Annotated in this window: 96 protein-coding genes and 1 riboswitch; of the genes, 42 read left to right on the top strand and 54 right to left on the bottom strand. The window is 64.7% G+C overall.

Annotation, left to right across the window (positions count from 1 at the left end):
- Positions 1-215: 215 nt before the first annotated feature.
- The 13 genes from ACSHWJ_RS06365 to ACSHWJ_RS06305 form a co-directional block, all read right to left on the bottom strand.
- Positions 216-629 carry a hypothetical protein gene (locus ACSHWJ_RS06365; protein ID WP_432539325.1) on the bottom strand — a complete coding sequence of 138 codons (414 nt, stop codon included), beginning with the start codon at positions 627-629 and terminating at the stop codon, positions 216-218.
- Positions 630-631: 2 nt separating this feature from the next.
- The gene (locus ACSHWJ_RS06360) at positions 632-1,126 is read right to left on the bottom strand and encodes a hypothetical protein (protein ID WP_432539326.1); all 495 of its coding nucleotides are present in this window, start codon (positions 1,124-1,126) and stop codon (positions 632-634) included.
- A gap of 221 nt (positions 1,127-1,347) precedes the next feature.
- Positions 1,348-1,773 (bottom strand): single-stranded DNA-binding protein, encoded by a 426-nt coding sequence (locus tag ACSHWJ_RS06355; RefSeq protein ID WP_432539327.1) that lies wholly within the window; start codon positions 1,771-1,773, stop codon positions 1,348-1,350.
- Positions 1,770-2,672 carry a DUF3102 domain-containing protein gene (locus tag ACSHWJ_RS06350; RefSeq protein WP_432539328.1) on the bottom strand — a complete coding sequence of 301 codons (903 nt, stop codon included), beginning with the start codon at positions 2,670-2,672 and terminating at the stop codon, positions 1,770-1,772. Before ACSHWJ_RS06350 ends, ACSHWJ_RS06355 begins: the two co-directional genes overlap by 4 nt.
- 11 nt (positions 2,673-2,683) lie before the next feature.
- Positions 2,684-3,376, bottom strand: a complete 693-nt coding sequence (locus ACSHWJ_RS06345; protein WP_432539329.1) for a hypothetical protein — start codon at positions 3,374-3,376, stop codon at positions 2,684-2,686.
- On the bottom strand, positions 3,373-5,028 hold the full coding sequence (locus ACSHWJ_RS06340) for a DUF3987 domain-containing protein (RefSeq protein ID WP_432539330.1): 1,656 nt from the start codon (positions 5,026-5,028) through the stop codon (positions 3,373-3,375). Before ACSHWJ_RS06340 ends, ACSHWJ_RS06345 begins: the two co-directional genes overlap by 4 nt.
- The gene (locus ACSHWJ_RS06335) at positions 5,025-5,306 is read right to left on the bottom strand and encodes a hypothetical protein (RefSeq protein WP_432539331.1); all 282 of its coding nucleotides are present in this window, start codon (positions 5,304-5,306) and stop codon (positions 5,025-5,027) included. Before ACSHWJ_RS06335 ends, ACSHWJ_RS06340 begins: the two co-directional genes overlap by 4 nt.
- A gap of 294 nt (positions 5,307-5,600) precedes the next feature.
- The gene (locus ACSHWJ_RS06330; RefSeq protein ID WP_432539332.1) at positions 5,601-5,846 is read right to left on the bottom strand and encodes a hypothetical protein; all 246 of its coding nucleotides are present in this window, start codon (positions 5,844-5,846) and stop codon (positions 5,601-5,603) included.
- A 91-nt stretch (positions 5,847-5,937) separates the two neighbouring features.
- Positions 5,938-6,384 carry a hypothetical protein gene (locus ACSHWJ_RS06325; RefSeq protein WP_432539333.1) on the bottom strand — a complete coding sequence of 149 codons (447 nt, stop codon included), beginning with the start codon at positions 6,382-6,384 and terminating at the stop codon, positions 5,938-5,940.
- On the bottom strand, positions 6,377-6,844 hold the full coding sequence (locus ACSHWJ_RS06320; protein WP_432539334.1) for a hypothetical protein: 468 nt from the start codon (positions 6,842-6,844) through the stop codon (positions 6,377-6,379). The genes ACSHWJ_RS06325 and ACSHWJ_RS06320 overlap by 8 nt, the downstream gene beginning before the upstream one ends.
- Before the next feature lie 306 nt (positions 6,845-7,150).
- Positions 7,151-7,366: a hypothetical protein gene (locus tag ACSHWJ_RS06315; protein ID WP_432539335.1), complete on the bottom strand. Its 216-nt coding sequence runs from the start codon at positions 7,364-7,366 to the stop codon at positions 7,151-7,153.
- A 146-nt stretch (positions 7,367-7,512) separates the two neighbouring features.
- Positions 7,513-8,262: a hypothetical protein gene (locus tag ACSHWJ_RS06310; RefSeq protein ID WP_432539336.1), complete on the bottom strand. Its 750-nt coding sequence runs from the start codon at positions 8,260-8,262 to the stop codon at positions 7,513-7,515.
- Between the two features lie 95 nt (positions 8,263-8,357).
- A complete protein-coding gene (locus tag ACSHWJ_RS06305) occupies positions 8,358-9,509 on the bottom strand; it encodes a tyrosine-type recombinase/integrase (protein WP_432539337.1) in 1,152 nt (383 codons plus the stop codon).
- Positions 9,510-10,176: 667 nt separating this feature from the next.
- Here ACSHWJ_RS06305 and ACSHWJ_RS06300 point away from each other — a divergent pair.
- Positions 10,177-10,593 (top strand): hypothetical protein, encoded by a 417-nt coding sequence (locus ACSHWJ_RS06300; protein WP_017365406.1) that lies wholly within the window; start codon positions 10,177-10,179, stop codon positions 10,591-10,593.
- Between the two features lie 155 nt (positions 10,594-10,748).
- Here the strand turns inward: ACSHWJ_RS06300 and ACSHWJ_RS06295 are convergent, their stop codons facing one another.
- Both ACSHWJ_RS06295 and ACSHWJ_RS06290 read right to left on the bottom strand, forming a co-directional pair.
- The gene (locus ACSHWJ_RS06295) at positions 10,749-10,895 is read right to left on the bottom strand and encodes a hypothetical protein (RefSeq protein ID WP_187148233.1); all 147 of its coding nucleotides are present in this window, start codon (positions 10,893-10,895) and stop codon (positions 10,749-10,751) included.
- Positions 10,896-11,089: 194 nt separating this feature from the next.
- Positions 11,090-12,040 carry a histidine decarboxylase, pyruvoyl type gene (locus tag ACSHWJ_RS06290; RefSeq protein WP_017365404.1) on the bottom strand — a complete coding sequence of 317 codons (951 nt, stop codon included), beginning with the start codon at positions 12,038-12,040 and terminating at the stop codon, positions 11,090-11,092.
- 199 nt (positions 12,041-12,239) lie between these two features.
- Between ACSHWJ_RS06290 and ACSHWJ_RS06285 the strand changes: the two genes are divergently transcribed.
- Positions 12,240-13,112 (top strand): hypothetical protein, encoded by an 873-nt coding sequence (locus ACSHWJ_RS06285; protein WP_017365403.1) that lies wholly within the window; start codon positions 12,240-12,242, stop codon positions 13,110-13,112.
- 161 nt (positions 13,113-13,273) lie between these two features.
- Here the strand turns inward: ACSHWJ_RS06285 and ACSHWJ_RS06280 are convergent, their stop codons facing one another.
- Both ACSHWJ_RS06280 and ACSHWJ_RS06275 read right to left on the bottom strand, forming a co-directional pair.
- Positions 13,274-14,659, bottom strand: coding sequence for a ribonuclease J (locus ACSHWJ_RS06280; RefSeq protein WP_432539338.1), 1,386 nt, complete (start codon positions 14,657-14,659; stop codon positions 13,274-13,276).
- Positions 14,660-15,011: 352 nt separating this feature from the next.
- Positions 15,012-16,337, bottom strand: a complete 1,326-nt coding sequence (locus ACSHWJ_RS06275; RefSeq protein ID WP_282213227.1) for an OmpP1/FadL family transporter — start codon at positions 16,335-16,337, stop codon at positions 15,012-15,014.
- Positions 16,338-16,799: 462 nt separating this feature from the next.
- On the opposite strand from ACSHWJ_RS06275, the gene ACSHWJ_RS06270 reads away from it, so the two are divergent.
- The 12 genes from ACSHWJ_RS06270 to ACSHWJ_RS06215 all read left to right on the top strand — a co-directional run bounded on the left by ACSHWJ_RS06270 (position 16,800) and on the right by ACSHWJ_RS06215 (position 29,088).
- Positions 16,800-18,140 carry an OmpP1/FadL family transporter gene (locus ACSHWJ_RS06270; protein ID WP_282213228.1) on the top strand — a complete coding sequence of 447 codons (1,341 nt, stop codon included), beginning with the start codon at positions 16,800-16,802 and terminating at the stop codon, positions 18,138-18,140.
- A gap of 32 nt (positions 18,141-18,172) precedes the next feature.
- Positions 18,173-18,733, top strand: a complete 561-nt coding sequence (locus ACSHWJ_RS06265) for an NAD(P)H-dependent oxidoreductase (protein WP_282213229.1) — start codon at positions 18,173-18,175, stop codon at positions 18,731-18,733.
- A 9-nt stretch (positions 18,734-18,742) separates the two neighbouring features.
- Positions 18,743-19,927, top strand: coding sequence for an acyl-CoA dehydrogenase family protein (locus ACSHWJ_RS06260; protein ID WP_266021881.1), 1,185 nt, complete (start codon positions 18,743-18,745; stop codon positions 19,925-19,927).
- A 13-nt stretch (positions 19,928-19,940) separates the two neighbouring features.
- Positions 19,941-20,486 carry an OsmC family protein gene (locus ACSHWJ_RS06255; RefSeq protein WP_282213230.1) on the top strand — a complete coding sequence of 182 codons (546 nt, stop codon included), beginning with the start codon at positions 19,941-19,943 and terminating at the stop codon, positions 20,484-20,486.
- Between the two features lie 11 nt (positions 20,487-20,497).
- Complete coding sequence (gene sfnG / locus ACSHWJ_RS06250; protein WP_282213231.1) at positions 20,498-21,595, top strand: dimethylsulfone monooxygenase SfnG; 1,098 nt, start codon at positions 20,498-20,500, stop codon at positions 21,593-21,595.
- Between the two features lie 13 nt (positions 21,596-21,608).
- Positions 21,609-22,784 carry an acyl-CoA dehydrogenase family protein gene (locus ACSHWJ_RS06245; protein WP_282213232.1) on the top strand — a complete coding sequence of 392 codons (1,176 nt, stop codon included), beginning with the start codon at positions 21,609-21,611 and terminating at the stop codon, positions 22,782-22,784.
- Positions 22,785-22,799: 15 nt separating this feature from the next.
- Positions 22,800-24,053, top strand: coding sequence for a bifunctional 3,4-dihydroxy-2-butanone-4-phosphate synthase/GTP cyclohydrolase II (locus ACSHWJ_RS06240; protein WP_266023128.1), 1,254 nt, complete (start codon positions 22,800-22,802; stop codon positions 24,051-24,053).
- A 114-nt stretch (positions 24,054-24,167) separates the two neighbouring features.
- A complete protein-coding gene (locus tag ACSHWJ_RS06235; RefSeq protein ID WP_282213233.1) occupies positions 24,168-25,148 on the top strand; it encodes an aliphatic sulfonate ABC transporter substrate-binding protein in 981 nt (326 codons plus the stop codon).
- The gene (gene ssuD, locus ACSHWJ_RS06230) at positions 25,145-26,281 is read left to right on the top strand and encodes an FMNH2-dependent alkanesulfonate monooxygenase (protein WP_282213234.1); all 1,137 of its coding nucleotides are present in this window, start codon (positions 25,145-25,147) and stop codon (positions 26,279-26,281) included. The genes ACSHWJ_RS06235 and ssuD overlap by 4 nt, the downstream gene beginning before the upstream one ends.
- Positions 26,278-27,066 (top strand): ABC transporter permease subunit, encoded by a 789-nt coding sequence (locus ACSHWJ_RS06225; protein WP_282213235.1) that lies wholly within the window; start codon positions 26,278-26,280, stop codon positions 27,064-27,066. Before ssuD ends, ACSHWJ_RS06225 begins: the two co-directional genes overlap by 4 nt.
- Before the next feature lie 88 nt (positions 27,067-27,154).
- Positions 27,155-28,336: a sigma-54 interaction domain-containing protein gene (locus ACSHWJ_RS06220; RefSeq protein WP_282213236.1), complete on the top strand. Its 1,182-nt coding sequence runs from the start codon at positions 27,155-27,157 to the stop codon at positions 28,334-28,336.
- A gap of 95 nt (positions 28,337-28,431) precedes the next feature.
- Positions 28,432-29,088 carry a methyltransferase family protein gene (locus ACSHWJ_RS06215; protein WP_218807446.1) on the top strand — a complete coding sequence of 219 codons (657 nt, stop codon included), beginning with the start codon at positions 28,432-28,434 and terminating at the stop codon, positions 29,086-29,088.
- 25 nt (positions 29,089-29,113) lie between these two features.
- Here the strand turns inward: ACSHWJ_RS06215 and ACSHWJ_RS06210 are convergent, their stop codons facing one another.
- From ACSHWJ_RS06210 to ACSHWJ_RS06195, 4 genes are all read right to left on the bottom strand, one after another.
- Positions 29,114-29,479 carry a DUF779 domain-containing protein gene (locus ACSHWJ_RS06210; protein WP_218807445.1) on the bottom strand — a complete coding sequence of 122 codons (366 nt, stop codon included), beginning with the start codon at positions 29,477-29,479 and terminating at the stop codon, positions 29,114-29,116.
- Between the two features lie 26 nt (positions 29,480-29,505).
- Entirely contained in the window at positions 29,506-31,002 is a 1,497-nt protein-coding gene (adh, locus tag ACSHWJ_RS06205; RefSeq protein ID WP_345774369.1) for an aldehyde dehydrogenase, read from the bottom strand.
- Between the two features lie 219 nt (positions 31,003-31,221).
- Positions 31,222-32,673 (bottom strand): cobyric acid synthase, encoded by a 1,452-nt coding sequence (locus ACSHWJ_RS06200; RefSeq protein WP_282213237.1) that lies wholly within the window; start codon positions 32,671-32,673, stop codon positions 31,222-31,224.
- A complete protein-coding gene (locus ACSHWJ_RS06195; RefSeq protein ID WP_282213238.1) occupies positions 32,673-33,656 on the bottom strand; it encodes a GHMP family kinase ATP-binding protein in 984 nt (327 codons plus the stop codon). Before ACSHWJ_RS06195 ends, ACSHWJ_RS06200 begins: the two co-directional genes overlap by 1 nt.
- A 164-nt stretch (positions 33,657-33,820) precedes the next feature.
- A riboswitch (cobalamin riboswitch) is annotated at positions 33,821-34,071 on the top strand.
- Between ACSHWJ_RS06195 and ACSHWJ_RS06190 the strand changes: the two genes are divergently transcribed.
- The 15 genes from ACSHWJ_RS06190 to bluB all read left to right on the top strand — a co-directional run bounded on the left by ACSHWJ_RS06190 (position 34,056) and on the right by bluB (position 46,321).
- A complete protein-coding gene (locus ACSHWJ_RS06190; RefSeq protein ID WP_282213239.1) occupies positions 34,056-34,358 on the top strand; it encodes a CbtB domain-containing protein in 303 nt (100 codons plus the stop codon). It overlaps the preceding riboswitch by 16 nt.
- A 3-nt stretch (positions 34,359-34,361) precedes the next feature.
- Positions 34,362-35,042: a CbtA family protein gene (locus ACSHWJ_RS06185; protein ID WP_282213240.1), complete on the top strand. Its 681-nt coding sequence runs from the start codon at positions 34,362-34,364 to the stop codon at positions 35,040-35,042.
- A gap of 13 nt (positions 35,043-35,055) precedes the next feature.
- Complete coding sequence (gene cobM / locus ACSHWJ_RS06180) at positions 35,056-35,859, top strand: precorrin-4 C(11)-methyltransferase (protein ID WP_282213241.1); 804 nt, start codon at positions 35,056-35,058, stop codon at positions 35,857-35,859.
- Complete coding sequence (locus ACSHWJ_RS06175; RefSeq protein ID WP_435928711.1) at positions 35,856-36,707, top strand: sirohydrochlorin chelatase; 852 nt, start codon at positions 35,856-35,858, stop codon at positions 36,705-36,707. The genes cobM and ACSHWJ_RS06175 overlap by 4 nt, the downstream gene beginning before the upstream one ends.
- Positions 36,704-37,363 carry a precorrin-8X methylmutase gene (locus ACSHWJ_RS06170; RefSeq protein ID WP_367027342.1) on the top strand — a complete coding sequence of 220 codons (660 nt, stop codon included), beginning with the start codon at positions 36,704-36,706 and terminating at the stop codon, positions 37,361-37,363. Before ACSHWJ_RS06175 ends, ACSHWJ_RS06170 begins: the two co-directional genes overlap by 4 nt.
- An 8-nt stretch (positions 37,364-37,371) precedes the next feature.
- A complete protein-coding gene (locus ACSHWJ_RS06165) occupies positions 37,372-38,517 on the top strand; it encodes a cobalt-precorrin-5B (C(1))-methyltransferase (RefSeq protein WP_432539340.1) in 1,146 nt (381 codons plus the stop codon).
- Positions 38,518-38,550: 33 nt separating this feature from the next.
- Positions 38,551-39,834, top strand: a complete 1,284-nt coding sequence (gene cbiE, locus ACSHWJ_RS06160) for a precorrin-6y C5,15-methyltransferase (decarboxylating) subunit CbiE (protein WP_282213245.1) — start codon at positions 38,551-38,553, stop codon at positions 39,832-39,834.
- 29 nt (positions 39,835-39,863) lie between these two features.
- Complete coding sequence (cobI, locus tag ACSHWJ_RS06155; protein WP_435928709.1) at positions 39,864-40,748, top strand: precorrin-2 C(20)-methyltransferase; 885 nt, start codon at positions 39,864-39,866, stop codon at positions 40,746-40,748.
- Entirely contained in the window at positions 40,745-41,476 is a 732-nt protein-coding gene (locus ACSHWJ_RS06150) for a cobalamin biosynthesis central domain-containing protein (protein WP_041361284.1), read from the top strand. The genes cobI and ACSHWJ_RS06150 overlap by 4 nt, the downstream gene beginning before the upstream one ends.
- Positions 41,473-42,063, top strand: a complete 591-nt coding sequence (locus ACSHWJ_RS06145) for a cobalamin biosynthesis protein (protein WP_282213247.1) — start codon at positions 41,473-41,475, stop codon at positions 42,061-42,063. The genes ACSHWJ_RS06150 and ACSHWJ_RS06145 overlap by 4 nt, the downstream gene beginning before the upstream one ends.
- Entirely contained in the window at positions 42,056-43,435 is a 1,380-nt protein-coding gene (cobJ, locus tag ACSHWJ_RS06140; protein WP_282213248.1) for a precorrin-3B C(17)-methyltransferase, read from the top strand. Before ACSHWJ_RS06145 ends, cobJ begins: the two co-directional genes overlap by 8 nt.
- Complete coding sequence (locus ACSHWJ_RS06135; RefSeq protein WP_017365388.1) at positions 43,428-43,784, top strand: (2Fe-2S) ferredoxin domain-containing protein; 357 nt, start codon at positions 43,428-43,430, stop codon at positions 43,782-43,784. The genes cobJ and ACSHWJ_RS06135 overlap by 8 nt, the downstream gene beginning before the upstream one ends.
- Complete coding sequence (gene cobO / locus ACSHWJ_RS06130) at positions 43,771-44,373, top strand: cob(I)yrinic acid a,c-diamide adenosyltransferase (RefSeq protein ID WP_282213249.1); 603 nt, start codon at positions 43,771-43,773, stop codon at positions 44,371-44,373. The genes ACSHWJ_RS06135 and cobO overlap by 14 nt, the downstream gene beginning before the upstream one ends.
- A complete protein-coding gene (locus tag ACSHWJ_RS06125) occupies positions 44,370-45,659 on the top strand; it encodes a cobyrinate a,c-diamide synthase (protein ID WP_282213250.1) in 1,290 nt (429 codons plus the stop codon). The genes cobO and ACSHWJ_RS06125 overlap by 4 nt, the downstream gene beginning before the upstream one ends.
- Positions 45,656-46,321: a 5,6-dimethylbenzimidazole synthase gene (bluB, locus tag ACSHWJ_RS06120; RefSeq protein WP_218798128.1), complete on the top strand. Its 666-nt coding sequence runs from the start codon at positions 45,656-45,658 to the stop codon at positions 46,319-46,321. Before ACSHWJ_RS06125 ends, bluB begins: the two co-directional genes overlap by 4 nt.
- Before the next feature lie 9 nt (positions 46,322-46,330).
- On the opposite strand, the gene cobD is transcribed toward bluB, so the two are convergent.
- The 4 genes from cobD to ACSHWJ_RS06100 all read right to left on the bottom strand — a co-directional run bounded on the left by cobD (position 46,331) and on the right by ACSHWJ_RS06100 (position 49,914).
- The gene (gene cobD, locus ACSHWJ_RS06115; RefSeq protein WP_218798127.1) at positions 46,331-47,317 is read right to left on the bottom strand and encodes a threonine-phosphate decarboxylase CobD; all 987 of its coding nucleotides are present in this window, start codon (positions 47,315-47,317) and stop codon (positions 46,331-46,333) included.
- Positions 47,310-48,251, bottom strand: coding sequence for an adenosylcobinamide-phosphate synthase CbiB (cbiB, locus tag ACSHWJ_RS06110; protein WP_249385260.1), 942 nt, complete (start codon positions 48,249-48,251; stop codon positions 47,310-47,312). The genes cobD and cbiB overlap by 8 nt, the downstream gene beginning before the upstream one ends.
- A gap of 176 nt (positions 48,252-48,427) precedes the next feature.
- The gene (locus ACSHWJ_RS06105; RefSeq protein WP_017365385.1) at positions 48,428-48,718 is read right to left on the bottom strand and encodes a hypothetical protein; all 291 of its coding nucleotides are present in this window, start codon (positions 48,716-48,718) and stop codon (positions 48,428-48,430) included.
- 167 nt (positions 48,719-48,885) lie between these two features.
- Positions 48,886-49,914, bottom strand: coding sequence for a hypothetical protein (locus ACSHWJ_RS06100; RefSeq protein ID WP_282213251.1), 1,029 nt, complete (start codon positions 49,912-49,914; stop codon positions 48,886-48,888).
- A 93-nt stretch (positions 49,915-50,007) separates the two neighbouring features.
- Between ACSHWJ_RS06100 and ACSHWJ_RS06095 the strand changes: the two genes are divergently transcribed.
- The gene (locus ACSHWJ_RS06095) at positions 50,008-50,574 is read left to right on the top strand and encodes a YqiA/YcfP family alpha/beta fold hydrolase (protein ID WP_282213252.1); all 567 of its coding nucleotides are present in this window, start codon (positions 50,008-50,010) and stop codon (positions 50,572-50,574) included.
- Between the two features lie 18 nt (positions 50,575-50,592).
- Here the strand turns inward: ACSHWJ_RS06095 and ACSHWJ_RS06090 are convergent, their stop codons facing one another.
- Together ACSHWJ_RS06090 and ACSHWJ_RS06085 are read right to left on the bottom strand one after the other, a co-directional pair.
- Positions 50,593-52,128, bottom strand: coding sequence for a hypothetical protein (locus ACSHWJ_RS06090; protein WP_432539341.1), 1,536 nt, complete (start codon positions 52,126-52,128; stop codon positions 50,593-50,595).
- An 18-nt stretch (positions 52,129-52,146) separates the two neighbouring features.
- Positions 52,147-52,641: a hemerythrin domain-containing protein gene (locus ACSHWJ_RS06085; protein WP_017365381.1), complete on the bottom strand. Its 495-nt coding sequence runs from the start codon at positions 52,639-52,641 to the stop codon at positions 52,147-52,149.
- Positions 52,642-52,715: 74 nt separating this feature from the next.
- Here ACSHWJ_RS06085 and ACSHWJ_RS06080 point away from each other — a divergent pair, with 74 nt between their 5' ends.
- Positions 52,716-53,621, top strand: coding sequence for a class II glutamine amidotransferase (locus tag ACSHWJ_RS06080; RefSeq protein WP_432539342.1), 906 nt, complete (start codon positions 52,716-52,718; stop codon positions 53,619-53,621).
- Here the strand turns inward: ACSHWJ_RS06080 and ACSHWJ_RS06075 are convergent.
- Positions 53,566-53,913 carry a hypothetical protein gene (locus ACSHWJ_RS06075; protein ID WP_432539343.1) on the bottom strand — a complete coding sequence of 116 codons (348 nt, stop codon included), beginning with the start codon at positions 53,911-53,913 and terminating at the stop codon, positions 53,566-53,568. The two genes, ACSHWJ_RS06080 and ACSHWJ_RS06075, sit on opposite strands and share 56 nt — an antisense overlap.
- Positions 53,914-54,441: 528 nt before the next feature.
- Between ACSHWJ_RS06075 and yegD the strand changes: the two genes are divergently transcribed.
- Positions 54,442-55,902, top strand: coding sequence for a molecular chaperone (gene yegD / locus ACSHWJ_RS06070; protein ID WP_432539344.1), 1,461 nt, complete (start codon positions 54,442-54,444; stop codon positions 55,900-55,902).
- Here yegD and ACSHWJ_RS06065 read toward each other — a convergent pair.
- Positions 55,871-56,092 (bottom strand): hypothetical protein, encoded by a 222-nt coding sequence (locus tag ACSHWJ_RS06065; RefSeq protein WP_432539345.1) that lies wholly within the window; start codon positions 56,090-56,092, stop codon positions 55,871-55,873. The two genes, yegD and ACSHWJ_RS06065, sit on opposite strands and share 32 nt — an antisense overlap.
- Positions 56,093-56,267: 175 nt before the next feature.
- On the opposite strand from ACSHWJ_RS06065, the gene ACSHWJ_RS06060 reads away from it, so the two are divergent.
- The 3 genes from ACSHWJ_RS06060 (at position 56,268) to ACSHWJ_RS06050 (ending at position 58,896) form a co-directional block, all read left to right on the top strand.
- Complete coding sequence (locus ACSHWJ_RS06060) at positions 56,268-56,606, top strand: Spy/CpxP family protein refolding chaperone (protein WP_041361278.1); 339 nt, start codon at positions 56,268-56,270, stop codon at positions 56,604-56,606.
- Positions 56,607-56,795: 189 nt separating this feature from the next.
- Entirely contained in the window at positions 56,796-57,512 is a 717-nt protein-coding gene (locus ACSHWJ_RS06055; protein ID WP_017365375.1) for a response regulator, read from the top strand.
- Complete coding sequence (locus tag ACSHWJ_RS06050) at positions 57,499-58,896, top strand: ATP-binding protein (RefSeq protein ID WP_432539346.1); 1,398 nt, start codon at positions 57,499-57,501, stop codon at positions 58,894-58,896. Before ACSHWJ_RS06055 ends, ACSHWJ_RS06050 begins: the two co-directional genes overlap by 14 nt.
- Here ACSHWJ_RS06050 and rimI read toward each other — a convergent pair.
- From rimI to ACSHWJ_RS06010, 8 genes are all read right to left on the bottom strand, one after another.
- Complete coding sequence (gene rimI / locus ACSHWJ_RS06045) at positions 58,877-59,413, bottom strand: ribosomal protein S18-alanine N-acetyltransferase (RefSeq protein ID WP_017365373.1); 537 nt, start codon at positions 59,411-59,413, stop codon at positions 58,877-58,879. The two genes, ACSHWJ_RS06050 and rimI, sit on opposite strands and share 20 nt — an antisense overlap.
- Before the next feature lie 4 nt (positions 59,414-59,417).
- Positions 59,418-60,149: a uracil-DNA glycosylase gene (locus ACSHWJ_RS06040; protein ID WP_282213254.1), complete on the bottom strand. Its 732-nt coding sequence runs from the start codon at positions 60,147-60,149 to the stop codon at positions 59,418-59,420.
- Positions 60,142-61,686: a 2-isopropylmalate synthase gene (locus tag ACSHWJ_RS06035; RefSeq protein ID WP_017365371.1), complete on the bottom strand. Its 1,545-nt coding sequence runs from the start codon at positions 61,684-61,686 to the stop codon at positions 60,142-60,144. The genes ACSHWJ_RS06040 and ACSHWJ_RS06035 overlap by 8 nt, the downstream gene beginning before the upstream one ends.
- 259 nt (positions 61,687-61,945) lie before the next feature.
- Positions 61,946-62,692 carry a CDP-diacylglycerol--serine O-phosphatidyltransferase gene (pssA, locus tag ACSHWJ_RS06030; protein WP_010961503.1) on the bottom strand — a complete coding sequence of 249 codons (747 nt, stop codon included), beginning with the start codon at positions 62,690-62,692 and terminating at the stop codon, positions 61,946-61,948.
- A gap of 48 nt (positions 62,693-62,740) precedes the next feature.
- Entirely contained in the window at positions 62,741-63,757 is a 1,017-nt protein-coding gene (gene ilvC / locus ACSHWJ_RS06025; protein ID WP_010961502.1) for a ketol-acid reductoisomerase, read from the bottom strand.
- Positions 63,758-63,818: 61 nt separating this feature from the next.
- Positions 63,819-64,310, bottom strand: a complete 492-nt coding sequence (gene ilvN / locus ACSHWJ_RS06020) for an acetolactate synthase small subunit (protein ID WP_010961501.1) — start codon at positions 64,308-64,310, stop codon at positions 63,819-63,821.
- Positions 64,311-64,312: 2 nt separating this feature from the next.
- Positions 64,313-66,043, bottom strand: coding sequence for an acetolactate synthase 3 large subunit (locus ACSHWJ_RS06015; protein ID WP_010961500.1), 1,731 nt, complete (start codon positions 66,041-66,043; stop codon positions 64,313-64,315).
- Positions 66,044-66,363: 320 nt separating this feature from the next.
- Complete coding sequence (locus ACSHWJ_RS06010) at positions 66,364-67,266, bottom strand: LysR substrate-binding domain-containing protein (protein ID WP_218798118.1); 903 nt, start codon at positions 67,264-67,266, stop codon at positions 66,364-66,366.
- A 104-nt stretch (positions 67,267-67,370) separates the two neighbouring features.
- On the opposite strand from ACSHWJ_RS06010, the gene ACSHWJ_RS06005 reads away from it, so the two are divergent.
- Entirely contained in the window at positions 67,371-68,078 is a 708-nt protein-coding gene (locus ACSHWJ_RS06005; protein ID WP_432539347.1) for a pirin family protein, read from the top strand.
- Between the two features lie 28 nt (positions 68,079-68,106).
- A complete protein-coding gene (locus tag ACSHWJ_RS06000) occupies positions 68,107-68,718 on the top strand; it encodes a nitroreductase family protein (protein ID WP_432539348.1) in 612 nt (203 codons plus the stop codon).
- A gap of 47 nt (positions 68,719-68,765) precedes the next feature.
- Here the strand turns inward: ACSHWJ_RS06000 and ACSHWJ_RS05995 are convergent, their stop codons facing one another.
- On the bottom strand, positions 68,766-69,002 hold the full coding sequence (locus ACSHWJ_RS05995) for a hypothetical protein (RefSeq protein WP_432539349.1): 237 nt from the start codon (positions 69,000-69,002) through the stop codon (positions 68,766-68,768).
- A gap of 327 nt (positions 69,003-69,329) precedes the next feature.
- On the opposite strand from ACSHWJ_RS05995, the gene ACSHWJ_RS05990 reads away from it, so the two are divergent.
- The gene (locus ACSHWJ_RS05990) at positions 69,330-69,785 is read left to right on the top strand and encodes an ArsI/CadI family heavy metal resistance metalloenzyme (protein WP_218798115.1); all 456 of its coding nucleotides are present in this window, start codon (positions 69,330-69,332) and stop codon (positions 69,783-69,785) included.
- Positions 69,786-69,978: 193 nt separating this feature from the next.
- Here ACSHWJ_RS05990 and ACSHWJ_RS05985 read toward each other — a convergent pair whose 3' ends face one another.
- From ACSHWJ_RS05985 to ACSHWJ_RS05965, 5 genes are all read right to left on the bottom strand, one after another.
- Positions 69,979-73,179 carry an efflux RND transporter permease subunit gene (locus ACSHWJ_RS05985; RefSeq protein ID WP_432539350.1) on the bottom strand — a complete coding sequence of 1,067 codons (3,201 nt, stop codon included), beginning with the start codon at positions 73,177-73,179 and terminating at the stop codon, positions 69,979-69,981.
- 1 nt (position 73,180) lies between these two features.
- Entirely contained in the window at positions 73,181-74,449 is a 1,269-nt protein-coding gene (locus ACSHWJ_RS05980) for an efflux RND transporter periplasmic adaptor subunit (protein WP_218800443.1), read from the bottom strand.
- Positions 74,446-75,726, bottom strand: a complete 1,281-nt coding sequence (locus ACSHWJ_RS05975) for a TolC family protein (RefSeq protein ID WP_432539351.1) — start codon at positions 75,724-75,726, stop codon at positions 74,446-74,448. The genes ACSHWJ_RS05980 and ACSHWJ_RS05975 overlap by 4 nt, the downstream gene beginning before the upstream one ends.
- 106 nt (positions 75,727-75,832) lie before the next feature.
- A complete protein-coding gene (locus ACSHWJ_RS05970; protein ID WP_432539352.1) occupies positions 75,833-76,276 on the bottom strand; it encodes a hypothetical protein in 444 nt (147 codons plus the stop codon).
- A gap of 51 nt (positions 76,277-76,327) precedes the next feature.
- Positions 76,328-77,269: a LysR family transcriptional regulator gene (locus ACSHWJ_RS05965; RefSeq protein ID WP_218800441.1), complete on the bottom strand. Its 942-nt coding sequence runs from the start codon at positions 77,267-77,269 to the stop codon at positions 76,328-76,330.
- A gap of 100 nt (positions 77,270-77,369) precedes the next feature.
- Between ACSHWJ_RS05965 and metE the strand changes: the two genes are divergently transcribed.
- Positions 77,370-79,658: a 5-methyltetrahydropteroyltriglutamate--homocysteine S-methyltransferase gene (metE, locus tag ACSHWJ_RS05960; protein WP_432539353.1), complete on the top strand. Its 2,289-nt coding sequence runs from the start codon at positions 77,370-77,372 to the stop codon at positions 79,656-79,658.
- A gap of 179 nt (positions 79,659-79,837) precedes the next feature.
- Here the strand turns inward: metE and ACSHWJ_RS05955 are convergent, their stop codons facing one another.
- From ACSHWJ_RS05955 to ACSHWJ_RS05945, 3 genes are all read right to left on the bottom strand, one after another.
- Positions 79,838-82,951 carry a cytochrome C gene (locus ACSHWJ_RS05955; RefSeq protein WP_432539354.1) on the bottom strand — a complete coding sequence of 1,038 codons (3,114 nt, stop codon included), beginning with the start codon at positions 82,949-82,951 and terminating at the stop codon, positions 79,838-79,840.
- 225 nt (positions 82,952-83,176) lie between these two features.
- The gene (locus ACSHWJ_RS05950; protein ID WP_218798107.1) at positions 83,177-84,727 is read right to left on the bottom strand and encodes a DHA2 family efflux MFS transporter permease subunit; all 1,551 of its coding nucleotides are present in this window, start codon (positions 84,725-84,727) and stop codon (positions 83,177-83,179) included.
- A gap of 6 nt (positions 84,728-84,733) precedes the next feature.
- Complete coding sequence (locus ACSHWJ_RS05945; RefSeq protein WP_218798106.1) at positions 84,734-85,759, bottom strand: HlyD family secretion protein; 1,026 nt, start codon at positions 85,757-85,759, stop codon at positions 84,734-84,736.
- Positions 85,760-85,871: 112 nt separating this feature from the next.
- Between ACSHWJ_RS05945 and ACSHWJ_RS05940 the strand changes: the two genes are divergently transcribed.
- Positions 85,872-86,495, top strand: a complete 624-nt coding sequence (locus ACSHWJ_RS05940) for a TetR/AcrR family transcriptional regulator (RefSeq protein ID WP_218798105.1) — start codon at positions 85,872-85,874, stop codon at positions 86,493-86,495.
- Between the two features lie 367 nt (positions 86,496-86,862).
- Here ACSHWJ_RS05940 and lspA read toward each other — a convergent pair whose 3' ends face one another.
- Genes lspA through murJ form a run of 4 tightly spaced genes read right to left on the bottom strand, consistent with a single transcriptional unit; the run spans position 86,863 to position 92,663 of the window.
- The gene (gene lspA / locus ACSHWJ_RS05935; protein WP_193375376.1) at positions 86,863-87,327 is read right to left on the bottom strand and encodes a signal peptidase II; all 465 of its coding nucleotides are present in this window, start codon (positions 87,325-87,327) and stop codon (positions 86,863-86,865) included.
- A gap of 8 nt (positions 87,328-87,335) precedes the next feature.
- Complete coding sequence (gene ileS / locus ACSHWJ_RS05930) at positions 87,336-90,155, bottom strand: isoleucine--tRNA ligase (RefSeq protein WP_432539498.1); 2,820 nt, start codon at positions 90,153-90,155, stop codon at positions 87,336-87,338.
- Positions 90,156-90,183: 28 nt separating this feature from the next.
- A complete protein-coding gene (ribF, locus tag ACSHWJ_RS05925; protein WP_435928706.1) occupies positions 90,184-91,125 on the bottom strand; it encodes a bifunctional riboflavin kinase/FAD synthetase in 942 nt (313 codons plus the stop codon).
- Positions 91,122-92,663, bottom strand: coding sequence for a murein biosynthesis integral membrane protein MurJ (gene murJ / locus ACSHWJ_RS05920; protein WP_435928704.1), 1,542 nt, complete (start codon positions 92,661-92,663; stop codon positions 91,122-91,124). The genes ribF and murJ overlap by 4 nt, the downstream gene beginning before the upstream one ends.
- A gap of 155 nt (positions 92,664-92,818) precedes the next feature.
- Between murJ and rpsT the strand changes: the two genes are divergently transcribed.
- Complete coding sequence (gene rpsT / locus ACSHWJ_RS05915) at positions 92,819-93,097, top strand: 30S ribosomal protein S20 (RefSeq protein ID WP_010961480.1); 279 nt, start codon at positions 92,819-92,821, stop codon at positions 93,095-93,097.
- A 46-nt stretch (positions 93,098-93,143) separates the two neighbouring features.
- Here the strand turns inward: rpsT and proB are convergent, their stop codons facing one another.
- The 4 genes from proB to rplU are packed head-to-tail and all read right to left on the bottom strand — an operon-like array spanning position 93,144 to position 95,939.
- Positions 93,144-94,268, bottom strand: a complete 1,125-nt coding sequence (gene proB / locus ACSHWJ_RS05910) for a glutamate 5-kinase (RefSeq protein ID WP_432539356.1) — start codon at positions 94,266-94,268, stop codon at positions 93,144-93,146.
- On the bottom strand, positions 94,252-95,289 hold the full coding sequence (gene cgtA / locus ACSHWJ_RS05905) for an Obg family GTPase CgtA (protein WP_010961478.1): 1,038 nt from the start codon (positions 95,287-95,289) through the stop codon (positions 94,252-94,254). The genes proB and cgtA overlap by 17 nt, the downstream gene beginning before the upstream one ends.
- Positions 95,290-95,349: 60 nt before the next feature.
- Entirely contained in the window at positions 95,350-95,607 is a 258-nt protein-coding gene (gene rpmA / locus ACSHWJ_RS05900; RefSeq protein ID WP_010961477.1) for a 50S ribosomal protein L27, read from the bottom strand.
- A gap of 20 nt (positions 95,608-95,627) precedes the next feature.
- The gene (gene rplU / locus ACSHWJ_RS05895; protein ID WP_010961476.1) at positions 95,628-95,939 is read right to left on the bottom strand and encodes a 50S ribosomal protein L21; all 312 of its coding nucleotides are present in this window, start codon (positions 95,937-95,939) and stop codon (positions 95,628-95,630) included.
- 220 nt (positions 95,940-96,159) lie between these two features.
- Between rplU and ACSHWJ_RS05890 the strand changes: the two genes are divergently transcribed.
- Positions 96,160-96,282, top strand: a complete 123-nt coding sequence (locus ACSHWJ_RS05890) for a hypothetical protein (RefSeq protein WP_010961475.1) — start codon at positions 96,160-96,162, stop codon at positions 96,280-96,282.
- The last annotated feature ends 225 nt before the right edge of the window (positions 96,283-96,507 follow it).

Raw genomic sequence — 96,507 nt, 5'->3', positions numbered from 1 at the left:
GAAGGACTCGAAGCGGTGGCGCAGTAAGTCGACGTTTCTGCGCTGCTCTGCGGCCTCGGTGGTCGCCAAGTTCATCGCCGCTTCGAGCTGGGCGTGGCGGCGCTCGAGGGAGCGAAGTTTTTGGAGGTTGAGTTGCATTGGTCGGCTCCATCTGTGGTCGATGAAACACAGTTTCGCATTAAAAAACAACGGGTTGAATAGTCTGCAAGCCGTTGTCAATGACCGTTTGCGATGGTGTAGCGGATGGTCGTCAAGCCGGTCGGCGGATCGCCGTCAGCGGCTTCGATCACGTTCAGCAGCAACTCGTCCATCCGACTGCGGGCGGTGCATCTCGGCCAGGTGCGGAGTAGGCGCAGCAGCTCGGCGCGGATCGTCTTGGCCTTCGAGTAGGGCGTGCTTTCGTTGGGCAACAAGCCAGCGGCCTCGATGATGGCTCGGCGGATGCGGGCATGGCGAACGGCATCGCGAAGGCCGCGAGGGCATGCGTCTGGAACGCCAAGGCCGGCAGAGAGTGAATCAGCGGTGCCGGCCAGGTAGCGACGGAGCCCGTCCCGGAGCCAGGCCAGTGACTCAGGGGCGGGGTGGTCGGATTCCAGCAGGGCGAGAACGTGTTCGGCGGGGCTGGGCATCGTCACTCCTGCGGCTGATACGGGTGCGCCTTGATGAACTCTCGGACCTCATCGGAATCCATCAGCTCTCCAAATGCCTGATGGAGTTCCAACTTCAGCGACGATTGTCCGGGGCCGTATCCCATGAAGCCCTCGATTCCATAGGCGATGGCAAGCATGATTTCACCAAGGGCCGAGACCAGCGCCGGCCCTTCAAGGCCGTATCGGTCGCGCAAACTGCCGCCCGCGATGGCCAGAAACGGCGCCCCTGGATGTGTCAGGCAATTAGAAAACAGAGACTCAAGGACGCTGGTCGCGCGTGCTGTAGCTTCGGGGTCCATGACTTTCATGATGTCGCCGAAGTTGTAACGCGCCAGAACGCGGCCATCCTTACCCCGCCTAGAAGTGACTGGCTTAATGCCGGCGGCGCCGATTCGCTTCAGGACCGTGCGGACGTCATGCCCAAGCGCCTTGGCGGCAGCTTCGGGGGTAACAGGTTCAAATGGGCTATTTACCATGGTCATACCTCTTTGAGTGGATAAAAAACAACAGGAGCATCATAGGGGCCGAAATTTATGGAAAAACCGCGAGTTTGCGTACCCGTGGCGACATACCCTCCGGGAAGAACCTATCGATTCCGCCGGTCGCCCGTGTTGCAACTGCGCCACATCACTGTTGCGTATCCGCAACGCGGGCAGGCAGGGTTTGTGGATGTTGGTGTCGTCATCATGGTGGGCGCTCAGCCGAAAGGAATTTCGTCATCGAACGGCAGGTCCTCTGCCTGGTGTGCTGGCCCAGGCCGGCCGTAAGCCTGCCTCGCGTCGAACTGCCTCGAGTCAGGCTTGGCCTGCCGCGGCTGCCTGGTCCGGGGCTTCGGCTTCAGCGGCAAGATGCTGCTCGCGGTGATGTCCAGCGAAACCCGAACCTCGCCTCCTTTCTCGTAGGTGCCGGGCTTCAACCTGCCTTGAGCCGCGATGGAATCGCCGGCATGGCAGCGCATCAGTTCTTCACAAGCCGTAGCGTCGAACGCAATCAGGCTGGCCCACTGCGTTTCTGAGCCGTCCTGAATTTTCAGGTTAGCGGTGACGAACACCTTGCCGCTGCTAGACGTGCGCTGCACGGGGTCGCGGTGCAGCTCGCCGGTCAGAAGTGCGTAGATGCTCATTGCAGCACCCTCAGCTTGCGGTCTTCCTCGAGAACGATGGCGTTAAAGATGATGTCGGTGGTGTCCATGTCCACCTCGGCCCGGTCGCGGTCAAGGCCGATGGCAACTCTTGCGTCATTGAAGGCTCGGGCTATCCATTTAACGAAATCGCAGCCGCTAGCTCTTATGGCACCCATGTCAACGGTCTCGCGGCTTCGCCACATTCGAGCCAAGACATTGAGCGCCGGCACGGTGTGACTCATGTCTTCGCGCTCGGCGTACCTCATTGCGCTGTCGATTGAGTCCGCGGTGACGGCAGCCACAAGCGAATCGACATAGCCGCGATACGTCGCCACGAACGCGATGGGGTCGGTGGCGTCGATTTCGTCCATCTCATTCCATGTGGTGAACCTCACGGGCGGACGCGGGCTTAAGATCAAGTCGATTTCGTAGTGGTCGAAGCCGGTGGTCCGCTCGATTTCGTCATTCGTCTTGCCGTCCGCGAACAGCAGCCAGACCAGTGCCGCCTCGATGTCTGGCCATTGCGCCAGGCCGCGGATGTCCTCGATGGGTTGGGACAATATCGGCCTCGATGTCGGCGCCGAGATTTCGGCGGGCTTGGGCTGGGACAGCTCCTTGAGTGCTCGGCGCAGCGGCAAATCGGCAACGCGTTGCCATTTTGCCGGGTCGAGTCTGGCAAGACGCATGTAGCCTCTGGCTGTGCGTTCGCTCATCTCGAAGTTCTCGGTCAGCCAGGGCAGCCATTGCCCGTGTGGCACCGCGGACTTGGCCTCGGCTAGCAGTAGGCCAGCCTCGCGGGCGTGCTCCAGCGCGGCGGCAGCAGCGGAAGTAGCAGCCTCGTGGTGGGCGCGGATTGCGGCAGCCAAGGCGATAAGGTCAGATTTGATGATGTCGTTCACGGTGGTGTCCTCTATTTGGTGATGGCCGTCTGGCCGCGGGTGTCGGTGCGGCTGATCGGTGCCCATTCGCGGCAAACCTTCATGTCGTCGGTCCACCACATGCCGCAGCTCGGCGGGTCGTCTCGCTGGTCGCAGCGGACCAGTGCGGCGTGTTGGGTGGGCTGGGCGTGCAGGCAATCCGAACAGCACTTCGGCGTGTCGAGTCGCCAGAACTGAGCGCCCGGCATCGCAGCAATCTGCCCGCTGAAAGCGGCTTCGTCCCATCGGTGCGCCGGTACGCGCATATCGAACTGCATGCGCCCGGTGCCGAAGCTGCCCTCGACGCGGACCGTGATGGTGGACTCCGCGTCTTCCTGCTCCGGCATGGGCGGTTGCTCCAGCCTTGCGGTGTCGAGCCAGGCTTGGCGCTTCGCCGGGTCTTGGCAGTCCGACCATAGGCGGTCCCAGTCCTCTGGCGAGTAGGACCATCTGAGACCCATCGCAATGAGCGTGCCGCGCTCGGTGTCGGTCAGGTCGGAGGGTTGGGTAGCCTCCTCTTGCTGCTCCTTCAACGCCGCGATGAACTCGGACTTCCGGCTGCGCAGCAAGTCCTTGTAGAAGGTCGGGCAGCCGGGAGGAACTCGTACCTTGAGCCGGTCGCCGTGCAACTCCAAGACAAAGCCGGAATTGCGCATGGCGCCTATAACGTCGGTCGTGGCGCTCATATGACAATCTCCTCGGCGTCGGGGAAATGCTGCTCTATCCCACGGATGACCTTCCAGGCCGGTTTCGTCCATGTGCGCCGGGGTGCGGGCTCGTCGTTTTCTACGGAGCCTTGCGAACTCTGCGAATTGTGCGAAATGTCAGAAGTGGCGCGGCTTCCATGTATTTCGCAGTCGTGCGAACTCTGCGAATTGTTGGAATTCCTTCCTCCGTCCTGCGACCTCATTTCGCTCATTTCGCAGTCGTGCGAATTCTCTGAAGGCCGCGCCGCGTCTCTCGTTTCGCTGAATTCGCGCATTTCGCACGTGGCTCTTGAAACCAGGCGATAAACCTTGGTCTGGCTGCCGCGTTTCCCGTCCGGCCTCGGAACCTCGAATAGCTCAATTCGCGGCGGGGTCGAGACCATCAGTGCTTGAAGTGCGTCATCAATCTTCTTGGCCGGTAGGTGCCGCATGAAACATTCAGCGCTAATCTCTGTTCGCGTCGCGCCGGCCGGCTTCGCAGTCAAGAAGGTGAGAATCTTTCGCGCGTTGTCAGCACGATCCTGAGACGCTGCGGCGTCGACCTTCGCCGAGAAGATGAACCGCACCGACTGCCGCCAGTACCGAACCCACGCCAGCGCTGCATCTAGGTGACAAGGCTGGATGACCAAAACCTTGTCCATGATCGCGAACAGCATCGCCAGGCGAAGCGCATATGGAGCTGCCCGCTCCATCAAGCCGGTGAGCACATCCGACGCCTCGGAACGTGTCAGTTCCTTCGTGTAAGCTTCCGCGTAGAGCCTGGACGCCTCATCGCTCAGCATCATGCGCCGCGTGTCCTTCGCCGCCGGGTATCCGCCCTTGGCCCACAGAACTACATCTGCGACGCGGCCGGCCAGGTCGTGCACCGTCGCGTCCGATGTCGGCTCGGGGAAGGGAACTGAGCCGGTCTTCTCGGCCCAGAAGATCAAAAAGCGATTCGCGAAGCCGTTCGTCAACTCTCTGGATTCGAGCATGGACAGCAGCTCGCCAGGGGTAACACAGGCATGGAGTCCGATGTGCGGATTGCTCGCCCAGATCCGGCAGCTCTTGATAGCCGGCCGGATCGATACGCCGTCCCAGGCATCGCGAAGGGCGGCACTCAAGGTGTTGCCGTCGCGCTTGCCCTGGTGCAAAACGTTGGCGAACTCGCTCTCGACCACCCACAGCCGCTTATCCTCGATTGCTGGAAATTCCTCCTTCCCTTGGGTGTATCCATCGTGGATCAGCAGCGCCAAACCTTCGCGAGTGGAAAGTCCTCCGCTATGTGACTGGCCCAGGGCGCCGGCATGAACATCGCGCATGCGTCGCTGTATTCGGCGGACGAGCGACATGGAATCGCCCTTGCGCCCGCGTCCGGTGCGGCCCACGTGCAGAGTGAACGCTCTGCCGTGGTGCCAGGTGTTCCCGACAGGGAGGAACAGGTCGCGGCCTACGTTTGCGCCCAGGAAGGACAGGAAGCACGCCCCTGCGGCCACAGGATTAACCTCGGTGCCGGCCGCCGAAATTCGGGCCACATCGCCGGCCAGTCCGTATAGCATCGCTGGGTCGGGTTTCGGCGGAGGGACGTTGGTATCAATGCCGGCCTCGTGGGTGCCGTGGATGTCGAGAAACTCAATGCGCGGTGCGCTCATGCGTCCGCCCTCCTAGCATAGCTCGACCAGCGCCCGACGATGTGCGGGCAGCCTGCCGCCAGCAGAGCGCGTGCTATCTCGCGTTCCTCGTCTGCGGTGAGACAATCCGTGGTGTCGATGATCAACGCGTCCGGCCAGCCGCTCAAGTCTGGCATGCGGTACATTGACGGGTCTGGGTTGGGCAACAAGATGGCGTAGCTGATGTTCTTGCGGTCGAACAAGCTCCAGCCCTTGCGACCGACGATCACCAGCAGGCTGCGGTCTGGTCGCGGCCGCAAATTTTTTGCATACGGAGGCAGCCTAACCGGTTGCGGTCTGTGGTCCGCCTGTGGATAATTTTTATCGTGTCGCTTTCTTTGAGCTGCGCCAGGTTTCGGCCCTGGCGTGGCTCCTTCATTCAGTATCATCTCTAGTTCCTCAGTAGTTAAGCTTCTCCCGCTCCCCCGATGAAACTTATGTGCGCCCCGCAATAGTTATACAGGGCGCGATATACTAATTACCTTTCTTTCGACGCCACTTCCGCTTTGATTTCCGGTTTTGGCGCGACGGTTTTTGATAAGGGTCTGGCCTGGTCAAAATTCCGGCCTCCATCCCTGCTCAATCTCGCGAACCGCTTCGTCGTAAGCCATCCGCTTGCGCTCGGCTGCCGGAAGTCGCTCGGCTGCTTGCTCCTCGGCTTCGAGTTCCTGCAAAACCGTGGTAACCATCCGACCGATCACAACCTCCATTGAGAGCTTGTTCTCGCGCGCCAGGGTCCGCACCTTGTCTGCTTCGGTTTTGTTTAGCCGGATGAATAACGATCTGGTTTCATCGCTCATCGCGCAGCCCCCGCGATCAGCTCGGCAATAGCCTCGACCACGCGATCAGCGCCGAGTGCGGCGAATATCAGAAACAAGGATTCACTCGCGTTCATAGCTGCTTTCTCCTCACAGCACTGAATGCGGCCTCATATTTGAGCGCCGCAGCGACGGCATATCCAAGCAAAAAGCGGTAATCGTCGTCTCTGGAAAACGCGTGATCCTCGGATGCCATCTCACCAATCGCTTCACATAGCTCTGAGCAATTACAGAGCGTATCCTCAGGAGATGTGCTGCTTATTATGGGATTGATTTTTGCGGCTATTTCGCGGGGGATATGGCCGATTTCGTATCTATCCGCTGGACTAGGTTCTTCCTCGGCTTCGCCAGGCTGCCAGGATATAGCCTTAGCCCATACCGCATGGTCGCCGGTAATGCCGTCTCCGACTAAATCGGCGATTGCGTCCTCGATGGAGTTGAATTTAGTATCTGGCAGGACGGCCTTGATTTGAGCAATCAAGTCGGTGTCGAGGCAAACAAGGACTGGGGTCTTAGCCATTGCTGCGACCCTCCGCGGCGGCGGCTTCCGTGCTCAGGTTCAAAATCACTCTGGCGGGGTTTTTGGTTTTCTCCAGCGCCGCATGGGCGGATTTAACCTTGCGCAGTATCTCGCGCAGCTCGGATATTGCGGGGTAGTAGCTCACCAGGCCATCGGCCAGCGTGACAAGATTCTCCAGACGGTCGGCGATGTCGTAGATGCTGCCGTTTAGCTGATCGGCGTCGGACTGAGACAAAGCCGCGCCTGGCAATTGCCTAAGCCGAGCTTGAGTATCCGGGTTGCCTACTTGGCCCCAGAGATACCATCCCTCCTGGTTGGTATTGGGCATCTGGCCCCGGACATGTATTTCTCCGCTTGTAGTAATGCGGACGTTTTCCTGGCCATATTCAGCGGCCAGGATGATGCGGATGCGGGATTTGGTTATATTGCCCTGGTTCGGGCGAGAGGTATTACTGGCCATGATGGCCTCCTGTTGATTTTCTGAAGTTGACGATCCTTCGGGTGAAGGGTGCCGGGAGGTTCAGAACGGCCAACAGACCGCGGGCGGTATTACCCCGTAGGGCTATTTCCGCCCCCTCCCGACTTGGAACTCGGGGAGGGCACGCCTGGATTTCAGGCGCAAAAAATCCGCAAGGCTTTCGTGTGCGGGGTACGCTGTTGGGGAGTTTCTGACGCTCCGTGCTGCCCATGATGCCAGCATCGTGCTCGATGTCAACCCAGCAGATCATCTCCGCGCCGGCCGGGTGGTGAGGGATGGCGTGGGCGATCATGCGGCCTCGCTCCCGGCGGTAATGGCTCCGGCAGCTTCCAGTCGCGCCGCCCACTCTTGTGCTGCGGCAGCGGAAATCAAAGGCTTTGCCCCGACTCGAACGGTTCGCGGGCGCTGCTCCGGGGCGAACTTGTAGTACATCGCTTTGCTGATTCGGTGAATACGGCAGAACTCCGGAATCGTCATCATCGGCGGGAGGGCTTCAACTTGCATGCGCATTCTCCTGGACTCGTAACAACCCGCATGAACTTCATGCGGCTCGGGAGAAAGCGTACAAGAGGGGTTCCCCGCTATTTCCCGTCTATTCGGAAATCACGATAGCGGGGTGATAGCGGGGAAATAGAAGGGAAATAGCGGGTCTAGGTGGCGTTCCGGATGTTAGATAGCAGCTTTTCGAGCCTCTTCCTTGTCATAGAATGGGTCTTCCCTCTGGAATCTTCCCATAGCAGGGCGTCGTTCTTGACGTCGAAGAACGTGCCGCTCGGGTCGTTCTCCAGAAAGAAGAAAACCTCATCGGTCGTTGGTTCTCGGTGCTTCGCCTTCAGCAGTTCAGCGCGGGCTGATTCGATGGCGGCCCGGTTCCGCTGAATGCGGCGTCTCCGTCCGCTGCCGTCACCCTCCACGGTCAAATTTGGCGCCTGTGTTCCAGCAGGCTTTACGGTAAAGCATTCGGTAGGTTTTCCGGTGAAGCGTTCAGAAAACTCCGCTTCAAAGCGCTCGACTTCGTTGATTAACACTACATCATCGAAGCCACCTTCTCTCTTGATGATGCTTTCCTTCCTGTTTATCGCGTCATCAACGGATTCTCCGTCCAATAGATAAGTAAATGCCTCATATTCGTAAGGATCATGCTCGGACAGCTCATATTCCGCGATCTTTTCATAGTACTCGTTGAGGTCTTTGCATGCCGTTATAGCTACGCGAGAAATAGAGGGGGGCCTTCCTTGTTTTTTCCATAAGTCGAAATCAAAGCTCTTTGCCACGATCCGATGAACAAGGCTAAGTTCCCCTAATTCGACCAGGTGCTTTATGTCGTCAACCTCGCATTTCCAGTGAATTGCAAGCTCGTCAAGTGTGAAATACTTGCGGATCGGCGTGAATTTAGGCATGCCCATAATCTCATAGGGTCATCTCAAAAAGGTGCCGCGTCGGTGGGTGAGATAACCCGTTTCGCCCGGCCAAGGCTAGACGCGGCAATTCTGTTTCAAGCTTTCGTTTTGCTGCTCCGGCTCAGTCGGGTAACTTTCGGCTTTGAAGGCGATTCGAGCGCCGGCAGATTGGCGCGGAGCTGGTCAGCGACGAAAGAGGGTTTCAGGTGGGCGTAGTGCCGCACCGTCATCCGGGTGTCGGCGTGTCCCAGCGCCTCGGCAATCACCTGGTCCGGTACTCCGCGGGTGGCAAGGAAGCTGGCATAGGTATGCCTCAGGTCGTGAAACGAAATCGCGGGAAGAATGCCGGCGATCCCGCAAGCGTCCTTCATGCGCCGGTGCTGGTGGTCCCGCTGCCATGGCAGGCCATCGGCCCGCGTGAATATCCGTGCATCGCCAGGCCGTCCGGTGGTCCACTGCTCGAACCATGCCCGGCCCTCGTCGGTCAGGGGTACGTGTCGCGCCTTTCCGGACTTCGAGCGCCGCACGTAGACTGCGCCGGCATCCGCGTCGAAGTCATGCGCCTGCATCTGGATCAGCTCACCATACCGGCATCCCGTTGCCAGGGCGCCGCGCACCAGTTCCCGGAAATCCGGCTCGCATCCGTTTAGCAATCGGCGGGCCTCATCTTCCGATAGATAGCGAATCTTCGGCGCGTCGGCGGAACGGAAAGGGCGGACGCGTCGCCATGCGTCGTCACTGGACGCCTTGCCTGCCCGGTAGGCGTGATTCAAGCTGGCCTTCAGGATCGTCAGGATTCGGTTTGCCGATGCCTTCCGCTTCCGCACGGCTTCGTGGTCGCTTCGGTCGATGGGCGTCTCGTTACCGCGGCGAAGCACTGGCGCCCTGGTCAGCCCGATCAGCCAGGTGTTGATGGTCTCGGCGCGGAGGTCCTTCACCAGCAGTTTGCCCAGCTTCGGCAGGATATGCCGGTCGATGGCGTATTGTGTTTCTCGGGGCGCTCGTCCCTCGCGGGCATAGTGCCCTTCCATGTAGTCCTGGACGGCATCGGCGACGGTGTATTTGTCGGCTGGCTTGTCGTGGGCCTTCAGATCCTCCGCGAAGTTCAGGGCAGCGGCGAAGGCTTCTTTATAGGACAGCACATCGGTGCCGTTCGAGTCGGCGAAGTCGTCAGCCGTGCCGAGCGTCTTCTTGATGTACGCCGCGCCATCGATGCGGCCTACGCTGCGGGCGGATACGCGGGCCATCCATACGCCGCCGGTCGGGTTCTTCCGGTAGCCGATGAACAAGCCGGGTTGCAGTTGCTTCCAGAACGGTTCACGGTCTTTGGGGGCCGGAAGGCGAAGGCGGGCTTCTCGGGTCTCAAGTCGGGCATCGCGGGGTAGTCGAGCCATAGCTGGGGGAAAATTGGGGGAAAATCCCGGTGTGGATTTCGGTGTCCCAGTATAAACTCGAATGGACGGAAGTGAATAGAAACAATAGCTTGTATGGACTGAAATGCACCGCTATGGAGCCGAGATTATCCCTCTCACGGCGGCGACGGGGGTTCGAATCCCCCTGGGGACGCCATGACTTCACCGGGCTGAAGTGCCGAGGCCGCCCGTCCATGACGGATGCGCTCCGGGCTTTTTGGCCGACATCCTCCTTCCATTTCCATGTTGGCCAATGTCGTGATCTCCGGGTGACCGGTGTCGGCCCGGCGTTGCCGTCGAGCTTCTGTCCTGCTCGAAACGGAAAACGAGTTCTTGAACGGGCGAAGGTCCCCGGGTCCAGAACGTCGGACGTTCCGGGGTCTGGCGGTCGACGAACCCGGAGCTGCTCCCGGCCGCGCCACCTGTTGATAGAATCCATGCGGGCCGGTCGCCAATGGTGAAAAGCCCATTTCCTATGCCATCCACAGACGCAGGAGGAATCATGAATCACAGATATTCGGGCGCGATTTTGGGTTTGGCCGGCGTGCTGTTTGGCATTGTGGTTCACGCTCGGGGGTTTGGGGGTGCAGTGCAGCAGTCCTCACGGGCGGCGCAACAGGAACGCCAGCAGAGCGCGGAGCAGATGCAGCAATCCCGACAGCAGAACCTCCAAGGCATGCAGGAGTCTGCGCAACAGAACCGGAATGCGAACCAGCAAAGCCGTCAACAATATTCGGCGGAAAAGACTTATCAGCGTCAGCTGACGGGGTCGCAGGTCCATGGTCAGCGGGCACGGGCATACGATGACGTCCAGGAAAATATCCAGCAGACGGAGAAGCGACGGGGAGCCGCGATGTTGCTGGGCGGAGCGTTACGCGCAAAGCAGATGCAACAGCAGCAAGCGCAGCCACAGCAGTAGGAATCCAGAACCGCCAAAAGAAGCCCGCAGTCGCACGAAGCCACTGCGGGACTCTGGAAATTCCCGCCCATCCCGGCAAGATTGCCACGCCGGCGTGAACCAGGGGGGGTGTCACGCCGTAGCCCGTTTTTGGTCTGGTCCGAACGTGGCGGGCTTCAGTGTGTAGGGAAAGATTTACGGGATGATGTCGCCCGTATGGCGATCAGGAGAAGGTCCGGCTCGATCGGAAATTCCGGCTTGTCGAAGCCGGTGGTGTCCAGAGCGGACGGTACGGACCGAAACTTCGGCATCACCGCGTTCATGGGGCATCCTCTGCACGTCGCCGGGACCGGGATCGCCGCGGTGACCGACGCTGTCCTCGTGGTGCCTATGCCCTTCGAACATGAGGGTTGACGTCGTGAATGTACGGCAAGGAAGCCGCCGGTGAGCCGCCAGCGGGTTTCCGAGCTTCAAGGGTGGCGGCCGGCCGGTGAAAACCGGCCTCTGGACGCTCCGTTCACGGGCGCTCTTGAACCGTCCGCTCCCAATCGTAAATGCCCATTTCCAGGAGTTTTTCGGGGCCTCCAGGCGGAACCGCGTTGTTCGCGAGAACGATGTAAGGAGCTGTGGCCATGGCGTGACCGATGGAGCCCGGGGGGACGAACTCATGTTTCACCACCACGAAAATTTCCCGGTACCTCACGCCCTGATTCGCTCCGACGCGCAGCACGCTCTTTGCGAGATTCCGGCGTATCAGGCGAAAGTAGTGTTCCCCTGGCGGGTTTCGGCCGGATCGGCCTCGATGTTTGCCGCACAGCTCCATGATCGCGCTTGCGTCGGTAGCGCGATGCGCGGCGATGGCTATGGCGACGCCGCACCAGACCGTTGCCGGGCCCGGTGCCGTGATCTCCTTGTGGGCGGCGATGACCTGAGCACCGGGGAGCAAAGGAAAACGCGGGGCATCGCGGGTGCCCAGGAGACGCGCTGCCGCGTCCAGAAGCGGATCGGCGGGGTAGACAGGGGTGCCGCCCGTCTTGGACTCCCCAATCTCGAACAGTTTGCGTTCGCCGATCTCCGCTGCCTTGGCAACGTCATATCCCCAGATGGCTCCATTGACGCCGACGAAGGACGAGGCCACGATGAGGTTGATTTGTCCCAGGTAAGCCCCGTTCGCTTCCGCGCGATCGAAAGCCAAGGTTCCGTCCAGACCTTCCCCGGTTTGTCCGGTTATGGCCAGTTCTCTTCGTGTCTGGCCGGTGTGCAGAGTGATCAATGCGATATACCCCAGGCCGCTGGCGCCGGGATTGCCGTAGCCGTCGGAATGGGCGGGGAAGGGACCAACCGCGCCTTTGACGACCTCCGGGAGTGACAAAGCCGGCGGCACTCGAGGAAGCCCCGCCGGGGGATCGTTTCGTGCCGGAACGCCGGAGAAGACCGGCGTCAGTCCGTCCAGGACGGCCAGAAGCACTGCGAGGGCCGTCTTCGCGTAAGGGACGGTTCGAGCCGGATTTGCAAGATCTGTATCCACTTTGAGTCCCCCTCTGAGCCGGCGGTGGTGGAATTGTCCACGAAGTTGCAGTGAGTTTACCGAACCGGAGCCTTTTTCGGTTGACGCCCGCCGGTCTTGGCTTCACGCTGACGCCATTGGCGATACACACCCACCCGCTATGGCTTCCGAAAATACTTTCCTGCCCGCGGATCTCGTGGAAACCGATCCGCTACTCGGCGTCCTGCGGCTGGCGGCATTGTCGGCGGGCTCGGACGGGCCGCCGGACGACGCCACGCTGGATCTCATGTTCGAGCGGATGCCGGCCGGCCGGATTGACGATGAACTTTCAGCCGCAGCATGGCGTGAGCTGGCCCGTGGCCTGATGGGGCAAAGACCTTCGAACATGTTGGTCGCGCTTTCCGGCTGTGGCGCGTTGGGGCGGGTGTTGCCGGAGGTGGCGGCCCTGTTCGGCGTCCCGCAGATAGCGGACGATCCGCCCCAGGTCGATATCGGCCAACACCTGCTGCGCGTCCTGGACGAAGCGGCCCGCTGCAACGCGCCGCTGCCGGTCCGGTTCGCCGCGCTGGTGATGCACGTCGGCAAGTCGGACTCACCGCCCGAGCACCTGCCGGTTCACTACCGCCACGTCGAGCGGGGACGCCCGCGCATCGATGCGCTGTGCCAACGTTTCGGCGTGCCTGAAGCGTGCCGTGAACTCGCGTTGTTGGCACTGAGCGAATGCGAGCGGGTGCACCGGGTCACGGAAGTGCGTGCGGGGCCCATCGCCGCAATGCTGGAGCGGGTCGGGGCGTTCGACCGTCCGGATCGCTTCGGCCAACTGCTGATGCTCTGCGCCTGCGACTACCGCGCCTACCGAGGACATGCCGCCGGAGAATATCCCAAGGCTGCTCTGCTGCGCACCGCTTTGAGTGCCTGCGCCGGTGTCGAGCAGACCCACGGCTCCCCGGGCGCGGAGGAGTTGCAGGAGGCCCGCGCCGCGGCGATCGCCAGAGTCTTCCGGTCGGAACGCTGGTCGAGCCCGGGAACATAGGGCGCCTGGCATACGGCGGCAGGGAGGTACACGCCGCAGTCCTTGACGACAGGGACGGCGTCCGTGACGTTCCTGATCCAACGCAACCAGGTCCGCGGTCATGCAAAGCCTTCCAGCCTCATCGCCGGCGCCTCCGCCCCCTGCGTCCGGCACCTGGCCGATCAGTGCACCTTTGTGCGCATCTCCCGCAGGATATCCTTGGGCACCGGAGCCAGCCGGCCGTCGGGCTGGACAAAGAGCCGCCCGGTTTCGATCTCGTCGAGTTTCTGTATGCCCGCCCGGCTCAAGCGGCAGATGTCGCCGTTTTGGACGACGCAGGCGTGCGGAACGTGGCAGGCGGCCGCTAGTTCCGCATTGGCGGCGAGATGCCTCGGCGTCCCGTGCACCGGAATCACCGCCGGCGGCTGGACCCACTCATAGAGCCGGCGCAGGTCTTCTTGGGCGGGATGGCCGGATACATGCACCATCGCCTCGGCGTCGGTCACCAGGTGGACACCGGTTTCACGCAGGCGCTGATGAATCCGTGCAACCGCGCGCTCGTTGCCGGGTATCACCCGTGACGAGAAGACGACGGTATCGCCGGCGTCCAGCAACAGGTCGCGATGCAGGTCCTGGGCGAGCCGTGCCAATGCCGACCGGGGTTCGCCCTGGCTGCCGGTGCAGGCAGCGAAGACCTCGCTGCGGGGCAGATGCCCGATGTGGCGGGCTTCCACGAGTTCGGGCAGATCGTCCGGCCAGTGGCCGGTAGCGCGGGCGACGGCCACCATGTGTTCCATCGCCGGGCCTGCCACGCCGAAGCGCCGGCCCAAGGTCCGGGCGACCCGCGCCAGGGTGACGAGGCGCGCGATGTTGCTGGCGAAGGCCGTCACGACGATGCGTCCCGCCGCCTCCGCTCCCAACGCCAGCAGCGGTTCGTACAAGTCGCCCTCGAAGCCGGTGCGGCCGGGGACCATGGCGTTGGTGGAATCGCAGACCATTGCCAACAACGGTTCGCGCCGAAGGGCGGAAAGCCGGGAGTGGTCGTAGCCGCGTCCCACCACGGGGCGGTCGTCCAGTTTCCAGTCGCCGGTATGCAGGACGGCGCCGACGGGTGTGCCGATCAGCAGCGTATTGGGTTCCGGGATGGAATGCGTCATGACGATGTATTCGACCGCGAACGGTCCGATCCGGAACCGTTCTCCGGGGGAGACTTCGACGAGCGGCGCGTCGTCGATTCCGGCGCGCGCGAGCTTGGTTCGCGCCAACGCCGCAGTGAAGGGAGTCGCATAGACCGGACAGCGCAGCCGTTTCCAGAGGTAGGGCAGGGCACCCACGTGGTCTTCATGGCCGTGGGTCAGGACGATGCCTGCGAGACGTTCGCGGCGGGCCGCGATGAACGCCGGGTCGGGCATCATCACGGCATGGTCCGGGAAATCGTCGCCGCCGAAGGTGATGCCCATGTCCACCGCGATCCAGGCGCCGTCATGGCCGTACAGCGTCAGGTTCATGCCGATTTCGCCGGTTCCGCCCAGGGGCAGGAAGAGGCACTCGCCGCGGGCGGGGATCATGAGATACTCAAAGCCGCTCTATATTTTTGGAAAATCCGCCGGGGCGCGGACTGCTTGAACACGATACGGCCAGGGGGCGCCGGCGGCTCCATTCCGCCGTCTACCGCCCGGCAAGCGCGGCCCGCCGACTGAACAGGCTCACGGGCACATACCGGATCATTCTAGCGCGCCGCAACCGGCGCCGCAGCATGTGACGAGGGCGAGCCGGGAAGATTCGCTTCCTAAATCCCAACCGCCGAAAGCCCAGGATATGAGCTTCGGAGATGTCGTGACTTCGGACCTCAAAAAAAGAATCGGTGGCGTTCACCCGAGGTGAAACCCGCCACCGAGAGTCGAGGAGGAGTGCCGCAAACTAATCGAACCGGTAGACCACCTGGGCCGATACCGAATTCTCGGCCAGCCGGTTGGTGACACTGGTGCCCGGAATCGGCTGGTTCATCGCCGGATAGCCGGGTCCGCCGCTGCTGATGAAAGATCCGGAGACGTCATTCTGGAAGGCGTGGTAATAGGCGAGGTTCAACTCCAGGGCGGGCGTGAAATTGAAGCCCCCACCCAGCGTCAGGTGATGTTGAACGATGGCCGGCGCGAAGACGTTGAAGAACTGCTGGTCCGAAGGAATGGGATTGTCGCTGTAGTTGTACCCTGCCCGCAGGGTGAACCGGGGCGTGATCCTGTATTGCGCCCCGAGCGCGACCGTCCAGATGTTCTCCCAGCCGAAGCCCTGGACGTAGGGGCCGGACGCCGAAGCCGCAAAATTCTTCTTCTCGAAGCCGTTGGTCCCGCTGTAATTGATCCACTTCAAGTCGGCGGCGAGGATCAGGTCCTCGACCGGTTTGTAGCTCAAGCCGCCACCGACGATCATCGGGTAATCGAGCTGGAACTGGAATTTGGCCGGCGTGCCGTTCGGATACTGGGAATTCCAGCCGAAATCGCTGAACCACTGCGGGCTCTTGAAACTCAAGCCCAGTGCCAGATTCGACAGCGCCTGGTAGGTTGCGCCGACGGTGAATCCCTGACCCCAGCTCGTCGCTGCGTGCGAGCCGCTGGGATAGCCCGAGGCATTGGGCGGCGTGGCCGGCCAGGGGTCCACGGCGAGCGAAGCCCAGTCCAGATTGAAACCGACACCTACAGAAAAATCCCGGTTGAGCCGGTAGGCGATCGAAGGCGTGATCTGCATCAGCTGGTAGTTGGAATAGATCGAACCGAACCCGCCGAATTGCTGCGGCACCGCAAGCGGGTTGAAGTTGCCGCTGGCATTGGGCAGGTTCGCCGGGTAATCCACCCCGAAGCCGCCAATCCCCAGCGCGGTGAAGCCGAAGGTCCAGTCCTGGTCGATCTTGTAGGCCAAGCCGACGCTGGGGATCACCGCTTCCCGCGTGCTGCTGTCGACCCTGCCCGATGCGAACGGCGTCGAAGCCGAAAAGCTGCGGTCGGGAATGAACAATTCCGCGCCGAATTCGACCGAATCCTTCTCCAGGAACGAAATCGAAGAGACGTTGTTGTAGTTCGAGCCGATAGCGTCGATGGAGGTCGCGATGCCGGCGCCGCCCATGGCCTGGTTGACCGAACCCACCCCGTGCAGCACGTGGCCGTCCGTCGCCAGGACCGGTACCGACGCCAGCAGGCCCGCCGCGAACCCGATCAATCGCCACGCCGAAGATGATATGCGCTCTCGCATGCTTGTTTTTCCTTTGCAGATAAGGGCTAGACCCGGAAAAAGCCGACAAAAAAGCCAGCGGTTCGCTAGAACGCGCTGGCTTCCGGCGGACCGGTCGGCTCGGCTGTTGGGAGGGCAATGTATCCGAATTCTTAAATTCCTTAAAAGACTAAAAACGAATATTTTTATTCACAAATAACAGTGTCCCAAATACGGCGGTGCGACGCCAACTTCCGTTTCAGCCGGGCTCTCGAAGTCCCGGCGACATCTGCCGCCACAGCGGCAACCCGAACGCACCGTTGCCGTTGCAGCGGCAGCCACGTCCATCAAAGAACCACACGGGTTAATATTTATCAATGAGTTAGACAGTGGCACGAACGCTGCGATATCCCCTGCAAGCGATCTGTGCGCCGGCCGTTTCCGCGAATCGGCGGGAAAGCCGGCGCATCCGAATCAGGACTACTCAAGCAAGGGGAAAACAGCATGCACACGACAAAACGGCTCACAGGGGCGCCCGGAATCTATCTGCTGGCGGCCAACGCGCTGGTTTCGACCTCGGCCTACGCGCTGAATACCGGCACCGACCTCAACCTGAGCATGAAGCCGATCGCCGGCGGCATGGCGGGCGCGGCCTATACCAACCCGCAGGAAGTCTCGGCGGCCCTGTTCGGCAACCCCGCCACCCTGACCCGGTTCAAGAGCGTCCATTTCGAGATCGGTGCCGGCTTGCTGGAACCGAACGTCGACAATACCCAGACAAATAACGGTTACAGCCATACCTCGACCAGCGCCGCCCGCAACTACGTGATACCGGACGTGGCGGTGAGCGGCGAGGTGCTGCCGGGATTCGTGCTGGCGGGCGGCATCGGCGTGGATTCCGGTCTGGGCGCGGACTACCGGACCAGTCCGGTCAATGCCGGCGCAGGGCTGGGATTGGGCGGCGCCGGTGCCGGCGGGGCGGCCACGCTGCCTCTGGTGGTGGAGTTGCTGTCCTTCAGCGGCAATCTCGGCGCGGCCTGGGAAGTCACTCCGGATCTGTCCCTCGGCGCGGCGCTGACCCTGGGCTTCGGCTTGGGCCAGCTCGGCACTACCGGCAGCACCACCGGCCTGCAGGGGCTCTCCGGCAATTTCGGCGGCACCACCTCCAGCGTGCACAACATCTCGCTGCGCGGCGCGCTCGGGGCCACCTACAAGGTCGCGCCGGAATGGACCCTAAGCGCCTCGATCAAGAGCCCGTTGCAATACGACTACCACAGCATCCTGTCGACCACCGTCAACGGCTACGACCAGTATCAGTCGGTGAAGGTGGCGCAGCCGCTCGAAGTCACCTGGGGCGTCGCCACCGACATCGTTCCGAACCTCCTGCTCGAAGTCGACGTGGCCTGGAAGAACTGGTCCAACGCCGCGCTTTACCAGGACATCTATCAGGACCAGTTCCTGACCATGCTGGGCGGACAGTACACGCTGGACGCCTGGCAGTTCCGGGCGGGCTACAGCTATGCCTCCTCGCTGCTCTTGAACAGTCCCAACGGCTCGCTGGGCGGCCTGGACGGCGTCGGCACCCTGCCGCTGAACACCGCCGTACCCGGCGTCCTGGCGCAGAACGACCTGACCAAGGTCGTGCAGACCACGCTGGCGCCGGTCATCTGGCAGAACACCCTGACCGTGGGACTGGGCTATGCCTTCACCCCGCATTTCCGGCTCGACGGTTTCGGTGCCTATGCCTTCAGCGAAAACACCAGCCGCTCCACGCTGGCGCTGGGCAACTATCAGGTCACCGCCAGCGAGTGGGCCATTGGCGCCGGCGCCAATTTCAGCTTCTGACATCTACCGTTCCATCACCCGACAGGTATTTCATGAGTACGTTAAAAACCGTGGTCGTATCCGGCAATCTGGGCTCGCCTTCCAAGACCCTGGCGCTGGCCGGACAGATCGTGGAGGCGATCCGCCGCCATGCCGCGACCGAGGCCGAGATACTGCAACTGGCGGAACTCGCCCCGGTGGTGGGCCCCGCCCGCAATCCCAACGAACTGGGTAGCGTCGGCAAGGCGGCGCTGAACTCCATTGCGGCAGCCGACATCCTCATCGCCGTCACCCCCGTCTACAAGGGGGCCTACACCGGGCTGTTCAAGCATCTGTTCGATCTGCTCGACCCCAAGGCCCTGAACGAAAAGCCGGTCATCCTCGGCGCCACCGGCGGCGGCGACAAGCACGCACTGATCGTCGAACACCAGCTGCGGCCGCTGTTCGGCTTCTTCGGTGCATTCACCGTGCCGTCCGGCGTCTATGCCGCCGAGCAATTGTTCGACGGACAGCGCTTCGCCGACCCGGTGCTCCTGGAGCGCATCGAAGCCGCCGCCCGCCAGGCCGTCGGCATCGCCCTCAATCAAACCCTTCCTGCCACCCAAGCCGCCTGAGAGAAAACCATGTCAGCACACGACTACGACAAAATCCGCAGCGAAATCCGCAGCCTGGTCGACGAGGTCATCCGGCCCAACGCCGAGAAGATCGACCGCGACGGCATTTTCCCCCGCGAAAACCTCAACGCCCTGGGCAAAGCCGGCTGGAACGGCGTCCTGATCCCCAAGGAATACGGCGGCCTGGGGCTGGACCACGTGGCTTTCTCCATCGTCGCCGAAGAAATCGGCCGGGCTTGCGCCTCCACCGGCCTGGTCTACGTCATGCACACCGGCGCGGTGCAGACCATCAACCTGTTCGGAAACCACGACCAGAAGGAACGTTGGCTGAAACCGGCACGGGACGGCCTGCTCGGCACCTACTCGACCAGCGAGAAAGCCTCCGGCGGCCACTGGTGGTTCAACTTCAGCGAAGCCGCGCGGGACGGCGCCGAGTATTACCGCCTCAACGCCGAAAAATCCTTCACCACCAGCGCGGGCCAGGCGGATTACTACCTGTTCCAGACCCGCTCCCCCGGCGCCAAGGGGCCGACCGACATCAGCTTTTTCATCGTCGACTCCAAGCTGGATGGCATTTCCCACGGCGGCTGGGAAGCGCTGGGCGTGCGCGGCAACCACAGCGGCCCGATCAGCTACCGCGACGTCAAAATCCACGCACGCGACCGCCTGGGCGAGGAAGGCCAGGGCAAGGACATCGTCTACCACGGCGTTTCGCCGGTCTATCTGATCGGACTCGGCTCGGTCTGGCACGGCGTGGCACGGGCCGCCCTGGAGAAAGCCTCCGAACATCTCACCGGCACCCATCACCGCGATTTCGACAAGAAGCTGTCGGATTACCAGGTGCTGCGCCAGCAACTGGGCGAGTCGAAGGTGCTGGTGGAGAGCCTCCGGCCCTGGCAGACCGAACTGGCAAGGCGCCTCGACGACTTGCAGGCCGCCGGCCAGCCGCAGGGGCAGATTCTCATCCCGCTCACCGAATTCAAGGTGCACGCGGCCGAGGTCGCCAACATCTCGGCGCGCAACGCCCTCGACGTCAGCGGCGGCTACGGCTACAAGCGCGGCCCGCTGGAGCGCATCTTCCGCGACGCCCGCGCCGGCATCGGCATGGGACCGTCCAACAACATCGCCCGCGAATGGATCGGCAAGACCCTGGTCGGGCTGCCGCTCGAACTGTTCGAGGCGGGCGGCGAATAACCCGGAGGCCGAAATGTCACAGGAAACCCTGAAAGCGGCATTGGGAAACGCCATCGCCGGCTTGCAAAAAAATCCGGCCAGTGCGCGCCTGGTGTTCAGGGCGAAGACGCGATGGCTCGACGGGGTGCGCTGCTCCGCCGAAGTACGCGATTTTCCGCCGCTGATCGTCGATGAGCCGGCCGAACTGGGTGGCGGCGACACCGCCGCCAACCCCGTCGAACTGCTGCTGGCGGCGCTCGGCACCTGCCAGGAGATCGTCTATGCCGCCTACGCCGCGGTCATGGGCATCCCGCTGGAGGCCGTCGAAGTCTCGGCGAAGGGCTACCTCGATCTGCAAGGGCTTTTCGGCCTGAGCGATTCGGTGCCGGCGGGCTACCAGAAGATCGTTTTCGAAACCGTCATCGAGAGCTCCGCAGACCCCGAAACGATCCGGAAGCTGGTGGCGGTCGTGGAAGGGCACTGCCCGGTGCTCGACACCCTGACCCGGCCGGTCGAGGTGGAGGGCGCGGTCACGCTCAATGGCGCGCCATTGAATGTTTCCATCAGCAACGCCGCATGAGGACAACCGATATGAGCCATTCCGTTCAACCCGTCAAATTCGCCTACTGGGTCCCCAACGTCAGCGGTGGCCTGGTCATCAGCAAGATCGAGCAGCGCACGAGCTGGGACATCGATTACAACCGCAAGCTGGCGCAACTGGCCGAGCGCAACGGCTTCGAATACGCCCTCAGCCAGATCCGCTTCACCGCCGGCTACGGCGCCGAGTACCAGCACGAGTCGGTGTCCTTCACCCACGCGTTGCTGGCCGCGACCGAACGCCTGCGGGTGATCGCCGCCGTCCTGCCGGGACCCTGGCATCCAGCCCTGCTCGCCAAACAGGTCGCCACCATCGACCACCTGACCGGCGGCCGCATCGCCGTCAACGTCGTCAGCGGCTGGTTCAGGACCGAATTCACCGCCATCGGCGAGCCCTGGCTGGAACACGACGAACGCTACCGGCGCTCGGAGGAGTTCATCCGGGCGCTCAAGGGCATCTGGACCCAGGACCGGTTCACCTTCCTCGGCGATTTCTACCGCTTCCACGACTATTCGCTGAAGCCCAAACCCCTGCACCAGCCGCACCCGGAAATCTTCCAGGGCGGCAGTTCGCGGGCGGCGCGAGACATGGCGGCGCGGGTGTCGGACTGGTACTTCACCAACGGCAATACCGTCGAAGGCATCAAGGCGCAGGTCGACGACATCCGGGCCAAGGCGGCCCAAGAGGGACGCACGGTGAAGATCGGCGTCAACGCCTTCGTGATCGCCCGCGACACGGAGGCCGAAGCCAAGGCGGTGCTGGCCGAGATCATCGACAAGGCCGACCCGGAGGCGGTCCGGGCCTTCGGCCACGAGGTACGCGAGGCCGGCAAGGCCTCCCCCGAAGGCGAGGGCAACTGGGCCAAGTCCAGCCTCGACGACCTGGTGCAGTACAACGACGGCTTCAAGACCAACCTCATCGGCACTCCGGAACAGATCGCCGCACGCATCCTGGAACTCAAGGCTGTCGGCGTCGACCTGGTGCTGAGCGGTTTCCTCCATTACCACGAGGAGATCGAATATTTCGGCCAAAAAGTCCTGCCTCGGGTGCGCGCGCTGGAAGCCGGAAGCGCCGGCAAGGCCGCGGCCTGAGGTGGGGGCGCCCATGCAGGACAGGGAAACGGTGCGGCGGCTGTTCGACACGGCGGAGGCGCTGGCGGCGGAGTTCGCCGGCACTGCCGTCGAACGCGACAAGGCCGGCGGCACGGCCAAGGCCCAGCGCGACCGGCTGCGGGAAAGCGGCCTGCTCAACCTCATCGTTCCACGCGCCTACGGCGGCCACGGGCTGAACTGGCACGACACCCTGCGCATCGTCCGCCTCGTGTCGCGGGCCGACAGCGCCCTGGGCCATCTGTTCGGTTTCCAGCATTTGCTGCTGGCCACGCTCCGCTTGTTCGGCGACCAGTGGGAACACTATTACGCCGAGACGGTGCGGGGCCGCTGGTTCTGGGGCAATGCGCTGAATCCTCTGGACACCCGCGCCCGCATCGCCGCCGACGGAACAGGAGGCTGGCTCCTGCGGGGGACGAAGAGCTTCTGCTCCGGCGCCATGGACGCCGATCATCTGATCGTGTCGGCACTGGCGGAAGATTCGGGGCCGCTGCTGATCGCGGCGATTCCGGGCGACCGGGCCGGCATCCGCATCAACGCCGACTGGGACAACATGGGCCAGCGCCAGACCGACAGCGGCAGCGTCGAATTCCACGAGGTCCGGGTCCATGAGCACGAGATCCTGCGCAACCCCGGCCCGCTCGGCAACGTCTACGCCACCCTGCGCTCGGTGATCGCGCAACTGGTGCTGACCAACATCTATCTCGGCATCGGCGAAGGCGCTCTGGCGGAAGCCCGCGCCTATACCCTGGGCCAGTCCCGCGCCTGGTTCCTGTCCGGCGTGGACAGCCCCCGGAAAGACCCCTACGTGCTGCAGAAGTACGGCGAGTTCACGGTCGAACTCCAGACCGCCGCCCTGGCCACGGATCATGCGGCACTGCTGCTGGACGCGGCCTGGGCCAAGGAAAACGCGCTGACACCGGAAGAGCGTGCCCATGCCGCGCTGGCAGCGGCCGTCGCCAAGGTCCATACCTCGCGGGCGGCGCTCGATGTCACCCACCGGCTGTTCGAAGTCACCGGCGCGCGGGCGACCGTCGCGAAAGCCGGCTTCGACCGCCACTGGCGCAACCTCCGCACCCACACTTTGCACGACCCGGCGGACTACAAACTGCGCGATCTGGGGGAATGGACCCTCAACGGCACGCCGCCGACCCCGAGCTTCTATTCCTGATACGGGAGTATCCCCATGACCTACGACACGATAGAAACGGCCCTGACCGCGATCCGCAACGGCGGTTTCGTGGTGGTGGCGGACGATGCCTCGCGCGAGAACGAGGGCGATCTGATCCTGGCGGCGGAGAAGATGACGCCCGAGCGCATGGCCTTCCTGGTCCGCCATACCAGCGGCCTGGTCTGCGTGGGGCTGGCGCCGGAGCGGGTGGAGGCCCTGCAGCTGCCGCCGATGGTGGGGAACAACTCCGATCCGTTCCGCACGGCCTTCACGGTGTCGGTGGACCTGGCCCAGGGCACCAGCACCGGGATCTCGGCCGCCGACCGCAGCGCGACCATCCGGGCCCTGGCCGATCCCGAGGCGGGACCGGCGGCGTTCGCCCGGCCGGGCCATGTGTTCCCGCTCAAGGCGAAACCGAACGGGGTGCTGGAGCGGCCGGGCCATACCGAGGCGGCGGTGGACCTGGCCCGCTTGGCGGGGCTGGCGCCGGCGGGGGCCTTGTGCGAGATCGTGAACGACGACGGCCGCATGGTGCGGGGGCCGGAGTTGGTGGCCTTCGCCCGCCGCCACTGGCTGCCGGTGATCCGCATCGCCGATCTGATCGCTTACCGGCGCCGCACCGAGCGGCTGGTGGAGCACGTGGCGGAGGCGAGATTGCCGACGCCGTACGGAACCTTCACCGCCCACGTCTACCGCTCGGTGGTGGACGGCTCCGAACATCTGGCCCTGGTCAAGGGCTGGGTGTACGGGCGGGAGAACGTGCTGGTGCGGGTGCATTCGGAATGCCTGACCGGGGACATCCTGGGTTCGTTGCGCTGCGACTGCGGCAACCAGCTGAAGATGGCGCTGGAGGCGATCGAGCAGGCGGGCAACGGGGTCCTGGTGTATCTGCGCGGCCATGAGGGCCGGGGCATCGGGCTGGCCCACAAGCTGAAGGCCTACCAGCTGCAGGACCGCGGCCGGGACACGGTGGAGGCCAATCTGGACTTAGGCCTGCCGGTGGACGCCCGCAGCTACGACGTGGGGGCGCAGATTCTCACCGACCTGGGCGTGACCACCCTGCGGCTGATGAGCAACAACCCGGCGAAGTTCACCGAGCTGGCCGGCTACCGCCTGAAGATCGTCGAGCGGGTGCCGCTGGAGCCGGCGCCGCACCCGGAGAACCTCGTTTATCTCCGCACCAAGTCGCAGAAGCTCGGCCATCTCCTCAACCTCGACGCCCTGGCCGGGGCCGGCGACGAGTGGATTCATCCGTCGGTCGGGGGATAAGACCATGAAGAAATTGGATTTCGTAAAATGGGCTGAGGTACGAAGCCCATCGGTCGCGACCGATGCGCCTCCTCACGTCGGCACATCCTACGCCCCGGATCGGGGGATAAGACTATGAATAAAGCCCATGCCAGCCTCGCCAGCCTGTTCGCCCTGGCGTTCGTCCTCTATGCCGCTTACAGCTTGCCCGCCAAGAGCGGCGAGACCGGGAACGCCGCGCCGGCCTCGATCCGGATCGGCTACCAGAAATACGGCACGCTGATCCTGGTGAAGGCCCGTGGCGAACTGGACCGCAAGCTCAAAGCAGCCGGCGTGACGGTCGATTGGGCCGAGTTCGCCTTCGGTCCGCCCATGCTGGAAGCCCTGAATGCCGCCCACCTGGACTTCGCTGCCTCGGGGGAGACGCCGCCGGTGTTCGCCCTGGCCGCCAAAGGCTCTGACCTGGTCTATCTGGGCTACGAATCGGCCTCGCCCGAAGGCGAAGCCATCCTGGTCGCCAAGGATTCCGGCATCGCCGGAGTCGCCAGCCTCAAGGGCCGCAAGGTCGCAGTCGCGCGGGGTTCCAACGCGCACTACTTGCTGATCAGGGCGCTGGCTTCCGCCGGCCTGGGCTGGAAGGACATCCAGCCGGTCTACCTCGCCCCCGCCGACGCCCGCGCCGCCTTCGCCAACGGTGCGGTGGACGCCTGGGCGATCTGGGACTTCCATCTGGCCGTGGCTCAGGAGACGGCCGGCGCGCGGATACTCGCCGACGGGCAAAAGCTGGTGCAGAACCACGAAATCTACACCTCGCGCAAGGATTTCATCCGCCAGCATCCGGAACTGGCGAAAACCGTGCTGGAGGAAATCGCCCGGACCGACGAATGGGCGAGGACCCATACCGCGGAAGCGGCGGAACTGCTGGACCGCCAGCTCGGCATCGGCGTCCCGGTCCTGAAGAAAGCCCTCGAGCGCCGGGCCTACGGCCTGCATCCGGTCGACGCCGAACTCGCAAGCTCGCAACAGAACATCGCCGATACGCTGCACGCGCTGGGACTCCTGCCCAAGCCCGTCCAGGTATCGCTCGCATTATCGGCAACGGAGATTCAGCCATGAACGTTTTCTGGTTCCTACCCACCCACGGCGAAGGCCGCTACCTCGGCACGGCGCAGGGCGCGCGCGAAGTCGACTACCCCTATCTGCGCCAGGTCGCCCAGGCGGCGGACAGCCTGGGCTACGGCGGCGTGCTGATTCCCACCGGCCTCACCTGCGAAGACCCGTGGATCGTGGCCTCCTCCCTGATTCCGGTCACCGAGCGGCTGCGCTTCCTGGTCGCGCTCCGGCCCGGCCTGACCGCGCCCACCGTCGCCGCGCGCATGGCTGCCAGCCTGGACCGGCTGTCGAACGGGCGTTTGCTGGTCAACGTGGTGGCCGGCGGCGATCCGGTGGAGCTGGCCGGCGACGGGCTGTTCCTGTCCCATGACGAGCGCTACGACTTGGCCCGGGAATTCCTGAGCGTGTGGAAGGGCCTCATGGCGGGAGAGACGGTCACCTACACGGGCAAACATATCCGGGTCGAAAACGCGAAGCTCGCCTTCCCGCCCGCCCAGACCCCGCACCCGCCGCTGTATTTCGGCGGCTCGTCCCCGGCCGCGCACGGCCTTGCCGCCGAACACGTCGACCTGTACCTGAGCTGGGGCGAGCCGCCGGCGGATGTCGCCCGCAAGATCGCCGACGTGCGGGAACGCGCCGCCGCGCTGGGGCGCACGGTCCGCTTCGGCCTGCGGGTACACGTCATCGTGCGGGAAACCGAAGCCGAGGCCTGGCAGGCCGCCGATACGCTGATCCGCCATCTCGACGATGCGACTATCGCCGCCGCCCAGCGCGCCTTCGCCCGTTCCGATTCCGAAGGGCAGCGGCGCATGGCTCAGCTGCACGGCGGCTCGCGCCAGCATCTGGAAGTCAGCCCCAATCTCTGGGCCGGGGTGGGCCTGGTGCGCGGCGGAGCCGGCACCGCCCTGGTCGGCGATCCCGCCACGGTCGCCGAGCGCTTGCAGGAATATGCCGAGCTAGGTGTCGAGACCTTCGTGCTGTCCGGCTACCCGCATCTGGAGGAAGCCTACCGGGTCGCGGAACTGCTGTTCCCCCTGCTGCCGGTGGAAAAGGTGGAGACGAGAGTCCAGGCCCGCCCGGTTTTCCACCTGAGTCCGGTCGGCGACACGGGCACGCTGGCGGTGGAGGCGCATTGACCGTAGCCGGCCTGCGCCGGATCGCCGCAAACCTCGAGCCCTGGCTGTTGCCCCTGGCGCTGCTGGCCGCTTGGGAGATCGCCTCGCGTTCGGGGCGGCTGGACGGCAAGCTTTTCCCCTCGCCGGAGGAAGTGGTGCTGGCGGCGGTTTCCCTCGTCCGCTCCGGCGAGCTGTTCCAGCACGTCGCCGCCAGTTCGGCCCGCGCCTTCACCGGCTTCGCCATCGGCGGCAGCCTCGGCTTCCTGCTGGGACTCGCCACCGGCTGGAGCCGCCGGGCCGAGCGGCTGCTGGACACTTCGGTGCAGATGCTGCGCAACATCCCTCATCTGGCCCTGGTGCCGCTCTTGATTCTGTGGTTCGGCATCGGCGAGGAAACCAAGGTCCTGCTGGTGGTGCTGGGGGTGTTCTTTCCGGTCTACGTCAACACCCTGCTGGGCCTGCGTAGCGTCGATCCCCGGCTGCTCGAGATCGGACGGGTCTACGGCTTAGGGGGGTTCGACACGTTCCGCCGTATCCTGTTCCCGAGCGCCCTGCCGGCCATTCTGGTCGGCCTACGCTATGCGCTGGGCATCATGTGGATGACCTTGATCGTGGCGGAGACCATCGCGGCCAACGCCGGCATCGGCTATCTGGCGATGAACGCCCGCGAGTTCATGCAGACCGACGTGGTGATCCTGTCGATCCTGCTCTACGCGCTGCTCGGTAAGGCCGCGGACTGGGCTGCTCGCGTCCTGGAACGGCGGCTGCTCGGCTGGCACCCGGGCTATCGGGAGGGGTCTGCATAAATGGAAATATAAAAATAAGTTTTTAATATTTGAAGGCATTAGTCGGCTTGCTTTATGGTGCCCTGTAACCTTGGAGCAAGCCCCGATCATGCCCTTACTTTCCCATCCCAATCCCAACGAACTGGCGCTCTCCATCCGGGCCTCGGCGCTGGTGTTCGAAGACCCGCAATCCCGCGAACTGCTGGCCCGGATCGACTTGGTCGCGCCGACCGACATGACCGTGCTGGTCATCGGCGAAACCGGCACCGGCAAGGAACTGGTCGCCCGCCACATCCACGAGCTGAGTGTCAGGAAGCACCGGCCTTTTTTCGCGGTCAACTGCGGCGCCCTGTCGGAAAACCTGATCGAAAGCGAGCTGTTCGGCCACGAGAAAGGCGCGTTCACCGGCGCCTCCTCCACCAAGCAGGGCTGGTTCGAAGCCGCGAGCGGCGGCACCCTGTTCCTCGACGAGATCGGCGATTTGTCCATGCCGATGCAGGTCAAGCTGCTGCGGGTATTGCAGCAAAAGGAGGTGGTCCGGGTGGGGTCGCACCGGCCCATCCCGATCGACGTCCGTCTGATCGCGGCGACCAACGTCAAGCTGGAAGAAGCCATCCTGGCCGGGCGTTTCCGCGAGGACCTCTACTACCGTCTGAACGTCGCGCCGCTGCGGCTGCTGCCCCTGCGCCAGCGCCCCGGCGACATCCTGCCGCTGGCCGAGCATTTCCTGGCGTTCTACAGCAAGCGGCTGGGCAATCCCGAGACCCGCATTTCGCCGGCGGCGGCGGAAGCGCTGCTCCGCCATTCCTGGCCGGGCAACATACGCGAGTTGGAAAACGTCATCCACCACGCCCTGTTGGTGGCGCGCAACCAGACGATAGCCCCATCGGACCTCAACCTCTCGCCCCTGCCGACGCCGGGCGCGGCTTCCAGGGGCGACGATTTCGAGGCGCTGACCGAGATATTGGAGCGGCTTCTGGAAAGCAACCTGCCCGATATCCATGCCCGGATCGAGGCCGCCGTCGTGAAAGCCGCGCACCGCCTTGCCGGTGGCAACCAGTTGCAGACGGCGCGCCTGCTCGGTCTGAGCCGCCACGTGATCCGCGCCAAGCTGATTCGGTACGGCGTTCTGAAGTCGGCCGCCAAGACGCCGGAAAATTGGACGGATGCTTCCGGAGTCCGCGCCTTCGAAGGCATCCCCCTGCCCGGCTTCCCGCACGGTATGCCGGCCCGGCCGGACGCCCGGCAGTGCGGCTTGGGCGATGCGTCCGAGGAGTGGTGGGGGTATTAGCGGCTTCATCCGAGCGCTGCTCAAGGCGTATCATCCGGGCAGCGCCGTGTCTTGAGGTGAAGGCGGCGATTTTGGATTGAGACCATGAGGCCGCCATGTCCGTACCGAAACTCGCGTTCGTAACCCTGCCGTCGGTGGCCGCCTATCTCGGCCTCGCGGTCCTGGGCCGGGGCGGACCGGCCGCCTTCTTCTCCCATCCGCCCCTGATTGCCGTGGCCATCGTGCTCGTCGCACTGTCCGCCGCCGCGGTCTTCAGCGGCGGAAACCTGAGCCCCGGCGCGCGGGAGGACCGCGCCAACCGCTGGGTGATCGCGGTCCTGATTCCGATCGGCTTCCTGTCCGCCTATCTGCCGGCATACACGGACCGGATCGGGTTCTGGACGTTCGACGGCGATGCCGTCCGCTGGCTGGGCGTAGCGCTCTTCACCGGCGGCGGTTGCTTGAGGCTCTGGCCGGTCTTCGTGCTCGGCCGGCGCTTCAGCGGGCTGGTCGCCATCCAGCCGGGGCATGCCTTGGTCACGACGGGCGTGTATGGCGTCATCCGCCACCCCAGCTATTTGGGCCTGCTCGTAAGTTCGCTGGGATGGGCGCTGGCCTTTCGCGCGGGCGTCGGCCTGCTGCTCGCGGTGCTTATGATTCCGCCGCTGCTCGCGCGCATCCGTGCCGAAGAGAGGCTGCTACGCGAGCATTTCGGCGCCGAATACGAGGCGTATTGCGCCAGAACTTCGCGGCTGATCCCAGACCTTTACTGAGACCAGCCGGCGACGGTGCGGCGGTTCACCGCCCGCGCACCGGCGAATCCGCCTCTTCCAGCGCCGCCAGTTCGGCGTCGGAAAACGCCCGCGACCGCGTCAGGAAACGAAGGCCTTCCGGCCCTTCCAGCGAAAACATGCCGCCCCGGCCCGGCACGACGTCGATCAGCAGCTGCGTGTGCTTCCAGTAGTCGAACTGGGCCGCGGACATGTAGAACGGACATCCTCCGATATCTCCCAGCCGCACGTCCGAGTCGCCCACCAGGAGTTCCCCGAGCGGATAGCACATGGGGGCGCTGCCGTCGCAGCAGCCGCCGGATTGGTGGAACATCAGCGGGCCGTGCCTTGCGGCCAGCCGTTCGATCAAGGCCAGGGCGGCGGGGCTTGCCACTACCCGCGCCGGTGCGTTGGGAGCTTTCAGAACAGGCCCACCGCCTTCGGACTGTAGCTGACCAGCAGGTTCTTCGTCTGCTGGTAATGGGCGAGCATCATCTTGTGGTTCTCGCGGCCGATGCCGGACTGCTTGTAGCCGCCGAACGCGGCGTGCGCCGGATAGAGGTGGTAGCAGTTAACCCAGACGCGCCCCGCATGAATGCCCCGTCCCATCCGGTAGGCCCGGTTGAGGTCGCGGGTCCAGATGCCGGCGCCGAGTCCGTACAGCGTGTCGTTGGCGATCGCCAGCGCCTCTTCGTCATCCTTGAAGGTCGTCACCGACAGCACCGGGCCGAAGATTTCTTCCTGAAACACGCGCATCCGGTTGTGGCCCCGGAATACCGTGGGTTTCACGTAGTAGCCGCCGCGGAGGTCGCCGTCCAACAGGTTGCGTTCGCCGCCGATCAGGCATTCGGCGCCTTCCTGCTTTCCGATCTCGAAGTAGGAGAGGATCTTCTCGACCTGCTCTTCGGACGCCTGGGCGCCGACCATCGTCTCCGCGTCGAGCGGGTTGCCCTGTTTCATGGCCGCGATCCGTTTCAAGGCGTGTTCCATGAAGCGGTCGTAGATGGATTCGTGGATCAGGGCGCGGGAAGGGCAGGTGCAGACTTCACCCTGATTGAGCGCGAACATCGCGAGCCCTTCCACCGCCTTGTCGAAAAAGTCGTCCTCCTCCGCGCAGACGTCGGCAAAGAAGATGTTCGGCGACTTGCCGCCGAGTTCGAGCGTCACCGGGATGATGTTCTGGGAGGCGTATTGCATGATCAGCCGGCCGGTCGTCGTCTCCCCGGTGAAGGCGATCTTGGCGATGCGCCGCGAGGAAGCCAGCGGCTTCCCCGCCTCCAGGCCGAAACCGTTGACGACGTTCAGCACGCCGGGCGGCAACAGGTCGCCGATCAGTTCCAGCAGCACCATGATTCCCAGCGGAGTCTGTTCGGCCGGCTTCAGTACCACGCAGTTGCCGGCGGCCAGGGCGGGGGCGAGCTTCCAGGCCGCCATCAGGATCGGGAAGTTCCAGGGAATGATCTGTCCCACCACTCCGAGCGGCTCGTGGAAGTGGTAGGCGACGGTGTCGGCGTCGAGTTCGCCGATGGAGCCCTCCTGCGCGCGGATGCAGCCGGCGAAGTAGCGGAAATGATCGATCGCCAGCGGGATGTCCGCCGCCCGGGTCTCGCGGATCGGCTTTCCGTTGTCCCAGGTTTCCGCCAGCGCCAGGGTTTCCAGGTGGGCTTCCATGCGGTCGGCGATGCGGTTCAGGAGGTTGGCCCGGACGGTCGCGGAGGTTCGGCCCCAGGCGGTGGCAGCGGCATGGGCGGCATCCAGGGCCAGCTCGACGTCCTCCGCGGTGGAACGGGCGACCTTGCCGAGCGGCCTGCCGGTGACCGGCGTCAGGTTCTCGAAGTATTCCCCCTGGACCGGCGGGACCCAGCGGCCGCCGATGAAATTGTCGTAACAGGGCTTGAACGGCGATTCGGTGTTCATGGCGTGGGTGGATTCCCTCCGGCCTGCGTTTATCTGCCGGCGCGATTCGGACTTGGCGTTGCACATCGGATTGGGCCGGGCGCCGCTCAAACCGGGAAAGAATCGAGCGCCTTGCGCGCTGGGGCCGCGGGCAGGATGCGCGTCGGCCTATTCATTGTCAACAAGGGATTTACAGCCTCTTGCATCGGACGAAATCACGGCGGGTTCGTCGCAGGCCCGTCAGCGGAGCCGGTCCGTCAGCAGGCCGATGATCGTTTCCATGTCCAGCTCGGCTTCGACGGCGTCGGCAACGCGGTCGATGCCGCGTTCGCGTTCCGAACCGACGTCGAACACCCGTGGCTGCGGCATGCCGGCCCAGCGGAGGAGGGCGGTCTGGGCTTCGGGTTCGTCGAACAAGCCATGCACGTAGCTGCCGAGGATCCGCCCGTCATCCGACAGAGCCCCGTCGGGTCCTTGTTCCAGCCAACAGACGGGCCGCTCCAGGGCCGGGCCCAGGCTGACGCCGGCATGGATTTCATAGCCCCTGACCTTCGCGCTTTCCAGAACCAGGGTCCCGGAGACGTTCCTCAACTGCTTGTCCGCTTCGAGCGTCGTTTCGAAATCCAGGAGTCCCAAGCCGGGGCTGGAGCCTGGCGGGCCTTCGAGACCCGACGGATCGTGGATCGCCCGACCGAGCATCTGGAAACCTCCGCAAAGGCCGAGCAGTTTCCCGCCATAGCGCAGATGCCGCAGGATGGCCCCTTCCCACCCCGTCCCGCGCAGCCAGGCGAGATCCGCACGGACGTTCTTGCTTCCGGGGAGGATTACCAAATCGGCGGGCGGAGGAGGCTCCCCCGTACCGGCGAAGCGGAAATCGACCTGCGGATGCATGCGCAAGGCGTCGAAATCGGTGTGGTTGCTGACGCGGGGCAGCCGTGGGGCGATCACCCGCAGCCGAGCGTGGCCGCCGTCCGTGGCGGGCCTTGGCTTCGCCACGGCATCTTCCGCATCCAGGTAGAGGCCGTCCAGGTAGGGCAGCACCCCCAGCACCGGCTTGCCGGTGCGGCGCTCCAGCCACTCGAGGCCCGGCCGCAGCAGGGCGATATCTCCGCGGAACCGGTTGATGACGAAGCCCCGGATGCGCTCGCGTTCGCTGGCCGAAAGCAGTTCGAGCGTGCCGACGAGGTGGGCGAACACACCTCCGCGATCGATGTCGGCGACGAGAAGTACTGGGCAGTCCACGGCCTCGGCGAATCCCATGTTGGCGATGTCTCCCGTCCTCAGGTTGATTTCCGCCGGACTGCCCGCGCCCTCGACGATGACCGCCTGATATTGCCGGGCGAGCCGGGTGTGGGAGGCCAGCACCGCGGCCAGGGCCCTGGGCTTGAACTCATGGTAGCGGCGGGCGTCCATGTTGCCCGCGGCACGGCCATGGACGATGACCTGCGAACCGAGATCGGCATAGGGTTTGAGCAGGACCGGATTCATGTCGGTATGCGGCGGGAGACCGCAGGCCTGCGCCTGGACCGCCTGGGCTCGGCCGATCTCGCCCCCCTCCGGCGTGACGGCGCTGTTGAGGGCCATGTTCTGCGGCTTGAAAGGCGCGACGCGGAAACCCCGGCGATGCAGGGCACGGCACAAGCCGGTCACCAGCGTGCTCTTGCCGGCATCGGACGTCGTGCCCTGAACCATCAGCGTTGCGCCAAGGGGGAGGGAGGGGCGGCGGGACATGTCAGTGGCTGGCGGTTGTGGCGATGCCCTCGGCATCCGGGGCGAAAGCGCGCGCGGAGGCCGGCGAATGGGGGGGCATCGACGTCCCATCCCCGCCTCGCCAACTGCCTTCTCGCCGCACGGATCGCTTCCCGATTTCCCTGCCGGAACAACAGGCCCATGACCGTGCCGCTGTGGGCCACCTGAATGCCGAGTGCGCCATGATGTCTGCCCAGTGCTTCGAGCTCGTCGAGGCGCGGTTTTCGGACGAACCGCTGGTTGAGACGCGCGCTGGCCGTCGCGACGGAACCGATCACGCCGGCATCTCCCTGCGCAACGCCATCCCGCAACTCCCCGAGCAGGGCTTCGCATAGGCTCATTTCCCCGCGGTCGTAACGGCGCGGCGTGCCGCTCAGCGTATCGATTCCGCTGCCGTTGGCCGGGTCCCGGACGCTCAGCAGTTCCATGGGAGGCAGCGGCTTGTCGAATCGTTCCACGACGATCCCTTCGCGCTGCGCGAAAACCAGGGCGGCGCCGTCGAACATCAGCGGATCCGACGCGGCCTCGGCCTGGACGGCCAGGCGTGCGATCCGCTCCGGCGCCAAAGTCCGGCCGCAGGCATGGGCGACAGCCCGAATCGCAGCCGTGACATCGGCGGTGGAGGAACCGAGTCCCTGGCCGCGCGGGATGTTGCCGTTCAGGAACAGCAGGCCGCCGATGCCGGAAAACCCAAGACAGGACAGCGTCAGCAATGCCGCCCGCGCCGCTTTGGGGCGGGGGCCGGGAAGCGTCTGCAAGCGGTTTCCGGCCGCGGGGAAAAAGTGGGCGACGACCCGGTAGCGAAGGCAGGGCAGCGTGACCAGGATGGGTCTCGGAATTCCGCGCGCCGAGGGCACCGCGCCTTGCAGGATTTCTCCGTGGTGCCCGTAGGATTCTCCCCGGCCCATGGGAAGCATGTGAGTCATTTGTCGAATTCGTCCGCCGTTGCGAGGTGAAGCGGAAGGCCGCTCCAAACCGGAACGCAAGATTCTCGCCGTTCGCTCGGGTCTTGCATAGCGGTGGCAGCACCCCGTACGGCCGTGGTCCGGTCAGCACGAATTTTGACGCGATGGGCCAAATCTCTTAGAGTGCGCCCTATCTGCTTTCGGGTGCTCGGCCGGCATTCTGTCCGCGTCCGGGTTAAACGGGAAGCCGGTGCGTTCCCCTCCCTCCCCCGGAAACAGGGGGAGGGGAACAAGGCCGGCACTGCCCCCGCAACGGTAAGCGAGTCAAATCCCATCACGGCGCCACTGCAAGGGCTTGCTCTTGCGGGAAGGCGATGGGTCGATGCCTCCGGTGTCGCTCGCAAGTCCGGAGACCGGCCCGTGGCAGTGGTGCTGACCCGCGGCGGGCGGGCGTGGCCCACTGGCATCGCACTTTTCGGCGACGCCAACGGCGCGTTCACGTCCAGCGGTTTTTTATCCGGATCGCCTTTTGACGGAAAGTTCCCCATGAACGCACGAACGCTGTCCCATTCTTCGCTGATCCATGTCGGTGCCAGAACCGCCGCAATCGCCGCGATGGCGCTCGGTGGTTTTCTGGTGCTCATGGTCGGCTTTTCGCCGACGCCGGCCGTGCACAACGCGGCTCACGACACCCGGCATTCCGCTGCTTTCCCTTGTCACTGACCAATGTTCCGGGCTTTGGGCTTTTCCGCCTTTCTGGCGGGGCTGTCGGCTGCATCCCTGCTGACTCTGACGCAAGCCTTGTGGGTGACTCCGCTGATTCTCCAGGCGGAGGTTTACGAGGAGGTGGCCGCCTCCGGTGCGCCGGAGCCGACGGAAAACCGTGATGGGGGGACGGATGCCTGGCGGCCGGAAACCGGCTGGCCGCGTCTGCTCGCCACGGCGGTCGGGAACGGCATCCTGGGTATAGGCTACGGACTGATGTTGACCGGTTTGTACGCGTGGCGCCGGCCTAAGGGCATGGCGCAAGGCTTGGCATGGGGGCTCGCGGGCTTTGCGGTATTCTTCGCCGCGCCCGGGCTGGGGCTGCCGCCGGAGTTGCCGGGCGATTTTGCCGCCGAGCTCGGCGCTCGGCAGGCCTGGTGGCTGGCTACCGCCCTTTGTACAGCAGGGGGGCTGGGGTTGGTTTGTCTCCAGGAGCATCGCCCGCTGCGGATACTGGGCGGCATGCTGCTGGCCTTGCCGCATCTGATCGGCGCTCCCCACCCCCCTCTGAGCGGCGGGCTGGCGCCGGAAACTCTCCGCGTCCAGTTCAGGCTGGCGACGCTGTTGAGCAATGCCCTGTTCTGGGGGGTGCTGGGGGGAGTCTCCGCCGCGGCTTTCCGGCGCTTCTGTCCCGCAGAATGATGCTCGGCTTTCCATGAGCACGGAAACCTTTGCAGGCGGCAAGGTCTGGTTCGTCGGCGCCGGCCCCGGCGATCCGGAGCTGATCACGGTCAAGGGAAGGAGGCTCGTCGAATCCGCCGACGCCATTCTCTACGCCGGCTCCCTGGTTTCGGAAGCCGCCCTGCGCTGGGCCAAAGCCGGTTGCACGATCGCGGACTCCAAGGACATGACTCTGGAACAGATCGGCGAGTGGCTGATCCGGGAGGCGCGCCGCAACCCTATCGTCGTGCGCCTGCAAACCGGCGATCCTTCCCTGTACGGCGCACTGATCGAGATGGTGCGGCCGCTGGACGAAGCCGGCATCGAGGTGGGCGTGGTGCCCGGCGTCTCCTCGGCCATGGCCTCGGCCGCGGCGGCGGTGGAAAGCCTGACGCTGCCGGAGGTCACCCAGACGGTGATCCTGACCCGCGTCGAGGGACGTACCCCCATGCCCGAGGGCGAATCCCTGCGGGAGCTGGCCCGCCATCGCTGCACTCTGTGCCTGTTCCTCTCGATCACCCTGCTGCGCGAGGTGCGGCAGACCCTGCTCGACGCCGGCTGGTCCGACGAGGCGCCGGTGCTGGTGGTGCACAAGGCGAGCTGGCCGGGCGAGGAAAAAATCGTGCGCGGCACGCTGGCGGACATCCGCGAGCGCTGCAAGGCCGAGCGCATCACCAGCCAGGCCATGATCATCGTGAGTCCGGCCCTGGGCGCGCGCCAGTGGCCGGCCATCCGGCGCTCCAAGCTCTACGACGCCGGTTTTTCCCATCGTTTCCGCCACGCGGACAAGACTGCATGAATCCACAGGACACCGTTTTATTGGTCGGCCACGGTTCCCGGGAAAGCGCCGGCAACCGGGAAATCGAGCAATTCGCCGCAAACTGGCGGGAGCGCCGCCCCGAGTGGCGCATCGAGGTCTGCTTCATCGAATTCGCCGACGTGCTGCTGGACGAGGGGCTGGACCGTGCCGCGCGCCAGGGCGGACGGGTGCTCGTGGCCCCGCTGATCCTCAACGCCGCGGGCCATGTGAAAATGGAGATTCCCGAGGCCATCGAGCACGCCCGCCTGCGCCACCCCCAGGTCGAGTTCGTCTATGCCCGCCATCTCTGTGCCTGCGAGGGAATCCTCGCCATACTCGAGCGCAATCTGCGCAAGGCGATGGGCCGCCTGGACATGCCGGACCCGCGCAACACCGGCATCGTGCTCCTGGGCCGCGGTTCATCCGACCGGGTGGCGAACGGCGACGTGGCGCGCATGGCGCGCTGGCTGTTCGAAGCGGGGGAACACCCGCTGGTGGACATCGCCTTCACCGGCATCACCCATCCCCGGCTGGAATCGGTCGTGCAGCGGCAGGTCCGGCTGGACATGGGGCAGATCGTGATTCTGCCCTATTATCTGTTCACCGGTACCCTCATCGAGCGCATCAAGCGCCAGGTGGCGCGGTTGCAGCAGCAGTATCCGCGCGTCCATTTCGCACTGGGCGATTATTTCGGTTTCGAGGCGGAAATCTACGCCCTTCTGGAGCAGCGCCTCGCCGAAGCCGCCGGCCCGGGCCAGGCCATGATGGAGTGCGACGGCTGCAAGTACCGCGAATTCGCCGCCGAGCATGGCGCCGGCCATCATCATCACGATCATCGCGCAGCATGAGCAACAACATCGTCACCGAACAGCTCACCGAGGCGGGCCGCCGCATCGAGCACGATTCCTTCGCCATCGTCGACGCCGAGGCCGGCGTCCACGCCTACAGCCCCGAGCAATGGCAGGTGGTGCGGCGTATGATCCACGCCACCGCCGATTTCGAATTCAACGGCCTGACCCGCTTCCATCCGGAAGCCATCGCGGCGGGTATCCGGGCGATCCGCGCCGGCGCCCCCCTCGTCGCCGACGTCGAAATGATTTGCGTGGGGCTGTCAAAACCGCGCCTGGACCATTTCGGCATGGCCGCCCACCAGTTCATCGCCGATCCGGACGTGATCGCCGACGCCAAGGCGGAGAACACCACGCGGGCCGTGCAGGCCATGCGCAAGGCCCGGTCGGCGGGGCTGCTGGACAACGGCGTCGTCGCCGTGGGCAACGCGCCCACCGCCCTGCTGGAAGTGGTGCGCATGATCCGCGAGGACGGACTGAAGCCGGCGCTGATCGTCGGCATGCCGGTGGGCTTCGTGGCGGCGGCGGAATCCAAGGCCGAAACGGCCGCGCTGGAAACCGTTCCCTGGATCGTCACCATGGGCCGCAAGGGCGGTTCCACCCTGGTGGTCGCGGCATTGCATGCCTTGCTGGCCCTGGCCGAAGGAGGCCAGTAGCCGGGCGGATGGAAAAGAAACCCAAGGGCACCCGCACCGGCTTTACCACCGGCGCCTGCTCCGCCGCCGCGGCGCGGGCGGCAACCCTGGGGCTGGTGCGGGGCACGGTGCCGGAACGGGTGGACTGCGAACTGCCCAACGGCCAGCGCGTCGTGTTCGCCGTCACCGACGGCCGCTGCGACGGCAAAACGGCCCACGCCGTGGTGATCAAGGACGCCGGGGACGATCCGGACGTGACGGACAAGGCGCGCCTCACCGCCGACGTGACCCTGCTTCCGGAGATGCCCGGCGTCGTGAGCCTGAAGGGCGGCGCCGGCGTGGGCACCGTCACCATGCAGGGCCTGGGGCTCGAGGTCGGCGGACCCGCCATCAATCCGGTGCCGCGCCGCAACATCGAAGCCAACGTGCGCGAGGCGGCGGGGGGCTTGCTGGAGCGGGCCGGGCTGGAAGTCGTCATCTCCGTGCCCGGCGGCGAGGAGATCGCGAAGCGCACGCTGAACTACCGCCTCGGCATCATCGGCGGCCTTTCCATCCTCGGCACCACCGGCATCGTCCACCCTTATTCGACCGCCGCCTTCCGCGCCAGCGTCGTCCAGGCCATCGAGGTCGCCGCCCGCCAGGGTCAGGACACCGTGGTGCTCACCACGGGCGGCCGCACCGAGCGCTTCGTGATGAACGAACTGCCGCGGTTGCCGCCGGCCTGCTTCGTGCAGATGGGCGATTTCCTCAAGTATGCCCTGGACACCGTCGTGCGATACGGTATCCGCCATGTGGTGATCGGCGGCATGGTTGGCAAGCTGACCAAGATCGCCCAAGGCGAAACCATCACCCACGCCAATCGCAACGCGGTGGATACCGACCTCCTGGCGGACATCGCCGCCGAGGTCGGCGCGCCCGCCGAAGTCTGCGCGGACATCCGGAGCTCCGCCATGGCCCGCTACGCCAGCGAGCGCATGGAAGATCTGGGCCTGATCACGGCCTTCTACGAAGCACTGGGGCGGCGGGCGATCCGCACCCTGCGCGAACGCTACCCCGATCGATTCACCCTGCGGATTCTGATGTGCGATTTCGAGGCCAACAAGCTGGCGGAAGTGGCAGAGGAGGATTCTCCGGGACTTCGTTTATCATCGCCTCTCCCTCGGGGAGAGGATTAGGGTGAAGGGAATTAACATGGATTTTTCTTCCTCATGACTGAACCCTGCCGCATCATCGGCGCACTGGACAACGGCGCCGAGGGACTGACGCCGCAGGCGCTGGCGAGCCTTCGCGCCGCCGATCTGGTGATCGGCGCCGAACGCACCCTCGCCCTGTTCGAAGCTCACCTGGCCGAGGGCGCCGAATGCCGCGATCTGGGCGGTCGCCTTGCGCAAGTGCCGGACTGGATCGCCGAGGCGCGCCGGAATGGAAAGCGGGTCGCAGTGCTGGCCACCGGCGATCCGCTGTGCCACGGCATCGCCGCCTATCTGTGCAACAAGCTCGGCTGCGAGGCTTTGGAGATCCTCCCCAACGTCTCCACGATCCAGCTCGCCTGCGCCCGGCTGGGGCTGCCCTGGCAGGACCTGGCCATCGGCTCGGTGCACAGCCGCGATGCCGGCGAGTGGACACCGGGCGCCGGCCCCGGGCACGGCCTGTACGGGCTGCTGCAAAAGCTGCGGCAGGCCGATCTCATGGGCGTCTTCACCAGTCCGGAAAACGGCCCGGACCGCATCGCCCGCATGTTGCGGGCCGAAGGGCTGGACGAGGAATTCGAGATGGCCATCGCGGAACGGCTGTTGCAGGCGGACGAGCGTATACATGGCTGGCTGGGCATCGCCGAGGCCGCCGGCCAATGCTTCGCCGATCCCAACGTGGTGCTGCTGCGCCGCCGGCCCTGCGAGCGGGAGGCGCTGTTCGGGCTCCCCGACACCCGTTTCCGGCAGCGCGTCCCCGACAAGGGCCTCATCACCAAGCGCGAGGTGCGCGCCGTGTCCCTGGCCCGGCTGGCGCTGCGCCCAGACAGCATCGTCTGGGACATCGGCGCGGGTTCCGGCGCGGTCGGCCTGGAAGCGGCGCGCCTGTGCCCCCTGGGCCACGTCTACGCCATCGAGAAGAATGTGGAAGACTTCGCCATTGCCTTGAGCAACCGCGAGAGCCTCCGCGTCAGCAACTACACGCTGGTCCAGGCCAAGGCTCCCCGGGAACTGGACGGCTGGCCCGATCCGCATGGCGTCTTCATCGGCGGCTCCGGCGGCGAACTGCGCGAGCTGATCCAGATCTGCCTGCGACGGCTGCGCACCGGCGGCTGGCTGGTGATGAACTTCGCCACCCTGGAAAACCTGGCGGCGGCGGTGGATGCCCTGAAGGCGTCCGGGGCAAGTTGGGATGTCACCCAGTTGCAGGCGGCGCGCAGCCGTCCCATCCTGGACATGCACCGCCTGCAGGCGGAAAACCCGGTCTGGATCGTTTGCGCCCAGCGAGAGAACAATGAGTGAAATCAACAAGAGCGCGTGTGGGAAGCGTCATGAGCAGTCCGAGTGCAAGGCGCCCGGAGCGCAGGAACCGGAGTGTACAAATGGTACATGAGGATTCCGAGCACCGCGCAACGCAGCAATCGGATTGCGCAGTAGCTTCTCACACACGCTCGCAGGGACGCCTCTTCGGCGTATCGTTGGGCCCCGGCGATCCCGGCCTGATCACCCGCCGCGCCTTCGAACTGCTGCAACGGACCGACGCCCACTGGAGCTACCCGGTCCGCAAAAAGGGCGCCGACAGTTTCGCGCTGCAAATCGCCCTGGAGGCGGGGCTGGCCTTGCCGGCGGAACATACGCCGCTGGTCTTCCCCATGACCCACGACCCGGAAATCCTGGCGGGCTATTGGTTGCGCGCGGCCGAAACCGTGCTGGCGCGCCTGCGGGAAGGCCGGGACGTGCTGTTCCTGGCCGAGGGGGACGTGTCCACCTATTCCACCTTCATCCACCTGGCCCGAACGGTCAGGGCGCTGGAATCCGGCATCGCCGTCGAGTCTATTGCCGGGGTACCGTCCTTCAACGCCGCCGCTGCCCGGCTGGGCATGCCGCTGGCCGACAGCGACGAGACCGTGGCGATCGTCCCCGCCGGCTATGGCATCGAACTGATCGAGCGGCTGCTGGACGACTTCGACACCCTGGTGCTGCTCAAGGTGAAACCGCTGCTGGATGACATCCTGGACCTGCTGGAACGGCGCGGGCTGCTGCCGCACGCCGCTTTCGTCGAGAAGGCCGGCACGCCCGCCGAACGGGTCGAGCGCGACGTGGCCCGCCTGCGCGGCGAGAAGGTGAACTACCTGTCCCTGCTGCTGGTGAAGAACCCGGAGCGGCCGCGCGGCGAGCTACGGCGCGGCTGCCGCAAGAAAAGGGAAGACGCATGACGACACCCCGCATCGCCCTGGTGGGCATCACCAAGCACGGCGTCCAAAAGCTGCTGCGGCTGGCGGAGAAGCTGCCGGAAGCCGAGGTGGTGGTCACGGAAAAGTTCGCCGATCTGCCGCCCCTGCCCAACACCGTCCGGGTCCTGGCCGGCGCCCTGAGCGCCCACATCGGCGATCTGTTCGCCGGCTACGACCAGCTGGTCTTCTTCGTGTCCCTGGGCGCGGTGGTGCGCCTGATCGCGCCTCACCTCGAGTCCAAGGACGAAGACCCCGGCGTGCTGGTGGTGGACGACGCTGCCCGGTTCGTGATCCCGGTGCTGTCCGGCCACGTGGGCGGCGCCAACGCCTATGCCGAGCACCTGGCCGCGCTGCTCGGCGCCACGGCCGTGCTGACGACGGCGTCCGACGTCGGCAAGACCATCCCGGTGGACATTCTGGGGCGGGAACTGGGCTGGCGGGTGGAAGCGCCGAAGCTCAACATCACGAGGGTATCCGCCCACGTGGTGAACGAGGAGCCCATCGCCTTCGTGCAGGAGGCGGGCTCGCGCGACTGGTGGACGAGGTCTACGCCGCTGCCCGCCAATATCCATTGCTTCGAGCGCTTCGAGGACGTCGATCTGGACCGCTTTCGCGCCGTGCTCTGGGTGACGCGCCGCGAGATCGCGCCCGAGCTGTGGACGAAACTGGAGGAGCGGCTGGTGGTCTACCGTCCGCCGGAAACGCCATGACGCGGTTCATCCTCGATACCGGCGAGCCATGGAACCCTCTCCTGCTGGGAGAGGGCAGGGTGAGGGCAACAGCGCTGAATGTTTCAACCACTTCGTCGCAAACCTTGGGCGCCGAAACCCTCACCCCAACCGGTTTCGCCCCCGTCGCCACGCTCTCCCCACGGGGAGAGGGGCTTGGTTCAGCAACATTGCGGGTCATCCTGGGACTGGGCTGCGACCGCGGCGCGGCGCCGGAGACCCTGCAGACCGCGGTGGACGAGGCCCTGGCGCTGGCCGGGCTGAACGGCGACGCGGTCGCGGGCCTCGCCACCATCGACAGGAAGAACGACGAGGACGCGATCCTGCAACTGGCGGCCCGTCACGGCTGGCCCCTGCGCTTCTACACGGCGGAGGAACTGGCGCGCGTGCCGGTGCCCAACCCCTCGGAAACGGTGCGCCGCTACATGGGCACGCCGGCGGTGGCCGAGGCCGCGGCCCTGCTCGCCGCCCGGGGCGGGATCGGTGATCTGCTGCTGGAAAAACACAAATACCGGGGTGCGGACGGCAAGAACGCCACGGTATCCATCGCAAGGCTGAACGATGAATGAAGGCAAAATCCTGCTGGTGGGCTTCGGCCCCGGCGCCCCCGAGCACATGACCTACCGGGCGCGCGAGGCCATCGCCGAGGCGGACGTGGTGATCGGCTATTCCACCTACATCAAGCTGGTGCAGGAACTCCTGGACGGCAAGGAAGTGGTCCGCAAGGGCATGACCGAGGAAATCGACCGCTGCGTGGAAGCTTACGAGCAGGCCTGCCAGGGCAAGACCGTGGCCCTGATCTCGTCGGGCGATATCGGGGTCTACGGCATGGCCGGCCCCACCTTCGAGGTGCTGCTGCAAGCCGGCTGGACTCCCGCGAGCGGCATCGAGGTGGAGGTAATCCCCGGCGCCACGGCGCTGAACGCCTGCGCGGCGCTGGTGGGCGCACCGCTCACCCACGACTTCTGCTCCATCTCGCTGTCCGATCTTCTTACGCCCTGGCCGGTGATCGCGCGGCGGCTGGAGGCGGCGGCGCGGGGGGATTTCGTGGTGGCCCTGTACAACCCGAAAAGCGGCCGCCGCACCCGCCAGATCGTCGAGGCGCAGCGCATCCTGCTGCGCCACCGCCGGCCGGACACGCCGGTGGCCATCGTCAAGTCCGCCTACCGCCGCCGGCAGAACATCCAGATGGCCACGCTGGAGGCGATGGCCGACTGCGACATCGGCATGCTGTGCACGGTGCTGATCGGCAACGGCAGCAGCTTCGTGCGCGAAGGGCTGATGATCACGCCGCGGGGCTATGCCAACAAATACGACGGCCTCACCGGCGCCGCGAAGGACGGCGAGCGGGCCGGACGCTCCCTGAGCATGGGCCTGACCGGCTGGCACGGCTGCGTGCGCCGCTGGCTGCGCGACGATCCGGACCGCTCCCTGCGCGAGGCGGCGCGCCATTTCGACGCGCCCCTGGGCGAAATCCTCGCCGCCGTGGGCGCGGCCCAGCCGGACGACGGGGCCGGAACCCATAGGGCGACGGCCGTGGCGCGCCGGGACCTCGACGCCCTGCTGGACAGTGCCCGCCAGTGGGGCCGGCTGCGCGCCGTGGTGCGCAACGAAGGCGGCGCGGTGACCGAACTGCTGTGCGAGGCACAGGATTTCAGCCGCCGCGGCGACTGGCTCAACCTGATCACCGAGAACTTCCATCTGCACGCGGATCTGTCCCGAGTCGCGGGGCTCTGGTTCTACAGCCGGGAGCATCGCCAGCATGGGGTTTATTTCCTGGACGAAGCCGGGGATGCGGTTTTCTCCTTGCTGCTGGTCAAGCCGGACGAGGATTTCGACGCCGCCGCCCTGGGCCATTTCCACCAGTCCCGCGAACGCTACGGGCAGCCCTTCATTCCTGTCACCGAAACCCCGGAACCGGAGGCCGAAACCGATGAGTGACGTTCAAGACCCGATCAAGCCCAAGATGGGCGCCTACAGGCGCCACCTCCTGGTCTGCACCGGCCCGCGCTGCACCACGAACGGCGAGTCGCAGGCCCTGTTCGACAGCCTCGGCGAGAAGTTCAGGGCCGCCGGCATCGACCAGGGCGAACTGCGCGTGAAGCGCACCCGCGTTTCCTGCTTCGCCACCTGCAAGTCCGGCCCCCTCGTCTGCATCCAGCCGGACGGCGTCTGGTACTACGACGTCACCGAGGCCAATCTCGACCGCATCATCCGCGAGCACCTGGTCGGCGGCACGCCGGTGGCCGAGCTGATCTATCACCAGGGACCGGGCTGTGGCGCCGTCTGACGAGCGCCATCGCGCCCGCATGGCGCGCAAGCAGGAGGTCGTCGAGGCGAAGGTCGCCCGCGCCACCCGGGACAAAGGCCTCCTGCTGGTGCTGACCGGCATCGGCAAGGGCAAGAGCAGTTCGGCGTTCGGCATGATCGCGCGCGCCCTGGGCCACGGCATGAAAGTGGGCGTGGTGCAGTTCATCAAGGGCGCGTTCTCCACCGGCGAGGAGGCGTTCTTCCGCCGCTTCCCCGAGGAAGTCGATTACCGGGTCATGGGCGAAGGCTTCACCTGGGTCACCCAGGACCGGCAGCGCGACAGGCAGGCCGCCGAGGCCGCCTGGGAAACCGCCCGCGCCATGCTGCAAAACCCGGAACTGGGGCTGGTGGTGCTGGACGAGCTGAACATCGTGCTCAAGCACGGCTATCTGCCGCTGGAGCGGGTACTGGCCGACCTGAGCCGGCGCACCGCGGGCCAGCATGTGGTCGTCACCGGCCGGGGCGCCCGGCCCGAACTGATCGAGCTGGCCGATACGGTCAGCGAAGTCACCAACGTCAAGCATGCCTTCGCCCAGGGCATCCGGGCGCAAAAGGGGATCGAGTTTTGAATGTCGCCTGCCCCGCCCTTCTCATCGCCGGGCCTGCTTCGGGCCACGGCAAGACCACGCTGACGGCGGCGCTGGCGCGCCATCACGTCCGGCAGGGACGGCGGGTGCGGGTGTTCAAGGTCGGCCCCGACTTTCTCGACCCGATGCTGCTGCAGGCCGCCAGCGGCCAGCCGGTCTATCAGCTCGATCTCTGGCTGGTCGGCGAGGACCAATGCCGAAGCCTTTTGTTCGAGGCCGCGCGGTCCGCCGACCTGATCCTCATCGAGGGCGTCATGGGCCTGTTCGACGGCGTGCCGTCCGCCGCCGATCTGGCGCAGACCTTCGGCGTACCGGTGCTGGCGGTGATCGACGCCTCGGGCATGGCGGAAACCTTCGGCGCGGTCGCGCACGGGCTGGCGACGCACCGGCCGGACCTGCCCTTCGCCGGCGTCGTCGCCAACCGGGTGGCTTCCCCCAGCCACGCCGATAGGCTGCGCGCCAGCGTGCCCGGCGCCATTCCGTTCCGGGGCGCGTTCTTCCGCCAGCCCGACGCCGGCTTTCCCGACCGGCATCTGGGGCTGGTGCAGGCCCTCGAACTCGGCGATCTGGACCGGCGGCTGGACACCCTGGCCGATGCCGTCGCCGGGACCGGCCTCGCCGACCTGCCGGACGGCGTCCCGTTCGCCCCCGAGCCCGCCGCCACCCCGCCGCGCCTGCTGGAAGGCGTCCGCATCGGCATCGCGCGGGACGCAGCCTTCTCTTTCCTCTATCCGGCCAACCTCGACCTGCTCAGGGCCATGGGCGCGACTCCGGTTTTCTTCTCGCCGCTCCGGGACCGAAGCTTGCCGGAGGTGGACAGCGTCTACCTGCCCGGCGGCTATCCCGAACTGCACCTGGATACCCTGGCCGGCAACGGCGGAATGAAGGAATCCTTGCGGGCGCATGTCGCCGCCGGCAAGCCGCTGCTCGCCGAATGCGGCGGCCTGCTGTACCTGCTGGAGGAACTGGCGGACCAGAACGGGCGAACCAGCGCCATGTGCGGCATCCTGCCCGGACGGGCGAAGATGCAGACGCGGCTGGCGGGGCTGGGCCTGCAGTCGGCCGCCTTCCGGTCCGGAACGCTGCGCGCCCACACCTTCCATTATTCGCGCCTGGAAACGCCATTGTCGCCGTTTCTTATGGCGGAGCGGCGCCGGGGAGGCAGTGCCGGCGAAGCGGTCTACCGGCAGGGCCGGCTCACCGCGTCGTACCTACACTGGTATCTGCCGTCCTGTCCCGAGGCGGCGGCGGAGCTGCTGCGGCCATGACTCCGCCCGATTTCACGCCGGAAGAGATCGAGACCGTCTACCGGGTCATCCGCGAGCGGCGCGACATGCGCCATTTCCGCCCCGATCCGGTCGATCCGGCGGTCCTGCGGCGTCTGCTGTGGGCCGCCCATCAGGCGCCCAGCGTGGGCTTCATGCAGCCCTGGCGCTTCATCCGCATCACCGACCGGGATCTGCGCGGGCGCATCCACGACCTGGTGGAAACCGAGCGCCGTCGCACCGCCGAAGCCCTGGGCGACAGGGCGGACGAGTTCCGGAAGCTCAAGATCGAAGGCATCCGCGAATGCGCCGAGCTGCTGGCGGCGGTGCTGACCGACGGCCGGGAGCGGCACGTCTTCGGGCGCCGTACCCTTCCCGAGATGGACCTGGCCTCGCTCGCCTGTGCCATACAAAACCTCTGGCTGGCGGCCCGTGCGGAGGGACTGGGCATGGGTTGGGTGTCGTTCTTCGATCCGGTGGATCTGGCCGGGATGCTGGAAATCCCGCCGGGCGGCAAACCGGTGGCCCTGCTTTGCCTGGGACATGTCGAGTCGTTCTACCCTCGCCCCTTGCTGGAATCGGCGGGTTGGGAACGGCGCCGCGACCTCGAGGACGTGGTCTTCGAAAACCGCTGGAACCGGCGGGCGTTCGGAGTCGAGGGGTAGCACTCGCCGCTAGGCGGCGCGCCATGCCGACAGCGTATGGTCGAGGCGCGACCAGCCGCTTTCCGTCGCCGGCAGGCCGAACCGCAGGCCGGGCGGATGCTCGAACCGACGTGGCAGAATGAGGTGGCGTCTGAGGTGCGCGTCGAGCCGGCGGGCATCATCGGTCCGCACCCATTGGAACAGCGGAGTGCCCCCGGCCGGCGTCAGGCCGTAGCGGGTCAGGAGCGCCGCCAGCCTCTGGCTGTCGCGGACGAGCTTCCGGCGGGCCTCGGCCTGCCAGGGAGAATCGGCCAGGGCCCGCTGCCCGAGCCAGCGCGCCGGTCCTGACACCGCCCACGGGCCGGCGATATCGCGCAAGGCTTCGAGCAAGGGCGGGCGGGCGGCGACGAACCCGAGACGGGCACCGGGACAACCGAAGAACTTGCCGAAGGATCGCAGCACGATCAGCCCCTCGTGCCTGGTTTCAGCGGCCAGGCTTCCCTCCGGCGTGGGGTCCATGAAGGCTTCGTCCACCACCAGCCAGCCGCCTCCCTTCCGCAGCGTGGCGTGCCATCCTTTCAGACGCCCGCTGTCACGGTATTCCCCGGTCGGGTTGTTGGGATTGACCACCACCACGACGTCGAACCGTTCGATCTGTCGTTCCACGGTTCGGAGATCCACTTCGTGGACTTCATGTCCCCATAGCCGCCATCCATGCGCGTGCTCGGCATAGGCCGGACTCAGCACGGCCACGCGGCTCTTTGCCCGCAGCCGGGGCAGGAGCTGGATCGCGGCTTGCGTGCCGGCCACCGGCAGCAGGGCCGGGGCGCCGTAACAGGCCATGGCGGCTTCGATCAGTCCGTCCTCGTCTTCCGGCAGACGGGTCCAGCAGTCCGGCGGGATTTCCGGAAATGGCCAGGGACGGGGGCTGATGCCGGTGGACAGGTCCAGCCAGTCCGCCGGGCGGGTGCCGGAGGCGCGGGCCGCTTGCCGCAAACGTCCGCCGTGTTCAAGCAAGGGCGACGCCTCCGATGACGGCGGCCCAGAGCCAAAGCGTCAAGGAACGCCGGACGAGGGAGATGGCGCGCCCGATGTCCCGCGTTTCGGCGGGTCGTCCGTAACCCAGCGCGGGCCGGTGTGTCAGGCTGCCGTGGTAGCTGGCCGGACCGCCGAGCGCGATGCCCAGCGCTCCGGCCCCGGCTGCCATGACCGGGCCGGCGTTGGGGCTCTTCCAGTACCGGCCCTGATGCCGCCAGGCCCGCAAGGCCGTGGGAAGGTGGCCGCACAGTGCGTAGCTCATGGCCGTGAGCCGGGCGGGAAGATAATTGAGCACGTCATCCAGCCTGGCCGCCGCCCAGCCGAAATCCCGGTAACGTTCGTTGCGGTATCCCCACATGGCGTCCAGGGTGTTGGCCAGGCGGTAGACGACCACGCCGGGCAGCCCTCCGGCTGCATACCAGAACAGCGCACCGAACACCGCATCGCAACCGTTCTCGAGCACCGATTCGACGGTGGCGGCAGCGATCTGTCCCGCGTCCATGGTCAGAACGTCGCGGCTGACGATACGCCCGACCGCCCGTCGCGCGTTCGCCAGGTCGTCATTCAGCAAGGCATCGCGAACGGCCTCGGCATGTTCGAACAGGCTCCGGGCGCCCAACGCCAGGTAAAGGCCGGCGCCGGCGATGGCGGCCCCGATCGCACCATGGCCGGCCAGGAGGAGCGATATCAGCCAGGCGGGTAACAGCAGGCCGGTCACGGCTGCGATTCCGCGCATCTGCCGCGCCTTGGCCGAACACTCCGGCGGCCCATAGGTGATTGTTTCCATCCGGTTGGCCAGGCGGCCGAAGCCGACGAGAGGATGGAATTTGCGTGGTTCGCCCAGGAAGTGGTCGATGACGACGGCCACGGGCATGAGAAACGACGCAATGGCTTTTTCCGTGCTGAATTCCATGGTTCATCGTTCAGGTGGAGCGGTCGGGTCGGAATCGTGGAGAAGGTGTGTCCTGTTCGTCTTCCCTCTGGAAGAGGATTCGGGCCAGGGAAATGCCGGGCGGTTTGATTCCCCGGTGTCTTCCCCGCGTTCCGGGCCCGCCAGGCTATGTCTTTCCTTACCGGTGTCCCGCTGCGTCAACCGGTCGAAGGCCCGATTTTTTCGTTGGCGAGGGCTTTTTCCGTAATTTCCTTGTACAGATCTATGGCGCTGGCATAGATATCCTGGTACTCCGGGTGCCGGTCGGCCATCGGCTTGATTCGTTCCGCGGTTTCGAACACTTCGTGGAGGAACGCCAAATCGCCGTCATCCAGCCGCTCACCCCGGTCGACCTTTTCCTTCAGTGCGAAAGCCCTCGGAAGCCTCTGCGTCCTCAGCCGCTCCAACAGTGCCATCGCGATGCCGGTGTCTTTGGATACTTCGGTCATGGTCTCCCTCCTGAACTGGCGAATGGAAGCCCGGATCGCCGCGGGTCCTGCGGGCGGCCGGCTTCGGGTGCTTCGGTGCGCTCGGATTGTCCGGCGCGCGGGCGCCCGAGGCAAGGCGAATCTCCGACCCGGCAAATCCTGGTTCACGGAGAACGGGAAAACCGGCTTCATCCCAGATAGCGCGAGAGCTCTTTCACCACATCGGGGCGGTCGGGAATTTCCCCTTTGGGGATGCGTCCGGGCAGGATGATTCTCCGCGCGCCGGTTGCGGAGAACAGCTCCGTGAGCCGGAGTTCGCCGGCCGACGATGGCTCAAAATCCGCGAGCTTGATCCCGCGGTAATCCAGCCGCAGGACGACCGGCCGGATATCGAGCCATTTCCCGGGTTGGCCCAGAACCTCCGCGATGCAGTCGAGGCTTTGGTCGAGGCCGAGAGCATTCGTCCCGACCTGCCCCAGCTCGGCGTCTATCGACTCGATCTCGGCTTCCGCCGCCTCGATGCCCCCTCCGTCGAGCCCGTCGTCGGCCAGGGCGGAGGAGATGCCCCAGCCGCCCGCCCGCAGTGCGTCGAGCTTGCGCCGCAGCAGACGGCGCTGGTGTTCCAATTCCACTCTTTTCCGGGTTTCCCGGGCAAGCCGTTCCAGTGCCCGTTCGATCAGGAAGTCGAAGGCCCGTTTTTTCAGTTCCCAGCGGGCTCCCTTTTCGGAGGGAGCCGGGGCGATGTAGCGGTGATGGGAGAAGCTGACCGCCACCTGGACCACGTCCTTGCGGACGGTGTCGCCTTCCAGTTCCATGCCCAGCACCGTGCGCTCTTCCTTCTGCATCACCAGCAGTCCGAAAATTTCGTCGGCCGGTATTTCCGCGCAATGCCGTCGGTACTCCCGGACGTCCTTGAGCTTGCCGAGCACGTCGTGAAGGTGGTCGACCGAGCTGAAGAACGCCCGGATGCGTGGATCGGTGCCGAAACTCTGCGCGCTGATCTCCGTCGGCGGCGGCATCGAATCGACCAGGGCGATGACATGATCGACCGCGCGCGCGACGGGCTCGCGCAGTCGCTGCCGGTAGTCGCCAAGGGCACGCACGCGGCGGTCGGTGCCGTCGACCGCCCGTTCGATGGCTGCGTCGATCAAGGCCCGGTCGGGGCCTTCGTCTCCTGCAGCCGTCGGTGTGAACAGGGAACTCAGGAATCGCAGCACGAAAACGGCCTCCTGTTAGAATCGGCGGTGGCGGTACGGATTTTACGCCTGTGGAATCCGAACCCGTTTTCAGCGTATCACCTGATGTAAGCCATGATCGTCTATCTGCACGGATTTTGTTCGTCGCCTCGATCGGAGAAGGCGACTCTCCTCGGACGGCGCATGGCCGAGCGCGCCCTGGCGGACCGATTCTGGTGCGAGCAGCTTCCGCCCGGCCCGCGCCAGGCCATCGAGTTCGTAGAGGGAGTCCTGGCGAAGTGCCGAACGCGTCCCGCTCTCGTGGGAAGTTCGCTGGGCGGCTACTATGCCACCCATCTGGCCGAGAAGCACGACCTGCGCGCGGTGCTGATCAATCCGGCCGCCTTCGCCTATCGAAGTCTGGCTCCGGCGGTGGGGCGGCACCGGAATCTCCATACCGGCGAGCCTTTCGAGTTCACCGAACGCCATCTGGCCGAGCTGGCGCGGCTCGAGGTGCCGCGACTGAGCCATCCCGAGCGCTTCTGGCTGCTGGTGGAAACCGGCGACGAGGTACTCGATTACCGCGAGGCCGTCGAAAAGTATTCTGGCGCCCGCCAGACGGTGATCGAGGGCGGGGACCACAGTTTCCGCCATTTTGCCGACTATCTGGATGCGATCATCGACTTCTCGCTGGCGCCTTGAGCACACCTTGCAGAGCACCTACCGGGGGCCGGAACCCGCTCGCCCGTCCGTGGGCCCGGCCCGCAGCAGCGATTCGGCGGCCAGTGTCTGCCTGCGGGCAGCATCCGTGCTTCCGGCGATCGACATCAGATGCATGCCGGTCCCGGTCTCCAGCCCGGCTGGCGTGAGGATCACGATACCCTCCTCGCCGCGGTCGCGGAAGACGAGGGGGCCCAAGCGCGCGAGCGCCGCCGGCAGGGAGCAGGGGCGGTTCTTCGAGTCGGTGCGTTGTACGATCAGCAGTGCCCGCCGTTTCCAGTCGCCGAGCAGGCGGTTGGCGAGCGTCATGGGGATCGAGGTTCCGCCCCAGCGTCCGTTGCATTCGATCCAGTGCGGCAGGGCCGTGGCCGCATCGTTGCCAGCGATCACGGCATCGAAACTGCAGCGCCCGAAGTAGCCCATCTGCTGGAACAGGTGCGCGAGCTGCAGGGCCTCGCCGGCCAGGCGGTTGCGCAGGGACTCGGGCAGTTCGCACGGCATGGCGCCGACGAAGGTTCCTTCCTCGTCGCCGATGGCTTGGTCGAATATGCCTTCGACCAGGGGGAGCGAATCGTCGCGGGCGGGAATCCATATCTGGACGGAAGGGCTGGCGAGGACCTCGCAGTCCCAGGCGCCGACCAGCAGCGGAAAGCCGCCGTTCCAGCCGCGCCGGGCCAGAAGTCGCGACACCCGGCGGCTCAGCAGGGCAGGCGGCAGCCGCCGGATCAGCTCCGAAAGGAAGATCAGATTGCCGGCGCCGCCGGCGCTGTCCGGTATCTTGATCACGATCCGCTCGAAGCGCCGCGCAAGCGCTCCCAGACGTCCGACAAGACCGACCGGCCCGAACGTGCAGTAGCTCGGCGGCAGCGCCGCCGGACCGAGCAGATCCTTCACGCACCGGGCGAACCAGAGCTTGTCGTTGACCCGCTGGGTGAGATGCGGCGGCGGTGCGGCGACCTTGACCCTGGCTCCGGTCCGCTCTGCGATCAGCCCCGCGAACCGCCATGCCTGGCGGGTCCCGATGTAGGGGATCAGGTTCAGCCGGCGGTGCCTGCGCGCCGTCTCGACGATGGGTTCCAGCGCGCTCGGCGTGGCGGCGCAGCGCTCGGGGAGCGTGGCATGGCCGAGGGCCGATGCCGGCGGAACCCCGAGCACGGTGACGCTTCCGAGTCCCAGCGTGTGGCGGCAATACGTCTCGAAGTCCTCGCTGCGGGGTCCACCGATGAGGACCATGTCCTCGTCCCCCGCCAGCATCAGGGCGCGGTACTGCAGCCCCAGGTCAGCCCCCGGCTGGGCGTACAGGGTGATCTCGGCGTGGTCTTCGAAAAGCAGCGCGGGAGCGTCGTCGACGCCGGCGGAGACTTTGTCGCCGAACATCCGGGTCGAGGCCAGCGTCGGCTCGTCGGCGAGCATGCGTTTGGCGATGCCCGCGATCCGTCGGGCTTGCGCGGCATCGAGGCCGACGCCGGGGAACTCCACGACCGGCAGGGATGGCCGCGTCGAAGCGGGGGAGGGGCACTTCGTCGTCGCGGCCATCGGGGCAAAGACTCGGTTTCAGCCGGACGCGGCCAGGCCGGTCCAGCGAGGATGCCGTTCGCGCCAGACCGTCAACTCCCGGTACAGCGCGGCCTGGTCCTCCTCGGGAAGTCGCTCCATCGCCGCGAACATCTCCCCGCATTCCGCGATATGGGCCTCCATCGCGCGGGACAGTTCCATCAGCCGGGTGCGCTCGTCTTCCGGGAGCGGCGCGCCGGGTTCGCGCTCCAGCAGGGCGCGGACGGCCTCGAGCCCCTTGCCGTGCTCCGAGTACAGGCGGCGTACTTCCGTCGAGCCCAGCATGTGCGCCAGCGCGGGATAGAAGTGCTTTTCCTCGAAGGCGATGTGGGCGCCGGCCGTGGTGTCGATGCGCTCGGCGGCCTCGCGCGCGCCGGCGGCATCAGCGCCCCGCAGGCACTGCGAAAGCTCGTGAAAGCCCCGCCCGAGCACGGCGTGGTCCTCGCGGAATGCGTCGAACAGGTTATGCTCTGGTGGCGACTGACGGTTTTCCATAGGATTTAACGTGAAAATCGCAGTACCTTATCCCCCTCTCCCTTTGGGAGAGGGCAGGGGTGAGGGAAACGATCATGGTTTGTCGTCACCCGGGGCGGCTGGTCGCCATGATCGTCAGTCTACGTATCCGCTCCGGAGCAGGCAAACCGCATATGTGCAGGCTGTACGGCTTCCGCGCCACCGAACCGACCAAGGTCGAATGCGCGCTGGTCCATGCCCAGAACGCCCTGATGGTCCAGAGCCGGCGCGACCGGGAGGGGCTGCGGCACGGCCACGGCTGGGGGGTGGCGACCTACGAGAACCGCCTCCCGCACGTGGAGCGGCAGGCCTGGGCAGCCTACCACAGCGAGCGGTTCCGGCGCGCCGCGGCGAGCGTCCGTGCCTGCACCGTCATTGCCCACGTGCGCCACGCCACCGTCGGCCGGCCCTTGCTCGAGAACACCCACCCTTTCACGCACGGCTGCTGGACCTTCGCGCACAACGGGACCATCCCCCGCTTCTCCGAGATCAGGCCGCCCATGCTGGAAGCGATGACGTCGGAGCACCGGGCGGCGATCGGCGGCTCCACCGACAGCGAGCACATCTTCCACCTGCTCCTCAGCATGCACGAGGCGGCGCCGGACCGCCCGCTGCTCGACGTCGTGCGCGACGGCGCCCGGCGGATCATGGCCTGGTGCGAGGAGTTCCCCTCCCACCGTGGACTCGGGCTCAACGTCCTGCTCACCGACGGAGACCGGTTCGTCGGCACGCGCCTGGGCCGGACGCTCTACTACGTCGAACGCGAGGGGTTGCTCGACTGCGAAATCTGCGGCTTCCCGCACATCGATCACACGCCGGGGAATCCCTATTTCGCCGTGGTCATTGCCTCGGAGCCGCTGTCGCACGAGGCTTGGCGCGAGATTCCAGAGGGTTCCGTGTATGAGATTACCCCCGATATGCGGGTTCATGTTGAGGATATTGGTGCTGCTGATCAGAGTTGAGAGAAATTACCGCGCCCGGTGATGCCAACATTTTTTCTATAAGGCTCTGGTCTGGGTCGCATCCTTCTGCATCCATAAGTGCCTGACCGGCAACGGTTCGGAGTTCACCGACCGATTGCTCGTCAAGGCCAAGCACCCCACTGGGACCCACCTGTTTGACCAAACCTGCGCCGACCACGCGATCGAACACCGTCTGATCCCGCCCCGCCATCCCCAAACCCATGGTCTGCTGGAACGCTTCAACGACCATATCGCCGAGGTTCTTTAAACCCGTCACTTCTATGCCACCCAAGACCTGACTTCCACCCTATTGCGCTATGTCGATCTTTACAACCACCACATACCCCAGCGGGCAGTCGGCCACCAAACCCCCGTCGAAACCTTGAAACACTGGCAGTCGACCCACCCCGATCTCTTTCGAGAAAAGGTTTATCACCTCGCGGGACTTGACAAGTATGGCAGGTCCATATTATGACTCGTGACCAATGATTCGAGGGGAATGGAAAGTACCAGATTTCCCCGACAGGGAACTCCTATGGTTGTCGATCGATGTTTGGAGGCTCGGCGGCGAGGTCATTTCTCAAATCGTAGTAAGACTGGGCGGTGAAAATATGGATTTGTCGTTCTCATGTAGGCACGAACCAGAAAAAGTAAAAACAATGGAGCTTAGGCAGAAGGAATTCTTTTGAATCAGCGGACGGTGTGGAAATTAATGCATAACAAGCCCATCTACTCGGACAGCAAGAAGCCGCGCTCCTTCGTCTCCACGCTTCTTGCTGCCGGTTATCGGCGGTGTTAGTTGATAAGGAGTAAGCAAGATATGTACGCTGGCATCGACTTTGGAACATCCAGTTGCTCTATCGGGGTATGGAAGAATAATGGTCCTGTATTACTCCCGCTGGAAGGAGAAAGTACTCGGTTGCCATCAGCACTGTACACAACTCGCCCGACTCTTCCCATTGAGGAAGTGGACACGTTAGAGCTAGAAAGACGAATTGCTGCCGCAAGGCGCCGGCAAACCGCTGAGTTTAGAAAAGCCAAGGAAGAAAATGGGACGTTCAAAGAACTTTCTGATGCCGAACTAGAAAATATTGAACGAGGAGCTATGCGACGAGAGTTGGCCGAGCGTGCTAAGAAAAGATATCGTAGTCAAACCATAAACGAAGTGCTATACGCGGATACTGAGGTCGTCTTCGGGGAGGAGGCAATACTCCGTCACATCCAAGAACCGCAAAATGGATTTTTTATAAAGTCACCAAAATCCTTTCTTGGCGCAGCAATCCAGCCTCATCATGCTGAGTTATTTTTCGAGGTAATTAAGAGAATATTGGCTTTTATTAAAGCAACCGCTGAAATTAACATTCAGAACGAAATAGACAATATTGTTCTAGGTCGCCCAGTAAATTTTCATGGTACAAGAGGTCAAGAAGGAAACCATCAAGCAATTGGCATTCTTGAGAGCGCGGCAATGGCAGCGGGATTCAAGAGCGTAGAGTTCCTTATGGAGCCAATCGCTGCAGCCATGGACTTCGAGCGGAGTATTCCTGAAGACGTAATTGCACTTGTCTTAGATGTTGGTGGCGGCACGACAGATTGCTCAATGGTTAAACTAGGCCCATCTCATATCAACTCGCGCGATAGAAATAATTCGGTGCTCGGCTACGCTGGTGATCGTGTGGGAGGTACAGATATCGATATTAAATTAGCTTTAATGAAAATTATGCCTCATTTTGGCAGAAATTCATTATTGAAGAACGGCCTGCCTATCCCGAACATCTTATTCTGGAATGCTGTTGCGATAAATGATGTTAATGCACAGGAGCAATTTTGGTCTGACAATACTCAGCATGAAATTTTATTTTATCTGGGGCAAGCGGCGGATAAGAAGAAAGTGCAACGCATCCTAAATCTTCAAAAAGGTAGACTAACATTTCGTCTTAACCGAAGCGCTGAACTCGCGAAAATTCATTTGTCAGAACGTGATCCAATAAACCTTCCGCTACGGTATATCGAGCCTGAGCTTGTTATCCCGATATCTCGGTATGACTTGCGTGAATCGATAGAGCGTGAACTTGATGTATTTCTCTCATTGATGAAAGAGGTGGAGAATCAAGCAGGTGTTAAGCCTGACATTTTATACGTCACGGGCGGCACCGCGAAATCGCCTATAGTAGAAGAGTGGATACGATCCAACTACAGACATGTTGAAATAGTGGTGGGAGATGCATTCGGAAGCGTTGTTTCAGGTCTTACCACATGGGCCCGTCGAATATACCAGTAAAACCAAGTGAAATCCATCCTGCAACAACCCTTTCTTCCCGCATCAGATAATCGTTGAGCCAGAACCCGGCGAGTATGAGCGGCGCCAGCAGCAGGCTGCCGATCATGACGAACAGGGTGCTGGCCGCGGCGATGACGGGCAGGGCAAACGGTGCGATTCGCCGTCCCAGGTTGCGCAAGTATCCGGACATGATGTCTTCCTCCCCATAGTGCGTTGATAGAGTCCAATTTCAGCGCGCTGCGGGGCGATTCCGCGCTTACCGAATCTTTACACAGGCTTGCGGTCTTCCCAAGCTTTTCCGGCCTAGACTGGCCCCGTACATGCCGACGCATGTCCGCATTTCTTTTCAACTCACGAGGTCCGTCATGAAAACCGCGATCAAGATACTTGCACTGGCCATCGCCCTCGCCGCCCAGCCGGTCTTCGCCGGGCGCGATCCCGGTGAGCGCCTGGAACACATGAAAAAGGAGCTCAAGCTCACGCCCGAGCAGACCGAGCAGGTGCGCAAGATTCTGGAGGAGTTCGAACCGCAGCGGAAGGCGCTGCACGAGCAGAAGCGGGCGCTGCACGAACAGGTGCGCAGCCGCCTCAAGGCGGTCTTGAGCAAGGAGCAGGGCGAGAAATTGGATAAGATGGCGGAGGAACGCCGGGCGCGCCATCACCGGGGTTGGGATACGGAGCCGGGCAAGTCTCCGTCTCCCTGATTTCCGTCAGGGCGGCGGCGCCGGGATGTTGTGCTGACCGTCGCCTTCCCTCACCCCTTCCCCTCTCCCAGAGGGAGAGGGGCCTGGCTCCCTTCAGAAGGGCAGGGGATGAGGGTTTGCGGCCTTTCCGGTTCCCGATGACGCCCGATTCAGGATGGTCCCCACTTCGAACAGTCCGGCTTTCAGCCCATGACCCGATTGCTGCTCATCGACGACGACACGGCGCTGTGCGAGCTGCTCAGCGAGTACCTCGCCCTGGAAGGCTATGCGGTGGAAGCCGTGCACGACGGCGAGGCCGGTCTGGCGGCGGCGCTCAGCGGCCGGTACCGGCTGGCTCTGCTGGACGTGACCCTGCCCCGCCTCAACGGCTTCGAGGTGCTGAAGCGCATCCGCCAGGAATCGTCCCTGCCGGTGCTGATGCTCACCGCCCGCGGGGACGATTTCGACCGGGTCGTGGGCCTGGAAATCGGCGCGGACGATTACCTGCCCAAACCGTTCAATCACCGCGAGCTGGTCGCGCGGATCAAGGCGATCCTGCGGCGCACCGATCCGGACTCTCGGCCGGCTTCCGGCACGCGAATCCTGGAAATCGACGACTTGTCGATCAATCCGGCGAACCGGGAGGTCCGGCGCGGCGGCGTGCCGGTCGAACTGACCGCCGCGGAGTTCCTGCTGCTCAAGACCCTGGCAGAGGTTCCGGGCACGCTGGTCGGTCGCGACGAGCTGACGCGGATCGTCCTGCACCGGCGCCTGACACCGTTCGACCGCGCCATCGACATGCACGTGAGCAATCTGCGCCGCAAGCTGGGCGAGAAGCCGGACGGCAGCCCGCGCATTCGCACGGTGCGCGGCTCCGGCTATTTCTACATCGGCACGCCATCGGGCCGCGGCGATGGTTCGGCATAACCGGCTGTTCTGGAAGATCTTCTTCTGGTTCTGGCTGAGCATGGTCAGCGTCATGGTCTCGCTGACGTTTGCGCTGTCCGTGCTGGTCGATCCGGCCGATATCCTGCCGGAACGCCGGGCGCTGTTCCGCGAGCTGGAGACGGTGGGGCGGGTGCTGGAGCGGTTGCCGGGGGACCGGTTCGAGGCGCTGGACACGCTGACCTCCTGGCATGCGTCGCGCGGCTTTCGCAATACCCTCTACGTTTTCGACGGGGCCGGCCGGCCGCTCGGCGTGCGCGAGCCGCCGGGGAGTCTGCGGGATTTCTTTCGGGAAACCCGCGACGCCACGGAATACCGCATGGCAGTCCGGGACGGGCAGGTCTTGCTGGGGCCGTACCGGCTCGAGCGCGAGGGCGCGGAATACCTGGCCTATCTGGTCAAGTCCAAGCCGACCCACATGCTGCACAAGCTGTGGCGGCTCATTTCACACGAGCCTTTGGTGTTTCTGGTGCTGCTGGTGGTGAGCGGCGCGCTGTGCTTCATCCTGACCGCTTATCTGGTGGCGCCGATCCGCGAGCTGCGCGCCGCGGTCCGGCGTATCAACGAAGGCCAGCTGGACACGGCGGTTTCCGCCGCCGTGGTCTCCCGGCGCGACGAGATCGGCCAGTTGGGGCAGGATTTCAACCGGATGGCCGGGCGGCTGAACCGTCTGGTCAGCGCGCAGCAGCGGCTGCTGCGCGACGTGTCCCACGAGCTGCGTTCGCCTTTGACGCGGATGTCCATCGCCCTCGGGCTGGCGCGCCGGAAAGGAGCCGGGGGCGCGGAGGGCGAGCACGAGCGGATCGAACAGGAGATTTCTCGGCTCGACGGGTTGATCGGCCAGATTCTCCAATGGTCCCGCCTGAACGATGGCGGGGCAGGAGCGGGCGCCGGGACCCTGGAGTTGTCGGGGCTGCTCGCGCAGCTGGTGGACGACGCTGATTTCGAGGCGCGCGCCGCCGGCAAGCGGGTGCGTCTTACCCAAAGCGAAACCTGCCGGATCGATGCTGCGGAGCCGGTGCTGGCGAGCGCACTGGAGAACATCGTCCGCAACGGCATACGTCATGCGCCGGCGGCCGGAGAGGTGGAAGTGCGGCAGCGCGTGGCCGGAAGCCGTGCGGTGATCGAAGTGCGCGACTGCGGCCCCGGCGTTCCGGAGGAACATCTGGCGTCGATATTCGAGCCGTTCTTCCGGATTCCGGAGCCTTCGGTTTCCGCTCCGGCGCCGAACGGAAGCGGGCTGGGGCTGGCCATCGCCAAACGGGCGGTCGAGATGTGTGGCGGTACGGTCCGGGCGGAGAATGCGGCCCCGGGCCTGAGGGTCGTCGTGATGCTGCCTTTGTCGGCTAAAGCATCCGCGCCATGACCAGGGCGTCTTCGCGGCCATTGCGCGCTGGGTAATAGCCTTTGCGGGTGCCGACTTCGTTGAAGTCGAGGCTGCGGTAGAGCTTGATGGCGTTGTGGTTGGACGGGCGCACCTCCAGGAAGACGACTTCGGCGGCGCGCCTCCGGGCTTCATCGATCAGGTGTTCGAGCATGATACGGCCATAGCCCTTGCCCTGCGTGTGCGGGGCGACGCACAGGTTGAGGATGTGCGATTCGCCGGCGCCGGCCGAAACGATGCCATAGCTGACGATCCGCCCGGCCTTTTCGCCGACGAAGCAGCCATAGTTCACGTTGAGGCAGTCGCGGAAGGTCGGCGGTTCCCAGGGAAATTCGTAGGCGCTCTTTTCAATGTCGATGACGGCCCGGAGGTCGGTCTTCCTCATCGGCCGCAGCAGGTATTCCGCCCGTTCGGCCAGGCTGGGATTATGTTTGTAGTAGAACTCGGTTTCGGCGTCGTAGCTCATCCACTTCTTGATCTGGTCGAACAGGCTGGCCATGGTCTTAGCTCGAGGGCGTGACGGGTGATCGGTTCAGGGTCTCGACGGCAAGCAGGAGGTCCTGCCAGGCCTTGCGCTTCTCCAGGGGAGCGCGCAGCAGGTAAGCAGGGTGATAGGTGATGACCAGCGGGATGTTTTCGTACCGGTGCACCCTTCCTCGCAGCTTGCCGATGGTTTCGGTGGTTTTCAGCAGATTCTGTGCGGCGATGCGGCCTGCGGCAAGGATGATGCGGGGCCGGATCAGCGCGATCTGGCGCTTGAGATAGCTTTCGCAGGCGGCGGCCTCCTCCGGCTTCGGGTCGCGGTTACGCGGCGGGCGGCATTTGAGGATGTTGGCGATGTAGACCTCTTCGCGCTTCAAGCCGATGGCCCTGAGCATCTCGTTGAGGAGTTGGCCGGCGCGGCCGACGAAGGGCTCGCCCTGCAGGTCCTCCTGTTCGCCGGGGGCTTCGCCTATCACCATCCAGGTGGCGCGGCGGTTGCCGACGCCGAACACGGTTTGGGTGCGGGTGAGATGCAGCTCGCAGCGGGTGCAGGCGGAGACTTCCGCCGCCAGGCGGTCCCAGTTTTCCTCATCCGGTCCTTCGCACTCCCTTCTCCCAGGGGGGGAAGGGAGTGCGTCCGCTGCCGGTTCGGCCGCCGGGACCGGCTGACTCCGCAGCTTCCAGACCGGGATGCCCATGGCGTCCAGGTACTGGAGGCGGAGCCGCTCTTTCAGGTCCGTATAGTCACACATCCCCGACTTGCGGGTGGGTGCGCTGGATGGGCGCCAGCAGTTTGTTCACGGCGTTGACGTAGGCCTTGGCCGAGGCGATCACGATGTCGGTATCGGCGCCCTGGCCGTTGACGATGCGCCCGCCTTTCTCGAGCCGCACGGTGACCTCGCCCTGGGCGTCGGTGCCGCTGGTGATGTTGTTGACCGAGTACAGCGTCAGCGCGGTGTCCGTGTGCAGCAGCGATTCGATGGCCTTGAGGCTGGCGTCCACGGCGCCGCCGCCGCTTGATGTGCCGGTGCGTTCCTCGTTGTCCACCTTGATGGTGACCTGGGCGTGGGGAATCTCGCCGGTTTCCGAGCAGACCCGCAGCGCGACCAGCTTGACCCGTTCGTCCTCGGCTTCTGCGCCGGCTTCGGTGATGAGGGCCTGGAGGTCCTCGTCGAAGATCTCGTGCTTCTTGTCGGCCAGCACCTTGAAGCGCTGGAACACCGAGTTCAGTTCTTCTTCCGAGGCGAACTCGATGCCGAGTTCCTGCATCCGGGTACGGAACGCGTTGCGGCCGGAATGTTTGCCCAGCACCATGCGGTTGGTGCTCCACCCCACGTCCTCGGCGCTCATGATCTCGTAGGTTTCCCGGCTCTTGAGCACACCGTCCTGGTGGATGCCCGACTCGTGGGCAAAGGCGTTGGCACCGACGATGGCCTTGTTGGGCTGGATCGGGAAGCCGGTGATGCTGGAGACCAGTTTGGAGCAGGCCACGATTTCCCGTGTCTCGATGTTGGTGTGGCAGGGGAAGATGTCTTTACGGGTGCGCACCGCCATGACGATCTCTTCCAGCGCGGCGTTGCCGGCCCGCTCGCCCAGCCCGTTGATGGTGCATTCCACCTGGCGCGCGCCGTGCAGCACGGCGGCCAGCGAATTGGCGACCGCCAGTCCCAGGTCGTTGTGACAGTGAACCGAGAACACGGCCTTGTCGGAGTTCGGAATCCGCTCGATCAGCCGGCCGATCATGTGCCCGAACTGTTCCGGGAAGGCGTAGCCGACGGTGTCGGGGATGTTCAGCGTGGTCGCCCCCGCATCGATCACGGCTTCCAGGATGCGGCAGAGGAAATCCTCCTCGGAGCGTCCGGCGTCCTCGGGCGAGAATTCCACGTCGTCGGTGTACTGGCGGGCCCGCCTGACGGCCTTGACCGCGTATTCCACCACCTGGTCGGGCGACATCTGCAGCTTGTGCCGCATGTGGATGGGCGAGGTGGCGATGAAGGTGTGGATGCGGGCGCGCTGGGCGTCCTTGAGGGCTTCGCCGGCGCGGTCGATGTCGCGGTCGAGGGCGCGGGCCAGGCCGCAGACCCTGCTGTCCTTGATGGTCCGGGCCACGGCCTGGACGGCCTCGAAATCGCCGGGGCTGGCGGCGGGAAAGCCCGCCTCGATGACGTCGACCTTCAGACGCTCCAGCGCCCGGGCGATGCGGACCTTTTCATCGCGGGTCATGGACGCGCCGGGGCTCTGCTCTCCGTCGCGCAAGGTCGTGTCGAAAATGATCAGTTTGTCGTGCATGGCGAAACTCCGCTAGGGCCGCCGGTTCGATGCGGACGGCCGGTTCTGTTCGTCCGGGATTATTGGGGTATATCGAAAAGGTTCGCGTGTTCTGCCCCTCAGGGCAGGAGCAGGCGGAGGAAACCGAAAGACGACAGCGCGCGCGCCGCCGCACCGGTGAGCGGCGCGGCATCGAAGCGGAAGGTGGGCGGGATCGACATGATGCGTTTCATTGGCTGGGACTATACACGGCCCCGGCCGGCTTGCCAACGCACGGCGGTCACGGGCGCCGCTCGCCGCGCCGCCGTTTCAGCAGGGCCAGCGTCAACGCGGGGCCCGACAGGGCATAGGCGCCGAAGAACAGGAACAGCACCAGCGGCGGGTTGGAAAACAGCACCGCGAACAGCAGCATCACGAAGATGGCGTTGACGAAGGGTACCCGCCCCCGCAGGTCGACGTCCTTGAAACTGTAGTAGCGGAAGTTGCTGACCATGGCCAGCCCCGTGGCGACGGAGAGTCCCAGGGCGATGTAGCGCATGGTCTCGCCGCTCAGGCCCTGGTCCACAGAGAACCAGACGAAGCCGGCCAGGATGGCGGCGGCGGAGGGGCTGGGCAGGCCCTGGAAATAGCGCTTGTCGGCGGTGGCGATCTGGGTGTTGAAGCGGGCCAGGCGCAGTGCGCCGCCGGCGGTATGGACGAACGCGGCGACCCAGCCGAGCTTGCCCAGAGTGGACAGCGACCAGATGTAGACCACCAGGGCGGGCGCCGCCCCGAACGAAATCATGTCCGCCATGCTGTCGTATTCCGCACCGAACGCGCTCTGGGTGTTGGTCATCCGGGCGACCCGGCCGTCCATCCCATCCAGGATCATGGCGACGAAGATCGAAATCGCGGCCAGCTCGAAGCGCTGGTTGAGCGCCGCCGTGATGGCATAGAAGCCGGCGAACAGAGCGGCCGTGGTGAAGAGGTTGGGCAGCAGATAGATGCCGCGCCGACGCTTGGGATTGGGAGATGCGTTTTCTTCCATGGTGGAAAACTGTCGTGCCGGCACGGACGTCCGCGCCGGCACAAAGTATCAGTTCTTGCTCGTGTCCACAATGCGGTTGGCCTTGATCCACGGCATCATGTCGCGCAGCCTGGCGCCCACGCTCTCGATGAGATGCTCTCGGCCGAGACGGCGTTTCGCTTTCAGGGTGGCGGCTCCGGCCTGGTTTTCCAAAATGAACTCACGGGCGAATTCGCCGGTCTGGATCTCGCGCAGGATTTTCTTCATTTCCTGCTTGGTCTGCTCGGTGACGATGCGCGGACCACGGGTCAGGTCGCCGTACTCTGCCGTATTGGAGATCGAATAGCGCATGTTGGCGATGCCGCCTTCGTACATCAGGTCGACGATCAGCTTGAGTTCGTGCAGACACTCGAAATAGGCCATCTCGGGCGCATAACCGGCTTCGACCAGCGTCTCGAAACCCGCCTGCACCAGTGCGGTGGCGCCGCCACACAGGACGGCCTGTTCGCCGAACAGATCGGTTTCGGTCTCTTCGCGGAAGGTGGTCTCGATGATACCGGCCCGACCGCCGCCATTGGCCGAAGCATAGGACAGCGCGAGTTCCTTGGCGCGCCCGCTGGCATTCTGGTACACGGCGATCAGCGAGGGCACGCCGCCGCCCTGGGTGTAGGTGGAACGTACCAGATGGCCGGGACCCTTGGGCGCGATCATGATCACGTCGAGGTCGGCACGTGGGGTGATTTGCTCGAAGTGGATGTTGAAGCCGTGGGCGAAGGCGAGGGCGGCGCCCTGCTTGATGTTCGGCGCGATCTGTTCATTGTAGAGGCGGGCCTGATGCTCGTCCGGCGCCAGGATCATGATGACGTCCGCCTGTTTGACCGCATCCTCGACCGAGGCGACCGCGAGACCGGCGTTCTCGGCCTTCTTGGCGGAAGCCGAACCCGGACGCAGCCCCACCACGACCTGCACTCCGGAATCCTTGAGGTTGTTGGCGTGGGCGTGGCCCTGCGAGCCGTAGCCGATGATGGCAACCTTCTTTCCCTGGATGATGGAAAGGTCGGCGTCTTTGTCGTAGTAAATCTGCATGGAACTTCCTCTCGTTGAGCTTTTTTTAAGGGCAGGTCGCCGGGGAAACCCGGCTACGGGATCAGACGTGGAGTCCGCGCTCCCCGCGCAGGATGCCGGTGGTGCCGGAGCGCACCACCTCAATGAGGTCCTCGTCCCGCAGAGCTTGCAGGAAGGCATCCAGCTTGGACTTTTCGCCGGTGACCTCGATCACGTAGCTGGTCGGCGTCACGTCGATGATGTTGCCGCGGAAAATGTCGGCCAGCCGCTTGACCTCCTCGCGCCCGCCGTTGGTCGCGCGTACCTTCACCATCATCAGTTCGCGCTCGATGTGGGCCGATTCCGACAGGTCGACCAGCTTGACCACGTCGATCAGCTTGTTCAGCTGCTTGGTGATCTGTTCGATGATTTCATCGCTGCCGGAAGTCACGATGGTCATGCGCGACAGGGTCGGGTCCTGGGTTGGCGCCACGGTGAGCGATTCGATGTTGTAGCCGCGGGCGGAGAACAGGCCGGCAACGCGCGACAACGCGCCCGATTCGTTTTCGAGCAGTACGGAAATGATGTGACGCATGATCAGGCGAGCTCCCTGTCAACCGCAGTACCGGGCGCCAGCCGCATCTCGTGATGGGCCTTGCCGGATTCGACCATGGGATAGACGTTTTCGGTGGGATCGGTCAGGAAATCCATGAACACGGTGCGGTCCTTGAGTTTCAGGGCTTCTTCCAGGGCCGGGCGCACGTCGGCCGGTCTGTCGATGCGCATGCCGACGTGGCCGTAGGCCTCCGCCAGTTTGACGAAGTCCGGCAGAGTCTCCAGGTAGGAGTGCGAATAGCGGCTTTCATAGATGAACTCCTGCCATTGTCGCACCATGCCCATGTAGCCGTTGTTCAGGTTGACGATCTTGACCGGGGTGCGGTACTGCAGGGCGGTGGCCAGCTCCTGGATGCACATCTGGATACTCGCTTCGCCGGTGATGCAGATGACCTCTTCCTGCGGATGCGCCAATTTGATGCCGATGGCGGCCGGCAGTCCGAAGCCCATCGTGCCCAGGCCGCCGGAATTGACCCAGCGGCGCGGCTTGTCGAATTTGTAGTATTGGGCCGCCCACATCTGGTGCTGACCGACGTCGGAGGCCACGAAGGCGTCGCCCCGCGTCAGTTCCCATAACTGTTCGATGACGAACTGCGGCTTGATCCTGTCGCTGCTGCGGTCGTAGCGCAGGCAGTCGAGGCTGCGCCACTGGTCGATCCTTGCCCACCAGGCCTTCAGCGCCTCGGCATCGGGGGTGCGGCCGGAAGTCTTGATCAGCTCGATCATGTCGGCCAGCACCGGCGCGACGTCGCCGACGATGGGGATGTCCACTTTGACCGTTTTGGAGATCGAGGCCGGGTCGACGTCGATGTGGATGATTTTGGCGCCGGGACAGAATTCGGCGATCTTGCCGGTGACGCGGTCATCGAAGCGGGCGCCCACGGCGAGCAGCACGTCGCAGTCGTGCATCGCCATGTTGGCCTCGTAGGTGCCGTGCATGCCCAGCATGCCGACGAACTGGCGGTCGGTGGCGGGGTAGCCGCCCAGACCCATCAGGGTGTTGGTGATGGGGAAGTCGAGCAGCCGCGTCAGCGTGGTCAGTTCGTCCGCGGCATTGCCGAGGATGACGCCGCCGCCGCTGTAGATCATCGGGCGGCGAGCCGACAGCATGAGCTCCACCGCCTTCTTGATCTGGATCGGATGCCCCTTCACCGAAGGATTGTAGGACCTCAGCGATACGCTGCGTGGATACTCGTAGGGAATCTTGACGTTCGGATCGGTGACATCCTTGGGGATGTCGATCACGACGGGCCCCGGGCGTCCCGTGGTCGCGATGTAGAAGGCTTTCTTGAAAGTTTCGGCCAGCTTGTGGATGTCCTTGACCAGGAAGTTGTGCTTCACGCACGGCCGAGTGATACCGACGATGTCGGCCTCCTGGAAGGCGTCGCTGCCGATGACGGGCAGGGGCACCTGGCCCGTGATGACCACCAGCGGGATCGAATCCATGTAGGCGGTGGCGATGCCGGTGACGGCATTGGTCGCACCGGGGCCCGAAGTCACCAGGACCACGCCGGGTTTGCCGGTGGAGCGGGCGTAACCGTCCGCCGCGTGGGTCGCGCCCTGTTCGTGGCGCACCAGGATGTGCTTTACATCGTCCTGTTTGAACAGCGCATCGTAAATATGCAGTACTGCACCGCCCGGATAGCCGAAGATGTATTCCACACCCTCGTCTTTAAGGCATTGGACGACGATTTCCGCACCGCTGAGTTCCACGCTTCGGCCCCTCTTTACTGATCAGGCGCTTACGGGCGCCCGTTGCAAACCGCTCCAGTATGGGAGCGCGCAAGTGAAAAGTGGAGAACCGTACCCGGAACTTCGTGTTACGTCAAGAACAGGTTTGGAAAGCTCGGGTCGCTTTCCTGCGATGCCGCCGCCGGTCATGGTCACCGCCTCAGTGCCCCCGCACCCGCGGTAAGCTCCTTCCGCCGGCGAAAACGGGCCAGCGCCGTGTCCAGCATGCTGCAAGGTCAAAACCGTGCCGCCGGACCATCCTTGGGTGGATGCCAGCCTCGGCATTGGTCCCGGATACCGTATCAAACCAGCAAGCCGGCGGCGGCTGCCTGCTCGACGCGCTGAATGAACCAGTCCAGTGCCTTGCCTCGATGGCCGCTGCGCCACGCCAGAAACAGCGGCACCTGCGGCTTGGGCTCCTCCACCTCCTTGCAGATCAGCGTACCCCGTGCCAAATCCTGCAGAACCAGTTGTCGCGGCAGATAGCCGACCCCCAGTCCACGCCGATGGGCTTCCAGCTTGGCCTCGGTATCCGGTACGGCCAGGGTGTCCTGACCCGAGAGCAGACCGGAGGTGCGCGGCGGCAGATTGCGCGAGCTGTCACTCGCCACCACGGCGCGGTGGTGCTGGATGTCGGCGCGCTGCAGCGGTTCCGCCAGGCCGGCGAGCGGGTGACCGGGCGCGATGGCGAACACGAACTCCACCACCCCCAGCGGCCGGGTGGCCAGCCCGCCGCCGGGCGGCGCCTCGCCAGGCGCACCGATGACCAGATCGGCACGGCTCGTGGCCAGGGCATCCCAGGTACCCCCATAGACCTCCCGGCTCAGCTTGATGCGCGTTGCGCAGTTGAGGACGTAGAACGCCTCCAGCAGGGGGTAAAAACGGTCCAAGGGAATCAGATCGCTCAAGGCGATGCGCAGCTCGGTCTCGAAGCCCCTCGCCATCTGCCTCACCCGTTCCTCCAATTCCGCCGCGGCACGCAGCAGGTGGCGGCCTTCCTGCAACAGTTCCCGGCCGGCCTCGGTCAGCGTGGCGCGGTGGCCGCTGCGATCAAACAGGATTACGCCCAGATCCTGCTCCAGCTTTTGGATGCCGTAGGTCACCGCAGAGGGTACACGATGCATTTCCTCTGCGGCAGCGGCGAAGCTGCCACGGCGTGCGATGGCGTCGAGCAGCCGCAATCCGTCCAGGTCGATCCTGATCATTCAACATTTCCGAATGATTTTTCCAAATATTCTCGCTATCAAGCCGCAAAACCCATGTTTATGATGGTTCCGGTTTTCAATGAAGGCAAACCATTGGAGCACCTATGATCCGGATCAGGCACAGCCAGGAGCGCGGCCACTCCAGCCACGGCTGGCTCGACAGCCGTCACACCTTTTCCTTTGGGGACTACTACGATCCGCGCTACACGGGATTTTCCAGCCTGCGCGTGATCAACGACGACCGCGTGCTGCCGGCGGCGGGCTTCCCCACCCATCCGCACCGCGACATGGAGATCATTACCTACGTGCTGGAAGGCGCACTCGCGCACAAGGACAGCATGGGAAACGGCTCGGTGCTCCGCGCCGGCGAGGTACAACGCATGACGGCCGGGACCGGGATCACTCACAGCGAATTCAATGCCTCGGATACCGACGGTGTGCACTTCCTGCAGATATGGATCCTGCCGGCCCGGCGTGGCTACACACCCGGCTACCAACAGGCGCGCCTCAGCGCGCAGGACAAGGCCGGTCGCCTGTGTCTCGTGGCCTCGCCGGACGGGCGCAGCGGCTCGCTGACAATCCACCAGGATGCGCTGCTCTACGCCACCGTCCTGGACGCGGACGAGGCCGTGCAGCATACGCTCGCGCCCGGCCGCTGCGCCTATGTGCACGTGGCGCGCGGAGAAATGCGGCTGAATGGCACGAGATTGACCGCGGGCGATGGCGCGGCGATGGTCGATGAAACCCTGCTCCACCTGAGTACCGACAGCGTGGGCGAGGCGCTGCTGTTTGACCTCGCCGCCCAGAAGTAGAAGCGCGAACCATCAGAAAGGAAACCCCATGCACGACAAACCCGCCGTTACCCAACAGCCCATCCACGACATCATCGCGCGCCGCTGGAGCCCCCGCGCCTATGACGTCAACAGGCCGGTCAGCCGCGCCCAGCTGGTCTCCCTCCTGGAAGCCGCGCGCTGGGCGCCGTCCTGCTATGGCGACGAGCCGTGGCGCTTCATCGTGTGGGATCGCAACCACGATGCCGCCGCATTCCAGAGGGCCTTCGACTGCCTGGGCGAATTCAACCAGGGCTGGGTGAAGAATGCGCCGGTGCTGATGCTGGTGCTCGCCAGCGAACACTTCCGCAAGGGCGCCCCCAACCGCTGGGGCATGTTCGATGCGGGTGCCGCCGCCGAAAACGTGTACTTGCAGGCGGTGGCGCTCGGGCTGGCGGCGCATCCCATGGGGGGCTTCGACGCGGAAGAGGTCAAGCGGGCGTTCAACGTGCCGGACGGCTACACCCCCATGGCCATGATCGCCGTCGGCCATCAGGCGGATGCGGCGGTCCTGGACGGCGATTTGCATGACTCGGAAATCGCCCCGCGCCAGCGCCGTCCGCTGGGCGAAAACTTCTTCGAGGGGGAGTGGGGCAGGCCCGTCGTACCATCGGGCCTGTGACGCCGGGCAGTGGTTCCTCGAAGGTTCGTGCTGGTCGGGGTACCCGTTTATCCCAGCGACTCGACGAGGCGCCAGTAGGTTCGCATGTACAGATAGGTGCAGCGTTCCCGGGGTGGTTCATCGAATCGAGGGTGGGAGAGCAGCCGGTCGAGGCAGTTGGCGATGTTACCCGCGATCACGGGGGAAGGGGTGCGGGCGTATTGCATCAACAGTGAGCGCAGCAGGCCGATCAGGATGTCGGTGGAGATTTGCGGCTCGGTAAGTGTCGAAGAGTGGGGACTCATGGAAGGCTCCTGAAGCAGGGTTGGAACGCAGGTCTTTTCTCAGGATTCCGCGCCAGAGCGGCATCCTGGCTGAAATGATAACTATTCTCATTTGATAGTCAACCGTAGCCGGTCTGCGGTTTCTGAACTCATGACCAGGTTCGCAGTCGCCGGGCTGCATCTTCAAGGAAAGGGCGGGGTTGTCCCGCTAGAACATTTCGATTATCATTGAAATGTCGAAATCCACGAGCATTGCGCAGATTGGGACGCCAGTGGAAAGCGTCCGCATTTGCCGTGGGTATATTCCGGCAGTCATGACAGTTTCGATGAACGTTGAGGAGAGTCGGTGTGAAACGTTTGCATGTCCATATTTCGGTGGCCGATATCGATGCGAATATCGGTTTCTACAGCGCCGTTTTCGGCTCCGAGCCGACGGTGCGCAAGTACGATTACGCCAAATGGATGCTGGAGGACCCGAGGGTCAACTTCGCCATCTCCAGCCGCAGCGGCAAGACCGGCCTGGACCATCTCGGCATCCAGGCCGAAGACGATGCCGAACTGGCCGAGTTGAAGCGGCGTCTCGACCGTGCCGATACCCCGATCGCCGAACAGAAGGGCACCGGCTGCTGCTACGCGGTATCGGACAAATACTGGGTACTCGATCCGCAGGGCATCCCGTGGGAGTCCTTCCATTCGCTGGGCGAGATTCCGGTGTTCGGCGAGGCGCCGAAGGCCGAAGCGGGTTCGCAGTCGGCCTGCTGCGCTCCGCCGGTGGACGGGAAGCCGTCTAGGTGTTGCGGGTGACATCACTAAATATCGGCCCGGCCGATCAAATAGCAGTTCGTCGTCAAGTCCCGGACGATCATGAATACGTCGATGAAACGGATCGGGACGAGTTTCATACCGGGCTTTCATGCTTTGGATCGGAGTCTGGCGGCCGGACAGGCGATCGGTGAATTGCTCACCCCTTCCCTGGGGTTCGTCCCGTCGGGAACCGCTACGCGGTCCAAAATCGCTCCAAGCGATTTTGTCCTTGCCGTTGTCGAGGAGGAGCTGGGGGATTTTGATCGGAGAAGCCTTTACAGGCTGCACCGTTCAGCGAACGTAGCTTGAACCAGGCGTAGACCGCCGGGATGACCACCAGGGTCAGGACGGTGGAGGAGACCATCCCGCCGACCATGGGCGCGGCGATGCGGCGCATGACTTCGGAGCCGGTACCGGTGCTCCAGAGGATGGGCAGGAGGCCGGCCATGATCGCCGTCACGGTCATCATCTTCGGTCGCACCCGCTCCACCGCGCCGGCCATGACGGCGCGATAGAGATCGTCCGCGCCGGGCCGGCGGCCTGCCCGGCGGGCTTCCTCACGCAGTTCCTTCCAGGCGTGGTCGAGATAGATCAGCATGATGACGCCGGTTTCCGCGGCAACGCCGGCCAGGGCGATGAAGCCGATGCCCACGGCGATGCTCAGGTTGTAGTCCAGCAGCCACAGCAGCCACACCCCGCCGACCAGTGCGAACGGCACGGAGGCCATCACGATCGAGGTTTCCGTCAGCCGACCGAAATTCAGGTACAACAGGACGAAAATCACGGCGAGCGTGAGCGGTACCACCAGCATCAGGCGCTGTTCGGCCCGCTGCAGGTATTCGAACTGTCCGCTCCAGGTGATGAAATAGCCGGGAGGGAGTTTCACCGCCGCCTGGACCGCCCGCCTGGCCTCCTCCACATAGCCGCCGATGTCGCGTCCGCGCAGGTCGACGAACACGTAGGCCGAGAGCAGGGCGTTCTCGGTGCGGATGCCGGGAGCCCCCTCGGTCACGGAGATGCGGGCGAGCTGGCCGAGCGGAACGTTGGCCCCCGGTTCGGTGGGAATCAGGATGTGACTGCCGATTTCCAAAGGGCTGTCCCGCAGCTCGCGGGGATAGCGCACGACCACCCCGAAGCGCTCGCGCCCTTCCACCGTGGTGGTGATCGTTTCGCCGCCCAGCGCGGTGGCGATCACCTCCTGCAGGTCGCCGACGGTCAAGCCGTAGCGCGCCAGCTGGGTGTAATCGGGCTCGATGTTGAGGTAATGGCCGCCGGTGACGCGTTCGGCGTACACGCTGGTGGTGCCGGGTACGTGCTCGATGGTCTGCTCTATCTGACGGGCGAGGTGGTCCAGGGTTTCCAGGTCCCGGCCGAACACTTTGACTCCGATGGGTGTGCGTATGCCGGTGGAGAGCATGTCGATCCGGTTCTTGATCGGCATGGTCCAGGCATTGGTGACGCCGGGGATCTGCAGCGCCTGGTCCATCTCGGCAACGAGTTTGTCGATGGTCATGCCCGGCCGCCACTGGGCCTGAGGTTTCAGGTTGACCAGGGTCTCCGCCATTTCCAGCGGCGCCGGATCGGTGGCGGTCTGGGCGCGGCCGGCCTTACCGAACACCGAGGCGACCTCCGGAAAACTCTTGAGGATGCGGTCCTGGGTCTGCAGCAATTCCGACGCCTTGGTGATGGAGATGCCGGGGAGGGTGGTCGGCATGAACAGCAGGGTGCCTTCGTTCAGTGTGGGCATGAATTCGCTGCCGAGGCGCGAGGCGGGGTAGAGCGTCGCCGTCAGGGCGGCGAGGGCGCCGGTCAGGGTCAGTGCCTTGTGGCGCAGGACGCTCCGGATCACGGGCCGGTACAGGGCGATGAGCAGCCGGTTCACCGGGTTGCGGCCTTCCGGCAGGATGCGGCCGCGCACGAACAGCAGCATCATGACCGGCACCGCCGTGACCGATAGCAGAGCGGCGCCGGCCATGGCGAAGGTCTTGGTGTAGGCCAGCGGATGGAACAGCCGTCCTTCCTGGGCTTCCAGCGCGAACACGGGCAGGAACGACACGGTGATGATCAGGAGGCTGAAGAACAGGGCCGGCCCCACCTCCCGGCAGGCGGCGCGGATCAGTTCGATCCGGGGTTGATCCGGATTGCGTTCGAGATGCTTGTGGGCGTTCTCGATCATGACGATGGCGGCGTCGACCATGGCCCCGATCGCGATGGCGATGCCGCCCAGGCTCATCAGGTTGGAATTCAGATCCATGGCCCGCATCACCATGAAGGCGATCAGGATGCCGACCGGCAGCATCAGGATGGCGACCAGGGCGCTGCGCAGATGGAACAGGAACAGCACGCACACAGCGGCGACTACCGCGCTTTCCTCCAGCAGGGTCTCGCGTAGGGTGGCGATGGCGCGCAGGATCAGTTCGGAACGGTCGTAGACCGGGACGATGTCGACGCCTTCGGGCAGGCCGGGGGCGATTTCGAGCAGCCTGGCCTTGACGCCGCTGATCACGTCCAGCGCGTTCTGGCCGTAGCGGGCCAGGGCGATGCCGGACACCACCTCGCCTTCGCCGTTCAGTTCGGCGATGCCGCGGCGCTCGTCGGGCACCAGTTCCACCCGCGCAACGTCCCGGATCAGCACCGGGATGCCGCCCGCCGCCTTCACCACCAGTTGCTCCAGGTCGGCGATGCCATGGAGGTAGCCGCGCCCCCGTACCATGTACTCCGTTTCCGCCAGTTCCACCACGCGCCCGCCGACGTCGGTGTTGCTGGCGCGGATCACCTCGATGATCTTCTTCAAGGGCACGCCGTAGGCCTGCAGCTTGTGCGGGTCGACGGTCACCTGGTACTGCTGCACGAAGCCGCCGATGCTGGCGACCTCGGCCACGCCCTGCGCCTTGCTGAGCTGATAGCGCAGGAACCAGTCCTGCAGCGTGCGCAGTTCGGCCAGGGTGTGGCCGGCGCCGGTGAGCGCATACTGGTAGACCCAGCCGACCCCGGTGGCATCCGGGCCGATGCGCGGCGTGACGTTCTTGGGCAGCTTGCCGGCGGCGGCGTTGAGGTATTCCAGCACCCGCGAGCGCGCCCAGTAGATGTCGGTGCCGTCGTCGAAGATGACGTAGACGTAGGAGGCTCCGAAGAACGAGAAGCCCCGCACGACCTTGGATCGGGGTACGTTCAGCATCGAGGTGGTGAGGGGATAGGTGACCTGGTCCTCCACCACCTGCGGCGCCTGGCCGGGGAACTCCGTGTAGACGATGACCTGGGCGTCGGACAGGTCGGGGAGGGCGTCCAGCGGGGTGCGAACGATCGCGTAGATTCCGGCGGCGATCACGGCCGCCATTGCCAGCAGCACCAGGAAGACATTGCGCAAGGACCAGTCGATGACGTGCGCGAGCATCTCAATGGCCTCCGTGCATCGAATGGTCGGCCGGAGCGGGCGCGGGCTCGGTCGAAAAACCGCCGATCGCCGCACGCAGGTTGCTTTCCGAATCGATCAGGAAATTGGCACGGACCACCACCTCTTCGCCTTCGCTCAGTCCCCGGCGGATTTCCGTATACCCCTCCACCCGCTGGCCGGTCTCGACCGGGCGGGGCTCGAATCGGCCTTCCCCCAGGCGGACCAGCACCAGCTGCCGGGTGCCGCTGTCGAGAACGGCGGAGTCGGGTACCGCCAGCACCGGTTCCGCCTCTGCCGCCTGCAGGGTGACGTCGCCGTACATCGCCGGCTTGAGCAGCTGCTTCGGATTGGCCAGCTCAATGCGCACCCGCGCCGTCCGCACGGCATCGCTCACCGTAGGGTAGACATAGGCCACCCGGCCGTCGAAGCTTCGGTCCGGATAGGCCTTGAAACCGATGCGGGCGGTCTGCCCCACCCGGACATGGCCGAGGTCCTGCTCGAAGATCGAAGCGATGACCCAGACCGTGGACAGATCGGCGACGCGGAACAAGGTGTCGCCGGGCATGAAGCGCATGCCCTGCACCGCATTCTTCTCCAGCACGATGCCGTTCACCGGCGAGGCGAACGGCACCCGGCGCTGGATTTCGCCACTGGCCTCGAACCGGCGCAGCCAGGATTCCGGAACGTTCCAGTTGCGCAGCCGCTGGATCGCCCCCTCCCGCAAGGCCCGGCTGGCCGCACCGGAGCCGGCGATGCGGTATTCCTCCTGGGTCGAGACGAGTTCCGGGCTGTACGCCTCCAGCAGTACTTCACCCGGTCGCACCGGCTGGCCGGTGGTGTTGACGTCCAGGCGTTCGATCCAACCCTCGAAGCGCGGCGTGATCGCGTGGACCCGGCGCTCGTCGATCTCGACCACGCCCAGCGCCCGGATGACGTGGGTCAGGGCCCGGCGCCGCGCCGGCTCGGACCGCACTCCCAGCTTCTGGACCTTCTCTGGCCCGAGGTGGATGACCGCTTCACCGGAACCGGCGGACGGCGTCAGGCCTTCGGCGTAGACCGGCACGTAGTCCATGCCCATGTCGTCCTTGGCCGGTACCGGCGAGGTGACCTGTGGGTTCATCGGGTTGCGGTAGAACAACGGACGCCTCGCGGCCGCGGTCTCCGGGGCGGGTGAAGGCGGCGGCGCGGTTTTCCGCCCCAACCAGTAGCCGCCGAGGCCGGTGCCGGCCAGTAAGAAGAGGAGCAAGATCGGACGTACAGACGGTTTCATAGCGTTTCCTTGCCGAGGGCGGCCGCCAGGCGGGCGAGCGCCTGCTGGGAGGTGGTGAGGGCGTTCCAGTACTGTACCTGGTAATCGAACACCGAGAGCTGGGCGCGCAGTACGTCGGCGAAGGGGATCTTGCCCACACGGTAGCTGGCGATCAGGGAGTCCAGCGTGCCGCGCGCCTGGGGAAGGAACTCCTTCTCGAACAGGCTCAGGCGTTCATGGGCATGGTGGTAGGCCGCCAGGGCGGTGGTCACGTCGGCCTGGACGGTGCGTTCGGCATCATGCAGCGCATAGCGTTCCCGCATCAGCTCACTCTGCCTTTGATCGACCTGCCTGGACTGCTTGGTCGCGGCATACAGCGGCAGGTTCATGCTCAGCCGGAAATTGGCGAAGTCGCTGCGGAATGCGCCGTTCGGCGCGTTCTGGCGGAAGGCATAGCCGAAGCCGAGGTTGAGGTCGGGCAGGTAGTCCTTTTTCGCCAGGTCGAGGCGGTTCTGGGCGGCTTCGATGGCCGCCTGTTTCTGGGCCAGCAGCGGGCGCCCGGCTTGGGCCTGGTCGAGCAGCGCCGGTTCGGCCGGCAGTTCCGGAAAATGGAACGCGGCCTCGCCGGGCAGTTCCAGCGCGCTGTCGCTGGAGCGGTCGAGCAGCACGTTGAGACGGGCCGCTTCGCCGTGGCGCATGTTGATCAGCTCCAGGGTCTTGTCGCGCAGCTTGGTGAGTTCCAGCCGGGCCAGCAGGCTATCCGACTGTTCCGCCTGGCCGAGCCGGTAGCGCTGGTCGGCGATGTCCGCCAGCTTGGCCATCCAGTCCCGGCTTTCGGCGAGGATGCCGAGGGTGCGGTCGTAGTAGAACAGCGCCCACCAGCTCAGACGGATGTCCCGCGCCAGCCGGAGACGCGCTTCATCGGCATCCTTGGCCGCGCCGATGGCATCCTGCTGCGCCGCCCGTTCGGCCAGGCCGAGCTTGCCCGGAAAGGGAAGCTGCTCGCTGACGGCGACCTCCATCATGGTCATCTGGTCCTGGTTCAGGCTGAAATCGTTGGTCGGGACGTTCAGCGCGCCGAAGCTCAGGAATGGATCGGGCAGGCTGCCGGCCTGGGGCGGAACGCTGGCCAGGGCGTCGGCCCGGGCCTTGAGTTCGGCCAGTCCCGGGTTGCCGGCCAGCGCCTGGTTCAGGGCCTGTTCCAGGGAAAGCGGACCGGCCTGGACGGGGGCTGCCAGGCAGGCGATCAGAAACGGTGCGAGGCGCGGCCGCCTGGACCAAGGGGATAGCGAAAACATGGGATGCTCCTCAATTTCATGCGCAGGTCGAAACCGGCGATTTCCTTCCGGTCCGGCTCAGGACGCGGCAGGCAATCGCGCTGCGGTCATCGATGGAAAAGGAGCGTCAATTCAGCAGAATGCAGAATCGGAGAGCGACGGGAACCTTGGGAGGCGGGGGGGACCGCCGCAGGTAGTGGCGATCCGGCTGCCGCAGGATCGCGGCCCACAGGCCGGCGACGACCAGCAGGCAGAGCGTGAGGAGTTTCACTCCAAGGCCGGTGCCGGCCTTGTCGATGGCGACGTCGTCTTCGTCCACGGCCTGCAGGCCGAAACAGGAGACCTGCTTGTCGCAGCCGTCCGGCGTTGCTTGATGGGATGTGTCTCGCTCCGGCATGCCGGCGCAATGCTCCGCGCCCTGCTCGGCCTGCGGCATGCCGCCCATCAGGCAGACCGTGCCGGCCGAGGACCAAAGCCAGACGCACAGGCTCAGTACCGTGCAGAGGCGGCAGGCGAGCGAGTGGCGGATTTGCGCGGGCGACGGCATGAACATGGCAGGGAATGAAAACATGTTGCCGGGGCTCATGCAACCGTGAACGCGTTCGTCTGTCGTCACCGGATCTCACGGCGAATCTTCCTCCGTGAGCGGCAGCAGCCCCCGCAGATTGCGGAAGCTGCTGGAGCGCACGATGTCCAGGAAATCCCCCATATAGACCGATTGCGCCATCCGTTCCGTGGTGGCGGCATACAGCGCGCTCCACAGCCCGGTTTCGCCGATCGGCTTGGCCAGCACATATTCGCGATCGAGATAGCTTTGCACGGTCCACTGGGGCAGGGCGGCGATGCCGCGGCGGCTGGCGACGAGCTGCAATATCGCGACCGTGAGTTCGGCGGTGCGCCGCCTGGGCTCGATGCCGCGGGGCTTGAGCACCTTGCGGACGATGTCCAGCATGTCCTCCGGCACCGGATAGCTCAGCAGGGTTTCCTCGGCGAAATCCTCCGGTGCCAGGAAGTCCCTGGGTGCGAGCGGATGCCGGCGCGACACCAGACCCACGATCTCGAACCGGAACAGGGGATGGAAGGCGATGCCCTCGTGCGCCTGCGGCTCGGACACCACCACCAGCTCGGCGCGGTCCTCCCGCAGCAGCGCCAGCGGATCGGCGTGGAAGCCGGAGACCAGGTCCAGTTCGATCTCCGGCCAGTGTTCGCGGAACTGGTCCATCGCCGGCATCAGCCAGTCGAAGCAGGTGTGGCACTCCACTGCGATCCGCAACTGGCCGCTGTTGCCCTGGGCTATGCGGGCGATGTCGCGTTCGGCTTCCCGCACCGCCTTCATCACCGTCTCGGCCAGGCCGTGCAGGCGCTGGCCCGCGGGCGACAGGCGCAAGGGCTGGGTCTTGCGCTCGAACAGCGCCACGCCGTAATGGTCTTCCAGCTGCTTGATCTGGTGCGAGAGGGCCGACTGGGTGAGGAAGACCCGCGCCGCCGCCTTCGACAGCGTGCCGGTTTCCACCAGAGCCAACAGGGTTTGCAGGTGGCGGAGTTCCAGCAGAGATGGCTTCATGAATGAAATCGATGACTATGATGAAAATATTGAGTTTGAATAATAATTGTCCGATCCCGATCATGCCAGCTCTCAATTCGATGAACACGAGGAGGCAGAGATGGCAGTCACACATTCCCTGGGATTTCCCCGCATCGGCGCCGGGCGCGAACTGAAGCGGGCCGTCGAAGCCTGTTGGGCCGGCCGGACCGGCCCGGCGGAATTGGCGCAGACCGGCCGGGAGTTGCGCGAGCGGCACTGGATGATCCAGAGCGGTTCCGGCATCGACCTGGTGCCGGTCGGCGATTTCGCCTGGTACGACCAGATGCTGAACATGACGGCGCTGCTGGGAGCGGTGCCCCGGCGTTTCGGTTTCCAGGCCGATGCCCTGAGCCTGGACCAGTATTTCCAGCTCGCGCGGGGCAATGCCGAACAGCCGGCGATGGAAATGACCAAGTGGTTCGATACCAACTACCACTACATCGTCCCCGAGTTCGACCGGGAGACCGGCTTCGGTCCGGGCACGGAATGGCTGTTCGACGAAGTGGAGGAGGCCAAGGCGCTGCGGCTCAATCCCAAGCCGGTCCTGATCGGGCCTCTGACCTATCTCCATCTGGGCAAGGAAAGGCAGGCCGGCTTCAGCCGCCTGGAACTCCTGCCCCGGCTGCTGCCGGCCTATGCCGCGATCCTGCGGCGACTGCATGCCTCGGGTGTGCCCTGGGTGCAGATGGACGAACCGATCCTGGGGATGGATCTGCCGCCGGAATGGCTCGAAGCCTTCGCGCCGGCCTATGCCGCCCTGGCGGAAGCCGGTCCCAAGCTGCTGCTGGCGACTTATTTCGCTTCGGTGGCGGAGCACGCGGTATGGCTCAAGTCCTCGGCGGTCGCCGGGCTGCACATCGACGCGGTGCGGGCGCCCGAACAGGTCGCCGATTTCCTGAAGGATTTCCCGGCGGACAAGGTGCTTTCCCTGGGACTGATCGACGGCCGCAACGTCTGGCGCACCGACCTGCGTCGCGCGCTGGAGCAGGCGGAAAGCGCCGGTGCGGTGCTGGGGGAGAGACTGTGGCTGGCGCCCAGTTGCTCCCTGCTGCACGTGCCGCAGGATCTCTCGCTGGAAACCTCGCTGAATCCCGAGATCAAGGACTGGCTCGCCTTCGCCGTGCAGAAGCTGGAAGAGCTGGCCGTGATCGACAAAGGCCTGCGGCTGGGGCGGCAGGCCGTCGCCGCGGAACTCGCCGAGCGGGATCGCCTGCTGCAGACCCGGGCGCAATCGCCGCTGATTCATGATCCAGGCGTCAAACGGCGGCTGGAGGGTCTGAGCGATGCCGATTTCCGCCGCCACTCGCCGTTCGCCGAGCGCAGCCCGCTGCAGCGCGAGCGGCTGCGCCTGCCGCCGTTTCCCACCACCACCATCGGCTCCTTTCCCCAGACACCGAAGATCCGCGCGGCGCGTGCCGCCCACCGCCGCGGCGAGTTGAACGGGGACGCCTACCGGGATGCGATGCGGGCCGCCATCCGCGAGGCCGTGTACAAACAGGAGTCGCTGGGGCTGGACCTGCTGGTGCACGGCGAGGCCGAGCGCAACGACATGGTGGAGTATTTCGGCGAACGGTTGGCCGGCTACGCCTTCACCAAGCACGGCTGGGTGCAGAGCTACGGATCCCGCTGCGTCAAGCCGCCGATCATCTACGGCGATGTGGCGAGACCCGAGCCGATGACGGTGGAATGGATCGGCTATGCCCAGAGTCTGACGAAAAAGCCCGTCAAAGGCATGCTGACCGGGCCGGTGACGATGCTGCAATGGTCATTCGCGCGCGACGACCAGCCGCGTGCGGTGACCGCCCTGCAGATCGCACTGGCGATCCGGGACGAGGTCGCCGACCTGGAGGCCGCCGGCGTGGCTGCGATCCAGATCGACGAGCCGGCTTTCCGCGAGGGGCTGCCGCTCAAGGCCGCAGACCGGGCCGATTATCTGGACTGGGCAGTCAAGGCGTTCCGGCTCGCCTCCTGTGGCGTCGCCGACGACACCCAGATCCACACCCACATGTGCTACTCGGAGTTCGGCGACATCCTGCCGGCCATCGCCGAGCTGGATGCCGACGTCATCACCATCGAAACCTGTCGTTCGGCGATGGACCTGCTGGAAGCCTTCGGCGCCTTCGGCTATCCCAACGACATCGGTCCCGGCGTCTACGACATCCATTCGCCGCGGGTTCCGGCCGGGGCCGAGATACGGGCGCTGTTGGAAAAGGCGGCAGCGGCGGTCGATCCGGAGCGGTTGTGGGTCAATCCGGACTGCGGCCTGAAGACCCGCCAGTGGCCGGAAGCGGAGCAGGCGCTGGCGAACATGGTCGAAGCGGCCAGGGCGATGCGAAGAGCCGAATCGCCGGCCGGATCGGCGGCTTGAAATCGGTCTCCGCCTCGAATCGGACATGAATGAAAACGGCGGTACCGGTTGTCCGGTTCCGCCGTTTTTTGTGTTTTTCCGCCTCGAGGCACCGATGCGGGAGCAAGCCGCTGCCGCTCAGCTTCTCCGCCGTGGCGAGCCCTCCCTGGCGCGGTTGGACTTCCGTTCCTGCTGCATCCTCAATGCCCCGGCGAGCCGATGAAGCTGGTCTGGAGACTGTGGCAGGTATCGCAGCCGATCGGCGTGCCGGCGGCCACTTTCACGACCCTGGTCTTGAACCCGGCCTTCTTCAGCTTCTTGCCGTCGAAGCCCCGGAAGTCGAACACCCGGTCCACCGGCGTCTTCGACAGACGCGTGCCCTTGTGGTCGTTGCCGTGGCAGGCCGCGCACTGGTCTTCGCCCTTGGCGTCGGACAGCTTGGCGTAGTCGTTGTGCCAGCCGCCGTAGGTGGTACCGTCGGCGTTGGCGCTGTCGCCTTCCGCCTGCTTCCACCAGTACGGGTCGTTGACCGGATGCATGTTGTGCGGCCCGCCCAGGATGCCGGCTTTGGCGTCGCCGCTGTACTGGCCGCCATCCAGATCCTCTTTCTTGGCGAACGAATCCGCCGTGTGGCAGACGTTGCACTCGAGGATGGTGCCGGTGTGGCCCTGAAGCTGCAGCGCGGTGACGTTGTCGTTGGCGCTCGGGTCTCGATTGGGCCAGATCGAATGCGCCGCTCCATGGCAGGCCGCGCAGGCGACGTTGCCGTGGCTGTCCTTGCCGTGCCGGTATACCGGCGCGTCGATCTTCGTGTCGACCATCTTGGTCTGGAACACCATTGAGGTCGGATCGACGGTGTAATAGAACAACGTCGGGAAGGTCGCCTTGTAGTTCTCCTTGGGGGCGACGGCGAAGCGGACCGAATCCGGATGGGTGCGATCGACAGGCCGGGTCGTCGCCGACAGGTCGGCATCGTCGAAAGCCCGCTTCATGACACCGGCGCTGAAGAAGCCGCCGGAGCCGTCCTTGCCGAGGTTGCCGTTGCCGACGTGGCAGGAGCCACAGTCCGTTTCGTCGAACCAGGGCACCCGGTAGTCGTCGCGTTCGACCGAACCGACTTTGTCTTTGTTGGCCAGATAGTTCTTGGGGAAGGCCTCGCCCACCGCCAGCATGTCACCATGGCAGTCGTAGCAGGTGACGCCGGCGGTATACATGCGGTCCCGGTACAGCTGCTCGCGGTGGCCGGCATGGCATTTCAGGCAGTTTTCCTCCATCGGCAGTTGATTGCCGTTGGCGTCAAACACCGGAAACAGTGTCCTGGTGTTGCGGCCCTTGGTTTTCCAATCCCAGCGCACGTACATGCCCTTGTCGTCGCGGACGATATCGGTCTTGCTGTCGTTCCATTGCAGTTCGCCGTGGAAGCGGTGCATGGCGATCGAGTAGTTCGGTTCGTAGACCGGATCATTCACCTTGAAACCGTCGACGTCCCACCAGTCCTGCTTGAAGGGTACGAACAGCATCGCCGTGGCATGGCAGCCATAGCAGGGGGACGGACGGTCGGCGATGACCTTGCCGGACATGTGGTCCTTTACACCGTGCAGCATCTGATCCAGGAAATAGAGGCCGTCGTAGAACTCGTGGATGCTGGAATAATTGAGGGCGGCGGCGTACTCCTGGTCGAAGACGCTGTTGGGATCGCCGCCGAAGTCCGAAACCGAATAATAAACGGGCTTTTCCTCGCACGGCGGATAAGCCGCTCTGCCCATGCGCTTGCGGCGTTCGTCGGAAATCGCGCCGAAGGGACTGGAACGGCATGCGGCCTTGGTCTGCGGCGGGTTCTCGGGCGCGGCGATGCCGCCCTTGGCATGGCATTCCCGGCAGTGGTGGTCCCTGGAATTGCTGAGGACGGCGTCGGTGCTGGCGAGCGTCTGGCCGTTCTGTTTCGCCTCCACCCGCAGGAGCGGGAAGGGGTTGACCCGGCCCTGGTCGTCGATGTCCGTCATCGGGATCGTGATGGCCGCGAACCGTTGCTCATTGTCCAGGAATTTGGAAAACGCCTGCGGGTCGTTGGCTTGGTACGGCTGGGCGATGCCGGGCATGTAGCGGCCGTGGTCGCTGTTGTTCGGGTCGCTGTCCGGCACCGAACCGTAGACCTTGCCGCCGTCCCTGTTGGTCACGGCCTTGTATTTGAAATACCCTTCGTCCGGCTGCGGCTGGCCACCTTTCTTCCAGGGGTCCATGATCCACGAGCCGTTGATGTATTTGCTCAGGTCGACGTCCGCGAAATCGGTGCGGGTGAAGGTCTCCCACAGGTCCGTTTTCTGCACGGCCGCCTCCATCAACGACGCCCCAACCGGCCAGTTTTGGCTGGTGGAGTTGATCGAGTTGGAGCCCACCGGATCGCTCGGGTTGGATGCGGCCGAATAGTCGACTGTCACGGCATCGCCGGCGAGCGGGACCGGTAGCCTGGCCTTCTTGTATACGTAGGCGTTCATCGTGCTGATCAGCGGATTGAACGACACGTAGTCGTTGGGCATCGTCTTGGCGTCGGTGGTGTGCTGCATGGTCCAGTCCTCGAAGGGCAGCACAGCGAGGTCGTCCGGCGTGCCGTCCAGTTCCCCGCCGAACCTGGGCGCCGGCCGTTCGGAAACCTTGCCCGGCAAGCCTGCGGGCGGGGTGCCCACGACGACCTCGACCGCATCCTCGCAGCGCCGGCCCTTGGCGTCGGTGGCGCTGAAGCGCACCCGGTAACGGCTGTTGTCGCGGATGAAGGTCGCCATCGCCATCAGATCGGTGGGGTGTCCCCAGGCGCCGCCCGCGAAATCCCACTCGTATCTGAGCGGTTGCGCCGCGGGGTCGCTGCTGTTGGCGGTGGCCTCGAAATGGGATTGCACGCCGATCTGGAGCGACGCGCCATCGGCCGGGCTCGTGATGCTGCAGGTGGGAACGCCGGTGCAGGATTTGGGGGCTCCCTTCACCGGCTTGACCGCTTCCGTGCCGCCCGCCTCGACCCGCACGGCGCAAGGCACGTTGGCGAGGTCCTGGCGGCCCAGGGTGAGGGCGAAGCTGGCGCCCTGGCCGCTGCCCAGGCGGCGGCCGTTGATGTCGTAGACGTCGACCGGACCGCTGTTGCCCTTGGCGCTGCCCTTGATCGTCAGCGTGCCGGTCTTGTCCGACCACGCGGCCTTGATCTTGAGCTTGGCCGCGGCCGCGGCGGCCTCGGGAGCCAGAGTGGCGGCCAGCGTCAGCAGCAGCCCCGCGACGAGCGGGCCGCTGCGAAGCAATGATGATGGTGCATGGCTTGGGGTAGTCACGGTTCCTCCGTAATTTATTGATTGTTGTCCCGCGGACGGCGAGCGGGGGCTTCGTCGCTGCGCCATAGCAGTAATCGAGCCAGGAGGAAACTCCATGAAAATCAATACCAATTGCACATCAGCGCAAAAACCATGTCGTGTGATACCGCGCTGAACTGAGCGAAACCGCGCACCGCGGCGTCCGGGTGCCGGTCTTTGTATTGCGAACGAGGGTTTGGTGCTGGCTCAGTGCAGGCCGGTGTCCCCGGCATCCTGCCGGACTTTTCTGACCAGCGGCATCAGGAGGAGAGAGGCGAAGAACAGCAGGCCGAGGACGTGGAACAAATCGTTGACGGTCATGATCTGAGCCTCCCGCATGGCCAGTCCGTAGAGTTGCTTGAGTGCGGCGTCGGCGGGATCGGAGACGCGGAGCAGGGCGGCCTGGGCTTCCAGCCGCGTCAGCAGGGCGTCGGCCTGTGGAGAACCCGGCGTGACGGAATCGCGCAGGGCGGCATAATGCGCTTTGTCCCAGCGGATCATCAGGGTATTGGCGACGGCGATGCCGATGGCGCCGCCCAGATTGCGGGTGAGGTTGTACAGCCCGCTGGCATTCTTGACCTCCTCTGGTGGCAGGGTTCCCAGCGCCAGCGAATTGATGGGCAGGAAGGCGAACATCAGGGCGAAGCCGCGCAGGGCCTGGGGCCCGAAGAATTCCCAGTAGCCGGAGTCGTGGTTCAGGCTTCCGTTCAGCCATGAGCCCAGTCCGAAGAGGGAGAGACCCAGCGCCAACATCAGACGCGAGTCCATCCGCTTCGCCAAGGGTCCCGCCACGAAAGCCGAGGCGAACTGGAACATGCCGGTGACCATCAGGTACTGCCCGATCTGCAGGCTGTTGAGGCCTTTCACCGTGGAAAGATAGATGGGCGTCAGCGCGATGAGGGTATAGAGCCCGATGCCGATGATGAAGCTGAACAGGCAGCCGACCGCGAAATTGGTGTTACGGAACGCCCACAGGTCGACGATGGGTTCCTCGATGCGCAGCTCGCGGTAGAACATGGCGCCGCCGGCCATTACCGCGACGGCGCTGAAGAACACGATCTCTCGGCTATCGAACCATTCCTCGCGGATGCCTTCTTCCAGGACGAATTGGAGGCTGCCCAGAAAAACGCCGATGTAGAGGATGCCGGGAAAATCGACGCGTTTGAGCAGCGTCCATTCCGGCTGGTCTACCTCCACGAGGAACCAGGTCGAAAGGCAGGCCAGCACGCCCGGCAGCAGATTGACCAGGAAGAGGGCCTTCCAGGACAGGACTTCGGTCAGATAGCCGCCGAGTACGGGGCCGGCGGTGGGGGCCACCGTCACCACCAGGCCGACCACGATCACCATGGTCGCCTGCTGGCGGGGCGGGAACAGGGTGTAAATCACCGCGAATACGGTCGGGATCATGGCCCCGCCGAAGAAGCCCTGCAGGGCCCGGAACGCGATCATCGAGGGGAGGTTCCACGCCAGCGCGCAGCACAGGCTGGTCAAGGTGAAACCGCCGCAGGACGACACGAACAGGTAGCGGGTCGAGAGGGCGCGGTTCAGCCACCCGGACAGCGGGATGACGACCACTTCGGCGATCAGGTAAGCGGTCTGCACCCAGGTAATCTCGTCGCAGGTGGCGGCGAGGCCGGCCTGGATCTGCTCCAGCGAGCTGGCGACGATCTGGATGTCCAAGATCGCCATGAAGACTCCCAACACCATCCCGAAAAAGCCGATCCAGGCGCGGAGAGGGACGTTCTCGATCTCGGTCATGCCGATTCAGCGCACTTTGATACTGACTTGCACCGACAGGCCGGGTTTGAGGAGACTGAGGTCGGTACCGGGGGCGAAGGCCAGCTTGACCGGAAGCCGGCGGACGATTTTGGTGAAATTGCCGGTGGCATTCTCCGGCGGCAGGATACTGAATTCCGATCCGCTGGCGGGCGCCAGGCTGTCCACCACCGCCTCGAACGGCCGGTCGGGATAGGCGTCCACGACGACGCTCGCCGTCTGGCCGATCCGCAGGTGTTCGATCTGGGTTTCCTTGAAGTTGGCCTCGACGAACACTCCGTCCGCCGGGATCAGATAGGCAATGACGCTACCGGGCTGGAGGAGTTGGCCGACCTGAATGCTCAGATTTCCTACCGTCCCGTCGATGGGGGCGAGGATGCGGGTGTTTTCCAGGTCGATCCGGGCCAATTCCAGCCGGGCCTGGGCCCGCTGCAGCTGGGCCCGGGTTTCGGCGATCAGCGCATCCAGGGCGATCAGGCGGATTTCGGCCTGGTCCCGCGCCGAGCGGTTCTTGTCCAGCAGTGCTTTGGCCTGTTTGTAGGCGGCTTCCGCGCCATCCAGCGACTGGGCCGAGGCGGCGCCGGCGTCGGCCAGTCGGTCGAGCCGTTGCAGGTCACGCCGCGAACGGTCATGGTCGGCCAGGGCCGAGGCGATGTTGGCGTCTTCTTCGCGGACCCTGGCCGCCTGGGTCCGTTTCTCGGATTCCAGGGCTTCGATGCGCGCCGCGGTCGCCGCCACCTCGGCGCCGGCTTCGGCGACGCGCGCCTTGAATTCCTGATCGTCTATCACCGCCAGGAGGTCCCCTTTCCTCACCTGCTGGTTGTCCTGGAGCAACACCTCTTTCACGTAGCCCGTTTCCCTGGAACTGAGCAGGATGAGGTGTGCCTTGAGGTAAGCGTTGTCAGTGGTTTCGTAGGGGAGTATGGTCTCGAGCCAGTACGCTGCGCCGCCCGTACTCAGGGACGCCAAGCCGGCGAGAAGCAGCAGATGTCGCGGGGAGATGGGCAGTCGCATCGCGTGCGTTTACCATGGGGAAAAGCGGAACGAGAAAAATGAACTGATGCGTTCAGTTCAGAATAATGACGAACCGATCCGGCCGCAAGCCGGCACGATCTCTTGAGAACCGATGAGCACCGTCCGATTTGCCAAACGCGAGAGTATCCTGCTGGCAGCCAAGCGGATTTTTCTCCTGCACGGCTATGCCGGGGCCAGCATGGAGGCCATCGCCGAAGCGGCGCCGGTCGCCAAGGCCACTTTATACAGCCATTTCGAGGGCAAGCAGGATCTGTTCGCCGCGGTGATTTCGCTGCAGTGCGAGGTGCTGTTGAACACCTTGGCCTGGGCGCACACCGAGGTGCGCGATCCGGTCGCCGCGCTCACCGCCATCGCGCGCGCCTTCGTGGATTTGATCTATTCCGAAGACGCCTTGACGCTTTACCGGGTGATCATCGGCGAGCAGCGGCATTTCCCCGAACTGGGCGGCCGCGTCTACCGGTCCGGCCCCGAGCCGGTGCTCCGGAGATTGTCGGCCTATCTCGAGGACCTGTCGGTCCAGAAAGTCCTGGCGATTCCGGATGTCGGCGTCTCGGCCCGGCTGTTTCTGGGGATGCTGAAGGGCGACGAGCACTTCCGCTGCCTGCTCGGTCAGAAGGAGGGTCTCAGCGAAGCTGAAAAAATTTCACTGGTCGGCGCGGCCGTCGATCTGTTTCTGCGGGGGCACGGCTATGCGGAGTCCCTGTGCGCGAGATAGCCGGCCTTTGGCGCAGATGAGAGATGAACGGATGGATTGGAAGCAAAGTCTGAACCTGCATTTCCGCAAGCTAGCGCTGGAGGCCCAGGGTGCCAGGGCCGCCGAAGCGGAATAGGGCAGGGAGTGCGAGGCCTATTTCGGCGATGTCACGGGGCTGCCCTGGAAACCTTCGCCGGCGCTCTGGGCGAGTCCGGGCGCAGGGGTGCGGTCGATCTGCGACAGAGATCCGCCGAACCGGCGGTCATCCACGACGGCGCGCCGCAAACCGGGCCGGTTCCGGAATCGGTACCCGGATGTCTCGTTCCTCCTGAACGAGATCACGTCGTCCTTGCCTCAGCCGCCGGTCGAATTAGCGTCCGCTTGAGATTCAGGCGTTCGCACGGCCCCGGAACGAATCGATCAGCAGCATGCCGATACCGACGGTGATGGCCGAGTCGGCGACGTTGAACGCCGGCCAGTGCCAGTCGCCGTAGAACACGTCGAGAAAGTCGATGACGTAGCCGTAGACGATCCGGTCCAGCAGGTTGCCGACGGCACCGCCCAGCACCAGGGCCCAGGCGGCGGCTTCCCAGGTTTTCCGCCGGTCCATGTGCTTGAGCCAGTAGGTGATCAGCAGCGTGGCGCTGGCCGACAGGGCGATGAAAAACCAGCGCTGCCAACCGCCGGCCTCGCTCAGGAAGCTGAACGCAGCGCCCTGGTTGCGCAGGTAGGTGAGCTGGAACACCGGCAGCAGTGGGATCGTCTCATACAGCCGCATCGATGTGTCGACGATCTGCTTGCTGAGCTGGTCGAGTGCGAAGACCAGCACCGACAGCCAAAGCCATTTCAACATGGACGATCTCAACCGAAAGTCCGCAGCTCGCCGGTACCGGCGACGTTGTCCACACAGCGGCCGCACAGTTCCGGATGGTCAGGGTGCGTGCCGACATCGTGGCGGTGATGCCAGCAGCGCACGCACTTGGGCTTGCCGGATGCGGCCAGTTTCAGCTCCAGGCCGGGAATTTCGGTCGGCAGGGCGTCCGTCCCGGCTTCCGCCGCCGGTTTGACGGTCGCATAGGAGGTCAGCAGCACGAAGCGCAGCTCGTCACCCGCCTCGCTCAGTTTCCGGAACAGTGGGGGATCGCAGAACAGCTCGACTTCGGCGTCCAGCGAGGCGCCGATTTCGCCGCGGACCCGCAGGATTTCCAGCTCCTTGCTGACGGCCTCGCGGATCTTCAGCATCTGATCCCAGAATGCGCGGTCGCAACGGCTGTTTTCATCGAGGCCGAACAGGCCGTCGTACCATTCGGAGAGAAACACCGATTCCTCACGCTGGCCGGGCAGGTACTGCCAGATCTCCTCGGCGGTGAAGCTCAGGACGGGGGCGAGCCAGCGCACCATGGCCTCGGCGATGTGGTACATCGCGGTCTGGCCGGAGCGACGCGGCAGGCTGTCGGTCTTGCAGGTGTACTGCCGGTCCTTGAGCACGTCCAGATAGAAGCTGCCCAGGTCCACCGAGCAGAAGTGATGGGTCTTCTGAAAGATGGTGTTGAACTGGTAAGTCTCGTAGGCTTCGATCACTTCCTGTTGGATCGCAAGGGCACGGTCCACCACCCAGCGGTCCAACGCCAGCATGTCTTCCGGTTTGACGAGATGCAGGGCAGGGTCGAAGCCGTCCAGGTTGGCCAGCAGATAGCGGGCGGTGTTGCGGATGCGCCGGTAGACGTCCGAGATGCGCTTGAGGATCTCGTCGGACACCGTCATTTCGCCGCGGTAGTCGGTCGCTGCCACCCACAGCCTGAGCACGTCGGCCCCCAGGGTCTGCATGACCTTCTGCGGTGCCACCACGTTGCCGCGCGACTTGGACATCTTCTTGCCTTCGGCGTCCACGGTGAAGCCGTGGGTCAGCACCGCCTTGTAGGGCGCCTGGCCGTTCATCGCGACCGAGGTCATGAGCGAGGACTGGAACCAGCCGCGATGCTGGTCCGAGCCCTCCAGGTAGAGGTCGGCGGGGAAGGCGAGATCGGGGTTCTGGGCCAGGACTGCATGGTGGGTGACGCCGGAATCGAACCAGACGTCCAGGGTGTCGCCGATCTTGCCGTAGCGGTCCGCTTCCGCGCCCAGCAGTTCGGCCGGGTCCAGCTCGAACCAGGCGTCGATGCCGGCGGTCTCGATCTTCTTTGCGATTTCTTCGATCAGCCGGTCGGTGTCCGGATGCAGTGCGCCGGTTTCCTTGTGGACGAACAGCGGGATCGGCACGCCCCAGGTACGCTGGCGCGAGATGCACCAGTCCGGGCGGTTGCCGACCATGGCCTCGATGCGGGCCTGGCCCCAGTCCGGTATCCATTGCACCTGGCCGATGGCCTCCAGGGCCTGGCGGCGCAGCTCGCCCTTGTCCATGGCGATGAACCACTGGGGGGTGGCGCGGAAGATCACCGGGGTCTTGTGGCGCCAGCAATGCGGGTAGCTGTGCTCGATGCGCGCCTCGTGCAGCAATGCGCCGCGCTCCTTGAGCACTTCGATCACGTGACCATTGGCGCTCAAGACGTGTTCGCCGGCGAACAGCTCGGTGTCGGGGAGGAAGCGGCCGTCGCCGCCGACCGGGTTGTCCACCGCAAGTCCGTAGCGCTGGCCGACGGCGTAGTCCTCCTGGCCATGGCCGGGGGCGGTGTGGACGGCGCCGGTGCCGGCGTCCAGGGTGACATGGTCGCCCAGGATCACCGGGACGATACGGTCGTAGAACGGATGTCGGAGCTGCACCCCTTCCAGCGCCGCGCCTTTGCAATAGCCGATGACGCGGTAATCCTCGGCGCCGCAGCGCAGCATCACGTCCTTCATCAGCGCATCGGCCAGCACCAGCCTTTCTTTGATGTCGGTGCGCTGGACGACCACGTAGTCCAGTTCCGGGTTGAGCGCCACCGCCTGGTTGGCGGGCAGGGTCCAGGGTGTGGTGGTCCAGATCACCACCGACAAGGGGCCCTCGCCGACCGCGCCGTCGGCGGTATGGAACCGCGCCATCAGGCCGAATTCGTCGACCACGGCGAAGCGCACGTCGATCGCCGGTGAATGCTTGTTCTCATATTCCACCTCGGCCTCGGCCAGGGCCGAACCACAGTCGAGGCACCAGTGGACCGGCTTGGCGCCCTTGGTGAGGTGGCCGCGCGCGGCGATCCGGCCGAGCGCCCGGACGATGTCCGCCTCGAAGCGGAAATCCATGGTCAGATACGGATTTTCCCAGTCGCCCAGCACGCCGAGCCGGATGAATTCACGTCGCTGGAGGTCGACCTGGGCCGCGGCGTATTCCCGGCAGGCCTTGCGGAACTCGGCGGGGCTGACCTTGTGGCCGGCCTTGCCGATCTTCTTCTCGACCATCAGCTCGATGGGCAGGCCGTGGCAGTCCCAGCCCGGTACGTAGGGGGCGTCGAAACCGCTCAGGGTTCTGCTCTTGACGATGAAGTCCTTGAGGATCTTGTTGACCGCATGGCCGATGTGGATTTCCCCGTTGGCATAGGGCGGGCCGTCGTGCAGGATGAACTTGTCCCGGCCAGCACGCCGGGACCGCACCTTCCTGTAGAGATCCAGCGTGCGCCAGCGCTCGATCTGTTCGGGTTCCCGCTGTGCCAGATTGGCTTTCATCGGGAACGGTGTCTGGGGGAGGTTGAGAGTGCTCTTGTAATCCATGGTCGAAAGTCTGCAGTCGTGTATCGGGTCAGCCTGCCGCGAAATGGCTGCGCGCGGCAGCCGCATCGCAGGCGATCTGTTCCTTCAGTTCTTCGAGGTTGGCGAACCGCATCTCGTCGCGAAGTTTGTAGTGCAGATGGATTTCCACCCGGCGCCCGTACAGGTCGCCGGCGAAATCGAACAAATGGGTTTCCAGCATGGCCTTGCGGTGGCCGCCGACGGTTGGCCGGATGCCGATGTTGGCCACGCCAGGCCAGGGTTCGGCTGAAATGCCCGACATTGTAACGGCAAATACGCCTTGCACCGGAATGTTTTCACGCCCCAGCTCGATGTTGGCGGTGGGAAAGCCCAGCCGACGGCCGAGCTGGTCACCGTGGACCACGCGTCCGCGCAGGGCATAGGGGCGGCCCAGCAGGGTCGCCGCGCCGGCCATGTCGCCTCGTCCGAGCGCCTCCCGTACCCGTGTGCTGCTGACGCGGATGCCACCCACCGTCACCGATTCGGTGTCGCTCACCGCGAAGCCGTGGAGCCGCCCGAGCCGGCACAGCAGTTCATGGTCTCCGCTGCGGCCCCGGCCAAAACGGAAGTCGTCGCCGACGATGAGATGCCGGACGTGCAGGCGTTCGGCCAGTATCCGCCGGACGAAGTCAGCCGGCGCCAGAGTGGCGAGTTTCTCGTCGAAACGCAGCAGCAGTACCCAGTCGACCGGCAGCTCGGCGAGTCTGGTCAGTTTCTCCGACAGCCGCATCAAACGGGGAGGGGACTGATCCTGGTCGAAGAATTCACGTGGCTGCGGTTCGAACAGAACGAGGGCAACCGGCAGGCCGAGACGATGTCCTTGTTCGGTCAGCCGCCGGACCAAGGTCTGATGTCCCAGGTGGACACCGTCGAAGTTGCCGATGCTGGCGACGCAGGCGGGAGGGCATATCGTACCGGAGAGGCCATGAATGACGCGCATGATCGGATTCACGCCTTTTCGGAAAGGAGCAGGTGACGGGGACGCAGGCCCGCCAGCAGCAAGCTGACCAAGTAGACGGCGAATCCGGCCGCTATCCACAGGCCGAGACGGAGGATGCGTTCGGACACGGACGCGTCGGCCCAAGGCGACTCGATGGCTTGGGTGAGCAGCGCGCCCATCGCGATATTCGCGATGACCAGATGGGTCCCGTAGCGGCGCCAGGAGGCGTCCGGCCGATAGCTGCCTTCGGCCAGCAGTTTGCGGAGCAGCAGCGCTGCGTTGAGTGAGGTCGCCGCCGCGGTCGCGGCAGCCAGGCCCGCGTGTCCCCAGCCGTAGGGAGCCAGCAGAAAAGCCAGGGCCGGGGCCAGCACGCCATTGGCTGCGATCGCGTACAGACCATACCGCAAAGGGGTGCGGACGTCCCGGCGGGCGCTGAATCCGGAGGCCAGCGCCTTGACGGCGATGGCGCCTGGCAGTCCGGCCGCGTAAGCGATCAGGCTGCGGCTCGCCATTTCCGTGTCGTGGTCAGAAAATTCGTCGTGTTCGAACAGGGTGAATACCAGCGGTTTGGCGAGAATCATCAGTCCCAGTGTGGCGGGCAGCCCCAGCAGGACGACCCAGCGCAGCGCCCAGTCCAGCGTCCGGGAGAAGCCGTCGCGGTCATGGTCGAGATGGCCGGCGGCCAGGTGCGGCAGGATGGCCGTTCCGATGGCCACGCCCAGGAGCCCTTGCGGCAATTCCACCAGCCGGTCCGAGTAATATAACCAGGATACGCTACCGGAGACCAGGAACGATGCCACCAGCGTGTCCAGGAGCAGGTTGATCTGGGTCGCGGAGACGCCAAGGATCGCCGGCCCCATCAGTTTGAACATGCGCAGGACCTCCCGGTCCCGCCAGACCGGGCAAGGCAGGGAGAACTGGCGAATGCCCCACAGCGAAGGAAGCTGAAAGGCCAGTTGCAGCAAGCCGGCGGCGAAAACACCCCAAGCCAGAGCCTCCACGGGCAAGTCCAACAGCGGCGCCAGCCACAGGGCCGCGGCGATCATCGCCAGGTTGAGCAGGGCCGGGGTGAACGCGGGGACCGCGAATTGTCCCCAGGTATGCAGAACGCCGCCGGCGAACGCCGTCAGCGTGACGAAGAAGAGGTACGGGAAGGTGATGCGCAGCATCTCCACCGTCAGGCCGAATTGGAAAGGCTGGGCCTGGAAACCCGGAGCGAACAGAAAGGTCAGGACAGGCGCAGCAGCCATGCCCAGGCAGGTGAGCAGGGCCGCCACCAGCCCCAGTGTACCCGCCATGCGGGCGATGGTCTGCCGCACAGTCGCAGCGTCACTGCTGACGCGCAGTTCCGAGAGGACGGGCACCAGCCCCTGTGAGAAAGCGCCTTCGGCAAAAAGCCGGCGTAGAAAATTGGGTATCCTGAAGGCGACGAAGAACGCGTCCGTGGCCGCGTCGGCACCGAAGGTCCGCGCGATGATCAGGTCGCGGACGAAGCCCAGCAGACGTGAAATCAGTGTCATGGAACCCACCATGGCGGTGGATTTCAGCAACCGTCGGCTCAGCGTTCGGCTCCAGCAAAAAGGTAAAGTATAATCAAACAGCGGGCCGGATGCCTCGCCGACGGTGAATTTGTGGTTGACACTGACGGGAAAGCTGAAGACAATCCCCAACTTTTCTTGAAGTTGCAACCCAGGAGAGGTCGACCTTGGCTAATATCGCTTCCGCGAAAAAGCGCGCTCGGCAGGCGGAGAACAACCGTGCACACAATGCCGCTCTGCGCAGCCGTCTGCGCACCTATATCAAGAAAGTCATTCTGGCGGTGGATTCCGGCGATCTGACGAAGGCGCAGGAAGCATTCCGGCAGGCGGTACCCATCATTGACTCGTCGGTGAACAAGGGTCTGATCCATCGTAATAAGGCTGCGCGTAGCAAGAGCCGTCTGAATGCCCGCGTGAAGGCGCTGGCGCTGCAGGCTGCGTCCTGAATCTCATCAGGGAGATCGGGCAGGAATCGCTGCCCGACTCTCCATTTCAGCTCAACACCAGATTGTCGCGGTGGATGAGTTCTGGCTCGTCCACGTATCCCAGGATCTCCTCGATCCGCGTGCTCGGCTGGCGCATGATGAGACGGGCTTCTTCAGCGCTGTAGTTGGTCAGTCCGCGCGCGATTTCCTGGCCCGCGGAATCCGTGCAGGCTACGAGGTCGCCGCGCCGGAATTCGCCCTCCACGGCGATTACGCCGATCGGCAACAGGCTCTTCCCGGCGTCCCGCAATACCCTTGCGGCGCCTTCGTCGACTACGAAACATCCTTTCAATTTGAGCTGTCCGGCCATCCAGCGCTTGCGGGCGATCAGAGGGGAAACGTCCGGAATCAGCAGTGTGCCCAGCTCTTCTCCGTCGAGAATGCGAGGCAGCACTCTGCTTTCCCTGCCGCTGGCGATCACCGTGGCCGTTCCCGACCGGGCCGCCAGCCGTGCCGCACGTAGCTTGGTAATCATGCCTCCCCGGCCCAGACCGCTCAGACTGTCCCCGACCATGTCATTGAGCCGGGGATCGTTGATACCGGCTTGGGGGACCAGCGGGGCCGAAGGGTCGAGCGAGGGGTTGCGCTCGAACAGTCCGGCCTGGTCTGTCAGAATGATGAGCAGATCGGCCTCGACCGCATTCGCCACCAGCGCACCCAGCGTGTCGTTGTCGCCGAAGCGGATTTCTTCCGTGGTGACGGTGTCGTTTTCGTTGATGACCGGGATGACTCCGAGCTCGAGTAATGTGAGTATGGTGCTGCGCGAGTTGAGATAGCGCTCCCGGTTCGACAGGTCGTCGTGGGTCAAGAGGATCTGCGCTGTCTGCAGGCCGTGCCGCTTGAACAGACTTTCGTAAGTCTGCACCAGCCCCATCTGGCCGACCGAGGCGGCGGCCTGGAGCTCATTCAGCCGGTGCGGCCGGGTCTTCCAGCCCAGCCGCGACATGCCTTCGGCGACCGAGCCCGAGGAAACCAGCACCACCTGGATCCCCTGCTGGCGCAGTTCCGCGATCTGCTGCACCCATTGGCCGATGGCAGGTTGGTCCAGTCCTTTGCCGCCTGCGGTCAGCAGGGCGCTGCCGATCTTGACGATGACGCGCCGGCTGCCAGGGAGCTCATTCCTGCTCTGCATCCGATCTCCTCTCCTGCTGCTCGAGGAACCGCATGACATCACGGGTCAGGCGGTCGAGCCCTTCGCCCTGGATGGCGGAGATCCGGTAAACCGGATCGGTCCAGTGCAGGCCGTCGATGATTTCCCGGCAGCGGCTTTCCAGGAGCTCCGGCGCCAACCGGTCGATCTTGTTCAGTACCAGCCAGCGTGGCTTCTCCTCCAGTCCGTGGCCCCATTTGCACAGCTCGGCGATGACTTTTCGTGCCGCGGTGACGGGGTTGATGCCCGTTTCGTAGGGGTCGATGTCGACCACGTGCAACAGCAGACGGGTCCGGGTCAGGTGCTTGAGGAATTGCACGCCGAGGCCGGCCCCTTCGGCGGCGCCTTCGATCAGTCCGGGAATGTCGGCCATGACGAAGCTGCGCTGATCTCCGACCCGCACGACACCCAAATTGGGGTGGAGGGTGGTGAAGGGATAGTCGGCGACCTTGGGGCGGGCGGCGGATACCGCGCGGATCAGGCTGGATTTGCCGGCATTGGGCATGCCGAGCAGGCCGACGTCAGCGATCAGTTTGAGTTCGAGGTGCAGGGTGCGGCGCTCGCCCGGTGTTCCAGGGGTGGCTCGCCGGGGTGCGCGGTTGGTGCTGCTCTTGAAGCGGGCGTTGCCGATGCCGTGGAAGCCGCCTCGGGCGACCAGCAGGCGATCGCCGGAGCGGGTCAGGTCTCCCATGTGTTCACCGGTGTCGGCGTCCGTCACGATCGTGCCGGTGGGGACATGGATGAAGCAGTCCTCGCCGCTTTTTCCCGTGCAGTTGTTGCCGGAGCCGTTCTCGCCGCGCTGGGCGCGGAAATGGGAGTGGAAGCGGAAGTCGGCGAGCGTGTTGAGGTTGTCCGAAGCGACCAGGTAAACGCTGCCGCCATCGCCGCCGTCGCCGCCGTCGGGGCCGCCGAAAGGAATGTACTTTTCGCGCCGGAAACTGATGCAGCCGTTGCCGCCGTCGCCGGCATCGACCCGAATTTCGGCTTCGTCAACGAATTTCATGGATATCAACTAAAAGGCCCAGACGAGCTGGGCCTGAGCGGTGTTGCGCGCCGGAGTCGTTCAGGCGGGGATCACCGAGACGTACTTACGGCCTGCCGGACCCTTCACCTTGAATTCCACGCGGCCCTCGGTCAGCGCGAACAGGGTGTAGTCGCGGCCGCAGCCGACATTGTCGCCGGGGTGGAAGTGGGTGCCGCGCTGACGAACGATGATGTTGCCGGCCCGGACGACCTGGCCGCCGAAGCGCTTGACGCCCAGTCGCTTGGATTCGGAGTCGCGGCCGTTGCGGGAGCTGCCGCCTGCTTTCTTGTGTGCCATGGATGTCTCTCCGTAGGGGGTTACGCCGAGATTTCGTTGATCTGGACTTCGGTGTAGTTCTGGCGATGTCCGGCCTGCTTCATGTGATGCTTGCGGCGACGGAACTTGATGATCCGGATTTTTGGGTGGCGACCGTGGGCGACGACGGTGCCGGTCACCTTGCCGCCCGAGACGAAGGGCTGGCCGATTTTGACCCCGTCATCGGACTGGATCAGCAGGACTTTTTCGAAGGCAACTTCTTGACCGGCTTCGGCATCGAGGGACTCGACCTTCACCTTGTCGCCGGGTTGGACGCGGTATTGTTTGCCGCCAGTCTGGATAACAGCGTACATGTTCAGGTGCTCCTGAGAGGGATTCGCGTAAACGCGTAATTCTATAGAAATGCGTCGGCGCAAGTCAATGGAAGCCGCGGCTGTGTCCGGCCCGTCCACGGGCGCCGATGCCCGTTTCCGGGGCTTGCGTTTTTCAGGAATGTGCTTTATAAAATCAGCCGTGCTAACGGCACCAACAATAAAAGCACAACTCTAACCCATTGTTAATTGAGGAGGATCTATGAAGAAAGTACTGTGCGCCCTGGGCGTTGTCATGATGTCTCTGGTCGTTGTCGGTTGCGGCAACTCGCCGGACGGTGACAAGCAGAAGATCTCCAGCACCATCGCTTCCCCGTCTCTGTAAAGTTCGTCACTCCGACCTCGAGTCACAATACCTAACAATACGGGTCGGACTCGTACAGAGCGAATCGTCTTTCAAAACCCGGGTGTCGACGCCCGGGTTTTTTGTATCTTCCAGCCCGTCCGTTCCTCGATCGGGTCGTTTTTCTTGACAGGAGATGGTGGCAAGGTAACATTACGGGCCGGTAGCATTCAGACCCCAATCTGATATCTATTTCTTTCGAATCAT

Origin of the sequence: Methylococcus sp. S1M, assembly GCF_051295855.1 — a bacterium.
Taxonomy (GTDB): Bacteria; Pseudomonadota; Gammaproteobacteria; order Methylococcales; family Methylococcaceae; genus Methylococcus; species Methylococcus capsulatus.
The sequence above is the reverse complement of the archived record's forward strand: the minus strand, read 5'-3'. Positions and strand labels throughout refer to the sequence as shown.

What these genes read in the sequence shown, in the direction of transcription:
- ACSHWJ_RS06365 (WP_432539325.1), bottom strand. Translation starts at nt 629, where the DNA reads ATGCCCAGCCCCGCCGAACACGTTCTCGCCCTGCTGGAATCCGACCAC.
- ACSHWJ_RS06360 (WP_432539326.1), bottom strand. Translation starts at nt 1,126, where the DNA reads ATGGTAAATAGCCCATTTGAACCTGTTACCCCCGAAGCTGCCGCCAAG.
- ACSHWJ_RS06355 (WP_432539327.1), bottom strand. Translation starts at nt 1,773, where the DNA reads ATGAGCATCTACGCACTTCTGACCGGCGAGCTGCACCGCGACCCCGTG.
- ACSHWJ_RS06345 (WP_432539329.1), bottom strand. Translation starts at nt 3,376, where the DNA reads ATGAGCGCCACGACCGACGTTATAGGCGCCATGCGCAATTCCGGCTTT.
- ACSHWJ_RS06340 (WP_432539330.1), bottom strand. Translation starts at nt 5,028, where the DNA reads ATGAGCGCACCGCGCATTGAGTTTCTCGACATCCACGGCACCCACGAG.
- ACSHWJ_RS06330 (WP_432539332.1), bottom strand. Translation starts at nt 5,846, where the DNA reads ATGAGCGATGAAACCAGATCGTTATTCATCCGGCTAAACAAAACCGAA.
- ACSHWJ_RS06325 (WP_432539333.1), bottom strand. Translation starts at nt 6,384, where the DNA reads ATGGCTAAGACCCCAGTCCTTGTTTGCCTCGACACCGACTTGATTGCT.
- ACSHWJ_RS06320 (WP_432539334.1), bottom strand. Translation starts at nt 6,844, where the DNA reads ATGGCCAGTAATACCTCTCGCCCGAACCAGGGCAATATAACCAAATCC.
- ACSHWJ_RS06315 (WP_432539335.1), bottom strand. Translation starts at nt 7,366, where the DNA reads ATGCAAGTTGAAGCCCTCCCGCCGATGATGACGATTCCGGAGTTCTGC.
- ACSHWJ_RS06310 (WP_432539336.1), bottom strand. Translation starts at nt 8,262, where the DNA reads ATGCCTAAATTCACGCCGATCCGCAAGTATTTCACACTTGACGAGCTT.
- ACSHWJ_RS06305 (WP_432539337.1), bottom strand. Translation starts at nt 9,509, where the DNA reads ATGGCCCGCGTATCCGCCCGCAGCGTAGGCCGCATCGATGGCGCGGCG.
- ACSHWJ_RS06300 (WP_017365406.1), top strand. Translation starts at nt 10,177, where the DNA reads ATGAATCACAGATATTCGGGCGCGATTTTGGGTTTGGCCGGCGTGCTG.
- ACSHWJ_RS06295 (WP_187148233.1), bottom strand. Translation starts at nt 10,895, where the DNA reads ATGAACGCGGTGATGCCGAAGTTTCGGTCCGTACCGTCCGCTCTGGAC.
- ACSHWJ_RS06285 (WP_017365403.1), top strand. Translation starts at nt 12,240, where the DNA reads ATGGCTTCCGAAAATACTTTCCTGCCCGCGGATCTCGTGGAAACCGAT.
- ACSHWJ_RS06280 (WP_432539338.1), bottom strand. Translation starts at nt 14,659, where the DNA reads ATGATCCCCGCCCGCGGCGAGTGCCTCTTCCTGCCCCTGGGCGGAACC.
- ACSHWJ_RS06275 (WP_282213227.1), bottom strand. Translation starts at nt 16,337, where the DNA reads ATGCGAGAGCGCATATCATCTTCGGCGTGGCGATTGATCGGGTTCGCG.
- ACSHWJ_RS06270 (WP_282213228.1), top strand. Translation starts at nt 16,800, where the DNA reads ATGCACACGACAAAACGGCTCACAGGGGCGCCCGGAATCTATCTGCTG.
- ACSHWJ_RS06265 (WP_282213229.1), top strand. Translation starts at nt 18,173, where the DNA reads ATGAGTACGTTAAAAACCGTGGTCGTATCCGGCAATCTGGGCTCGCCT.
- ACSHWJ_RS06260 (WP_266021881.1), top strand. Translation starts at nt 18,743, where the DNA reads ATGTCAGCACACGACTACGACAAAATCCGCAGCGAAATCCGCAGCCTG.
- ACSHWJ_RS06255 (WP_282213230.1), top strand. Translation starts at nt 19,941, where the DNA reads ATGTCACAGGAAACCCTGAAAGCGGCATTGGGAAACGCCATCGCCGGC.
- sfnG (WP_282213231.1), top strand. Translation starts at nt 20,498, where the DNA reads ATGAGCCATTCCGTTCAACCCGTCAAATTCGCCTACTGGGTCCCCAAC.
- ACSHWJ_RS06245 (WP_282213232.1), top strand. Translation starts at nt 21,609, where the DNA reads ATGCAGGACAGGGAAACGGTGCGGCGGCTGTTCGACACGGCGGAGGCG.
- ACSHWJ_RS06240 (WP_266023128.1), top strand. Translation starts at nt 22,800, where the DNA reads ATGACCTACGACACGATAGAAACGGCCCTGACCGCGATCCGCAACGGC.
- ACSHWJ_RS06235 (WP_282213233.1), top strand. Translation starts at nt 24,168, where the DNA reads ATGAATAAAGCCCATGCCAGCCTCGCCAGCCTGTTCGCCCTGGCGTTC.
- ssuD (WP_282213234.1), top strand. Translation starts at nt 25,145, where the DNA reads ATGAACGTTTTCTGGTTCCTACCCACCCACGGCGAAGGCCGCTACCTC.
- ACSHWJ_RS06220 (WP_282213236.1), top strand. Translation starts at nt 27,155, where the DNA reads ATGCCCTTACTTTCCCATCCCAATCCCAACGAACTGGCGCTCTCCATC.
- ACSHWJ_RS06215 (WP_218807446.1), top strand. Translation starts at nt 28,432, where the DNA reads ATGTCCGTACCGAAACTCGCGTTCGTAACCCTGCCGTCGGTGGCCGCC.
- adh (WP_345774369.1), bottom strand. Translation starts at nt 31,002, where the DNA reads ATGAACACCGAATCGCCGTTCAAGCCCTGTTACGACAATTTCATCGGC.
- ACSHWJ_RS06200 (WP_282213237.1), bottom strand. Translation starts at nt 32,673, where the DNA reads ATGGTTCAGGGCACGACGTCCGATGCCGGCAAGAGCACGCTGGTGACC.
- ACSHWJ_RS06195 (WP_282213238.1), bottom strand. Translation starts at nt 33,656, where the DNA reads ATGACTCACATGCTTCCCATGGGCCGGGGAGAATCCTACGGGCACCAC.
- ACSHWJ_RS06185 (WP_282213240.1), top strand. Translation starts at nt 34,362, where the DNA reads ATGTTCCGGGCTTTGGGCTTTTCCGCCTTTCTGGCGGGGCTGTCGGCT.
- cobM (WP_282213241.1), top strand. Translation starts at nt 35,056, where the DNA reads ATGAGCACGGAAACCTTTGCAGGCGGCAAGGTCTGGTTCGTCGGCGCC.
- ACSHWJ_RS06175 (WP_435928711.1), top strand. Translation starts at nt 35,856, where the DNA reads ATGAATCCACAGGACACCGTTTTATTGGTCGGCCACGGTTCCCGGGAA.
- ACSHWJ_RS06170 (WP_367027342.1), top strand. Translation starts at nt 36,704, where the DNA reads ATGAGCAACAACATCGTCACCGAACAGCTCACCGAGGCGGGCCGCCGC.
- ACSHWJ_RS06165 (WP_432539340.1), top strand. Translation starts at nt 37,372, where the DNA reads ATGGAAAAGAAACCCAAGGGCACCCGCACCGGCTTTACCACCGGCGCC.
- cbiE (WP_282213245.1), top strand. Translation starts at nt 38,551, where the DNA reads ATGACTGAACCCTGCCGCATCATCGGCGCACTGGACAACGGCGCCGAG.
- cobI (WP_435928709.1), top strand. Translation starts at nt 39,864, where the DNA reads ATGAGCAGTCCGAGTGCAAGGCGCCCGGAGCGCAGGAACCGGAGTGTA.
- ACSHWJ_RS06150 (WP_041361284.1), top strand. Translation starts at nt 40,745, where the DNA reads ATGACGACACCCCGCATCGCCCTGGTGGGCATCACCAAGCACGGCGTC.
- ACSHWJ_RS06145 (WP_282213247.1), top strand. Translation starts at nt 41,473, where the DNA reads ATGACGCGGTTCATCCTCGATACCGGCGAGCCATGGAACCCTCTCCTG.
- cobJ (WP_282213248.1), top strand. Translation starts at nt 42,056, where the DNA reads ATGAATGAAGGCAAAATCCTGCTGGTGGGCTTCGGCCCCGGCGCCCCC.
- ACSHWJ_RS06135 (WP_017365388.1), top strand. Translation starts at nt 43,428, where the DNA reads ATGAGTGACGTTCAAGACCCGATCAAGCCCAAGATGGGCGCCTACAGG.
- bluB (WP_218798128.1), top strand. Translation starts at nt 45,656, where the DNA reads ATGACTCCGCCCGATTTCACGCCGGAAGAGATCGAGACCGTCTACCGG.
- cbiB (WP_249385260.1), bottom strand. Translation starts at nt 48,251, where the DNA reads ATGGAATTCAGCACGGAAAAAGCCATTGCGTCGTTTCTCATGCCCGTG.
- ACSHWJ_RS06105 (WP_017365385.1), bottom strand. Translation starts at nt 48,718, where the DNA reads ATGACCGAAGTATCCAAAGACACCGGCATCGCGATGGCACTGTTGGAG.
- ACSHWJ_RS06095 (WP_282213252.1), top strand. Translation starts at nt 50,008, where the DNA reads ATGATCGTCTATCTGCACGGATTTTGTTCGTCGCCTCGATCGGAGAAG.
- ACSHWJ_RS06090 (WP_432539341.1), bottom strand. Translation starts at nt 52,128, where the DNA reads ATGGCCGCGACGACGAAGTGCCCCTCCCCCGCTTCGACGCGGCCATCC.
- ACSHWJ_RS06085 (WP_017365381.1), bottom strand. Translation starts at nt 52,641, where the DNA reads ATGGAAAACCGTCAGTCGCCACCAGAGCATAACCTGTTCGACGCATTC.
- ACSHWJ_RS06080 (WP_432539342.1), top strand. Translation starts at nt 52,716, where the DNA reads ATGGTTTGTCGTCACCCGGGGCGGCTGGTCGCCATGATCGTCAGTCTA.
- yegD (WP_432539344.1), top strand. Translation starts at nt 54,442, where the DNA reads ATGTACGCTGGCATCGACTTTGGAACATCCAGTTGCTCTATCGGGGTA.
- ACSHWJ_RS06065 (WP_432539345.1), bottom strand. Translation starts at nt 56,092, where the DNA reads ATGTCCGGATACTTGCGCAACCTGGGACGGCGAATCGCACCGTTTGCC.
- ACSHWJ_RS06060 (WP_041361278.1), top strand. Translation starts at nt 56,268, where the DNA reads ATGAAAACCGCGATCAAGATACTTGCACTGGCCATCGCCCTCGCCGCC.
- ACSHWJ_RS06055 (WP_017365375.1), top strand. Translation starts at nt 56,796, where the DNA reads ATGACCCGATTGCTGCTCATCGACGACGACACGGCGCTGTGCGAGCTG.
- ACSHWJ_RS06050 (WP_432539346.1), top strand. Translation starts at nt 57,499, where the DNA reads ATGGTTCGGCATAACCGGCTGTTCTGGAAGATCTTCTTCTGGTTCTGG.
- rimI (WP_017365373.1), bottom strand. Translation starts at nt 59,413, where the DNA reads ATGGCCAGCCTGTTCGACCAGATCAAGAAGTGGATGAGCTACGACGCC.
- ACSHWJ_RS06040 (WP_282213254.1), bottom strand. Translation starts at nt 60,149, where the DNA reads ATGTGTGACTATACGGACCTGAAAGAGCGGCTCCGCCTCCAGTACCTG.
- ACSHWJ_RS06035 (WP_017365371.1), bottom strand. Translation starts at nt 61,686, where the DNA reads ATGCACGACAAACTGATCATTTTCGACACGACCTTGCGCGACGGAGAG.
- pssA (WP_010961503.1), bottom strand. Translation starts at nt 62,692, where the DNA reads ATGGAAGAAAACGCATCTCCCAATCCCAAGCGTCGGCGCGGCATCTAT.
- ilvC (WP_010961502.1), bottom strand. Translation starts at nt 63,757, where the DNA reads ATGCAGATTTACTACGACAAAGACGCCGACCTTTCCATCATCCAGGGA.
- ilvN (WP_010961501.1), bottom strand. Translation starts at nt 64,310, where the DNA reads ATGCGTCACATCATTTCCGTACTGCTCGAAAACGAATCGGGCGCGTTG.
- ACSHWJ_RS06010 (WP_218798118.1), bottom strand. Translation starts at nt 67,266, where the DNA reads ATGATCAGGATCGACCTGGACGGATTGCGGCTGCTCGACGCCATCGCA.
- ACSHWJ_RS06005 (WP_432539347.1), top strand. Translation starts at nt 67,371, where the DNA reads ATGATCCGGATCAGGCACAGCCAGGAGCGCGGCCACTCCAGCCACGGC.
- ACSHWJ_RS06000 (WP_432539348.1), top strand. Translation starts at nt 68,107, where the DNA reads ATGCACGACAAACCCGCCGTTACCCAACAGCCCATCCACGACATCATC.
- ACSHWJ_RS05995 (WP_432539349.1), bottom strand. Translation starts at nt 69,002, where the DNA reads ATGAGTCCCCACTCTTCGACACTTACCGAGCCGCAAATCTCCACCGAC.
- ACSHWJ_RS05985 (WP_432539350.1), bottom strand. Translation starts at nt 73,179, where the DNA reads ATGCTCGCGCACGTCATCGACTGGTCCTTGCGCAATGTCTTCCTGGTG.
- ACSHWJ_RS05980 (WP_218800443.1), bottom strand. Translation starts at nt 74,449, where the DNA reads ATGAAACCGTCTGTACGTCCGATCTTGCTCCTCTTCTTACTGGCCGGC.
- ACSHWJ_RS05975 (WP_432539351.1), bottom strand. Translation starts at nt 75,726, where the DNA reads ATGTTTTCGCTATCCCCTTGGTCCAGGCGGCCGCGCCTCGCACCGTTT.
- ACSHWJ_RS05970 (WP_432539352.1), bottom strand. Translation starts at nt 76,276, where the DNA reads ATGTTTTCATTCCCTGCCATGTTCATGCCGTCGCCCGCGCAAATCCGC.
- ACSHWJ_RS05965 (WP_218800441.1), bottom strand. Translation starts at nt 77,269, where the DNA reads ATGAAGCCATCTCTGCTGGAACTCCGCCACCTGCAAACCCTGTTGGCT.
- metE (WP_432539353.1), top strand. Translation starts at nt 77,370, where the DNA reads ATGGCAGTCACACATTCCCTGGGATTTCCCCGCATCGGCGCCGGGCGC.
- ACSHWJ_RS05950 (WP_218798107.1), bottom strand. Translation starts at nt 84,727, where the DNA reads ATGACCGAGATCGAGAACGTCCCTCTCCGCGCCTGGATCGGCTTTTTC.
- ACSHWJ_RS05945 (WP_218798106.1), bottom strand. Translation starts at nt 85,759, where the DNA reads ATGCGACTGCCCATCTCCCCGCGACATCTGCTGCTTCTCGCCGGCTTG.
- ACSHWJ_RS05940 (WP_218798105.1), top strand. Translation starts at nt 85,872, where the DNA reads ATGAGCACCGTCCGATTTGCCAAACGCGAGAGTATCCTGCTGGCAGCC.
- lspA (WP_193375376.1), bottom strand. Translation starts at nt 87,327, where the DNA reads ATGTTGAAATGGCTTTGGCTGTCGGTGCTGGTCTTCGCACTCGACCAG.
- ileS (WP_432539498.1), bottom strand. Translation starts at nt 90,155, where the DNA reads ATGGATTACAAGAGCACTCTCAACCTCCCCCAGACACCGTTCCCGATG.
- proB (WP_432539356.1), bottom strand. Translation starts at nt 94,268, where the DNA reads ATGCAGAGCAGGAATGAGCTCCCTGGCAGCCGGCGCGTCATCGTCAAG.
- cgtA (WP_010961478.1), bottom strand. Translation starts at nt 95,289, where the DNA reads ATGAAATTCGTTGACGAAGCCGAAATTCGGGTCGATGCCGGCGACGGC.
- rpmA (WP_010961477.1), bottom strand. Translation starts at nt 95,607, where the DNA reads ATGGCACACAAGAAAGCAGGCGGCAGCTCCCGCAACGGCCGCGACTCC.
- rplU (WP_010961476.1), bottom strand. Translation starts at nt 95,939, where the DNA reads ATGTACGCTGTTATCCAGACTGGCGGCAAACAATACCGCGTCCAACCC.
- ACSHWJ_RS05890 (WP_010961475.1), top strand. Translation starts at nt 96,160, where the DNA reads ATGAAGAAAGTACTGTGCGCCCTGGGCGTTGTCATGATGTCTCTGGTC.